This window comes from Streptomyces sp. NPDC003393 (assembly GCF_053589015.1).
Genome location: NZ_JBSFRB010000002.1, coordinates 278,593 through 392,570 on the forward strand (window position 1 = coordinate 278,593; position 113,978 = coordinate 392,570).

General features: G+C 71.5%; 97 protein-coding genes and 3 pseudogenes (2 of these 100 only partly in view). 72 read left to right on the top strand and 28 right to left on the bottom strand.

Translation table 11 applies throughout. The features are described 5' to 3' along the window. Window positions 1-3,608, top strand: partial view of a DEAD/DEAH box helicase gene (locus ACWDUZ_RS03320; RefSeq protein ID WP_451630054.1) — the 3' portion only. The gene continues 1,276 nt to the left of window position 1, outside the view; 3,608 of the gene's 4,884 nt are visible here — the last part of the coding sequence; its start codon lies beyond the left edge, outside the window; it ends in the stop codon at window positions 3,606-3,608. Window positions 3,609-4,481: 873 nt separating this feature from the next. Here ACWDUZ_RS03320 and ACWDUZ_RS03325 read toward each other — a convergent pair. Together ACWDUZ_RS03325 and ACWDUZ_RS03330 are read right to left on the bottom strand one after the other, a co-directional pair. Next, entirely contained in the window at window positions 4,482-5,441 is a 960-nt protein-coding gene (locus ACWDUZ_RS03325) for an AAA family ATPase (RefSeq protein WP_451630055.1), read from the bottom strand. Between the two features lie 115 nt (window positions 5,442-5,556). Beyond that, window positions 5,557-5,721 carry a helix-turn-helix domain-containing protein gene (locus ACWDUZ_RS03330; protein WP_382555367.1) on the bottom strand — a complete coding sequence of 55 codons (165 nt, stop codon included), beginning with the start codon at window positions 5,719-5,721 and terminating at the stop codon, window positions 5,557-5,559. A gap of 146 nt (window positions 5,722-5,867) precedes the next feature. On the opposite strand from ACWDUZ_RS03330, the gene ACWDUZ_RS03335 reads away from it, so the two are divergent. Then, window positions 5,868-6,434, top strand: a complete 567-nt coding sequence (locus ACWDUZ_RS03335) for a hypothetical protein (RefSeq protein WP_451630056.1) — start codon at window positions 5,868-5,870, stop codon at window positions 6,432-6,434. Beyond that, on the top strand, window positions 6,409-7,587 hold the full coding sequence (locus ACWDUZ_RS03340; RefSeq protein ID WP_451630057.1) for a tyrosine-type recombinase/integrase: 1,179 nt from the start codon (window positions 6,409-6,411) through the stop codon (window positions 7,585-7,587). The genes ACWDUZ_RS03335 and ACWDUZ_RS03340 overlap by 26 nt, the downstream gene beginning before the upstream one ends. A gap of 203 nt (window positions 7,588-7,790) precedes the next feature. Here the strand turns inward: ACWDUZ_RS03340 and ACWDUZ_RS03345 are convergent, their stop codons facing one another. After that, window positions 7,791-8,054: a type II toxin-antitoxin system RelE family toxin gene (locus ACWDUZ_RS03345; RefSeq protein ID WP_451630058.1), complete on the bottom strand. Its 264-nt coding sequence runs from the start codon at window positions 8,052-8,054 to the stop codon at window positions 7,791-7,793. After that, on the bottom strand, window positions 8,047-8,316 hold the full coding sequence (locus ACWDUZ_RS03350; RefSeq protein WP_451630059.1) for a type II toxin-antitoxin system Phd/YefM family antitoxin: 270 nt from the start codon (window positions 8,314-8,316) through the stop codon (window positions 8,047-8,049). Before ACWDUZ_RS03350 ends, ACWDUZ_RS03345 begins: the two co-directional genes overlap by 8 nt. Before the next feature lie 109 nt (window positions 8,317-8,425). Here ACWDUZ_RS03350 and ACWDUZ_RS03355 point away from each other — a divergent pair, with 109 nt between their 5' ends. Beyond that, window positions 8,426-10,639, top strand: coding sequence for a DEAD/DEAH box helicase (locus ACWDUZ_RS03355; RefSeq protein WP_451630060.1), 2,214 nt, complete (start codon window positions 8,426-8,428; stop codon window positions 10,637-10,639). Window positions 10,640-10,939: 300 nt separating this feature from the next. On the opposite strand, the gene ACWDUZ_RS03360 is transcribed toward ACWDUZ_RS03355, so the two are convergent. After that, a complete protein-coding gene (locus tag ACWDUZ_RS03360; protein WP_451630061.1) occupies window positions 10,940-11,440 on the bottom strand; it encodes an SMI1/KNR4 family protein in 501 nt (166 codons plus the stop codon). A 69-nt stretch (window positions 11,441-11,509) separates the two neighbouring features. Between ACWDUZ_RS03360 and ACWDUZ_RS03365 the strand changes: the two are divergent. The 3 genes and pseudogenes from ACWDUZ_RS03365 to ACWDUZ_RS03375 form a co-directional block, all read left to right on the top strand. After that, window positions 11,510-11,909 (top strand): annotated as a pseudogene (locus tag ACWDUZ_RS03365) (helix-turn-helix domain-containing protein); the annotation flags it as partial. Between the two features lie 27 nt (window positions 11,910-11,936). Continuing rightward, window positions 11,937-12,188 carry a type II toxin-antitoxin system VapB family antitoxin gene (locus ACWDUZ_RS03370; RefSeq protein ID WP_451630062.1) on the top strand — a complete coding sequence of 84 codons (252 nt, stop codon included), beginning with the start codon at window positions 11,937-11,939 and terminating at the stop codon, window positions 12,186-12,188. Further along, window positions 12,185-12,601 (top strand): PIN domain-containing protein, encoded by a 417-nt coding sequence (locus ACWDUZ_RS03375; protein ID WP_451630063.1) that lies wholly within the window; start codon window positions 12,185-12,187, stop codon window positions 12,599-12,601. The genes ACWDUZ_RS03370 and ACWDUZ_RS03375 overlap by 4 nt, the downstream gene beginning before the upstream one ends. Before the next feature lie 376 nt (window positions 12,602-12,977). Here ACWDUZ_RS03375 and ACWDUZ_RS03380 read toward each other — a convergent pair whose 3' ends face one another. From ACWDUZ_RS03380 to ACWDUZ_RS03390, 3 genes are all read right to left on the bottom strand, one after another. Continuing rightward, complete coding sequence (locus ACWDUZ_RS03380; protein WP_451630064.1) at window positions 12,978-14,384, bottom strand: FAD-binding oxidoreductase; 1,407 nt, start codon at window positions 14,382-14,384, stop codon at window positions 12,978-12,980. 215 nt (window positions 14,385-14,599) lie between these two features. Further along, window positions 14,600-15,496 (bottom strand): alpha/beta fold hydrolase, encoded by an 897-nt coding sequence (locus ACWDUZ_RS03385; protein ID WP_451630065.1) that lies wholly within the window; start codon window positions 15,494-15,496, stop codon window positions 14,600-14,602. 111 nt (window positions 15,497-15,607) lie between these two features. Then, on the bottom strand, window positions 15,608-16,801 hold the full coding sequence (locus ACWDUZ_RS03390) for an RNA polymerase sigma factor (RefSeq protein WP_451630066.1): 1,194 nt from the start codon (window positions 16,799-16,801) through the stop codon (window positions 15,608-15,610). A gap of 883 nt (window positions 16,802-17,684) precedes the next feature. Between ACWDUZ_RS03390 and ACWDUZ_RS03395 the strand changes: the two genes are divergently transcribed. The 18 genes from ACWDUZ_RS03395 (at window position 17,685) to ACWDUZ_RS03480 (ending at window position 38,489) form a co-directional block, all read left to right on the top strand. After that, window positions 17,685-18,647 carry an ABC transporter ATP-binding protein gene (locus tag ACWDUZ_RS03395; protein WP_451630067.1) on the top strand — a complete coding sequence of 321 codons (963 nt, stop codon included), beginning with the start codon at window positions 17,685-17,687 and terminating at the stop codon, window positions 18,645-18,647. Continuing rightward, window positions 18,644-19,444, top strand: coding sequence for an ABC transporter permease (locus ACWDUZ_RS03400; protein ID WP_451630068.1), 801 nt, complete (start codon window positions 18,644-18,646; stop codon window positions 19,442-19,444). Before ACWDUZ_RS03395 ends, ACWDUZ_RS03400 begins: the two co-directional genes overlap by 4 nt. A gap of 168 nt (window positions 19,445-19,612) precedes the next feature. Continuing rightward, window positions 19,613-20,569 carry an ACP S-malonyltransferase gene (locus ACWDUZ_RS03405; RefSeq protein WP_451630069.1) on the top strand — a complete coding sequence of 319 codons (957 nt, stop codon included), beginning with the start codon at window positions 19,613-19,615 and terminating at the stop codon, window positions 20,567-20,569. After that, window positions 20,556-22,118, top strand: a complete 1,563-nt coding sequence (locus ACWDUZ_RS03410) for a class I adenylate-forming enzyme family protein (protein ID WP_451630070.1) — start codon at window positions 20,556-20,558, stop codon at window positions 22,116-22,118. The genes ACWDUZ_RS03405 and ACWDUZ_RS03410 overlap by 14 nt, the downstream gene beginning before the upstream one ends. Then, window positions 22,099-22,377 carry an acyl carrier protein gene (locus ACWDUZ_RS03415; protein WP_389831168.1) on the top strand — a complete coding sequence of 93 codons (279 nt, stop codon included), beginning with the start codon at window positions 22,099-22,101 and terminating at the stop codon, window positions 22,375-22,377. Before ACWDUZ_RS03410 ends, ACWDUZ_RS03415 begins: the two co-directional genes overlap by 20 nt. A gap of 5 nt (window positions 22,378-22,382) precedes the next feature. Continuing rightward, window positions 22,383-23,579 (top strand): aminotransferase-like domain-containing protein, encoded by a 1,197-nt coding sequence (locus ACWDUZ_RS03420; RefSeq protein WP_451630071.1) that lies wholly within the window; start codon window positions 22,383-22,385, stop codon window positions 23,577-23,579. Further along, window positions 23,576-25,912, top strand: a complete 2,337-nt coding sequence (locus ACWDUZ_RS03425; protein ID WP_451630072.1) for a lantibiotic dehydratase — start codon at window positions 23,576-23,578, stop codon at window positions 25,910-25,912. Before ACWDUZ_RS03420 ends, ACWDUZ_RS03425 begins: the two co-directional genes overlap by 4 nt. Continuing rightward, window positions 25,909-26,967: a 2,3-diaminopropionate biosynthesis protein SbnA gene (gene sbnA, locus ACWDUZ_RS03430; RefSeq protein WP_451630073.1), complete on the top strand. Its 1,059-nt coding sequence runs from the start codon at window positions 25,909-25,911 to the stop codon at window positions 26,965-26,967. Before ACWDUZ_RS03425 ends, sbnA begins: the two co-directional genes overlap by 4 nt. After that, on the top strand, window positions 26,964-27,992 hold the full coding sequence (sbnB, locus tag ACWDUZ_RS03435) for a 2,3-diaminopropionate biosynthesis protein SbnB (RefSeq protein ID WP_451630074.1): 1,029 nt from the start codon (window positions 26,964-26,966) through the stop codon (window positions 27,990-27,992). The genes sbnA and sbnB overlap by 4 nt, the downstream gene beginning before the upstream one ends. After that, window positions 27,989-28,750 (top strand): 3-oxoacyl-ACP reductase FabG, encoded by a 762-nt coding sequence (gene fabG / locus ACWDUZ_RS03440; protein ID WP_451630075.1) that lies wholly within the window; start codon window positions 27,989-27,991, stop codon window positions 28,748-28,750. Before sbnB ends, fabG begins: the two co-directional genes overlap by 4 nt. Before the next feature lie 43 nt (window positions 28,751-28,793). Continuing rightward, window positions 28,794-29,084, top strand: a complete 291-nt coding sequence (locus ACWDUZ_RS03445; RefSeq protein WP_358865694.1) for an acyl carrier protein — start codon at window positions 28,794-28,796, stop codon at window positions 29,082-29,084. A gap of 2 nt (window positions 29,085-29,086) precedes the next feature. Continuing rightward, window positions 29,087-29,596: a 3-hydroxyacyl-ACP dehydratase FabZ gene (fabZ, locus tag ACWDUZ_RS03450; protein ID WP_451630076.1), complete on the top strand. Its 510-nt coding sequence runs from the start codon at window positions 29,087-29,089 to the stop codon at window positions 29,594-29,596. A gap of 84 nt (window positions 29,597-29,680) precedes the next feature. Next, complete coding sequence (locus tag ACWDUZ_RS03455; RefSeq protein WP_451630077.1) at window positions 29,681-31,702, top strand: N-acetyltransferase family protein; 2,022 nt, start codon at window positions 29,681-29,683, stop codon at window positions 31,700-31,702. 59 nt (window positions 31,703-31,761) lie between these two features. After that, window positions 31,762-32,796 carry an aminomethyl transferase family protein gene (locus tag ACWDUZ_RS03460; RefSeq protein ID WP_451630078.1) on the top strand — a complete coding sequence of 345 codons (1,035 nt, stop codon included), beginning with the start codon at window positions 31,762-31,764 and terminating at the stop codon, window positions 32,794-32,796. Next, complete coding sequence (locus ACWDUZ_RS03465) at window positions 32,796-35,111, top strand: beta-ketoacyl synthase N-terminal-like domain-containing protein (RefSeq protein ID WP_451630079.1); 2,316 nt, start codon at window positions 32,796-32,798, stop codon at window positions 35,109-35,111. Before ACWDUZ_RS03460 ends, ACWDUZ_RS03465 begins: the two co-directional genes overlap by 1 nt. A 3-nt stretch (window positions 35,112-35,114) precedes the next feature. Then, window positions 35,115-35,789 (top strand): hypothetical protein, encoded by a 675-nt coding sequence (locus tag ACWDUZ_RS03470; RefSeq protein WP_451630080.1) that lies wholly within the window; start codon window positions 35,115-35,117, stop codon window positions 35,787-35,789. Next, the gene (locus ACWDUZ_RS03475) at window positions 35,786-36,946 is read left to right on the top strand and encodes a hypothetical protein (RefSeq protein ID WP_451630081.1); all 1,161 of its coding nucleotides are present in this window, start codon (window positions 35,786-35,788) and stop codon (window positions 36,944-36,946) included. The genes ACWDUZ_RS03470 and ACWDUZ_RS03475 overlap by 4 nt, the downstream gene beginning before the upstream one ends. A gap of 70 nt (window positions 36,947-37,016) precedes the next feature. Beyond that, entirely contained in the window at window positions 37,017-38,489 is a 1,473-nt protein-coding gene (locus ACWDUZ_RS03480; RefSeq protein ID WP_451630082.1) for a DHA2 family efflux MFS transporter permease subunit, read from the top strand. A gap of 77 nt (window positions 38,490-38,566) precedes the next feature. Here the strand turns inward: ACWDUZ_RS03480 and ACWDUZ_RS03485 are convergent, their stop codons facing one another. Further along, entirely contained in the window at window positions 38,567-39,571 is a 1,005-nt protein-coding gene (locus ACWDUZ_RS03485) for a LuxR C-terminal-related transcriptional regulator (RefSeq protein WP_451630083.1), read from the bottom strand. Window positions 39,572-39,926: 355 nt separating this feature from the next. Here ACWDUZ_RS03485 and ACWDUZ_RS03490 point away from each other — a divergent pair, with 355 nt between their 5' ends. From ACWDUZ_RS03490 to ACWDUZ_RS03500, 3 genes are all read left to right on the top strand, one after another. Next, a complete protein-coding gene (locus tag ACWDUZ_RS03490) occupies window positions 39,927-40,304 on the top strand; it encodes a hypothetical protein (RefSeq protein ID WP_451630084.1) in 378 nt (125 codons plus the stop codon). Between the two features lie 183 nt (window positions 40,305-40,487). After that, window positions 40,488-40,667, top strand: a complete 180-nt coding sequence (locus ACWDUZ_RS03495; RefSeq protein ID WP_451630085.1) for a hypothetical protein — start codon at window positions 40,488-40,490, stop codon at window positions 40,665-40,667. Between the two features lie 103 nt (window positions 40,668-40,770). Further along, the gene (locus tag ACWDUZ_RS03500) at window positions 40,771-42,681 is read left to right on the top strand and encodes a BTAD domain-containing putative transcriptional regulator (RefSeq protein WP_451630086.1); all 1,911 of its coding nucleotides are present in this window, start codon (window positions 40,771-40,773) and stop codon (window positions 42,679-42,681) included. A gap of 45 nt (window positions 42,682-42,726) precedes the next feature. On the opposite strand, the pseudogene ACWDUZ_RS03505 reads toward ACWDUZ_RS03500, so the two are convergent. After that, window positions 42,727-43,224 (bottom strand): annotated as a pseudogene (locus ACWDUZ_RS03505) (LysR family substrate-binding domain-containing protein); the annotation flags it as partial. 12 nt (window positions 43,225-43,236) lie between these two features. On the opposite strand from ACWDUZ_RS03505, the pseudogene ACWDUZ_RS03510 reads away from it, so the two are divergent. Further along, window positions 43,237-43,512: pseudogene (locus ACWDUZ_RS03510) on the top strand (hypothetical protein); the annotation flags it as partial. A gap of 69 nt (window positions 43,513-43,581) precedes the next feature. Here the strand turns inward: ACWDUZ_RS03510 and ACWDUZ_RS03515 are convergent. Together ACWDUZ_RS03515 and ACWDUZ_RS03520 are read right to left on the bottom strand one after the other, a co-directional pair. Next, window positions 43,582-44,688, bottom strand: coding sequence for a pyridoxal-phosphate dependent enzyme (locus tag ACWDUZ_RS03515; RefSeq protein WP_451630087.1), 1,107 nt, complete (start codon window positions 44,686-44,688; stop codon window positions 43,582-43,584). Between the two features lie 74 nt (window positions 44,689-44,762). Continuing rightward, on the bottom strand, window positions 44,763-46,004 hold the full coding sequence (locus tag ACWDUZ_RS03520) for a serpin family protein (RefSeq protein WP_451630088.1): 1,242 nt from the start codon (window positions 46,002-46,004) through the stop codon (window positions 44,763-44,765). A 292-nt stretch (window positions 46,005-46,296) separates the two neighbouring features. Here ACWDUZ_RS03520 and ACWDUZ_RS03525 point away from each other — a divergent pair, with 292 nt between their 5' ends. From ACWDUZ_RS03525 to ACWDUZ_RS03545, 5 genes are all read left to right on the top strand, one after another. Further along, the gene (locus tag ACWDUZ_RS03525) at window positions 46,297-47,049 is read left to right on the top strand and encodes a GntR family transcriptional regulator (protein WP_451630089.1); all 753 of its coding nucleotides are present in this window, start codon (window positions 46,297-46,299) and stop codon (window positions 47,047-47,049) included. A 450-nt stretch (window positions 47,050-47,499) separates the two neighbouring features. After that, window positions 47,500-47,700 (top strand): SPOR domain-containing protein, encoded by a 201-nt coding sequence (locus ACWDUZ_RS03530; RefSeq protein WP_451630090.1) that lies wholly within the window; start codon window positions 47,500-47,502, stop codon window positions 47,698-47,700. Window positions 47,701-47,770: 70 nt separating this feature from the next. Next, window positions 47,771-48,163 (top strand): (deoxy)nucleoside triphosphate pyrophosphohydrolase, encoded by a 393-nt coding sequence (locus ACWDUZ_RS03535; RefSeq protein ID WP_451630091.1) that lies wholly within the window; start codon window positions 47,771-47,773, stop codon window positions 48,161-48,163. Window positions 48,164-48,289: 126 nt separating this feature from the next. Further along, a complete protein-coding gene (locus tag ACWDUZ_RS03540) occupies window positions 48,290-48,718 on the top strand; it encodes an ATP-binding protein (protein WP_451630092.1) in 429 nt (142 codons plus the stop codon). A 258-nt stretch (window positions 48,719-48,976) separates the two neighbouring features. Continuing rightward, window positions 48,977-51,613 carry a SpoIIE family protein phosphatase gene (locus tag ACWDUZ_RS03545; protein WP_451630093.1) on the top strand — a complete coding sequence of 879 codons (2,637 nt, stop codon included), beginning with the start codon at window positions 48,977-48,979 and terminating at the stop codon, window positions 51,611-51,613. A 346-nt stretch (window positions 51,614-51,959) separates the two neighbouring features. Here ACWDUZ_RS03545 and ACWDUZ_RS03550 read toward each other — a convergent pair whose 3' ends face one another. Further along, the gene (locus ACWDUZ_RS03550; RefSeq protein ID WP_451630094.1) at window positions 51,960-52,388 is read right to left on the bottom strand and encodes a MarR family winged helix-turn-helix transcriptional regulator; all 429 of its coding nucleotides are present in this window, start codon (window positions 52,386-52,388) and stop codon (window positions 51,960-51,962) included. A gap of 130 nt (window positions 52,389-52,518) precedes the next feature. On the opposite strand from ACWDUZ_RS03550, the gene ACWDUZ_RS03555 reads away from it, so the two are divergent. From ACWDUZ_RS03555 to ACWDUZ_RS03565, 3 genes are all read left to right on the top strand, one after another. Next, window positions 52,519-53,403, top strand: a complete 885-nt coding sequence (locus tag ACWDUZ_RS03555; protein WP_451630095.1) for an MBL fold metallo-hydrolase — start codon at window positions 52,519-52,521, stop codon at window positions 53,401-53,403. Window positions 53,404-53,639: 236 nt separating this feature from the next. Beyond that, window positions 53,640-54,617: an aldo/keto reductase gene (locus tag ACWDUZ_RS03560; RefSeq protein WP_451630096.1), complete on the top strand. Its 978-nt coding sequence runs from the start codon at window positions 53,640-53,642 to the stop codon at window positions 54,615-54,617. A gap of 515 nt (window positions 54,618-55,132) precedes the next feature. Further along, the gene (locus ACWDUZ_RS03565; protein WP_451630097.1) at window positions 55,133-56,503 is read left to right on the top strand and encodes an MFS transporter; all 1,371 of its coding nucleotides are present in this window, start codon (window positions 55,133-55,135) and stop codon (window positions 56,501-56,503) included. A gap of 385 nt (window positions 56,504-56,888) precedes the next feature. Here ACWDUZ_RS03565 and ACWDUZ_RS03570 read toward each other — a convergent pair whose 3' ends face one another. Beyond that, window positions 56,889-58,769: a hypothetical protein gene (locus ACWDUZ_RS03570; protein ID WP_451630098.1), complete on the bottom strand. Its 1,881-nt coding sequence runs from the start codon at window positions 58,767-58,769 to the stop codon at window positions 56,889-56,891. Window positions 58,770-58,864: 95 nt separating this feature from the next. Between ACWDUZ_RS03570 and ACWDUZ_RS03575 the strand changes: the two genes are divergently transcribed. Beyond that, a complete protein-coding gene (locus ACWDUZ_RS03575; RefSeq protein WP_451630099.1) occupies window positions 58,865-60,157 on the top strand; it encodes a hypothetical protein in 1,293 nt (430 codons plus the stop codon). A 9-nt stretch (window positions 60,158-60,166) separates the two neighbouring features. Here the strand turns inward: ACWDUZ_RS03575 and ACWDUZ_RS03580 are convergent, their stop codons facing one another. Genes ACWDUZ_RS03580 through ACWDUZ_RS03595 form a run of 4 tightly spaced genes read right to left on the bottom strand, consistent with a single transcriptional unit; the run spans window position 60,167 to window position 64,087 of the window. Next, a complete protein-coding gene (locus ACWDUZ_RS03580) occupies window positions 60,167-60,943 on the bottom strand; it encodes a succinate dehydrogenase/fumarate reductase iron-sulfur subunit (protein ID WP_451630100.1) in 777 nt (258 codons plus the stop codon). Then, window positions 60,943-62,910 (bottom strand): fumarate reductase/succinate dehydrogenase flavoprotein subunit, encoded by a 1,968-nt coding sequence (locus ACWDUZ_RS03585; RefSeq protein WP_451630101.1) that lies wholly within the window; start codon window positions 62,908-62,910, stop codon window positions 60,943-60,945. The genes ACWDUZ_RS03580 and ACWDUZ_RS03585 overlap by 1 nt, the downstream gene beginning before the upstream one ends. A gap of 22 nt (window positions 62,911-62,932) precedes the next feature. Continuing rightward, on the bottom strand, window positions 62,933-63,781 hold the full coding sequence (locus ACWDUZ_RS03590; RefSeq protein ID WP_451630102.1) for a hypothetical protein: 849 nt from the start codon (window positions 63,779-63,781) through the stop codon (window positions 62,933-62,935). An 18-nt stretch (window positions 63,782-63,799) separates the two neighbouring features. Then, on the bottom strand, window positions 63,800-64,087 hold the full coding sequence (locus ACWDUZ_RS03595) for a hypothetical protein (RefSeq protein ID WP_451630103.1): 288 nt from the start codon (window positions 64,085-64,087) through the stop codon (window positions 63,800-63,802). Between the two features lie 366 nt (window positions 64,088-64,453). On the opposite strand from ACWDUZ_RS03595, the gene ACWDUZ_RS03600 reads away from it, so the two are divergent. The 13 genes from ACWDUZ_RS03600 to ACWDUZ_RS03660 all read left to right on the top strand — a co-directional run bounded on the left by ACWDUZ_RS03600 (window position 64,454) and on the right by ACWDUZ_RS03660 (window position 81,420). Continuing rightward, window positions 64,454-66,511 carry an ABC transporter family substrate-binding protein gene (locus tag ACWDUZ_RS03600; RefSeq protein ID WP_451630104.1) on the top strand — a complete coding sequence of 686 codons (2,058 nt, stop codon included), beginning with the start codon at window positions 64,454-64,456 and terminating at the stop codon, window positions 66,509-66,511. Window positions 66,512-66,641: 130 nt separating this feature from the next. Beyond that, window positions 66,642-68,558, top strand: coding sequence for a translational GTPase TypA (typA, locus tag ACWDUZ_RS03605; protein WP_451630105.1), 1,917 nt, complete (start codon window positions 66,642-66,644; stop codon window positions 68,556-68,558). A 685-nt stretch (window positions 68,559-69,243) separates the two neighbouring features. Next, entirely contained in the window at window positions 69,244-70,899 is a 1,656-nt protein-coding gene (locus tag ACWDUZ_RS03610) for a peptide ABC transporter substrate-binding protein (RefSeq protein ID WP_451630106.1), read from the top strand. A 179-nt stretch (window positions 70,900-71,078) separates the two neighbouring features. Then, complete coding sequence (locus tag ACWDUZ_RS03615; RefSeq protein WP_451630107.1) at window positions 71,079-72,005, top strand: ABC transporter permease; 927 nt, start codon at window positions 71,079-71,081, stop codon at window positions 72,003-72,005. Between the two features lie 33 nt (window positions 72,006-72,038). Further along, on the top strand, window positions 72,039-72,962 hold the full coding sequence (locus ACWDUZ_RS03620) for an ABC transporter permease (protein ID WP_451630108.1): 924 nt from the start codon (window positions 72,039-72,041) through the stop codon (window positions 72,960-72,962). A gap of 51 nt (window positions 72,963-73,013) precedes the next feature. Next, window positions 73,014-74,060, top strand: coding sequence for an ABC transporter ATP-binding protein (locus ACWDUZ_RS03625; protein WP_451630109.1), 1,047 nt, complete (start codon window positions 73,014-73,016; stop codon window positions 74,058-74,060). Continuing rightward, window positions 74,053-75,213: an ABC transporter ATP-binding protein gene (locus ACWDUZ_RS03630; RefSeq protein WP_451630110.1), complete on the top strand. Its 1,161-nt coding sequence runs from the start codon at window positions 74,053-74,055 to the stop codon at window positions 75,211-75,213. The genes ACWDUZ_RS03625 and ACWDUZ_RS03630 overlap by 8 nt, the downstream gene beginning before the upstream one ends. Before the next feature lie 83 nt (window positions 75,214-75,296). Beyond that, complete coding sequence (locus tag ACWDUZ_RS03635) at window positions 75,297-75,689, top strand: VOC family protein (RefSeq protein ID WP_451630111.1); 393 nt, start codon at window positions 75,297-75,299, stop codon at window positions 75,687-75,689. A gap of 133 nt (window positions 75,690-75,822) precedes the next feature. After that, entirely contained in the window at window positions 75,823-77,442 is a 1,620-nt protein-coding gene (locus ACWDUZ_RS03640; RefSeq protein WP_451630112.1) for a peptide ABC transporter substrate-binding protein, read from the top strand. Between the two features lie 6 nt (window positions 77,443-77,448). Then, on the top strand, window positions 77,449-78,372 hold the full coding sequence (locus ACWDUZ_RS03645) for an ABC transporter permease (RefSeq protein WP_451630113.1): 924 nt from the start codon (window positions 77,449-77,451) through the stop codon (window positions 78,370-78,372). Next, entirely contained in the window at window positions 78,365-79,399 is a 1,035-nt protein-coding gene (locus ACWDUZ_RS03650; RefSeq protein WP_451630114.1) for an ABC transporter permease, read from the top strand. The genes ACWDUZ_RS03645 and ACWDUZ_RS03650 overlap by 8 nt, the downstream gene beginning before the upstream one ends. 7 nt (window positions 79,400-79,406) lie before the next feature. Next, window positions 79,407-80,381, top strand: a complete 975-nt coding sequence (locus ACWDUZ_RS03655; RefSeq protein ID WP_451630115.1) for an ABC transporter ATP-binding protein — start codon at window positions 79,407-79,409, stop codon at window positions 80,379-80,381. Continuing rightward, complete coding sequence (locus tag ACWDUZ_RS03660) at window positions 80,374-81,420, top strand: ABC transporter ATP-binding protein (protein ID WP_451630116.1); 1,047 nt, start codon at window positions 80,374-80,376, stop codon at window positions 81,418-81,420. Before ACWDUZ_RS03655 ends, ACWDUZ_RS03660 begins: the two co-directional genes overlap by 8 nt. A 157-nt stretch (window positions 81,421-81,577) precedes the next feature. On the opposite strand, the gene ACWDUZ_RS03665 is transcribed toward ACWDUZ_RS03660, so the two are convergent. Next, the gene (locus tag ACWDUZ_RS03665; protein ID WP_451630117.1) at window positions 81,578-83,716 is read right to left on the bottom strand and encodes an alpha/beta fold hydrolase; all 2,139 of its coding nucleotides are present in this window, start codon (window positions 83,714-83,716) and stop codon (window positions 81,578-81,580) included. A 259-nt stretch (window positions 83,717-83,975) separates the two neighbouring features. Between ACWDUZ_RS03665 and ACWDUZ_RS03670 the strand changes: the two genes are divergently transcribed. From ACWDUZ_RS03670 to ACWDUZ_RS03705, 8 genes are all read left to right on the top strand, one after another. Beyond that, the gene (locus ACWDUZ_RS03670; RefSeq protein WP_003992731.1) at window positions 83,976-84,170 is read left to right on the top strand and encodes a hypothetical protein; all 195 of its coding nucleotides are present in this window, start codon (window positions 83,976-83,978) and stop codon (window positions 84,168-84,170) included. A gap of 162 nt (window positions 84,171-84,332) precedes the next feature. Next, complete coding sequence (mshB, locus tag ACWDUZ_RS03675; protein ID WP_451630118.1) at window positions 84,333-85,271, top strand: N-acetyl-1-D-myo-inositol-2-amino-2-deoxy-alpha-D-glucopyranoside deacetylase; 939 nt, start codon at window positions 84,333-84,335, stop codon at window positions 85,269-85,271. Next, a complete protein-coding gene (locus ACWDUZ_RS03680; RefSeq protein WP_451630119.1) occupies window positions 85,268-85,678 on the top strand; it encodes a DUF6113 family protein in 411 nt (136 codons plus the stop codon). Before mshB ends, ACWDUZ_RS03680 begins: the two co-directional genes overlap by 4 nt. Before the next feature lie 178 nt (window positions 85,679-85,856). Continuing rightward, window positions 85,857-88,184: a hypothetical protein gene (locus ACWDUZ_RS03685; protein WP_451630120.1), complete on the top strand. Its 2,328-nt coding sequence runs from the start codon at window positions 85,857-85,859 to the stop codon at window positions 88,182-88,184. Window positions 88,185-88,340: 156 nt separating this feature from the next. Then, window positions 88,341-89,270: an ABC transporter ATP-binding protein gene (locus ACWDUZ_RS03690; RefSeq protein ID WP_451630121.1), complete on the top strand. Its 930-nt coding sequence runs from the start codon at window positions 88,341-88,343 to the stop codon at window positions 89,268-89,270. Next, window positions 89,267-90,007 (top strand): ABC transporter permease, encoded by a 741-nt coding sequence (locus ACWDUZ_RS03695; protein ID WP_451630122.1) that lies wholly within the window; start codon window positions 89,267-89,269, stop codon window positions 90,005-90,007. Before ACWDUZ_RS03690 ends, ACWDUZ_RS03695 begins: the two co-directional genes overlap by 4 nt. Beyond that, window positions 90,004-91,200 (top strand): sensor histidine kinase, encoded by a 1,197-nt coding sequence (locus ACWDUZ_RS03700; RefSeq protein ID WP_451630123.1) that lies wholly within the window; start codon window positions 90,004-90,006, stop codon window positions 91,198-91,200. Before ACWDUZ_RS03695 ends, ACWDUZ_RS03700 begins: the two co-directional genes overlap by 4 nt. Continuing rightward, entirely contained in the window at window positions 91,197-91,811 is a 615-nt protein-coding gene (locus ACWDUZ_RS03705) for a response regulator (RefSeq protein ID WP_451630124.1), read from the top strand. The genes ACWDUZ_RS03700 and ACWDUZ_RS03705 overlap by 4 nt, the downstream gene beginning before the upstream one ends. A gap of 76 nt (window positions 91,812-91,887) precedes the next feature. Here the strand turns inward: ACWDUZ_RS03705 and ACWDUZ_RS03710 are convergent, their stop codons facing one another. Both ACWDUZ_RS03710 and ACWDUZ_RS03715 read right to left on the bottom strand, forming a co-directional pair. Beyond that, a complete protein-coding gene (locus ACWDUZ_RS03710) occupies window positions 91,888-92,754 on the bottom strand; it encodes a transglutaminase family protein (protein WP_451630125.1) in 867 nt (288 codons plus the stop codon). 72 nt (window positions 92,755-92,826) lie between these two features. Continuing rightward, a complete protein-coding gene (locus ACWDUZ_RS03715; protein ID WP_451630126.1) occupies window positions 92,827-93,939 on the bottom strand; it encodes a GNAT family N-acetyltransferase in 1,113 nt (370 codons plus the stop codon). A 140-nt stretch (window positions 93,940-94,079) separates the two neighbouring features. On the opposite strand from ACWDUZ_RS03715, the gene fdxA reads away from it, so the two are divergent. Further along, window positions 94,080-94,400 (top strand): ferredoxin, encoded by a 321-nt coding sequence (gene fdxA / locus ACWDUZ_RS03720; protein ID WP_030176303.1) that lies wholly within the window; start codon window positions 94,080-94,082, stop codon window positions 94,398-94,400. Window positions 94,401-94,535: 135 nt separating this feature from the next. Then, complete coding sequence (locus ACWDUZ_RS03725; RefSeq protein WP_451630127.1) at window positions 94,536-95,675, top strand: bifunctional succinyldiaminopimelate transaminase/glutamate-prephenate aminotransferase; 1,140 nt, start codon at window positions 94,536-94,538, stop codon at window positions 95,673-95,675. Window positions 95,676-95,826: 151 nt separating this feature from the next. Here ACWDUZ_RS03725 and ACWDUZ_RS03730 read toward each other — a convergent pair whose 3' ends face one another. Both ACWDUZ_RS03730 and ACWDUZ_RS03735 read right to left on the bottom strand, forming a co-directional pair. After that, the gene (locus ACWDUZ_RS03730; protein WP_451630128.1) at window positions 95,827-96,243 is read right to left on the bottom strand and encodes an ATP-binding protein; all 417 of its coding nucleotides are present in this window, start codon (window positions 96,241-96,243) and stop codon (window positions 95,827-95,829) included. Window positions 96,244-96,651: 408 nt separating this feature from the next. After that, window positions 96,652-97,656, bottom strand: coding sequence for a heavy metal transporter (locus tag ACWDUZ_RS03735; RefSeq protein ID WP_451630129.1), 1,005 nt, complete (start codon window positions 97,654-97,656; stop codon window positions 96,652-96,654). A gap of 94 nt (window positions 97,657-97,750) precedes the next feature. Between ACWDUZ_RS03735 and dapE the strand changes: the two genes are divergently transcribed. Further along, window positions 97,751-98,830: a succinyl-diaminopimelate desuccinylase gene (gene dapE, locus ACWDUZ_RS03740; RefSeq protein ID WP_451630130.1), complete on the top strand. Its 1,080-nt coding sequence runs from the start codon at window positions 97,751-97,753 to the stop codon at window positions 98,828-98,830. A gap of 209 nt (window positions 98,831-99,039) precedes the next feature. Next, window positions 99,040-99,798, top strand: coding sequence for an LOG family protein (locus ACWDUZ_RS03745; RefSeq protein ID WP_451630131.1), 759 nt, complete (start codon window positions 99,040-99,042; stop codon window positions 99,796-99,798). A 193-nt stretch (window positions 99,799-99,991) separates the two neighbouring features. On the opposite strand, the gene folP is transcribed toward ACWDUZ_RS03745, so the two are convergent. After that, window positions 99,992-100,852: a dihydropteroate synthase gene (folP, locus tag ACWDUZ_RS03750; RefSeq protein ID WP_451630132.1), complete on the bottom strand. Its 861-nt coding sequence runs from the start codon at window positions 100,850-100,852 to the stop codon at window positions 99,992-99,994. 134 nt (window positions 100,853-100,986) lie between these two features. Between folP and ACWDUZ_RS03755 the strand changes: the two genes are divergently transcribed. Beyond that, window positions 100,987-101,343: a DivIVA domain-containing protein gene (locus ACWDUZ_RS03755; RefSeq protein ID WP_451630133.1), complete on the top strand. Its 357-nt coding sequence runs from the start codon at window positions 100,987-100,989 to the stop codon at window positions 101,341-101,343. A gap of 86 nt (window positions 101,344-101,429) precedes the next feature. Next, window positions 101,430-102,017, top strand: coding sequence for a DNA-3-methyladenine glycosylase I (locus tag ACWDUZ_RS03760; RefSeq protein WP_451630181.1), 588 nt, complete (start codon window positions 101,430-101,432; stop codon window positions 102,015-102,017). 31 nt (window positions 102,018-102,048) lie between these two features. On the opposite strand, the gene chcB is transcribed toward ACWDUZ_RS03760, so the two are convergent. Continuing rightward, window positions 102,049-102,852, bottom strand: a complete 804-nt coding sequence (gene chcB / locus ACWDUZ_RS03765; RefSeq protein ID WP_451630134.1) for a 2-cyclohexenylcarbonyl CoA isomerase — start codon at window positions 102,850-102,852, stop codon at window positions 102,049-102,051. Between the two features lie 387 nt (window positions 102,853-103,239). Here chcB and ACWDUZ_RS03770 point away from each other — a divergent pair, with 387 nt between their 5' ends. Further along, window positions 103,240-103,407, top strand: a complete 168-nt coding sequence (locus ACWDUZ_RS03770; protein ID WP_003966491.1) for a DUF3117 domain-containing protein — start codon at window positions 103,240-103,242, stop codon at window positions 103,405-103,407. Between the two features lie 136 nt (window positions 103,408-103,543). Here the strand turns inward: ACWDUZ_RS03770 and ACWDUZ_RS03775 are convergent, their stop codons facing one another. Continuing rightward, on the bottom strand, window positions 103,544-104,239 hold the full coding sequence (locus tag ACWDUZ_RS03775; RefSeq protein ID WP_451630182.1) for an O-methyltransferase: 696 nt from the start codon (window positions 104,237-104,239) through the stop codon (window positions 103,544-103,546). 248 nt (window positions 104,240-104,487) lie between these two features. On the opposite strand from ACWDUZ_RS03775, the gene sigE reads away from it, so the two are divergent. The 5 genes from sigE to ACWDUZ_RS03800 all read left to right on the top strand — a co-directional run bounded on the left by sigE (window position 104,488) and on the right by ACWDUZ_RS03800 (window position 110,096). Further along, on the top strand, window positions 104,488-105,201 hold the full coding sequence (gene sigE / locus ACWDUZ_RS03780; protein ID WP_451630135.1) for an RNA polymerase sigma factor SigE: 714 nt from the start codon (window positions 104,488-104,490) through the stop codon (window positions 105,199-105,201). Continuing rightward, a complete protein-coding gene (locus ACWDUZ_RS03785) occupies window positions 105,198-106,187 on the top strand; it encodes a zf-HC2 domain-containing protein (RefSeq protein ID WP_451630136.1) in 990 nt (329 codons plus the stop codon). The genes sigE and ACWDUZ_RS03785 overlap by 4 nt, the downstream gene beginning before the upstream one ends. A gap of 141 nt (window positions 106,188-106,328) precedes the next feature. Beyond that, window positions 106,329-108,446 (top strand): trypsin-like peptidase domain-containing protein, encoded by a 2,118-nt coding sequence (locus tag ACWDUZ_RS03790; protein ID WP_451630137.1) that lies wholly within the window; start codon window positions 106,329-106,331, stop codon window positions 108,444-108,446. Window positions 108,447-108,673: 227 nt separating this feature from the next. Then, window positions 108,674-109,123, top strand: coding sequence for a sec-independent translocase (locus ACWDUZ_RS03795; protein WP_451630138.1), 450 nt, complete (start codon window positions 108,674-108,676; stop codon window positions 109,121-109,123). A 301-nt stretch (window positions 109,124-109,424) separates the two neighbouring features. Further along, window positions 109,425-110,096, top strand: coding sequence for a hypothetical protein (locus tag ACWDUZ_RS03800; protein ID WP_451630139.1), 672 nt, complete (start codon window positions 109,425-109,427; stop codon window positions 110,094-110,096). A 420-nt stretch (window positions 110,097-110,516) separates the two neighbouring features. On the opposite strand, the gene ACWDUZ_RS03805 is transcribed toward ACWDUZ_RS03800, so the two are convergent. Next, window positions 110,517-111,794, bottom strand: a complete 1,278-nt coding sequence (locus tag ACWDUZ_RS03805) for an MFS transporter (protein WP_451630140.1) — start codon at window positions 111,792-111,794, stop codon at window positions 110,517-110,519. Between the two features lie 570 nt (window positions 111,795-112,364). Here ACWDUZ_RS03805 and ACWDUZ_RS03810 point away from each other — a divergent pair. Beyond that, window positions 112,365-112,871 carry a hypothetical protein gene (locus ACWDUZ_RS03810; protein ID WP_451630141.1) on the top strand — a complete coding sequence of 169 codons (507 nt, stop codon included), beginning with the start codon at window positions 112,365-112,367 and terminating at the stop codon, window positions 112,869-112,871. A gap of 304 nt (window positions 112,872-113,175) precedes the next feature. Here ACWDUZ_RS03810 and ACWDUZ_RS03815 read toward each other — a convergent pair whose 3' ends face one another. After that, window positions 113,176-113,978, bottom strand: the 3' portion of a protein-coding gene (locus tag ACWDUZ_RS03815; protein WP_451630142.1) for an Mrp/NBP35 family ATP-binding protein. Its footprint extends 331 nt past the window's final position; 803 of the gene's 1,134 nt are visible here — the last part of the coding sequence; its start codon lies beyond the right edge, outside the window; its stop codon occupies window positions 113,176-113,178.

Consider the following 113,978-nt stretch of genomic DNA (forward strand, 5'->3'; position numbering starts at 1 on the left):
AGGTCCTCATCCTCACCATCGACGAAGGCGTGGTTGCCAAGACCCTCCAGGAAGGTTTCGCCGGCGGCGACTCCGAGTTGCGGCTCGACGACGCAGCGAAGATCATCGGTTGCTGGAACGCCTTGGCCAAGCGCACCGGCACCTTCGCCGATGGTTCCGGGTTCGGCAAGGATGAAGCACCGATGAAGCGGGCCGTCGCGTTCTCCCGCTCCATCGCCGACTCCAAGGCCATCATGGAGCGGTTCAACGAGGTCGTCGATGCGTATGACGATGCTGATGATGACGTCTTGCACTGCGAGGTTGAACACGTCGACGGCACGTTCAACACCCTGCGACGCAACCAGCTCCTCGACTGGCTCAAGCAGGACCCGGGCCAGAACAACGCCCGCATCCTGTCCAACGCCCGTTGCCTGTCCGAAGGCGTGGACGTCCCCAGCCTCGACGCGGTGCTGTTCCTCAACCCGCGCAACTCCGTTGTCGATGTCGTCCAGTCTGTTGGACGTGTCATGCGTGTCGCGCCGGGCAAGAACTACGGTTACATCATCCTGCCCGTTGCCGTTCCTGCCGGGGTCTCACCGGAGAAGGCCCTCGCGGACAACCAGCGCTTCAAGACCGTCTGGCAGGTCCTCCAGGCGCTGCGCGCCCATGACGACCGCTTTAACGCGACCGTCAACCAGATCGAGCTGAACAAGAAGAAGCCCGACATCATCGGCCATGGCCACATCGGTGCCGGCGATGAGGAGGTCGGGGACAAGGACGGCTCCAGCACGGCGGACAGCGCGAAGGCTGCAAAGGAGCAGGAAGCTCAGAACGCCCAGCACGTTCAGGACACCCTGTTCTCCATAAGCGACTGGCGTGAAGCGATCTACGCTCGCATCGTCGACAAGGTTGGCGAGCGCCACTACTGGGAGGACTGGGCCAAGGACATCGCCCAGATCGCCGACCGTCATGTCACCCGCATCAAGGCCGCACTGAACATCCCGGAGAAGCAGGCTGCTTTCCAGGAGTTCGTCGTCGAGCTGCGCGCCACCATAAACCCCGGCGTCACCGACTCCAGCGCCATCGACATGCTGGCGCAGCACATCATCACCAAGCCGGTGTTCGACGCGCTCTTCAAGGACTACGCCTTCACCGAGCACAACCCGGTCTCCAAGGCCATGCAGCGCATGCTCGACGTCCTCGACGACCAGGGCTTGGACGCCGAGACTAAGACACTGGAGGACTTCTACCACTCGGTCCGGGTTCGCGCCGAGGGCATCGACAACCACGAAGGGCGCCAGCACGTCATCGTCGAGCTGTACGACAAGTTCTTCAAGACTGCCCTGCCCAAGACCGCCGACGCACTCGGCATCGTCTACACCCCGGTGGAAGTCGTCGACTTCATCCTGCGCTCCACCGAGCAGGCTGTGGCCAAGCACCTCGGCCGCTCGCTGAGTGATGAGGGCGTCCACATCATCGATCCCTTCACCGGGACCGGCACCTTCCCTGTGCGGCTTCTCCAGTCCGGCCTCATCAAGCCCGAAGACCTGGCGCGCAAGTACGGCAAGGAGCTACACGCCAACGAGATCGTCCTGCTCGCGTACTACATCACGGCGATCAACATCGAAGCGGCCTACGCCGACCTGGCCGGTGAGAAGGATGCCTATGTGCCCTTCGAGGGCATCGTGCTGGCTGACACCTTCCAGCTTGCTGAGGGCGGCGCCGCGAAGCTCGACGGCATGGACGTGCTGGAGGGCAACAGCGAACGGGCCAGGAGGCAGCGCGAGCAGCCCGTCACCGTCGTGATCGGCAACCCGCCGTACTCGGTCGGGCAGGACAGCGTCAACGACAACAACCAGAACCTCAAGTACGAGGTGCTGGACGCCCGTATCGCTGAGACGTACGTGGCCGAGTCCGCGGTCGGCAACAAGAACAAGCTGTACGACTCCTACATCCGAGCCATCCGCTGGGCCTCGGACCGCATCACGGGCGAAGGCGTCGTTGCCTTTGTCTCCAACGGCGGCTACATCGACGGCACCAGTGCGGACGGTCTGCGTAAGTCTCTGGTCAACGAGTTTGACGCGATCTACTGCTACAACCTGCGAGGCAACCAGCGCACGACTGGCGAGCAGTCCCGCAAGGAAGGCGGCAAGATCTTCGGCTCGGGTAGCCGGAACACCGTCGCCATCCTGATCTTGGTCAAGGGCGACGCGAACGGCACCCCTGCATCCGGCTGCGATCTGCATTACTACGAGGTCGACGATTACCTCACCCGCGAAGAGAAGCTGAACAAGCTCCGCGTCCAGAGCCTGGACACCGTGGAGTGGAAGAAGATCACACCGAACGCTGATGGCGACTGGATCAACCAGCGCGACGAGAGTTACGCCGCTTTCCAAGCCATCGGCGACAAGGACAAGGTCCTCGCCAGCCAGTCCGTGTTCGCTCTCTACTCCAGCGGCCTCAACTCTGCGCGCGACTCCTGGGTCTACAACTTCTCCGAGGAGAAGGTCCGCACCAACATGGAGTCGATGATCGACTTCTACAACGACCAGGTGCAGGGATTCCACGCCCACTGCAAGGCCAGCGGACTGGGCGTGCCCAGTGTGAGGGACGTGGAGCAGTGGATCGACACTGACCCGAAGAAGATCAGCTGGAACCGCGCCGACAAGACCAGGCTTGCCAAGGGACAGAAGTACGTCTATGACGCCGCCTGCGTCGTCACCTCGTCCTACCGGCCCTTCACCAAGCAGAAGCTGTACTTCCACTCGCGGCTGAACGACATGACGTACCAGCTGCCCAGGTTGTTCCCGACGGCCGAGTACGAGAACTTCGGCTTCTACAGCAACGGCGTGCATGCCACGACTGTGCCGGCCGTACTCATGGTGAGGCACGTGCCCAACCTCGATGTCTTCGGCAAGGGCGGATACTTCTTCCCGCGCTACACCTACCGGGAGCTGGCGGTTGACGGCGGCTTCGACTTCGGGGAGGAGCAGCGCTACGAGCGTCTCGACAACATCACCGACGCTGCCCTTGAGGGGTACCGCGATGCCTACGAGGACTCCGCCATCACGAAGGACGACATCTTCTACTACGTCTACGCCCTGCTTCACTCTTTGGAGTACCGGGAGCGCTTCGCTGCCGACTTGAAGAAGTCCTTGCCGCGCATCCCCAAGGTTCAGGACTTCCACGGCTTCGCCACTGCCGGCCGCGCGCTCGCCAACCTGCACATGGACTACGAGCAGGTCCAGCCGTACAAGGGCATCGTCGAGACGGTGTCCGGTGATGCTTCGGCGACACCGCCGAGCGAGCTATACCGCGTCGCCAAGATGAAGATCCCGAAGGTGAAGGGCCAGGCTGACCGGTCCACGATCGTCTACAACACCCGGGTCAAGCTGACCAACATCCCTGAGGAGGCGTACCGCTACCAGCTTGGTGCCCGGTCCGCGATCGAGTGGATCATCGACCGCTACCAGGTCAAGGTCGACAAGGCGTCGGAGATCGTCAACGACCCCAACGACTGGTCCGACGACCCGCGCTACATCATCGATCTGCTCAAGCGGATCGTCACGGTCAGCCTGGAGACGATGAAGATCGTGGATAGCCTCCCTGAGCTGGACATCCTGGAGTAGCTGGACCCCAGCGTGACGGTGGAGGGCGCCGGCGTAGGGATCGGCCAAGACGCCTTGCCAGAGTGGGCTGCCCCGGCGACCCTAGCCGCGGCAGCCTGACAACACGCCAGAGGACTAACGGGTTCGCGGCGTTAAACTCCCCGTGAGGGGCGGCGAGCCACGGACCGTATGGAGGGGGCAAAGATGAGCGCGAGCGGGACTCGCAGGTGTTCTTGGTGCGGCGAGGAAGGGCACGACAAGCGGACGTGCGACGTCCCGCACAACGCTGGGGAGTGCAGCGTGTGTCACAAGCACGGGCACGACAAGCGCAACTGCCCGGACAAGTGAACCCCGACCGGTAGACCCCTGCCACATCGTTGGTGGCAGGGATGTACGTAGGACTCGGTAGACGCCTACGTGCTGCTACCCGTAGGCGTCGGCCTCCACTAGGGGCTTGCTCAGTGGACCACACAGCGGCCCAACGGCAGAAGCACTTCGCCTTCACACACGGTGCGCGATGGCGCCCGTTCGAGGCTTGCTCCTGTCGGCCCCTGCGGGGCCGCGCTATCCCAGTCCGTTGGCTGACTTCTGGGGGCGCTGCCGCGCCCCACATCTGTTTGCCGTTGGGTCAAGTGGGCTTCGTTCTGTCGGCCCCGTAAGGGGCCGTACCACTCTTGGCCTTCTCCCTCCGGGCCGGCCTTGCGGCCGGCGCTGTTCTCCTCTGCCGTTGAGCCTGAGGCTAACGGCCGCGAGAGCGGCCGACCTGTCTGGATCAGTACGTACTGGCACCTCTGCTTGCACAAGTGCAGAGCGGAGCGAGGCTTGCCGAGCGGAGCGAGGTAGATGGTGGTGGTGACACTCTCTATAAGGGGGCTGGGCCACCACCACCAGAGGTCAGGCTGCTTCTGTGGGCTTCCTGACCCACTGGCCGTCGGAGTGCGTCAGCACCTCGGCGAGCTTTGGGCGGATGGTTTCGGGCTTTCTGCCTACGTCCTGGGCGTACCTGTGTGCCAGCGCCATGAAGGAGATCTCCTCCGGCTGCTCTTGGACGATCCGGTCCGCGAGGTCGAGGTGCCAGAGTTTCGCCTCGCGGAGGGGGACGACGTTCGGCCGTGTCTCTACGCGTTCCCACAGGGGGACCTCGCTGTCCGGGGTGGCGCGGCGAACGGCGACCTTCAGGTCGAGTTCTTCGCGCGCCCGGTTGATCGCCGTCTGGATGCGGCGTCCCTTCTTGCCGGAGTTGCGAAGGGTGATGAGTGACCGGGCGGCTGCGCCGAACTGTCGTCCTCCGATGGGAGAGGACGCGACGGTCATGCCCTCGGCAGTGCCCTTCGGGGTATGGGTGACCAGCAGGGTGGGGATGCCGACCGAGCTGATGGGGCGCACGCTGCGCATGAAGCGTGCTGCGGCGGAAGGATCGGAGATGTCCTCACCAGGGGCGAGAGCGCCGATCACGTTATCCAGGACAAACAGGCCGGCCCGCATCTGTGCGAGGTCCTCCAGGACGCTGCGCCAGAAGCCCTCTCGTCCGGTGTCTTCGACGGGGAAGACGGTCACGCTGTTGTCCGGCACGGTGCCGGCGAGGCGGGCCTTCAGCTCCGCGGCGGCCCCTTCGTCGGTTACCCCGAAGACGATGTGATCGAGGCGCTGGTACACGGGCAGTCCGAGAAACGCGCTGTGCCCGTTGATCAGGGCTGTCGCCATCCCTGCGGCGAGCAGAGACTTACCGGCCTTGGGTTCTCCGGACAGCATCGTGATGTTGGTGGTGAGCAGGTCGCTGATGAGGAACGCTTGCTCGTAGGGGACGGCCTCGATCTGGTCGAGTGTGCGCCCGGTGTCGCTGATGACTCCCACTGGTGTGGGACTCCCTTCTGATACGCCAAGCAGGGCGCAGCCGCGCCCGCTGTCCCGCCGGATGGCGGGGCATGTGCCTTCCTTTCAGTGGTTGGAACGGGGATGACCGTGCTGGTCAGGCAGCGACCGGACACTCTCGGTCGAGCCACCTGTCGACCTCCGAGAGCCGAAAGCGCAGGCTGCCGCCGACCTTGCGCGAGGGGATGCCGAGAGCCCGGTGGTTGTTGTAGATCCACGCTGGCTTGACCGCCAGGTAGTCGGCCAGCTCGTTCACGGTCATGAGTCGCTTGTCCTGCAAGGGCTGATTCCTCCAGATGGGACGCGGGGCTTACGGGAGCATCTTGATCTATCGGTTCACCTATGTCAACTCCGGATCTGTCACGTCTGGACTTGACGTTTCTGGTGTGGTCTCGTACGTTATTCCGCATGGTGATCACACGCGGTCCAGAAGACGGCCCTCCGCCGCGCGAGGGAATCGAGCAGGAGCTTTACATCGGCGCCTGGAAGGTAACTCTGTGGCGACCGCTCCTCGGCGCCGCTGGCGGCCCCCAGGAGATCCGGATCGAGCCGCGTGAGGACGGCGACCCGCAGGAGATCGCGCGCGGTATCTCCACCACGGTGCTGCGCCAGATCGATACCGCTGCCTTCGCCGCGGACATCGATTCGGTGGCACAGGCGGCCACCGCCTCCAAGGCGTCGGTGGAGAAGCTCCGGGAAGAACTCGCAGCCCTGCCCGGAGGGCTCTCCGACGAGTACCTAGCGGTGCTCTCAGCCCTGTACGTACGGAGCGTCGACGCCGGACGACGGGCCCCCATCCACGATCTGGAGGTGTGGACAGGGACCAAGCAGGCCACGTTGAAGGGTCACCTGCGGGCGGCCCGGCAGAGGGGGTTCTTGACCAAGGTCGAGGGCAAGGCCGGTGGACAGCTCACCGACAAGGCGATCGAGGTTCTGAGGGGGATAGGCGTTGGCGAAGGTTCTGAAGAAGTGTGACTGCCGCAACCAGTCGCGCTGCTCGCACCTGTGGACGGTCCGCTACCGGGAGCCGGGAGGGCGCAGCGCACGTCAGCGCGAGAAGTCGTTCCCGACGAAGCGGGAGGCTGAGGACTTCGGGATCAAGGCGGAGAACGACAAGCGGGAAGGTGTCTACATAGACCACCAGCTCGGCCGTGTCTCCCTGCGCAAGTGGGCCGAGGAGTGGCTGGCCCAGCACCAGGTCAACGAGTCCACCCGCCGCAACTACCAGGGGTTCATCTCGAACCATCTGGAGCCTGCCCTGGGGGCGCGCACCATCGCCGGCCTGACGGTCTCGGACGTGAAGAAGTTCCAGGCGTCCCTGGCTGCGGACGGGCTTGCTGCCTCCACCATCAACGACCGCATGAACATCCTGCGGGCCATGATGTCGGCGGCCGTGAAAGAGCGGCGCATCCCCTTCAGCCCGTGCGACGACGTGCCGCCGCTCAAGGAGGCGGATGCGGCCGTGGACCCGGACGAGATACCGACCCTGGCCGAGGTGTACGCCATAGCCGCGGCCATGTCCGAGCAGTACCGGCTCACGGTGTGGCTCCAGGCCGGCGCTGGGCTGCGTATCAGCGAGGCGCTGGGCCTGACCGCGGACTGCCAGCGCGACGGCTTCCTGCGGCTGCGCCGGCAGATCAGCGCCAAGGCCAACCAGAGTGACTGCGTGACGCGCTTCGTACCTCTGAAGCACCGCACCGCGGACGAGTTCCGGGACGTGCCGATCCCGCCGTTCCTCGAACAAGAGATCGGCAACCACCTGAAGCGCTGGGGCACGGTGGAGATCGACGGCCTGGAGGTGCTGTTCGCGCCGCGTGAGCGAGGCAAAGGGAAGATGCCCACGGCCTCGACGTACGGCTACCACTGGGGCAAGGCACTGAAGGCTGCGGGTGTGGTGAAGCTGGACGGCAAGCCCAAGTACACGCCGCACTCGCTGCGCCACTTCTTCGCCTCGACCGCCCTGGCGAACGGCGTGCCGATCCATGAGGTGAGCCGCTGGCTGGGGCACCGGAACATCAAGACGACCGTCGACACGTACGGACACCTGGTGCCGGAGGCGTGGGACCGCTGCCGGGACGTGATCCAGAAGGCGCTCCACCCTGGGGCACCCATGGCCATGGCGGCGTGAGTGCTGACCTTGCGACATGGTGCTGACTTGGTGCTGACTCAGCACGGGGTCGAGAGGGCAGAACCCTTGGGAACACTGGGGAGGATGGGGCTTCTTGAACGTTCCGCTTCAACGTCTGATTGGATGTGGACAAACGGCCTGACCTGCGAGAAAGCAGGTCAGGCCGTTGTGCTGTCCGCAGCAGTCCGCAGAACCTGGAGCGGCTACGTGTCGTAGACCGTGGAACGGTGTCCGACGTGTACGACCCACACCACCAGCTCCCCGTTGTCGATCGTATAGACGACACGGTAGTCGCCGACCCGTAGGCGGCGGCGCTCGGGCTGGGATACGAGTGCGGTGGTGTTGAAGCCGAAGGGGTCGCTCTCTAGCTCTGTCAGTTTGACCAGGATGCGAAGCGCCATGTCACGCGGGATCTTGCGCAGCTCCGCCTGGGCCTCGGGCCGGAAAACCGTGCGGTAGTCACTCACTGCGTGCCAGCGTCTCCCTCATCACGTCCTCGATCGGGACGCCGGCGGCCGGGTTTGCCATGCGCTCGTCGATGATGCGGTTGATCTCGCGCTCTTCCCACTCCTGGTACTTGCGCAGCACCTCGATCCCGACCACGGCGGCAACCTGCTTGCCGCGACGGGTGATGACAGTGGGCACGTCGTCGCGGTCCGCCCGCTCGACGACTTCGGCCAAGTGAGCGCGTACGTCACGGATGGACTCTATGGGCAGTGGCTGAGTCATGACCCAAGGGTACCGAGTGTGTCATGTGTACACAATGCTGCGGGTCCCGGTCGGCTCCGAGGGCACCGGTGGCAGTATGCGGGGACACAGCGAGAGGGGCCGGGGCGGGATGGGGCGCAGTGAGCGGGAGGCGGTTGCCGCGGGAGCGCGGCTGTACGATGCGGCGCAGGCGGTGGCCGGTGACCACGGGCGGGCTGTCGAGGTAGTTCGGGTGGCGCTGAAGCCGATCTGCGATACGGCGGTGGAACAGGCGCTCGACGCCATCCCGGTGGCCCGGCTGAAGGAGATCACCGAGGGTCGGCTGAGGCTCGGGGAGGTCGAGAGGAGCGGGCTGCGGTCGGTCCGGCAGGTGCTTGACGTCGGGCCCTACCGTTTGCGGCAGATTCCCGGCGTGGGGCAGCGGACCGCTGATCAAGCCATCGCGGCGGCACGCCAGATAGCCGACGCCGTTCGGGACACCATCGCCGTCCACATCGACGTGGATCGGCCGGAGCCGCGCACCACCGCACTCGTCATGGCCCTGCATGTGCTGGTGGAAGCGGGCCCTGATGCGCGGCGAGCTGTCGACACGGCCGTGGCTCTCTCGCGGCGGCTCGGTCCGCTGCTAGCCGAGGCCAAGCCGGCCGCCGGGCGGCTGCGGATGCTGCTGGTGGGGCAGGCCAAACGAGTTCGGGCGCTGGAGGCCGTCGCAGAGGTCCGCGGGCTGACCGAGGAAGCAACGCGGGGCGGTGTGCCGGAGCTGCTCGCACAGGCGTCGGTCGATCTGCTGCGCGGCGCCCCGACCGAGGTCGCGGCCTGGGTCGACTTCGAGCTGCGTTCCGCCGAGTACTACAGCCTGCTCGCGGAGCTCTCCGGCCGCAGACCCGATACTGCCTCTGCCGAGGGGTTCCTGCCCGACGAAGTTGCCGAGCGGGTCCGCGACCAGATGCTTGACGACACTCACCGGCGGGTGTCGCTGCGCGGCTATCAAGCCTTCGGGGCTCGCTTCGCCCTGGCGCAACGCAAGGTGATCCTCGGCGACGAGATGGGGCTCGGCAAGACCATCCAGGCCATCGCCGCTCTGGCTCATCTGGCAGCCGAAGGGAAGAGCCACTTCATGGTCGTTTGCCCGGCCAGCGTCCTGATCAACTGGACACGGGAGATCGAGGCCCGCAGCACGTTGCGCGTGATGCCCCTTCACGGCCCCGACAGGCAGGAAGCGTTCGCCGACTGGAAGGGCCAGGGCGGCGTAGGCGTGACTACCTTCGACGCCTTGCGTGGTTTTCCGGCCCCCGAAGATCCTGCTGGCGCCAGCAGGATCCCCGAAGGTGGCGAGGTGGGGATGCTGGTCGTGGACGAGGCGCACTACGTGAAGAATCCGAAGACCCGTCGCTCCCGGGCCGTGACCGAATGGTCCGGGCGCTGCGAACGCGTTCTCTTCATGACCGGCACGCCCATGGAGAACCGGGTCGCCGAGTTTCGCAGCCTCGTGCAGATCCTCCAGCCGCACCTGGCGGAGGCTGTCGGTGACCGAGACGGTGTGGCCGGGTCCAAGGCATTCCGGAAGGCCGTCGCCCCAGTCTATCTGCGCCGAAACCAGCAGGACGTTCTGACCGAACTGCCTGCGCTCCAGCACACGGACGAGTGGGAGGAGCTGAGCGCGTCGGACGAAGACGCCTACCGCGAGGCCGTGCGCGCCGGCAACTTCATGGCGATGCGCAGAGCGGCGTACGCGCGCCCCGAGAAGTCGGCCAAGCTGAACCGGCTGCGCGAGATCGTCGAGGACGCCGCCGAGAACGGGTTGAAGGTGGTGGTGTTCTCCAACTTCAGGGACGTCCTTCGAACGGTGAAGGACACGCTGGACGGCGCGCGGAGCGATGGCTGCGGTCGGGTGTTCGGTCCGATCTCGGGAAGCGTGCCGCCCGCGCGCCGCCAGCAGCTGGTGGACGAGTTCGCCGCCGTGCCGGGTCACGCGGTGCTGGTGGCGCAGATCGAGGCGGCGGGGGTGGGGCTCAACATGCAGGCCGCGTCCGTCGTGATCATCTGTGAGCCTCAGATCAAACCGACCATCGAGCACCAGGCGGTGGCGCGCGCCCACCGCTTGGGGCAGGTGCGCTCGGTACGGGTGCACCGACTGCTCGCCACCCACGGGGTGGACGAGCGGATGGTGGAGATGCTGAAGAACAAGAGCCGTCTGTTCGACGCCTACGCACGTCGCAGCGCGGTCGCCGAGTCGACGCCGGACGCGGTTGACGTTTCGGACACGTCGATGGCGCGCCAGATCGTCGAGGAGGAGCAGGCACGGCTGGGAGCGGTCCGCAAAGAGTCCGCAGGACACTCGTAAGCGACCGTCGGGACCCAACGCACGTCAACGGGGAAATGCCTGGTCAGGGCGGTGCGTGCGGCTCCGTCGCAGGTCAGGGTCAGGGCTCGGACATTCCGCTTCAATCTGCGAGCGGCTCGTTACTGTGAGTTAGATGCTTCGTCGCGTTCACAGGTGGCAGTGGGTAGGCCGGGACACCGCCCCGCAATGTGTGGATTCCGGGACCGGCTGGTGCCGCATCAGGCAACGTTCGCCTTGCCGCGACGTTGGCGGGAACTGTCCTGCTGCTCGCGAGGTCGGCCGAATGTCTCGCGGGGCGCTTCAGTCGAAGTCGCCGGCGGAAGTGAGGCCCTCGACGAAGGATCCGAAGTCCGCGGCGAGGACCAACTCCACGCTGAAGTCAGCTTCGAACCATCCGACTGAGGGCTGCCCGTATCGGCCGCACGCCCGGTAGTCCAGCGCGATCCAGCAGGGTCCGTCGCCCGAAAGGAGCACGACAGGCGAGGGCAGACCCCATTCCTCGACCAGGTAGGGACTGTCGAGCAACGAGACTGTGTTTTCGCGGTGGCCGATGCCCATCACATGGTCGAACGGGACGTGGTCCTCGCTCCAGGAGGTCGGCCTGTCTGTCCGGAAAGCGTTCCGAGCACCTGTCACCTGGCCGCCGTTCTGAACGCGCAACAGATCGATCAGCGAGGCTGGGAGCGTGACATCGAGCAGTCGCTCGGCGTCCCGCACAGCCTGGTCAGTCAGCGGCCGCTGCACCCCATCGTTGCTGTCGGCGTCCCAGAACGCGGGCAGCACATCGTCAGAACGGGCCATGACCCGAATCGTAAAAGCCATGGGCTGCGGTCGACCGCCGGAGGAGGCTCAGGCGTCCAAAATGATCACGTGGCTGAACGTGTGCGCGTGCGGGAGATCGATGACGACGAGGGGCAGCGGTTGTTGCAGACCGATCGCCGGGGCACCGGGTCCGTGGTGACCCTGGCGGCGGGCACGGGCGGTGCTGCTCTCCGCGCAGAGTATGCCGGTGGACAAGATCGCTGCGGTGGCGTTCACCAGCGCGGACCGGGTTCGCGACGTGATCCACAACTTCAACGCGGACGGCTTCGCCTCGCTGTATCCGAAGTACAAGGGCGGCCGTACCAGAACCTTCTCGTTGCCTGAGCGGCGCGAGATCAGGAAGATCGCCAAGTCCAAACCGGCCGAGCACAGCCTGCCGTTTTCGACCTCGAGCTTGGTCAAGCTGGCCGCTGATGTCATTTTCGAGACTCTTTTGATATCGTTGTCGTGTCACCGGGCTGTGAAGGGATGACTGATGGCCAGGACTGTGATCGATCTGGACGAGGAGATCGTCGAGCAGGCGATGCGCGTGTACGGCGTGAAGACCAAGGCCGCCGCAGTGCGGGCGGCCATGGAGGAGGGGGTGAAGCTGCGGCTGCGTCGGGAGTTGTTCGACGCCATGGACCACGGCGAGTTCGAGGACGTGTTCGCGGAGATCCGCTTGCAGACGGGGCCACGGAATCCGGACGGATCCCTCAAGCGTGAAGGTGGGGCCTCGGCGGCGTGAGCGGGCGCTACCTCATCGACAAGTCAGCGCTGGCCCGCCGGGGCAAACCGGCGGTGCGGGCGCGGCTGGACGCGCTGGACCGCGATGGACTCCTGGCTGTGTGCGCCCCGACCGAGTACGACGTTCTGTACTCGGCACGCGGAAAGCCCGAGGCCCTGCGGCTGCGCACCCTGCTCCGTGGATTCGACCACCTGCCCTGCAATGACGAAGAGTTCGAGCGAGCGCTCGAGATCCAGGCGCTGGCCCTGAATGCAGGCTTTCATCGGGCGCTGTCGCTGGCCGACGTCCTCATCGCGGCAACCGCCGAGCTGCATCGAGCCACGGTCCTGCACTACGACGGCGACTTCGACATGATTGCTTCGGTGAGCGGGCTGCAGGCCGAGTGGGTAGTGGAGCCGGGCACCGCCGACTGAGCCACAAACGCGCACCGGCGCCCGCAAGTGTCGCGCAGCGTTCTCGGTGTCCGATCTTCTTGTGCTGGGTCGAGATTCCCCTGCTGGGATGGTGCTGGCGTGCGCCCGTGTCATAGCAGCCCGGTGCGGATGGGGAGGGGGCGGCGGGCGGCAGGATGGGGGAATGGATGAACCGGGGCGAAGCCACAGACCCACAGGGAGTCGAGAAGGCAGTCCTCCACGTCAACCGCACCGGTCCTCCCGCCAAGGCGCGCCGTCGAAGCGGTGCGCCTTGGCGGGTATGTGGTAACCGGACGCGACCTGGTCGACCTGAGGCTCTGCGCCCGGTGCCGCCGGTCGGCCCGCACGCCGGTGCGACGGGCCGAGGACCGCTTCGTCAGCCGGGCAGGATGTTGTGGTTCACCCGGAAGATGTTGGCCGGGTCGTATGCCTTCTTCGCTGCGGTCAGACGCCGGTAGCGCTCGGCGCCGTAGACGTCACTCAGTTCCTCGGGGGTGGTGGCCTCCTCGACGGAGAGGAAGTTGACCATCTTGCGCCCGGCCGCCCAGGGTTCGATCGCGTGCATCATCTCGTCGAGTTCGCCGCGGAGGAACTCGGCCCGGTCCGGGGCGCCCACGCCGAGACCGAAGAGGACGAAGGGGAGCCCCCGGGTGGAGACGGCGTTGGGTACCGCGGGCTCGCGATCGAGTGCACCGCCGAGCGCGCGGATCTCGACGCTCGTCAGCGGGGAGCCGGAGCCAGGACCCAGCAGTTCGACCAGCCGGTCGGCGGCCTCGGCGGGGAACTCGCGCAGCATCGTCGTGCGGTCGACATAGGGCATCGGCGTGGGAGGGTCCATGTGCAGGGAGCCCAAAGCGGTGTACGGCATCTCGCCCACGGTGTCGATCAGCGCCGGGGCGGCCGCGCGCAGCGGTGCGATCAGCCGCTCGCCCTCGGCCACCGGCCCGAGGTGGGCGAACCGCACGTGCACCACGAACGCCCCTCGCAGGGATTCCGGCAACTCGGGCAGCGGGGGCAGCCGTTGCACCGCCACCGAGGAGGACACCCCGTCGGGCATGCCCGACTGCCAGGTGCGCCAGGTGTGCAGCACGTCGGCGAGTCGTTCACCGGGGAAGTAGATGCCGCCGCCGTAGAAGTGGGTCAACGGGAACAGGTCGAGCTCCACGGCGGTGACCACGCCGAAGTTGCCTTTGCCGCCGCGCAGGGCCCAGAAGAGTTCCTGATCACTGTCCGCGGTGACATGGCGCAGTTCGCCGTCCGCGATCACCACCTCCAGCGAGCGGACATGGTCTGCCGCGTATCCGTGGCTTCGGCCGAGGACCGGGCTGAGTCCGCCTCCGAGGATGTAGCCGACCACACCCACCAGCGGAGCCGAGCCGCTCATCGGGGCGAGGCCGACCCTGGCGGCCTGGTCGATCACCTCCTGCCAGATCACGCCGGTCTCCACCCGTGCGCATCTCCGGTCGGCGTCGACGGCGATCCCCTTCATGCGGCGGGTACTGATCAGGACCCCGCCCCGGGCGGAGCCGACCTGTTGGTGCCCCGTCGTCTTCACGGTCACAGGCCGGCCCTGGCGGGCCGCGAAACGGACCGCCGCCTGTATGTCGGCCGCGCTGGTGGCACCGACGACGAGTGCCGGCTCAAGAGAGACGTTCAGGTTGAACAACTGGCATTCGGCGTCGTATCCGTCGTCGCCGGGCAGCAGAACCGGGCCGCTCACCAGCGAGGCGAGTTCGGCCGCAGCAGCGGGCCGCACCGGGGCGAACGGTTCGTCGAAGGTCATGAGAATTCCTTGTGCGTGGTGTTGTGGGAGGGACGGGCGGCCCGCCCCGTGAGTCGTCCCGCGCGTGCGCGCTCGTTCCCCTGTCCCGCAGGCCGACTGCAGCAGCGGTACGCGGGCAGGAAGCCGGCGGGATCCGGAGAGCCGGGAGGCGGCCGGGGCCGGGCCCGGTGCGGCGACGCTCACCTGTCAGCGGAAGAACCTCGCCTGTCGGGGCCTCAGTGCGCCGTGGACCGGATGAAGTCGCGTACGGCGTCCGCGAACCTCTCGGGTTCTTCCACGTGGCCGAAGTGCCCGCTGTTCTCCAGCAGTGCCAGCCGGGAACGGGGGATCAGGGTGTGGAGTTCCCGCGCCCACCGCGGTCCGCAGACCACGTCGAAGCGGCCCGCGATCACCAGAGTGGGGACGGTGAGCCCGGGCAGGGCCTCCCGGTCGTCGATGACGTCGGGCTGCCCGTCCTCGTCGAGGGGCGAGATGTAGGTGCAGACGACCGTGTCACGCAGGTCGCGGAACTCGTTCTCGCGCTCCCAGTAGTGCGCGAAGTACAGCGGCAGAAGCTCTCGCAGCGCCGTGGTGATCTTGTCGTCCTCGGTGGCGTTTCCGACCGCCTGCAGTCCGGCGAGTGCTTCGGGCAGCCCTGCCTGTCCGGCGTTGCGTCGGACGAACTCCTCGACCCGGGCTCCCGCCTCGGCCATGTGCTCGGAACCCGTCACCGGAGCGCTCTCGTACAGCACCAGGCCGTGGAGGCGGTCCGGGTGGCGCAGGGCGGCGTACTGCGCGACGAAACCGCCGTGCGAGTGACCGAGGAGGAAGACGCGGTCCAGCCGGAGCCGGTCCAGCAGACCGGTCAGGCTACGCGTGTACCGGGCGCGGGTGTAGCCGTGGGGATGTGTCGAGAGGCGCTGCGAACCGCCGGTCCCCAGCGGCTCGATGTACACCATCGTCAGAAACTGCTCCAGGGCCGGCGCCCGCAGGGAGTCCCAGGCCACGCCCGGCCCGCCGGGCACGGCGAGGCACACCGGGCCAGAGCCGTGCACGTGGTAGCGCTGATGCAGGCCGTCGACGGTGATGTCGTGGGTTCCGGGTGACAGGAGGCTGCCCGGGTCGTTACGCATGAGTTCTCCGGTGTGGGTGGTGTTGTGAACACCGACAAGATGCGGCCGCACCCGAGAAGTTCGATCGCGGATGAGTGACGTACGACACAGGGGGATTGCTGTTCGCGGGCCTCAGTTCCGTGGGGCGTGGAAGAGTCGCACCTGGTGCACCCGGCCGTTCTTCATGGACATCAGCCAGGCAACGGCCGGCGGGCAGTGCTCCGGCTCGGTGGGGGGATTCACCAACTCCATCTCCCAGATCGTCGTGTCCCGGCTGGTGACGGCGCTGACGAAGCGCGAGCGCACCCCCGCTTCGAGGTCGCAGGCCATGCCACGGACGAGGAACTCCCGGTCGCCCACCCGCCTGCCCCCCACGTAGTAACCGACGTCCGGCGCCCAGCGCTCGGCCACCAGCCTCGCGAACCGTCCCTGCTCGGCCGCGGCCAGCGTCGCCCGTGCCTCCTGGGCCGTCGCGCGGGACAGAGCGAGGGCGTCGGCATGGACCGAGTCCGCGGTCGCCGCCATCGCCTCGGTCAGTTTCCTGCGGCCTTCGGCCAGCCTGCTGCGCACCGTTCCGACGGGTACGCCGCACAACGCGGCCATCTGTTCGTAAGAGGGCGTGCGTGGGCTGAAGTGCCTCAGCAGCACGGCCATGCGCAGGGTGGGAGAGAGTTCGTCGATGGCGCGCCAGATCCAGTCCCGCGTCGCGTGCCGGTCCACGACCCTCCCGGGGTCCGTCTCCGCCGCGGCCTCGGTCAGCTCGAGGAGCGGCGTCGTCGGGACGGCCGAGCGCAGCCGCGCACGGCAGACGTTGCGCACGAGCATGCGCAGCCACGCCCCCACGGATTCGGGTTGCCGCACGTCGGTGATGCGCCGCAGAGCGATGAGCGACGCCTCCTGTACCGCGTCCTCGGTGTCGGGGTGGTGGCCCAGCACGCTCAAGGCCACGGCGTGCATCCCGGCCCGGTGCCGTTCGATGAGCGCGCCGACGGCGGCGATGTCACCGGCGCACGCGATGTCCACGAGCTGGGCGTCGGTCGGGGTGTCGGTGCGCGGGGATCTGGAGGACGAGGGCAGGTGAAGGTGGACACGTCGCTCGGTTCCGCCGGGAACGGGTCCGATCCCGGATCGGCCGCCGGATGCGTGGGCGCGGCGTCGGCCGCCGTCCCCGGGAGCTCGCCGTGCCGCCGCCCCTCCGATGCCGTCGGCGCAGGCCGTGCGGTGTCCCGGCCGGCGCTCGCTGTCGCCGGCCGCGGGGAGGTCCCCGACGACGCGGGCGGCCTCGGCCTCCTTCTTGTGCATCGGGCGCGAGGCCGACTCGGTCACCCGCTCCGTGGTCGCTTGTGCTTCCGGTTGTGAGCAGCCCATCGTCATCCCTCGGGTAAGTGCGGCAGTCGTCGGCATGTGACGTTCCGCGGCGACGCTGCCGCACCCCGTCCGGGGTCGAACGGTCTCTCCGGGCTCGCCTGCTGTTCGCTCGCTGACGCCGCACAGCGGGCGGGTCCGAGCTGCCGGGAAGCACCCAAACGCGCCCGTGGCCCGTCAGCCGTGCGCTTGCGGCCGCCCGTTCGAGCGTGCCGGTCGACCAGTGCCTGTCGGACGATGCCGATCATGTTACGTGTGAAGGCCATGTGATCCGCGGATGGATGGGGTGAGATACCTACCACATGGACATTTGATGACATCGGCAGCGCGGTGGCCGGGGCCGCCGTGCTGCCGTGCATCCCCACCTCGCGCCCCGGCCGGCACAACCGCGCTCACAGGGTTCGAGGTCCTCTGCCCCGCTCTTCCGTACCGTCGGCCGGTGTCCTCCGGATCGCCTCCCGCGCCGGCGGCGTCCCGACGCGTCCACCGGTCGGTCGCGTTCCCGTTCTCCTGCCGCATGGCCGGCCGGACGGAAGCCGGCCGGGGCGCGGCATCCGGACTCCTCCGCCGTGACGTTTCGGTCAATCGCCGTGCCCGGTCACCCGCGTCCGCGTGCGCCGGCCCGGCCGGCCAAGCCGTCCGCCGTCCGGCCGTCCGGCCGCCGTCCGGGCGGGAAACCGGAAGGTGGCGCCGGGGCCGGATAGGCCCCGGATAGCGGGCCCGTAGCCGCTTCGGTCCGTGCCGATAGGGGGGTGGGGGAGATTGGTTCTCGCCAAGAACACGGCCGGCAGAGACGGCCGAGTCAACGGCCTCCGAAACGGCCTCCGAAACGGTGAGGACTGACATGAGTATCGAAACCCGTCCCCGTCCGGCAGCCAGGGAGGTGAAGTCCCCGGATGCCGCCGTGCTCAGCACGGTCGTCAAGCGCTTCACCAACGCCAAGGGCGAGGAGTTCACCGCCGTCGACGCGCTTGACCTGCGGATCCGTCGCGGTGAGGTGGTGGCGTTCCTCGGGCCGAACGGCGCCGGCAAGACGACCACCATCGACATGCTGCTGGGCCTCACCCGGCCCGACTCCGGTCACGTCGAGCTGTTCGGGCAGGCGCCGCGGCAGGCGGTGCGCGCCGGGCGGGTCGCCGCCGTGCTCCAGTCCGGCGGGCTGCTGCCCGACCTGACCGTCGAGGCGACCGTGCGGATGCTCGGCTCCCTGCACCCGGGCGCCGACGCCGAGCACGTCATGGCGCGGGCCGGGATCACGGCACTGCGCCACCGGCGGGTCGCCGAGTGCTCCGGGGGCGAGCAGCAGCGGCTGCGGTTCGCGGTCGCGTTGCTGTCGGACCCGGACTTCCTGGTGCTGGACGAGCCGACCGCCGGCATGGACGTCGTCGCCCGCCGGGAGTTCTGGGCCACCGTCCGTGAGGACGCCCGGCGCGGCATGACCGTCATGTTCGCCACCCACTACATGGAGGAGGCCGACCAGTTCGCCGACCGGGTGGTGATGATCGACCAGGGGCGGGTCGTCGCCGACGGCTCCGCCTCGTCCATTCGCGCCTCGCTGAGCGGACGCACCGTCTCCTGCCTGATCGGCCCGCGTGAGGCACAGACGGTCGCGGCCTCGCCCGCCGTCCGCTCCTGCGCGGTCCGCGGCGAGCGCCACCACTTCGACGCCACCGACTCCGACGCCCTGCTGCGCGTGCTGGTCACCCAGACCTCGGCCACCGAGATCGAGGTCACCCCGCGCAGCCTGGAGGAGGCCTTCATGGCCATCACCCACCAGGGCCGCGACTCCCGGGAGGCCTCACGATGACCACCGCCACCGCGCCGGCCGCCGTCGCCCGCGCACGCACGTCGCCGTTCAGCGGCGTCAACCCGACGTTCGTCCGCTACGAACTGCGCCGCCGCTTCAACCGCCAGACCACGATCTTCACGTTGCTGCTCCCGGCGGTCCTCTACCTCGCCCTGTTCCGCACCGCCCCCGCCCACGGGACGCTGCCGCACGGCAACTTCGCCGCCTGGATGATGATCGGCCTTGCGGTGTACGGCGCCGCCATGGCCGCCACCAGCTCCGCGGCCACCATCTCCGTGGAGCGGTCGGCCGGCTGGATGCGCACCATCGCACTGAGCCCGCTGGCCCCGCCCGGCTATCTGCTGGTCAAGGTGGTCTGCTCGGTCGTGATGGCCGCCGTGCCGGTCGCCATCGTCGGTGTCCTCGGTGCCCTGACCGGGGCGCACACCACCACCGAGGTGTGGGTGACCTCCCTGCTCGTCGCCTGGCTGGGGGCCGCGGTGTTCGCCGCGCTCGGCATCGCGATGGGCCTGGTCATGAAGCCCGAGGTGGTGATGCACATGCCGGGCCTGACCATGACCGCGCTGGCCTTCCTCGGCAACCTGTTCATCCCGCTCAGCGGCACCATGCTGGAGATCTCCCGGTACACCCCGATGTACGGCGTCTCCACCCTGGCCCGCTACTGGCTCACCGACGGCTACACCTTCAGCGGCGAGCACTCCAGCCTGGCCGGCGCCGTGATCAACATCGTCGCCTGGTTCGCGGGCTTCTCCTTCCTGGCGATCCGCCGCTTCGCCGAGAGCACGGGTCGCAGCTAGGGCCGGCACGCCCGCCCTTCCGCCCACCTTCCCGCACATCTTCCCGTCCAAGGCCGGGGCTCCCCACGCAGCGCCCCTCCCTCCACGGTCCGCACCGCACCGCCGTACCGGCCGCCACCGCGTCAGCGCCGCGCGACAGGTACCCGACACGAAAGGGGGATAGAACAAATGTTCGCAATTATTGCGCCGGGCCAGGGTTCCCAGACCCCCGGCATGCTGGCCGGCTGGCTGCGCGACCCGGTGTACGCCGAGCGCGTCAGGGTCTGGTCCGAGGCCGCGGACGTGGACCTGGCCCACCTGGGCACCAAGGCCCCGGCCGCGACCATCGCCCGGACCGAGCACACCCAGCCCCTGCTGGTCGCCCAGGGCCTGCTGATGCACGAGGCACTCGCCCCGGCGACGGCCGCGCAGACCGCGGTGGTGGCCGGCCACTCCGTCGGCGAACTGACCGCCGCCGCCCACGCCGGCGTCCTCACACCCGCCGACGCCGTACGGCTCGCCGCCGTCCGCGGCCGCGCCATGGCCGCCGCCTGCGCCGAGGCGCCCACCTCGATGGCGGCCGTGGTCGGCGGCGAGGAGACGGCGGTGCTCGCCAGGATCGGCGAACTCGGCCTGACCGCCGCCACGTTCAACGGCCCCGGCCAGATCGTCGCGGCCGGCCTCCAGGAGGACCTGGCGCGGCTGGCCGCCGCGCCGCCGCCCGGAGCCACCGTCAAACCGCTGGCGGTCGCCGGCGCCTTCCACACCCCGTACATGGAGTCGGCACGCCGGACCTTCGCCGCCGCCGTCGAGGCCACCGACTTCACCCGGCCCCACGGCCTGCTGCTCTCCAACGCCGACGGCGAGGTGCTCGCCACACCCGAGGTGATCCGCCGGCGCCTGGTCGACCAGGTCGTACGGCCCGTGCGCTGGGACCTGTGCCTGGCGGGCCTGGCCCGGCTGGCACCCGCGCTGACCGTGTCCCTGCCGCCCGCCAAGACCCTCACCAACATCCTGCGCCGCCGGCACCCCGAACTCGCCGTCCTGCCGCTCAACACCGCCCGGGACATCGGCAAGGCGCAGGCCCGCCTCGACGCCCTCGCGTCCGCCGCACCGAAGGAGGTGCCCGTCCATGCCGCTGTCTGACCTGCTCGCCCAGCGCCGCGCCGACCGCGGCGACCACCCGGCCGTCATCGACTGCGAGGGTCCCCTGGACTACGCCGGACTGGGCGCGGCCGTGGACCGGGCCGTCGGCTGGCTGCGCGGCCGGGGCGTCACCGCCGGCGACCGCGTCGTCCACGCCGGCCGCAACGACCGCTCCTTCCTCGCCCTCTTCCACGCCACCCTGCGCATCGGCGCGGTCTTCGTCCCCGTCCACCCCGACCTGACGGACACCCAGCTCGCCCACATCGTCGACGACTGCTCCGCCGCCCTGGCGATCTGCCCGCCCGATGCCGGGGCCCGTGCCCCGCGCACCGCCGAACCCGCCCGTGCCTGGCAGGAGATCCAGCGGACCCCGGCCGACGACTTCACCGCGGAGGTCGCCGACGACGCGGTGGCCATGCTGATCTACACCTCCGGCACCACCGGCCGCCCCAAGGGCGTCGTCTGCCCGCACCGGCAGATGCTCGCCTCGCTGGAGTCCATCAACGCCTGCCTCGGCTACCGCGCCGACGACGTGGTGCTGTGCCGGCTGCCGCTCTCCTTCGACTACGGCCTCTACCAGGCGCTGCTGTGCGCCCTGACCGGCGGCACCCTGATCCTCGCCGAACGCGCCGGGGACATGGGCCTGTTGCGGGTGATCGAGGACCACGGCGTGACGGTCGTCCCCCTGGTGCCGTCGCTGGCGCAGATCCTCACCCTGCTCCAGCGCAAGCACCGGCGGCCCACGAAGGTGCGGCTGTTCACCAACACCGGGGCCCGCCCGGGCAAGGCCGTCATGGCCGAACTCCTCGACGTCTTCCCCGGATCGGGCTTCGCCTCCATGTACGGCATGACCGAGTGCAAGCGCATCTCGATCCTGGACCCCGCCGAGTACGCCGCCCACCCCGACTCCGTCGGCCGGCCCATCCCCGGCGACGAGGTCCGCATCGTCGCCCCGGACGGCACCACCCTCGGCCCGCGGCGGACCGGCGAGATCGTCGTCCACGGCGCCACCGTCATGGCCGGCTACTGGGGCGTACCGATCGAGCGGCAGCAGCGCTACGTCCGCCGCGCCGACGGCTCGCTCGAACTGCACACCGGCGATCAGGGCTGGCTCGACGAGGACGGCCGGCTCTACTTCGTCGGCCGCGACGACGACATGATCAAACGGCGCGGCATCCGCCTCGGCCTGACCGAGATCGAGGACGCCGCCGAACGGATCCCCGGGGTGAGCGCGGCGGTCGCGCTGCGGCCCGAGCCGGAGGACGGCCCGCTGCATCTGGCGGTGCGCACCACGCTCACCGAGGACGAGGTCCGCGCCCACCTGGCGCTGCGGCTCGACCGGGCCCGCAGGCCCGACCGGATCAGCCTCATCGACACCGTGCCCCTGACCAAGAACGGCAAGCCCGACCGCGGGGCCGTCCGGCTCCTGGTCGAGCCGCCCGGCCCGCCCCGCGCGGACGCCGCGCCACCCGCCCCGCCGTCCACCCCGGCCCCTCCCATCGCAGAGCCCACCCAGACGAGGACCAGCCATGAACCAGTCGCAGTCTGACCAGCCGACCCAGTCGCAGTTCGACCAGCTCGTCGAGCAGGTGTGCGCCGTGACGGTCACCGACCCGGAGGCCCCGCTCGTGGACCTCGGCGTGGACTCCCTGCACACCATCGCCCTGGTGATGGCGGTCGAGGAGCGCTACGGCATCGAGATCGACCCCGAGGTGATCGGCGACCCCTCGCTGACCTCCTCCGCCGGCCTGTGGCGCTCGGTGCAGGACCAGCTGGCCGCCGCGCTGCCGGCCAGAGCGGGGAGCTGAGCGCCATGTGGACCGACATACGCCCCGCGGTGGAGATGCCGCGCCTGTTCGAACGGGGCGCGGACGTCATCTCGTTCGCCGGCGGCCTGCCCGACCTGGACGTGCTGCCCCTGGAGACGATCTCCGCCCAGCTCTCGAGGCTCGTCCGGCTCGGCGGCAGGCTCGCCCTGCAGTACACCACCCCGCACGTCGCCGGGGCCCTCGTCCCGGCGATCAACGACCTGATGGGCCGTGAGGGCACCACCGCCACGGCCGAGCGGCTGGTCCCCACCGGGGGCTCCCAGATGGGCCTGATGGCCGTCGGCCTCGGGGTCGCGGCGCCCGGCGAGACCGTCCTCGTCCAGACCCCCGCCTACCCGGGCGCCGCCGCGGCCTTCCGCACCGCCGGCCTCACCCTGCACCCCGCCCCCGAGGACGCCGACGGCCTCGACGCGGCCGCGCTGCGCGAGACCGTCCTGCGGCTGCGCGCCGCCGGCCGGACGGTACGGCTGCTGTACTGCAACCCCACCTTCCAGAACCCGACCGGCGCCACCCTCTCCGTCGCCCGCCGGCACGAACTGCTCGCCGCGGCCCGCGAACTGGACCTCCTCCTCATCGAGGACAACCCCTACGGCCTGTTGTCCTTCGACGGCTCGACCACCACCGCCCTGCACGCCCTCGACCCCGACCGCGTGGTCTACCTCGGCACCTTCTCCAAGGTGTTCGCACCGGGTCTGCGCTGCGGCTGGATCGCGGCGCCCGAGCGGCTGGCGCGGACCCTGCGCCGTACCACCGAGATCATGTCCCTGTCGCCGTCCGCGCTGGCCCAGGCCGCGCTCGCCGCCTTCCACACCAGGGCCGGCTGGGGCGACCTGCTCGACGCCTACCGCGCCAGCTACAAGGAGCGGTGCGCCCTCATGGCCGACGCCCTGGAGGCCGAGCTGGGCACCGACGGGCCCTGGCAGTGGGAGCGGCCCGGCGGCGGCTTCTACATCTGGCTGCGCCACCGCGACGGCGTCGACACCACCCGCTTCGCCGGGGCCGCCGCCGAACACGGCGTCTCCTACGTGGCCGGCAGCCACTTCGGCATCGACGGCGAGCACGCCGACGGACTGCGGCTGTGCTTCAGCAACGTGCCGCGCAAGCGGATCGCCGAGGGCGTGTCCCGGCTGGCCGCCGCGCTCTCGGCGCCCGTGCCGGCCCTGCGAGGAGCGGCCCGATGACCACGGCACTGCACACCAGGCAGGACCTGGACTGGTCGGCGTTCGCGCCGGCGTACCGGCTGGGCGACAGCCACTGGCGGGTGTGGGGCGTGGGTCTGCTGCGCAGCGCGGGCTTCCCGGTCTCCGGACTGCGGTTGCTCGGCGGTCCGCGGGCGGCCCGCGCGGCGGCCCTGGCGGACGGCGGCGACGAGGCCCTGGACGCCTTCCGCGCCGCCTACCGCGCCGACACCGAGACCGAGTCCACGCGGCTCGCCCGGCTCGCCACCGACGACCGGGTGCGCACGGCCATCGCCTGGCAGAACCGGACCGTCTACCGGATCCTCGACTCGCTCGCCGCCCGGAAGGGCAAGGAGTCCAAGCGCCGGCAGCGCGAACGCACCCTGGCCATGTACTGGCTGCGGTACTGCGCCAAGGCCGACACCATCGGCTTCTTCGGGCCGGGGGCGTGGATGTCCGTCGGGCGGGGGCCGCGCGCCCTCGACCTCGATCACGGCCCGTCGCTCACCGCGCGCAGCCGCACGTTCTTCGAACGCTGGACGATGGCGGCCCTCGCCGACTGGATGACGGCGCAGCCCGGCGCCCGCTGGTGGTTCCCGCCGGTGCTCCGGCCCGACGTCCACCTCGACGGCGACCGGCTCGTCATGCAGGGCGGCCGTACGGTGCGGCTGCGCGAGGAGGACGTCCAGGTGCTGCGGCTGGCCGACGGCGACCGCGGCGGCGAGGCCATCGCCGACGCCCTCGCCGCGACCGCCGGCTGGGACCCGGCGACCGCCCGGCAACGGGTGGAGAAGGTCCTCACCCGGCTGCTGAGGCAGCGGGTCCTCACCTGGGACGCCAACATCCCCGTCGACGTGCGCGCCGAGGAGATCCTGCGGCGCCGGGTGGCCGCCATCGGCGACCCGGAGCTGTTCGTCCGCTGCCAGGCGGTCCTGACCGAACTCGACCGGCTGCGCGAGGACATCGACCGCGCGGACAGCGCGGAGCAGCTGGTGACCGCCCTGGACCGGCTCGACGACTTCTTCGTCCGCACCACCGGACAGGAGGCCTCACGGGAGGAGGGCAAGGCGTACGCCGGGCGCACCCTGTGCTACCAGGACGCGCTGCGCGACGTCCGGATGGACCTGGGACGGGACTTCCTCGACGCCGTCGCCCGGCCGCTGGCCCTGGTCGCGGACGCGGCCGACTGGTTCGGCAACCGGCTCGCCGAGCTGGTGGAGGCGGAGGTCGCCCGCTTCGTGCGCAAGGCCGCCGAGCGCCGCGGTGACGTGACCCTGGCCGACGTCTGGACACAGGTGCTCGGCCTGTTCTGGGGCGCCGACGCCGCCCCGGTGCACACCGCGACCCGCGAACTGGCCGAGAAGTGGCGGGAGGTGCTCGACCTGGACCCGGCGGCCGACGCCTCCGTCCCGGCGCGGCTGCGGGTGGCGGACATCGAGGAGCGGGCCCGCGCGGTCTTCGCCACCGGGCCCGTGCGCTCCCCGCACCTCGCCGTCCACAGCCCGGACCTCCAGGTGGTGGCGTCCTCCCCGGAGGCCGTCAACGCCGGCGAGCACACCGTCGTCCTCGGTGAACTGCACGCCTGCCTGGCCACGCTGGACCTGCCCTTCCTCGACTGGACCACCGACGCCGGCTCGCTGCGGGACAAGGTCAACGCGGCGATCGACGCCCCACGGCTCGTGCCGCTGCTGCCGGTGGAGTGGAAGCGCAACAGCGGCCGGATGGTGCCGGCGCCGATCGGCGCGGGGGACCGGCTGATCGGGTTCACCCGAGCGCCGTACGACGACCGGACCCGCGTCGATCCGGCGGCGGCGATCGCGCTCGCCGAGACGGACGGCACGGTCACCGCGACCACCCCCGACGGCCGTGCCTGGTCGCTCGCCGAACTGCTCGCGGTGCCGGTCTCCATCATCGCCGCCGACGCCTTCAAGGTCGGGCTCGACCGGGCGCACGCCCCGCGCGTCAGCCTGGACGACCTGGTCCTGTTCCGGGAGACCTGGCGGCTGCCGGTGACCGGGATCGCCCTGCCGGAGAAGGCCGACCGGGCGCGCGACTACCTCGCGGTGCGCCGCTGGGTGACCGAACAGGGCCTGCCCGACCTGCTCTTCGTGAAGTTCCCCGAGGAGACCAAGCCGTCGCTGGTGGACTTCACCAGTCCGACCCTCGTCCTCGCCTTCGCCGGCCTCGCCCGCGCCGCCCGCCGGCTCGACCCCGACGCCGCCGTGACTCTCAGCGAACCGCTGCCGGCCCCGGACGACTCGTGGCTGACCGACGCCGACGGCGAGCGCTACGTCAGCGAGCTGCGGCTCCAGATCAGCAGAAAGGTGCCGGAATGACCGTCCTCGCCTCCGACGCGTCGGCGCCGGTGCTCGGTGCCACCCGGACCCGGGACCCCGACATCGTCGCCACCATCGGCTCGACCCCGCTCGTCGCACTCGACCGGCTCTTCCCGCCCACGCGGTTCCAGGTGTACGCCAAGTGCGAGCGCTTCAACCCGGGCGGCTCCATCAAGGACCGCGCTGCCAAGTCGATGATCGAGCACGCCATCAACGCCGGCAAGCTCGTTCCCGGGGTCTCCACCGTCGTGGAGTCCTCCTCGGGCAACCTCGGCATCGCCCTCGCGCAGCTGTGCAACTTCTACCGGCTCAGGCTGATCTGCGTCGTCGACCCGCGCACCACCGCGCAGAACGCCGCGATCATGCGGGCCTACGGTGCGACGGTCGAGGTCGTCGACCGCGACCCCGCCACCGGCGAGTACCTCCCCTCCCGGATCAACCGGGTGCGGGCCCTGCTGGAGAGCGTCCCGGACGCCTACTGGCCCAACCAGTACGCCAACGAGTACAACGCCCGCGCCCACCACCACACCATGCGCGAGATCTGCGAGGCGCTGCCCGGCGGCCCCGACTACCTGTTCCTCGCCGCCGGCACCACCGGCACCCTGCGCGGCTGCGCCGAGTACATCCAGGAGAGCGGGCTGGCCACCCGGGTGGTCGCCGTGGACGCGGTGGGCAGCGTGATCTTCGGTCCGCCCGAACCGTGGGAACGCGGGCACCGGCGCACCATCCCGGGGCACGGTGCGGCCGTCGTACCGCCGCTGCTGCGGCCGGGCCTGGCCGACCGGGTCGTGAAGGTCACCGACCTCGACTGCGTCCGCGGCTGCCGGCGGCTGCTCGCCCAGGAGTCCATCCTGGCCGGCGGCTCCTCCGGCGCCGTGATCGCCGCCCTGCAGGGCGCCGCCGACTGGCTGGAGCCGGGCGCGATCTGCGTCGCGGTGCTCCCGGACGGCGGCGACCGCTACCTCGACACCATCTACTCCGACACCTGGGTCGAGACACGTTTCCAGGAACCCCGACCTCAGCCGAACCCCGACCACGAAAGGAGTGAGCCGTGAAGATCCTCGGACGGGACGACGTCAACGCCGCCCTGAAGGGTCTCGAACCCGCCGTCCTCGACGCCGTGCGCAGCGCCTACGTGCTGCACGGACAGGGACATTCGCAGGTGCCGTTCTCCAGCTTCCTGCGCCCGCCGCGGCCCGCCGGCTCCCGCATCATCTCCCTGCCCGCCTACCTGGGCGGCCCGGAGCCGGTGATGGGACTGAAGTGGATCTCGTCCTTCCCGGCCAACGTCGAGCAGGGCCTCCAGCGGGCCTCCTCGGTGCAGATCCTCAACGACCTGAACACCGGTTACCCCAAGGCCCTGCTGGAGGGCAGCCAGATCTCCGCCTCCCGCACCGCCGCGAGCGCCGCCCTCGCCGCCGGCGCCCTGCACGGCGAGCGCCGGGTACGCACCGCCGGCCTGATCGGCTGCGGCACCATCAACCAGCGGGTCCTCGTCTTTCTCGCCCTGACCCATCCGGACCTGGAGACGGTCGTGCTCCAGGACGTCGTACCGGGCCGTGCCGAGGTCCTCGCCGCCGAACTGGAGTCCGAATACCCGAAGATCACCTTCCGCACCGGGGACGTCGGCGACGCCCTCGCCGCCGAGACCGTGTCCATCGCGACCACCGACTCGACGTACTGGCTGGACCTGGCCGACCACCCCGAGCGGCCCGCCGGCCAGGTCGTCCTCCACCTGTCCCTGCGCGACCTGAGCACCGGCTCGGTCCTGGACGCCTACAACGTCGTCGACGACATCGAGCACGCCATCCGTGAGCAGACCTCCCTGCACAAGGCCGAACAGGAGGTCGGCCACCGGGAGTTCGTGCACGCCGAGATCGCCTCGGTGCTGGGCTGCACCGAGCCGCCGGCCACCGATCGCACGGTGATCTTCTCGCCGTTCGGCCTGGGCGTCCTGGACCTCGCGGTCGCGCAGGCCGTCCTCAAGGCCGCCACCGAGGCCGGGCTGGGGGCCGAGGCCGCCGGGTTCGACCCGGGCAGCCACCGGGTCACCGCCGCGATGCTGGGGAGCGCGGCATGAGCGCACCGGGAACTCTGTTCGCCGAGGGCACCAAGGCCCTGGTCACCGGCGCCTCCCGGGGCATCGGCGCCGCCGTCGCGATCGCGCTCGCCGAACACGGCTGCGACGTCGCCCTCAACTACCGCGCCAGCTCCGCCAGGGCCGAGGAGGTCGCCGGGCGGATCCGCGCCCTGGGCCGCGAGGCCCTGCTGCTGAAGGCCGACATCTCCGACGAGGCCCAGGTGGCCGCCATGTACAGGGAGCTGAGGACCACGTGGCGCTCCCTGGACGTGGCGGTCCTCAACTCCGGGGTGACCGCCGACGGACACCTGGCCGCCATGAGCGCCACCAAGTGGCAGGAGGTCATCGGCACCAACCTGACCGGCACCTTCTACACGGCCCGCGAGGCCACCAAGCAGATGTACGCGAGCGGCGGCGCGATCGTCCTCATCGCCTCCACCAGCGGCATCGCGGGCCGGGCCGGCCAGGCCAACTACGCCGCCAGCAAGGGCGGGGTGATCTCGCTGGCCAAGACCCTGTCGTACGAGGTCGCCCCGCGCGGCATCCGCGTCAACGTCGTGGCGCCCGGCTTCATCGACACCGACATGGTCAAGAAGGTGCCGCCCGCGCAGATGAAGGAGGCCCTCCAGACCATCCCGATGGGACGCACGGGCACCCCCGCGGAGGTCGCCCAGGCGGTGTCGTTCATGGCGAGCCCCGCCGCCTCCTACATCACCGGCAAGGTACTCACCGTCGACGGCGGAATGATCCCCAACTAGCCAGTTTTCACCACACATCCGATCTTTCATCGAAAGGAACACCATGTCCGTCGCCACCTTCGAGGACATCCGCGGCCAGGCCGAGGCGCGCCTGGAGAAGAACATGAAGGTCAAGTCGATGATCATCGACCGGCTCGGCCTGGACGTGGAGCCGGCCGTCGTCTCCGACAACCAGCCGCTGTTCGGCCGCGGCCTGGAGATGGACTCCCTGGACACCCTGGAGATCGTCGTCATGGTCAACAACGAGTACGACGTGCTGATCAGCGACGACGACTTCGAGGCCTTCGGCTCCATCAACGCCCTGGTCGACTTCGTCGAAGCCCGCGAGGTGTGAGCATGACCGTCACCTCCGAGGCGCCGGTCAGGAGCGCGAAGAAGAAGTTCGCGTACTCCTCCGACGACATCAAGCGGATGCTGCCGCACCGCTGGCCGATGCTGATGATCGACCGCGCCTACGACGTCGTGCCGGGCGTCTCGGGCCGCGGAGTGAAGAGCGTCTCCGTCAACGAGCCGTTCTTCGCCGGCCACTACCCCGACCACTCGATCATGCCCGGCGTGATGATCGTCGAGGCGATGGCCCAGCTGGTCGCCGTCGTCTACGTCGCCGAGCTGATCGAAGCTCCGGAGCCGCCCGGCGACGCCGACCCCTCCGCGAGCGTCGGCTACCTCGGCTCGATCAGCTCGATGAAGTTCTCCCGGCTGGTGGTCCCCGGCGACCAGCTCACCCTCGACGCCAAGCTCGGCCAGCGCCTGGGCGGTCTGCGCCAGGTCTCGGTCCGCGCGAGCGTCGGCAACGAACTGGCGGCCGCCGGCTCGCTCATCGTCACCACGGGCCGCAAGGGCTAGCCACGCCACCCGCATCAGCCCGTACGCGTACGGATCCGGCCCCGGGCCCCGTACGCATCCGACCCGAAGAGAAGGAGGTGGGGTATGCCCATCACGATCCGCCCGTACCAGCAGGGCGACGCGCATGACATCGCGGAGCTCTACAACCGCCACCGCGACAACCCCAACCCGGTGGCCGGAGGCATCACCGGCGCGGAACTGGAGCGCGAGCTGGCCGAGCGGGACACCGGCACGTTCCTGGTGGCGGTGGACGGCGGGAAAGTGGTGGGCACCTTCGGCCTGTTCCACAACACCGGCCGGCGCTCCGCCCGCGCCGGTGAGCTGATCGCCGACATGTTCTTCGTCGCCCCGGCCTACCGCAACGGCGTGATCACCGGACGGCTGTTCACCGAGGCCGTGGAGTGGATGGTGCAGTCCGGCTGCCTGGTGCTGCGGCTCACCGTCAACCCGGCCAACACCGTGGCGTTCCGCCTGTACCGGCGGGTCGGCTGCGTCTCCGTCGGGCAGACCGTGCCCGGCGAGGACGGCAACGTCGAACTGCACAACTACATCCCGCTGATCCTGCGCAGCGTCTTCGCCGACCTCGACCCCGAGGTCCGGGCGGCCCTCGGCGGCCTGAACAGCTTCGCCACCGTCACCGAGTCCCGCGACGACGAACTGCGCTCCGACGTCCGCCTCGTCGACGGCGTCCGCACGGTCGACTACTGCCTGGCGCTGGGGGAGTTCCGGCTCACCGCGAGCGTCGACGTCGACCGCGGCGCCGTACGGCGGGCGGAGGTCACCGGACCCGACGGGACGAGCCGCGCGCTCAGCCTCGTGGAACCCCCCTACCGGGTCCGCGCCCCGCGCCGGGCCGAGCCCTACCGGTTCGCCTCCGACGGGCTGGCCGTGGAGGTCGACGGCGACGACGGGACCGTGCGCGTGCTGGCCGACGGCCACCACGGTCCGGTGTTCGTCTCCACCTGGCCCAGCTGCCGCGCCGACCGTCCGGCCGGCTGGCGCGAGGGCGAACCGCGCGACCTGGAACTCGTCCCCGTCGCGCACGGGGTACGGGTCACCGAGCGGTGCGGGGACGACGAGGTCACCGGCACGATCACGCTCACCGACGGGGTGCTCGGCCAGGACTTCGCCTTCACCCGCAGGCCCGGCCGGATCTTCCAGACCGTGGGACTGCGCCAGGGCGCCTTCGTCCAGGACGGCGGCCCGGCCCGCCCGATCGGGCTCGGCCTCGGCGTCCGTGACGCCTCCGAGGTCGTCGCCGCCGCGCACACCGTCCCGCCGGGCGGCGACCTGGCGTGGCACGGAGTCGACTGGGACGTCCGGGTGCCGGTCCGCGAACCCGTCCGGCTGATCCACAGCACCCTGCTGGAGCGGGGCCTGGCGGCCGGCCCGGACGGGGTGGCCCGGCTGCGCACCCAGTTCCACCGCCGGGACACCCGCGGCGCCGCCCCCGTGGCGGTGCCACCGGTGGCGGGCCCCCGCCGGATCCAGCTCGACGCGTCCGCCGCGGGCGTCACCGTCTGGAAGGAGGGCACGAGCAAGGTCCTGCGCAGCCCGTTCCCGCGCACCCGGACGTTCGGCAACAACCCCCGCTGGAGCGCCGGGATGTGGGTCACCGCCGAGCACAGCCGCTTCGGCCGCGCCGGCGGCCTCGGCTGGGGCGTGCGTTCCACCGCCGCCTGGGAGGAGAAGCACCCGCTCGCCCTGTACGGCCCGCGGGAGGGGATCGGCTTCGAGCTGACCGCGCCCGAGGACACCGGCGAACCGGTCCGCGTCGACATCCGGGCGCCCGGCTCCCACGAGGAGGCCGTCCTCTGGCTCACCCCGCACACCCCACGCCGCACCACCGCGGTGATCGACTCCGCCGGCACCCGGTGGGAGCTCGACTCCTCGGAGTTCCGGCAGATCTGGGCCGCGGCGGTCGCCGTACGCCTCTCCGACGGCAGCTGGCTGCACTGCCGGCCCGCGGACGCCGCGGAGGCCGGCCCGGCCGAGGCGGAGATCGTCCTGCGGACCACCCCCTCCGGCCTCCTCGTCGGCTGCGTGGCCCCGGCGCGCCGGGAGCACACCTGGCAGCTGTCCGTCCACCGCGAACCCGCCCTGTGAACACCGCACTCTCCGACAACCGCACGAACCGAGACACACACCGGAAGGAACCACTCGTCATGACCACCGCCCCGCTGCGCACCGAGACGGACGACTACACCACCGTCCGCACCACCGTCGGCGCCTACCGGATCACCGCACCCCTGGTCCGTGTCTCCGGCGACGAGCGGATCACCCTGCTCGACCAGTTCCTGGCCAAGTCCGGCGAGTTCGTCGAGCCGGACACCGTCCGCGAGGCGCTGGCGCTGAACGCCGACGGCACCCCGTTCGCGATCCTGCTGCACTTCGAGATCGGCGACGACGCCTGGCTGCTGCCGCGCACCCAGGTCACCGCCGCCGAACTGCGCGCCTACTTCGAGCAGCTGGACGTCCCCGAGGACGTCACCGTCGAGGTCGAGCCGGAGGGCTGGGGCGCCAGCGCCTTCGAGGGCCCGACCGCCTGGTCCGTGGCCGCGCACTTCGTCGACTTCGACATCTCCGGCCTGACCCTGCACGCCGTCACCGAGTCCGCGCTGCCCGAGGAGCCGGCCGCCCTCGCCCACCTGGCGCGCGTCGGCACCACCGGCGAGTACGGCTACCTGCTGCTGACCAATGCCCCCGACGCCGCCCACGAGGCCGTGCTCACCGCGGTCGCCGAGCAGGGCGGCGCGCCGGTCGGCCCCGAGGGCCTGGCCCGGGTGCAGGCCGAGGCCGGGATGGCCGTCTACGCAGCGGGCTTCACCGGCCTGACGGTGGGCGAGGCCGACCTCGCCTGGATGATCGACTGGAACCGCATCGGCGAGTTCCACGGCTCCGACGGCCTGGAGCGGCCGACCACCGCCACGGCCCGGCTGACCGCGCTGGCCGCCCCCGCCGAGAGCCGGTTCGCCGCCGGCGCGAAGGTGACCGCCGCCGGCCAGGAGGTCGGCACCGTCCTGTGGCAGGCGCCCGCCGCCAACCCCGAGGAGGAGCTGGTCCTCGCGCTCCTGGACGCCCCCTTCTGGGTCCCCGGCCTGGAGCTGGCCGCCGGCGACGAGCAGGGCGCCGAGCGCCCGCTGCGCACGGTCACCCTGCCCCGCGTCATCGCCCGTTCGCTCACCACGAGGATCTCCTGATGATCACACCGAGAATCGCCCTCACCGGTCTGGGGCTGATCACCGGGGCCGGGGACGACGTCGAGAAGGGCTGGTCGTCCATCACCGCCGGCACCTCCGGCATCCGCACCAACACCCTCTTCGACACCTCCGAGCTGCTGACCGAGTGGGCGGGCATGGTCACCGCCGAGCAGCCCGCCGACGTGGACCGCTGCTACGCCCTCGCGGCCACGGCCATCCGGGAGGCGCTGCGCACCAGCGGCCTCGACCTGGACACCGTCGACCGGGACCGGGTCGCGGTCGTGGTCGGCTCCAGCCTCGGCGCCATGCCCACCCTGGAGGGCGTCCACGCCGGCCTGGTGCACGAGGGCAGGCTGGACGCCCGGGCCGCGGCGGCGTCCCAGCTGCCCTGCGTCGGCGACTACATCGCGGCCGAGTTCGACCTGCGGGGCCCGCGCGTGGTCCTCTCCAACGCCTGCGCCGCCAGCGCCGTGGCCCTCGGCTACGCGGCCGAGCTGCTGTGGAAGGAGGACGTCGACTACGTCATCTGCGGCGGCGTCGACCCGCTCGCCTCCCTGTCGGCGTACGGCTTCAGCGCCCTGGGCGCGCTGGACGCCGAGCCCTGCTCGCCGATGTCGGCCTCCAGCGGGCTGACGCTCGGCGAGGGCGCCGGGTTCATGGTCCTGGAGCCGGCGGAGCGGGCCGCCGCGCGCGGCGCCCGGCCCCTGGCCGAGCTGGGCGGGTACGGCCTGTCCTGCGACGGCTACCACCAGACCGCCCCGGACCCCAGCGGCAAGGGCGCCTGCGCCGCCATGGCGCAGGCCCTGGACACCGCGGGCCTGGGCCCCGGCGACGTCGACTATCTCAATCTGCACGGCACCGGCACCCCCGCCAACGACGCCTCCGAACCCAAGGCCGTCAAGCTGCTGTTCGGCACCGCGGTCCCGCCGGCCAGCTCCACCAAGTCGATCATCGGTCACACGCTCGGTGCGGCCGGCGCCGTGGAGGCGGTGGTCAGCACCCTCGCCATCGACCGCGGCACGCTGCCGCCGACCATCAACACCCGGGGCGTGGAGCAGCCGTTCGGCCTGGACATCGTCCCGGACACCGGGCGCCCGGCCGCGCCCGAGGTGGTGCTGTCCAACTCCTTCGCCTTCGGCGGCAACAACGCCTCCGTGGTGCTCCACCGTCCGGGCCGCCCGGGCTCGGCGTCCCGGCGCACCGAGTCCGTCCACGACGTGGTGGTGACCGGTGTCGCGGGCCTGGCGGGGGCCGCCCGCAACACGGGCGAGCTGCTCGCGGCGCTCGCCGAGGACCGGCCCTGCTTCACCGGGGCGGAGGAGGTCGAGGGCGTCGGGGAGGTGCCCGTCGGCCGGATCGACGTCAAGGCCGCCTCCCGCGGCATCAACCCCAGCCGCGCCCGCCGCATGGACCCGCTCAGCCTGCTGGCCGCCGCCGCGGTCGCCGACCTGTACGGGCGGCACGGCAAGCCCTCGCGGGCGGAGGCCGAGGGCACGGGGATCGTCTTCGCGACCGGCTACGGCCCGGTGACCTCCGTCCTCCAGTTCCACAAGGGCGTCCTGAAGCAGGGCATCAACGGCGCCAACCCGGCCCTGTTCGCCAACACCGTCGTCAACGCGGCCGCCGGCCATGTGGCGATGCTGCACCGCTACCGCGGCTACACCGCCACCATCGCCAACGGCGGCACCAGCTCGGTCCTCGCCCTCCAGCTGGCGGCCCGGGTCATCGCGCGCGGCGCCGCCGACCGCATCATGGTGGTGATCGCCGACGAGTTCCCCGAGCAGGCCCTGGCCACCCAGGCCGGACTGCCCGGCTACGCCCGCACCGCCCGGATCGTCCCCGGCGGCCGCACCGGAACGGTGCTCAGCGAAGGCGCGGCGGCCGTCCTGCTGGAGAGCCGGGAGTCGGCCGCCGGCCGCGGCGCGGACGTCCTCGCCCGGGTCCGCGGCTACGGCGCCTCCGGCGAACCGGCGGGCATCGGCCGCATCGGCCGCGACGGCGAGGCCTGGGCGCGGTCCCTGCGCGCCGCCATGGCCGAGGCGGGAACCGGCCCGGACGGCATCGACACCGTCGTCTCCGCGGCCTCCGGCTACGGCCTGGTCGACTCGGCCCAGGCGCGGGCGCTGCGCCTGGCGGGCCTGGACGGCCGCCCGGTGCTGGCCCCGAAGGCGCTGCTGGGCGAGACGTACGGCAGCGCGGGCGCCCTCGGCCTGGTCGCCGCCCTGAGCGGCGAGACCCCTCGGGGCCGGCTGCTGCTGTCCAGCTTCGCCTACGGCGGCAGCTACGCGGCGGCCGTGTTCGACACGGGGGAGTGAGCGGTGGGCACGTTGATGGGTCTCGTGCCGGCCCCGGTGCTGCGGGGCGGCAGGGACGTCGGCGCGGCGGGCCGGGGCGGTGGCGTCGCGGGTGACACGGCGGTGATCGACTGTCTGGTCACCCACCACTCCCGCCTGCCCCGCGACCGCATGGGCCACCGCCTCAGCCGCTCCGGCCGTTCGCTGATCATCGAGGCCGTCCGGGCGGTGCACGGCCTGGACCTCACCGCCCGGGACCTCGCCCGCGACCCGCACAAGAGGTGGAGCGTTCCGGAACACGGGCTGAACGTCTCGGTCGCCCACTGCGCCGCGTACAGCGCCGTCGCCCTGTCGACCGGACCGAAGGTCGGCGTGGACCTCCAGGACGAGCGGGACCGGCCGTACGCCATGCGGTGGCTCGGTGAGCTGCTCGGCCGGACGGAACCGGCCGCCATCCGGGACTTCGCCGAGTGCGAGGCGCTGATCAAGGCCTCGCACGTGACGAAGGAGACCTTCGCCGGAGTCCGGCTGCCGTCCTGGCGGCCGGGCTGGCGGCCCACCAACGTCCCGACCTACCACGTCCGTTCCGCCACGGCCGGTCCCGCGCTGCACCTCGCGCTGGCCGCCGACGAGCCCGTCCCGGTGCGCTTCCTTCGGCGGACGGACGGCACCGACGCCCTGACCCTGGAGGCGGCATGACAGCGACAGCCACGACGGCACGGCCGTACACCCGCCGTATCTCGCAGATCGAACGCGGCTATCTGAACGCGGCGGCGACCGGCACCCCGCAGCTGATCCAGATGGTGGTCGAGGGGGAGGGCTCCCTCGACCCGGACGGCCTGCGGGAGGCCGTGCGGGCCGCCACCCTCGCGAGCCCGGGGATGGCGGTACGGCGCCGGGCCGCCGCCTGGCGGGCGGACGGCCCGCTCCCGCCGGTGGCGGAACTGCCCTGGACGCCCGGCTACGAGCACCCCTTCTTCCACCGCGACCTGGACGTGGTGACCGGACCCGTGTGCGAGGTCGGGCACGCCTCGCGGGGACCGGCGACCCGGCTGGTGGTGCGGGCCAGCCACATCGTCACCGACGGCCGGGGCCTGCGGCAGTGGCTCGCCGACGTGTTCCGCGTGCTGCGCGGCGAGCAGCCGGCCGGCGCCGACGCGGTGGTCGACGACACCCACTTCCGTACGGCGGCGGGGGACGTGCCGCCCGCCCGGCCGCCGGCCCGGATCCCCGGCCTGCCGGCGATCCTCGGCACCGGAGAGGCCGACGGCACCCCGCTGTGGTTGCGGCGCCGGGTGCCGGCCCACGCCTCCGCGGTCACCGCCCGCGTGGCCGCCGCTCTCTCCGGACACCTGGCGGGCGACACCGGCCGCCTGGTCGTCCCGGTCGACCTGCGCCGGCACGACCGCTCGGTGCGCTCCACCGCCAACCTGACCTCCCAGCTGGTGCTGGACTTCCGGCGGGACGAGGAGTGGAAGGCGCTGCACGGCCGCATCATGCGCGCCCTGCTGCGCAAGCAGGAAGTGGCCGCCCTCAGCCGGGACTTCCTGCGTCAGAACCCCTTCGCCAACACCCTGCGCGAAGCTCAGGAGCTGGACGGCAGCCGCTTCCCCTGCACGGCGATCATCACCGACCACGGGCGGATCGACACGGACGAACTGCGCACCGACGGCTTTCGCCCCACCGCGTTCTCCACCCTGCCGATGCTCGTGCCCTACGCCGAGATGTTCCTGAGCGCCTGCCGGATCGGCGACGAGACCGAACTGACGCTCTCCTGCCGCAACCGCCCCGGTGCCCACGAGGCGGGCGAGCGGCTCCTGGACACCGTCGCGGACGCACTCACGGCGGCGGACTGAACCGCCCCGGTCGCTTCCCGATCCCCTTCCGACCCGCTTTCCGCACTTCGACTCCTTCAAGGACGCCCACATGTCGCTGACCGACCGACACACCGGCGAGGAGGCTCGTCCCGAGTCCTCGCCGCCCGCAGCGGACGCTGCGAAGAGACCTTCCGGCCCCACCGTCCTGACGATCGCCGTGGCCATCACCGGCGGTTTCCTCGCGCTGCTCGACACCACCATCGTCAACGTGTCCCTGGAGGACACCACCGCACGGTTCGGGGACATCAACCAGGTGCAGTGGGTGGTGACCACGTACCTGATCGCGCTGGCCGCGCTGATGCCGGCCGCCGGCTGGCTCGCCACCCGGTTCGGCGTCAAACGGGTCTTCGCCGGCGCGACCACGCTGTTCGCGCTGGGCTCGGCGGCCTGCGCGTTCAGCCAGACCCTGCCGGAACTCATCGCGGCGCGCGGGGTGTCCGGGGCGGCGGCCGGCGTGCTCACGCCCGTGTCCACCATCCTGCTCACCAGCGGCGTACCGCGGGAGCAGCTGGGCCGGGTGCAGGCGCTGAACGGCAGCGTCATGCTGATCAGCCCGCTGCTCGGCCCGACGATCGGCGGGCTCCTGGTGGAGGCCGGCGGCTGGGCCGCGGTGTACGCGGTGAACGTGCCGCTGTGCGCCGCCCTGCTGGCCGTCACCCTGCGCGCGGTGCGGGGCGGCGCCCCGGCCGCCGAGGGAGCCAAGCCGCTGGACGTGGTGGGCCTGCTGTCCTCGGCGGCCTGCACGGTGAGCACCGTCCTCGCCATCCACGCCTTCTCCGGCGCCGGCCTGCGCCTGAGGGCCTCCCTGCTGGTGCCGCTCGCCCTCGCCGTGCTGAGCGGCGCCGTGTTCGTCGTACGCCAGCTGCGCGCCCGCTTCCCGCTGCTGGACCTGCGCCTGTTCGGCCACCGTGTGTACCGCACGGCGGCCGTCAACATCTTCTGCCTGGGCTTCGTCCTCTACTCGCCGATGATGCTGATCCCGCTCTACTTCGAGTCCGCGCGCGGCGAGAGCGCCGTGACGACCGGCCTGCTGATGTCCACGGGCGGCATCGGCGTGGTCTCCGCGGCCTGGCTGTGCAAGGTCCTGATGAAGCGGCTGGGCGGGGGCGGCACCGTCGTCGTCGGCATCGCGCTGACCATGCTCGCCACCGTGCCGCTGACCCGGCTGTCGGCGGACACCTCCTACGTGCTGCTGTGTGTGAGCCTCGCGGTGCGCGGGCTGGGCACAGGACTGACCATCGTCCCGGCGATGACCAGGGCGTTCCAGTCGATCCGGCCGCAGTCCATCCCGGACGCCTCCGCGCAGCTCAACCTGGTCCAGCGGATCGGCGGCGCCGTCGCCCTCGCCGTGGTGACGGTGATCCTGGACGCGGCGGCGCGGCAGCGCCACGGGCTGGTGCCCGGCGCCTTCGCCCACTCCTTCGGCCGGCTGCTCGTCGTGTACGCCGTCACACTGCTCCCCGCCCTGGCGCTGCTCGCGGCGGACCGCCGCGAAGCCCGCCGGAGCGGGGAGAAGGGGTGACGGAGGCCGAGGGCTGTCCCGTGATCCCCGGCGGGCGCGGATCACGGGACAGCCCTCGGGCGCGGGGACGTCCGCGGTCAGCGGGTCGAGGGGAGCCAGCCGTCCTGGACGGCGTGGACCCCGGCCTCGAAGCGGCTGCGGGCGTCCAGGCGTTCCATCAGGTTGGCGGCGACCCGGCGGGCCGTGCGCGGCGAGACGCCGAGACGCTTGGCGATGGCCTCGTCGGTGTAGCCCTGGGCGAGCATCTTCAGCACCGCGCGCTCCTGCGGGGGCATGTCCTTCGCGTCGGACTTGGGCGTGGTGCCCAGGGGGACCGCGGTCTGCCACACGCTCTCGAACAGCGCGCACAGCGCCGCGACCGTCCCGGCGCCGCTCAGCACCACCCCGCCGGCCCGGGCGTCGGAGGTGTCGATGGGCAGCACCGCCTTGCGCCGGTCGAAAATGATCATCCGGATCGGCAGGTCGGGCACCGTGCGGACCTGCCCGCCGTGCTGGTGCAGCCAGCTGACGTGCTCCAGCGTGGGCGCGTGGTTGCGCACGCTGTCGAGGTAGACGGTCCGCATCCGCACCCCGCGTCCGAGGAGGTCGGCGTTGGGTTCCCGGCTGGCCGCCAGGTCCTCGGCCGAGTGCGCGCCGCCCGGCGCGAAGGTGGTCACCTCCGTCCGCGCGGACCGGGCCAGTTCGGCCAGCCGCTCCCGGATCGCCTCCGGGCCGATCAGTTGCTCGGCGGCCTGGTCGACGGCGCGCGGACGCAGCGCCGAACACTCGGCGATCAGCTGCGCGGCGGCCGCCCGGGAGGCCTCCACCCGCATCTGCTGGGCCGCCAGTTCCGCCTGCTGGCGGGCCAACAGCACCTCCATCGCGGTCTCCGGGCCGATCGCCCGGAACCCGGTTTCCTCGCCTCCTTCTCGTACCGCGGGCTGTATCAGCGCCAGCTCACTGAGCCGGTCCAGCCCTCTTCTTACCTGATCCTCCGTCAGGCACAGCCGGGTGGCCAGCGCCGTCACGCCGTCATGAGGGCTGGTCAGCATTCCCCGGTAGATGGCTTCGGCAACGGTGTCCAGTCCCAGGACGTCCAACATGATGCATTCCCCCTGGTCAGCATCAAACTCACCGAGTTCGAAACTTTGTGCACCAGAGCTTACTGATGTTGAACTCCTGTTGCTCCTGAGACGGCAACCAGGACGGTTCCTGCCAATTTGACGAACATTCAACCAACGGCGACAGCAGGGCGCGTCGCGCGCATGGACGACCACTCACGGCGAACGCCGACCGAGGAGTAGTTGCGCATTGAATCTTCTTGGTCCCGATCCCCGCTCCGGTCCCGGTGCGGTCCGGACCGGAGCGGCCGGCGCCTCCGGCCCGTCCGTCGCCGTACTCACGTACGTGCGTCCGCCCATCCGCGCCAATGTATGACCGGTGCGGACCACTTCACCGATGACGGTTCATGCCATGGCACAAACCGTCCACCGGGAGCCGCTCCCCGGCTCGATTTCCGCGCCGAAGAATGAAGGCATGTATCTCATTCATGTGCGCCTCGAGGGCCCCGGCGGCGCTGCCGGAGGGCCCGACCTGGCCACGATCGTCGGGTCGTACGCCGAAAAGGCCGACGGCCTCGAGCACATCACGGTGCATCAGGGCCCTCCGGGGGACATCACACTGGGCTTCTTCCTGCTCGCCGAGGACCTCGCGGCCGCCGAGAAGACCGCGGCCCACCTGGCCGGACAGGCCGTTTCCGGGCACCCCGAACTGCGGGAATTGCGCATCCGGCAAGCTGAGGCCGTGCTGGTGCCCGGTCCCTGGTGGGACGACTGAGCCGCGTACATCTCCGCAGGTCGCGGTGGACGGCTTAGGACAGTGCAGCTTCCGTCCACCCGATTTCCGTTCCTTCTCGACCGGCGCTCGAGCAGAGTGGAGGCATCGGCGGAAACGACCGGCCGCCGATCGCCCCGGTGCTTCGTCACCGGGAATCCACCCACTTTTTGAAGGAGTAATTCCGTGCCGGCTACCCGTGTCTCCAAATTCGTCGCCTCCGTGCTTCTCGCCGCCGGCGGACTGACGCTTTCGGTGACCGCAGCGCACCAGGTGCAGCACATTCCGGGAGTTGTCGGGACCGCACAGGGAACGGGCACGACCACCGTCGTGGACACGACGGACGACGTCACCTGGGGACGGTGACCGCGTCCCGAGCAGGCCGTGCCGAACGGCTCGCACACCGGGGGAACGACCAGCCCCCGTTCCCGGGAGATCGACCGACCCGCACATCGGGGGAACAGAAGAAATGGAATTCCTTGTCCTGGGTTCTCTGGAGACCCGCCAGTCGGGCGAACTCGTCCGCGTCAGGGGCATGCGCCAGCAGAAGCTCCTGGCACTGCTGCTCCTGCACGCCAACCGGGTGGTCCCGGTGGACGTGCTGGTGGACGAGTTGTGGGAGGACCCGCCGTCCTCCGCACGTCCCCAGGTCCACAACGCCATCCGTGATCTTCGCCGCATCCTCTCCGCGGCCGACGAGACCAGTCTGGTCACGATGGACGTCGGGTACCGGCTCATGGTCCCCGACGACGCCGTGGACGCCCACCGCTTCGTCACCTGGGTGCGCGGCGCCGCCACGGCCGAACGCGAGGGCCGCCACGCCGACGCCGTCCGCCTGCTCCAGTCGGCGGTGGACCTCTGGCGCGGCGACGCCTTCGCCGGCATCCACTGCCCCAGCGTCACCTCCGCCGCGGTCAAGCTCCACGAGCAGCGGCTGACCGCGCTGGAGGACCTGATGACGCTGCGTCTGAGGACCGGCGAGACCAGCTCGCTGGTCGGCGAGTTGCACGCGCTGCTCGCGGAGTACCCGCTCAGGGACTCCCTGCGCGGCAGCCTGATGCTCGCCCTGTTCCGCAGTGGACGGCAGGCCGACGCGCTCGCCGTCTACGACGAGGGCCGGCGGTTCCTGGCGGAGGAACTCGGTCTGGAGCCCAGCCAGTACCTGCGCACCCTGCACGCCGAGATCCTCGCCGACTCCCCCGCGGCCCGCGGCCCCGCACCGGAGGGCCGCGCGCCGCGCGGCACCCGCGCCCCGGGCGGACCCGGCCGGCCGGCGGGACGCGACGACGCGGTACACCCCCCGTCCGCGCCCGCGTCCGCGTCCATGTCCGGACCGGCGACCGCACCCGGCTCACCGCCCGGCAACCGCCGGAACTACCTGCCCCACGACCTCACCGACTTCACCGGCCGCGCCGCCGAACTGAACTCCCTGCTGGGCCTGGCCGTCCAGGAGCAAGCGGACTCCCCGTTGATGATCGCCGTCGACGGCATGGGCGGCGTCGGCAAGACCACCCTCGCCGTGCGCGTCGCCCACCGCGTCGCCGCCGACCATCCGGACGGCCAGTACTTCATCGCCCTGCACGGCTACAGTGCCGACCGGCCGCCGCTGCCGCCCGAAGAAGCCCTGGCCACCCTGCTCCAGGCCAGTGGCGTGGCGCCGGAGGCGATCCCGCGCAGCCTGGAGGAGCGCAGCGCCCTGTGGCGGTCGCGGCTCGCGGGCCAGCGCTGTCTGGTGGTCCTCGACGACGCGGCCGACACCGCCCAGGTCACCCCCCTGCTGCCGGGCGCCGGCGGCACGCTGGTACTGGTCACCAGCCGCCGCAAGCTCAGCGCGCTGGACGGGGCCGTGCCGCTGTGGCTGGACGTGCTGCCGGCCGAGGACGCCGCCGCGCTGTTCACCCGGGTCGTGGGGGAGCGGCGCGCGGCCCGCGAACCCGAGCAGGTGGCGCGGGCCGTCGAACTCTGCGGCCACCTGCCGCTGGCCGTCCGCATCGCCGCGACCCGGCTGCGCTCACGCCCCACCTGGGCGGTCGCCGACCTCGTGGACCGCCTGGCCGGCGCCCCGCAACGGGCGAGCTGCCTGCACAGCGCCGACCGCGATCTGATGTCCATGCTGCGCACGTCCTACCAGCACCTGAACCCCTCCGAGCGCCGGTTCAGCCGTCTCATCAGCCGCCACCCGTCCCCGTCCTACGACGTCGCGCACGCGGCCGCCGTGACCGGCCTGCCGGCCGGCGACGTGGAACGCCACTTCGACGTGCTGATCGAGAACAACCTGATCCGTGAGGACACCCCGGCCCGCTTCTCCTTCCACACCCTGATCCGCGACTGCACCCGCGACCTGCTGGTCGACGACGAGCCCCGTCCCGAGGCGGCGTGACCCACGCCCCCGGGACGCGGTCCCGGCCGCCCCGGGGACGGTGTGTCAGCCGCCTTCGGGAACGGTGCCCCGGCCGCCCTCCGCGGCCGGCCGGCCGGCCCGCGCGTAGGCGCGCACCAGCGGACGGTCGGCGTCCTCGCGGCGCCAGGCGAGCGCGTAGCGGCTGGGCCTGATGCCGCGCACCGGCCGGGTGGTCACCCCGCCCAGGCTGATCAGCGGCGCGTTGCCGGCCGCGACGAGGCACACCCCGAGCCCCGCGACGAGCGCCTCGTACGTCTCCTCGGTGCTCGCCACCTCCGCGCCGATCATGGGCGGGACACCGCCGCGGGCGTCCAGGGCGAGCCAGTGGTCACGGAGCGCTCCGGCGGCCCGCGGCAGGGCCAGGAACGGCAGCCCGGCCAGGTCCGCGAAGTCCACCTCCGCACGGGCGGCCAGCGGATGCGTCTCGGGCAGCGCGACCAGCCGCGGTTCCTCGGCGACCACCGTCCAGCCGTAGCGCCCGGGGTCGGGCAGCGGCAGCCACACGAAGGCGACGTCCACGACCTCCTCGGCGCGTTCGGCACCGGGCGGGCCGGGGTGAGCGCGGACAGCGGGCTGTACGCCGAGGTGGGCGAGACCCGCGCGTTCGTCTCCGGCGGCGACGGCACCCAGCCCGGTGACCCCGCGAAGGCGGCGGCTCTGATCCTGGCCGCCCTGGAGGCGGACGACACCCCGCTGCGGCTGCCCCTCGGCGACGACGCGGTCGGCGCCGTCCTCGACCACCTCGACCGGGTGCGCGGCGACATCGGCGCCTGGGAGAAGCGTGCCCGCGCCACCGCCTTCGACGACTGAGCCCGGGCCCCGCCGCCGCGCACCCGGAGGGCCGTCACGCCGGCGCGGGAATCCCGCCCCGGTGCGCGGTCACTCCCGTGCGAGCCCCGACTTCAGACCCGCCCCGCACAACGGCACCACCGCCGACCTGCCGGCGAGCGTGCCCTCCCGTACGGCCGCCCAGCAGGCCACGCCCGTCGACTCGACGTACAGGCCGCGCGAGGCCAGATCCAGCTGGGCGTGGCGGATCTGGTCCTCGGTGACGGTCAGGAAGGTGCCGCCCGACTCCCGTACCGCACGCAGGATCTGACGGGCCCGGGGCGGCCGGGCGATGGCGATGCCCTCCGCGTGCGTGGGGGCGACGACCGTCGGCCCGGTCAGCTCCTCCGCCCCCTCCTCCCAGGCCTGGGCGAGCGGGGCCACGGCCGCCGCCTGCACCGCCCACAGCGCCGGACGCCGGTCCAGCAGTCCGGCCCCGTACAGCTCGGCGACCGCCAGCGCCGCGCCGAGCAGCAGCGTGCCGTTGCCCACCGGCAGGACCAGGACGTCGGGCAGCCGCCCGCCGAGGTCCTCCCACAACTCGTGCACGTACGTCTTGGTGCCGTGCAGGAAGTACGGGTTGTACACGTGCGAGGCGTAGAAGGTGTCCGGCTCGTCCGCCGCGCGCCGGGCCGCCGCGCCCGCCGCCTCCCGGTCGCCGTCGACCATCTCCACCCGGGCGCCGTGCGCCTCGATCTGCTCCAGCTTCTTCGCGGAGGTGCCCAGCGGGACGTACACCGTGCACGGCAGCCGTCCGCGGGCGCAGTAGGCGGCGATCGCCGTGCCCGCGTTGCCGCTGCTGTCCGCGACCACCCGGCGAGGCCCGGCCCGCAGCGCCAGCTCGGCCAGCAGCACCGCGCCCCGGTCCTTGAACGACAGCGTCGGCATCAGGTAGTCGAGCTTCGCCGACACCCCGTCGGCCAGCTCCACGAGCGGGGTGCGGCCCTCGCCCAGGGAGACGGTGGGCGACGACAGCGGCAGTGTCTCGGCGTACCGCCACAGCGAGTTCACGCGCCCGGTGAGGGACTTCAGGGGCGCGGGGGTGGGGGCGAAGTCGAGGTCCAGAGGGCCGCGGCAGGACGGGCAGCACCAGGCGAGCGAGTCACCGGGGACGCGGTTGCCGTCGGCGGGGCAGTATCGGTCCGGCAGAGGTGTCATGTGCGCAGGTTAAAGGTGCGGGCCGGCCGCCGCCCTGGCAGGACGGCCGGGCGGCACACCCGGCTCCCCGGCCGTCACCCGTCGTGCGCTCGGTCCTCCCACGGCTCCTCGGGGTAGGGCTCCGGGTCGGTGACCCAGCCCGCGGCGAGCACCAGGCGGGTGTGGCGGTGCAGGGCGAGGAAGCCGAAGGGGCGGTCGAAGGCGGCGTCGACGGAGGTGGTCAGGTAGCGGAGCCGGGGCATGCCGGCGCCCGCCATCATGCCGAACGCGGACACCGCTCCCGCGCGGAACCCCAGCGGGCCGAACGTCGCGACCGCCATCTGCGCGGCCGCCCCGACGGCCAGCGGGAAGTCGCTGATGCCGGGGAAGTGCCCGGCCGAGTCGTCCCGTGCCGTGGTCAGCCCGAACAGCCGGTGCAGGGCCAGCAGGTCGTGGTGCGCGGACAGGTCGTACGCCGGAGTCCTCACGTGCAGGGTGGGCGGCGCCGGCCGGGTGTTGCGCACCCTGCGCACCCGCAGCCCGGGTCCCGCGTCACCGAACGGGAGCCGCGGCCCGGGCACGACCGGGTGCCTGCGCTCAAGGACGCCGATGCCCGCGCGCAGCACCTGGCCCGGCGTCATGTGCTCCTCGCCCAGCAGCAGATGGACGTCGACGGCGGTGTTCCCGAGCACCTTCAGCTCGGTGACGTGCCCCTCCGGCGTGTCCACCACCCCGATCCGGTCCAGCAGCGTGCTCGACCTGAACAGACCGCGCAGCGCCCGGCCCCGCCACGGTCCGGCCTCGGGCTCCAGCACCCCCTCGTGGAAGCGGCTCAGCCACTGGGTGCGCACGGTCAGCGCGCCGGCCAGCACCAGTTCGGTGTCCTGCGTCACCGGGACCGGCATGGCGTCGATCAGGCCGCCGGTCCGCTTGTGCGCCCAGGTGTCCAGGGCCTGGCGGTCTGCCGCCGGGTCCCCGGTGAGCACGCCGTGCGTCCCGGCCGGCAGCCCGGCCGCCCACGGCTCCCGCAGCTCCAGGGTGCGCTTCGTCCACAGTCCGAGGGCCGACGCCGCTCCGCGCAGGCTGTCGAGCGCGCGGAGCAACTCCCGTGCGTGGGCCGCGGCCTGATCGGCCGGCAGGCCCACGGCGGCGGCGAGCTCCGTGCGCGCCGCGCCCCCGGCGCCGTCGGCCAGGAACGCCAGCAGCGGCCACACCCCGGCGGCGGAGAACACCGTGCCGCCGTCGCCGTCGCCGTCGCCGTCGCCGTCGCCCGCTCGGTCCGCCCAGCGGGCCGTCAGCCCGTTGACCGCCCGGACGGTCGCCTCCGACACCTGCATGCGGGTACCTCCGCCTCCCCGGCGATCCGTCACGTCAGCCGTGACTGTGCGCAAGGCTAGGGGCCGGGTCTGCGTCATCGCTCGAAGTTTCGGTGAGGGCGGTCGGGGCGCGGGCGTGGCAGCTCGCATGGGCGGGCAGGTGTGACGACGTCCGGAGCGGGGAGGAAGTGCCTGGATGATGCGTCGCGGCTCCACAAGTCATCACATCGAGTGATTCTCTGGCCTTCGCTTGCACGTCACAACCCACGGTTGCCACGCTGTTGCTGTCTGTACAACCTGATGGGAGTGGCCAGTGACTTTCGGTGAGCAGCCGGCGTATCTGCGTGTCGCGGGTGACCTCCGCAAGAAGATCGTCGACGGTCAGCTGCCACCGCACGCCAGGCTGCCCTCGCAGGCGAGGATCCGCGAGGAGTACGGCGTCTCGGACACGGTCGCCCTGGAGGCCCGCAAGGTGCTGATGGCCGAGGGGCTGGTCGAGGGCCGCTCCGGTTCGGGGACGTATGTGCGCGAGCGGCCCGTGCCGCGCCGGGTGGCCCGCTCCGGCTTCCGGCCGGCCGCCGGTGCCACTCCGTTCCGCCAGGAGCAGGCGGCCGCCGAGGCGCGGGGCACCTGGGAGTCGCGCAGCGCGCAGACCGAGGCGAGCGGCGCGATCGCCGAACGGCTCGGGATCGCGCCCGGTGACCGTGTGATGTGCACCAAGTACGTCTTCCGGGACGCGGGGGAGGCGATGATGCTCTCCACCTCCTGGGAGCCGCTCGCCCTCACCGGCCGCACGCCTGTGATGCTCCCCGAGGAGGGACCGCTCGGCGGCATGGGCGTCGTCGAGCGTCTGCGCGCCATCGACGTCATCGTCGACAACGTCACCGAGGAGGTCGGCGCCCGCCCCGGCCTCGCCGAGGAACTGCTCACCCTGGGCGGAGTCCCGGGCCACGTCGTGATGGTGATCCAGCGCACCTTCTACGCCTCCGGCCGCGCCGTCGAGACGGCGGACGTCGTGATCCCCGCCGACCGCTACCGAGTCGCCTACCACCTCCCGGTGAAGTAACCCATCGGGAAGGCCGCACCGCACACCGGCACACGCGGGACGCCGGCCCGCGCGGGGAGAGCCGGTCCACGACAGGCGGTCAGGGCCGCGCGGTCGTGCGCTCCTCGGCGGGGCCCGCACTCACCCGCGCCCCCCGCGCCGCCGCGCGCCGCGTCCGTCGGGCGCTGGATTCCGGCCGTTCTCGCAGGTCGTCCGCGTCGCCCTCCCAGCGGGCCAGGCGTCGCTGACCGTGCCTGGCCAGGTCCGCGGGCGGCGTGTTCGGCAGCGTGCGCCCCCTGCGTACTGGCCGGTTGCCTACCTCTTTGTGAAAAGGCGTATTCGCTGTGTGAAGGTAGGGCGTAGGCTCGGGCATATGCGTATTGCGGTTTCCCCGGCGGCGGGGCGCGGCGGGGGCCGCGAGCCGGACGCGGGCGCAAGCCCGTAGGGGCGGGAAGGAGCAGTGGGGCGGGAATGAACGACGGCACGATCACTCTTCCCTGGCTCGTCGTCCGCCAGGACGACAACGGCAATCGCTACCGCGTCGGCAGGTACGCCACCCGCGCCGAGGCGCAGAAGATCGCCGACAGCCTCGACAGCCGTGGCCACCGCCAGCTCTACTGGGTCGAACGCGTGGGGGACGGCGCCAATCCCACGGACACCACCGACGACTGACCCGCCACCGGACACCGTGGGCCGCCACCGGCCCACGCCGGCCCCGGCCGGCTCCCGTAGGCTCCGGCGCATGACCGAACGGATCGTGGTGGTGGGTGCCGCCCTGTTCGACGGCGGCCGCCTGCTCGCGGCCCGCCGCAGCGCACCCCCGGAGCTGGCCGGCCGCTGGGAACTGCCCGGCGGCAAGGTCGAGCCCGGTGAGCGGCCCGAGGCCGCACTCGTGCGTGAACTGCGGGAAGAACTGGGCGTCGAGGCCGAGGCCGTCGCGCGGGTCCCGGGCAGCTGGCCGCTGAGACCGCCCTACGAACTCCACGTGTGGACCGCACGTCTGCGCCCTGGTTCCGCCGCCCCTGCCCCCCTCGAGGACCACGACGAACTGCGCTGGCTCACGCCGTCCGACATCTGGACCGTGCCGTGGCTGGACCAGGACGTCCCCGCCGTACGGGCCGCCCTCCGCGCCTGAGCGCCGCCGCGCCGGACGCCTGAACCGCCGAGCAGGCTGCCGCCGGGGGCGGTACTGGGCACCGGATACCGGGTATGTCCCCATTAACCACATGAAACCGGACATGCGAGCTCACTGGGCTGGGAAGTGATCGGTGTGATCGACACCGAAGGCGACTGTGCCGAGTGGACCTTTCCCGCGGAACCCGGTGTGGTGCGCACGGCTCGTACCGCTGTCCGGGGGCAGCTGCGCAGCTGGGAGCTGGACAGCGTCCAGGACACCGCGGCCCTGCTGGTGAGCGAACTGGTCACGAACTCGCTGCGACACGCCCGCGGTCCCATCGGCGTGCGGCTGGTGCGCCCGCCGGGCCTGCCCCACGTGCTGCTCGTCGAGGTCTCCGACCCGCTGCCCGACCCGCCCCGGGCGCGTCCGGTCCGCCCCGAGGACGAGGGCGGGCGTGGGCTGCAACTGGTCGCGTCCGCCTCCCGTCGCTGGGGGACCCGGCCGGACGACACCGGAAAGACGGTCTGGTTCGAACTCGCGGTGCCCGCGGGAGCCGTTGACGGACGTCCGTGACGACCCGTTGTGCCGGTGTTTGAGCCGGTGTTCGCCACGGGTGTCCGCCCGCCCGGCACGGACGCTCGCCGCAACGGGGTTCGACGGGGTGCCGCCTGGTTAGAAGACTCATGGTGTTGTCACAGGCCGGACCGAAAAGCATCGGGATGGTCCTGTGATCGTGAACACCGTGTTGCGCGGCGCCGTAGTGCTGGATACTGCGGGCAGCCGCCCCCGGTGACCGGTGCCGGACGCGGTGAGCTGGAGGGGACGGTTCGCGTGAGCGAGATACCAGCGAAGGCCACGGAGTCCGAGGACCCGTCGGACGGCGCGAGGGCGGGGGCCGCGAACGGCGGTGCCACCGACGAGATGGCGCCACCCGCGGACGCGATGTGGCAGAGCAGCCCGCCCGGCTCCATCTACGACTACATCAAAGTCGCGTCCTTCTCCATCGGTCCCGACGGTCATGTCGACCAGTGGAGCCTGCGCGCCGAGCAGTTGTTCGGCATCCCCGCCGAGCAGGCGGTCGGCATGGATCCCATCGAGGCGTTCATCGACCCCGACCAACGGGAACAGGGCCAGCGCAAGATGGCCGAGATCCTCGACGGCCGGGAGTGGACCGGTGTCGTCCCCTTCCGACTGCCGGCCCCGGCCGACGGCGGGACCGTCGTACGCCCCGAACGCGGCCCGAGCGGACTCGCCGAGGTGTACGTCATGCCGACCCGCACCGCCGAGGGCGACAAGGCCGCCGTCTGCATCGTCGTCGACGTGCGCATCCTGCGGAGGATGGAGACCGACCTCGCCGCATCCCAGGCGATTTTCGGCCAATCCCCGTTCGGCTTCCTGCTCATCGACACCGACCTGCGGGTGCGCCGCGCCAACGAGCGCTTCGCCTCCATCTTCGGCGGCAAACCCGACGACCACCGCGGCAGGGGCGTGCACGACTACCTGCCCCGGGCCGAGGCCGACCGGGTGACGGCGACCCTGCGCCGGGTGCTGGAGAACGGCGAGTCCATCACGGACATGCACGTCACCGGCTTCGTCCCCGGCTCCGACGAACGCCGGCACTGGTCCATCAACCTCTACCGCGTGCACAGCGGCAGCGGCCGCCCCATCGGCATCGCCTGGCTCGGAACCGACATCACCGCCCGCCGCGCCGCCGCCCGCGAGGCCGCCGCCGCACGGCGCAATCTCGCCCTGCTCAACGAGGCGGGCGCCCGCATCGGCAACTCCCTCGACCTGGAGACCACCGCCCGCGAACTCCTCGACGTCGTCGTCCCCGGCTTCTGCGACCTCGCCACCGTCGACCTCTACCAGGGTCTGCTGGCCGGCGACGAGACCCCGTCCGGCCTCGCCGACGGCAGCGCCGAACTGCGCCGCGTCGCCTTCGCCAGCGCCGTCTCCGGAGCCCCACTGACCGCCGGCACCGGCGAGCCCGTCGAGGTCGGTGCCGTCCACCACTTCCCCTTCAACTCCCGGTGCGCCGACGCCCTGCGCACCGCCCGCCCGCAGATCGTGGCCGGCGAGGAGGGCGGCCTGGTGCACTCCACGCTGGCCGTCCCGATGGTCGCCCACGACACCGTCGTGGGCCTCGCGCAGTTCGCCCGGACCAAGGGCAGCGAGCCGTTCGGCGACCGCGACCGCGCCCTCGCCGTCGAACTCGCCGCCCGCGCCGCCGTCTGCATCGACAACGCCCGCCTCTACCGGCGCGAACACGAACGCGCGCTCATACTGCAGCGCTCCCTGCTCCCGCCCGGCGACCCGGAGGCCTCCGGACTGGACATCGCCTGCCGTTATCTGCCCGGCAACGCGGCCACCGGCCGGCCCAGCGAGGTCGGCGGCGACTGGTTCGACGTCATCGAACTCCCCGGCCACCGCACCGCACTGGTCGTCGGCGACGTCATGGGCCGCGGCCTGCGCGCCGCCGTGGCCATGGGTGAACTGCGCACCGCCGTCCGCACCCTGGCTCTGCTCGACCTCGAACCGGCCGAAGTGCTCTCCCAGTTGGACGAGATCGCGCGCGGCCTCGGCGCGCCCGGAGGCGTCCAGCAGGCCACCCGCGCCGCCCGCCGCCCCCGCGAGGCCGACCTCTCCGAGGTCTATCTCGCCACCTGTATCTACGCCGTCTACGACTCCGTCACCCGGCGCTGCACCTTCGCCAACGCGGGCCACCTCCCGCCGGTCCTGGTGGAACCCGGTGAGCCCGCGCTGATGCTGGACGTGCCGCCCGGCATGCCGCTCGGTGTCGGCGGGGAGCCCTTCGAGGAGGTCGAGGTCGAACTCCCCGAGGGCGCCCTGCTGGCCCTCTACACCGACGGCCTGGTCGAGTCCCGCGACCACCCGCTCGACGAGGGCCTCCAGGCCTTCGTGGGGGCGCTCACGGACCCGGGCCGTCCCCTGGAGGACGTCTGCGACCACGTCCTCAACACGCTCGGCAGCCACCACGGCGAGGACGACATCGCGCTGCTGATGGCCCGCGTCCAGGGCCTGCCGGCCGAGTCCGTCGGTGACTGGACCCTGCCCCGCGAGCCGCGCAGCGTGGGCCGCGCCCGCGAGAACGCCCGCGCCCAACTGCTCGCCTGGGACCTGGAACCCCTGGTCGACACTACCGAACTCCTCGTCAGCGAACTGGTCACCAACGCCCTGCGCTACGGCGAGGGGGAGATCAGGCTCCGGCTGCTGCTGGACCGCACGCTGGTGTGCGAGGTGTGGGACTCCGGGCTCGTCCAGCCGCGCCGCCGCCGCGCCCGCGACACCGACGAGGGCGGCCGGGGCCTGCAACTCGTCGGCCTGCTCAGCGCCGCCTGGGGCTCCCGGCGGACCCCGCGCGGCAAGACGGTCTGGTTCGAACTCCCGCTCCCGGACGGCGAGAACACCCTCGCCGACCCGGCGGAGGCGCTGCTGAGCCTGTTCTGACGGTTCGGGTACGTTCTGGAGGGCGCCGACGGAAGTGCTGAAGGCACCGGCGGGGGAGGTGAGGGTGACCCCGGCCGAGGCCTTCGAGTCGCGGACTCGTGCCGCCACGGCCGGCCGGCGGCGGCTCGGCGACCGGCCCAGGACCCGGTCCCCGGCCGAGACGCTCTTCAGGTCACGACACAGGATCGGCGGCCCGCCCCCTGGCACAGTGACGGCCACAGTGACGTGAGGGGTGTGGAGAAGACGCGCGACTCCCGCCCAGCAGGGGGTACGGCGTACACGGCTTGCCGCGCCCGGGACACGCTGGGCAACGCACAGCGACCGGACCTTTGTGACCAGCGTCGGCTCAGGGACGGACGACGACCTTCTCAAGCAGGTCTCGAAGGACGCGCTGCTGCTCAGGGTCCAGGCCGTCCAGGGGTGAGTCCTGGGAGAGGACGTCGAGGACCTGTTCGCGGCGGGAAGTGCCCTCCGCGGTGAGGACGAGTTGCTTGGCGCGGCGGTCGGTGGGGTGCGCGCGTCGTTGGACCAGACCCTGCTTTTCGAGCTTGTCGATGACAAAAGTGGTGTTGGAGGGCTCGCACCCCATGCGCTCGGCGAGCTCGCGCATGGTCATCGGACCGGTCATCTCCCGGAGCGCGGTGACCTGGGGCACGGTGAGGCCCAGGGTGACGGCGCGCACGCGCACATGATCGTCGATCTGCTGAGCCAGCCCCTTCACGAGGCCACACACCCTTCGCTCAGCAACGGCCTGCGGCTCCGGGGACTTCGTCATGCGTACCACTCTACCAAATGCATCAAGTTAGAATTCTTCAAGCTTGCATTGTTCTAGTTTGATGCTTACGGTTGCGTCGTCTCGTCCGAGCGACACGAGGACGATCGGGCACCGAAGAAGGAGAGGGACCATGGCGTATCCCACGGCTGACCTGGGTGAGCGGCTGAAGAGGCCGGCGGGTGTCCGCTCGGTACGGCTGGGCGACCTGCGGGTGACGTACGTACCGGACGGCGTGGCGCGGCTCAGGCCGCGCGACTTGCTTCCCGACAGCACGAGCGAGGTGTGGGGCGCTCGGCCGGAGTTCCTGGACGAGTCCGGCAACCTGGTGGTGAGCATCGGTGGCCTTCTGGTGGAGAACGGCGACCGGGCACTGTTGATCGACGTGGGGATCGGGCCGTACGACGCGCACGCCTCGGACGGTCCGGTCGCCACGATGCACGGGGGTGCTCTTCTGGACAGCCTGGCCGTCCTCGGCCGCAGGCCCGAGGACATCGAGGCGGTGGCCTTCACCCACCTGCACCAGGACCACATCGGCTGGGCCTGGAATCCCGCCCCGGACGGTGACCGGCCTGCATTCGCCCATGCCGACTATCTGATCTCCGAACCGGAATGGGCCCAGCGCGGTGTGTTGGAGGCGCAGGGCATGAGCAGGGAGATGGCTGGACTGGCGCCGCGCGTCCGCACCGTGTCGGACGGGCGGGAGATCTTCCCGGGAGTACGGATGCGGATCGGAGCCGGACACACGCCCGGACATGCCGAGTACGTCATCACATCGGGCGGGCAGCGGATGGTCGCCTTCGGGGACGCCATGCTCTCACCGATCCAGGTCGAGCACCCCGAATGGTCCTTGGCCTTCGACGGCGACCCCGTCCCGGCAGCGGACTATCGCCGCCGTCTCGTCGCCGCGTTGGAAGAGCCCGGCACGATCGGCTTCGGCATCCACTTCGCGGACGCGGTGTTCGGACGGGTCCGGCGGGACGGCGATGGCCCTGCCTGGCGTCTCCTGGACGCCTGACCGTCGGCGACGACCGGTCGCAGGCCCTGCTCCGACGTGGCGGCGGCCGCCACCCGCGCCGCAGCTCTCGGACTCTCGGGCGCGCATCAGGGCCCGCCCCTGTTGCCCGGTCCACCCCGCTCGCACGACCAGCCACTGCTCGGGGCGAATGACCGACAAGGCGATGAGTCGCGGAAGCGGCACAGCGCCCAGTGATTCGGACAGCCATTCAGATGATCAGAGAAGAGAGAAGTGCGATGAAACATATCAAGCTGGGGGAACTGGACGTCTCCCGTATCGGACTGGGCCTGGTGTCCATGTCCTACGCCTACACCGGCGCCAACACGGACGACGCCGAGTCCATCCGCGCCATCCACCGGGCCCTGGAACTGGGTGTCACGTTCCTCGACACCGCAGAGGTCTACGGCCCCTACGTCAACGAGGAACTCCTGGGCAAGGCACTGAAGGGACGCCGTGACCAGGCCGTGGTGGCGACGAAGTTCGGCATGATCTCCCACACCGGCCGGCCGTCCGGGCAACTCGACAGCAGCCCGGCCAGCATCCGGACCGCCGTGGAGGGCTCGCTCAAGCGGCTGGGCACCGACTACATCGATCTGTACTACCAGCACCGGGTCGACCCGAACACGCCCATCGAGGACACGGTCGGGGCGCTGGCCGAACTGGTCGAAGGGGGCAAGGTCCGCCACATCGGTCTGTCGGAGGCCGGGCTGGAGACGATTCGCCGTGCCCACGCCGTGCACCCCATCGCTGCCGTCCAGTCGGAGTACTCGCTGTGGGCCCGGCAGTCGGAGGCACGAGTGCTGCCTCTGCTGCGTGAACTGAACATAGGCTTTGTGCCCTATTCGCCTCTGGGACGCGGCTTTCTCACCGGGCAGATCCGCTCCACCAGCGGCTTCGACGACACGGACTTGCGTAAGAACAATCCTCGCTTCAGCGGCGAGAACTTCCAGCGCAACCTCCGCATCGCCGACGAGATCCAAGTCATCGCCGCCGAGGCGGGAGCCACTCCGGCGCAGATCGCTCTCGCCTGGCTGCTCACCCGGGGGGACGACATCGCACCCATCCCCGGTACCAAGCGTGCGGTCCGCGTCGAGGAGAACACGGCCGCCGATGCCGTGGAACTCACCACGGAACAGATCGAGAAGCTCGACAACCTCCCCCCCGCCGTCGGCGCCACCCACGACGAAGCGCAGATGCGCATGATGGAGCGGTGACCGAAGCCACCAGGCATCGAGGGACCGGTGGCGGTCTCTTTGCTTCCCGGCGCTGTCCCTGCGGGCGCCGGCCGGCGCCGGCCTCGCTCATCCGGGCGCCGCACGTTCGGAGGGCCCGCTCGCCGCGCTTTTGATCGAGTGGCTGCCACGCCTGCTGTGCCGGCGCAGGCGAGCTCCGGCGAGCGAGGCACCGGCGGCAAGGATCCGGCCGGAAGGGCCGTGATGGCTGCTCACCCTCTGCTGATCGTCGCGCGCCTGACCGGTGTGCCGGTCGCACTGGGGCCGACGCCTACTACCTGCGCACGACTCCGGCACTTCTCTCGTATCCGAGGCTCCGCCCGGGTCCGGTGACCGCCTTCAAAAGCACAGATTCATCGGAGACTTCAGTGAAACTCGGACTTCGTCCGTCAAAGAACACGCAAGCCGGACCCATGTCAGGTGCTCAGGTCCTCGCTCCCGCCCTTTCCGGCCGACCGCGCTCGGGCGTCTTCGGCTCGCCACCGGCGAGGCCCGGCTTGTTGCTCGCCGTGATTCTGGCCGGCGAGTTCATGGCTTCGCTCGACGTGACCATCGTGAACGTGGCGACAGCGACCATCCAGAGGGACCTGCACGCCTCGGGTGCCGGACTGCAGATGGTGGTCGCTGGATATGTCGTTGCCTACGCGGTTCTCCTGATCACGGGCGCCCGCTTGGGGCAGCGGCATGGCTATGGCCGGGCCTTCCAGCTCGGACTGGCCGGATTCACCTTGTTCTCGCTGGCCTGTGGTCTCGCGCCGGACACCGGTAGCCTCATCGGCTTCCGGATGGCACAGGGCCTCAGCGCGGCTGTCATGGTGCCGCAGGTGATGTCCCTGATCCAGCAGACCTTCACCGGCACTTCCCGAGCGCGGGCGCTGAGCATGTACACCGCCGTGATCGCGGCGGGCACCGTGCTCGGGCAGTTGCTCGGCGGGCTGCTGGTCAGCGCCGACATCGCCGGCAGCGGCTGGCGACCCGTCTTCCTGGTCAACGTGCCCATCGGCGTCGCCCTGCTGATCGCCGGCCGGCGCCTGGTCCCGGCCACGGGGGGCAACCGTGACCGGGAGCTGGACATGCGAGGGCTATTGATGCTCGCGGCGGCGATAGGCCTGTTCGTGGTGCCGCTGGTGCTCGGCCACGAGGTGGGCTGGCCCGCCTGGACCTGGGCATCGCTGATCGCCGGCGTGCTGGCACTCGCCGCTTTCGTGCAGGTGGAACGGCAGGTCGCGAAGGGCGGTGGGAGTCCGCTGATTCCCACCCGGGTACTGCGATCCCAGGGGCTGGTCCCTGCCGCTGCCGCGCTCTTCCTGCAATGGGCCTCATTCTCCGGTTTCACGTTCGCCTTCGCTCTGCACATGCAGGAGGGGCTGGGTTACAGCGCGACGCGCAGTGGGCTGTTCTCCCTCTTCACCGTCGGCTTCGGTGTCGCCGGCCTCACCTGGCATCGACTGCCGCGCACGCTGCACCGACCCCTGCCGACGCTGGCCCTGGTCGTCATCGGACTCACCTATGTCGCGGCGGGGCTGATCCTGCGCAGCGGTCACGATGTGGGGGTGGCGGCATTCCTGGTGCTGGTACTGCTCGCCCTGGCCTGCGGATGCACCTACAGTCCGCTGTTCACCCGAGGACTGAGCGGGGTGAAGGCCGCGGACGCCGCGGACGCCAGCGGCGTCATGATCACGATCATTCAGCTCGGCCAGGTGGTGGGTATCTCGCTGCCCGGCACGCTGTTCCTCAGCCGGGTGACCTTCCCGGCGCCGCCAGTCGATTCGGGGCACGCCCTGGCTGTCACGGGGCTCGCCGTGGGGGTGGCCGCCATGGTGGGTGCGGGTTTCGCCCACCGTACCCGGACGGCAGAGGCGGGATGACCAGGAGCTCCCGTGCGAATCCGACCGGATCGGGGAGCGGAGTCGGGTGCGGGCGACTGCCAGGGCGCGGGAGGGCGTTGCCGCGATGCGGGTCCCCGGGCGAGCTCGAGCGTGGGTGAGCTCCTCCTCGGTGTCCCCTCGGACGATCGTTGTCGAAGTCCTTGCCTGAGTGACGTGTTCGCCGTGGATTCCGCCCTCGCCGTCGCCCCCACGGTCCCACCGCGGTCGCCGCCGCCTGCTTCGGCATTCCGGCCGTGGCGCCAGTACCGGCAGCCGACAGGCGCGCTCGACTGCGGACCATCCCCCGTCTGGCGCGCGCTCCGCTCTGTCCGGCCGGACCGACGCGCGTCACGTCGCGTCACCGGACGAGTGACGTCACGGAACGTCAGGAGAAAGTGGCGGCGTGCCGCGTCCGCGTGCCGGGGCCGCCGAAGTCGAACGGGATGCCGGGCGGGGAGAGCGTGGGCTGCAGGAGTCCGCCGAGCATGGCTCCCACGACGCCGGGCATGGGGCGGTCCGCTTCGGGATACGGGTTGCCGTGCGTACGGACGTCCTGCTCGGCGAGGTCACGGGCGCGCCGGGCCAGTGAGTCGGCGGCCTCGGGATGCAAGTCCAGGAGGCGCCGCGCCTCCGCGAGGTGGGTGCGGGCGGCGACCCCGACGGCGGCCCGGTGCGTGACGACGAAGTCCGCGGCGCCCGCGGTGGCGCTGCGCGCCACGAGCCGTGCGGCGGCCGAGAGCACCCCGGGCCGCCCGCCGCCCACCGGCACCGGCGCGACCGCCCGGACGATCCGCCGCAGGGCGTCCAGCGGATCGTACGGCCCCGCGACCAGCTCCTCCCGCACACCGGCCAGCACCCGGTCGGCGTTCCCGAGCCGGGCCCGCAACTCCCCGACGGGAAGGTCGACGGGAACCACCTCGGAGGCCCCCGCCGAGACCCCCGGTGCCGTCGGCGTCCGCGGCGCCTCGTACACCCCCGCACCCGCACCGCCGGCGTCCCCCGGCACGACGGCCGGAGCCCTGTCGGAGGCCGGCGGCACCGCGGCACCGGCCGGCCCGGCGGAGGCAGGACTTCCGGCGGCACCCGGGTCCCACACGGTGCCGGGCGGGCCGACGGCCACCGGCTTCCCGGGCGCCGCCTCCGGCGCCGGTGCCGTCACCGTCGTGCGGCCCGTACCCCCGCCCAACCGGTCGGCGCCGGCCTCGGTGCCGGGCCGGAACCGTGTGAGGTGGGCCTCCGCGCCCGTCAGCGCCGCCGGTACGAGGCGGGCGGCGGACGACAGTTCCGTGGCGAGCCGCTCCACGGCCCCGACGAGCACCCCGGCCTGGGCGACGGCCCCCTCGGCGCCTCGCAGATGCGCGACGGCGTCCGTCGGGGAGCCCAAGTCGCCTGCCTGACGCGCACGGTTGAGCCGGGACGTGGCGAACACCAGCCGGTCCTTGGCCTGTTCGACGTATCCCGTGACGGATGCGACGGCCTGCGGACCGTACCGCTCGCCGAGCGCGGCGAGCGCCGTTCCGGCCGCGGCCGTGCGCCTGGTCAGCTTCCGGAACCGCGCCTCCGCGACCTCCAGCGCCTCAGCCGCGTCCTGCCGAAGGCCGCGCAGCTCGACGAAGCCGTCGGCCGCCGCGTCCAGCAGCCGGCCCGCCTCCTCGCAGCGCCCGATCATTCCGGCCAACGCCTGCCGCCGGCCCGCGGCGTCCGCCGGGAGACCGTGGTGGTAGCGCCGGCGCATTGCGAAGGCGGCCGCCAACTCCGCCTCCGCGGCCCGTACGGCCCGGGCGAACGGGGCGACGGCCGCCGCACCGAACCGGTCCTCGGCGAAGCCGAGTTCCTCGTGGGAGGTGAGCACGCAGTCGTCGGCCAGAACGAGCGCCTCGCGGGCCCGCTCCTCCAGCGCGACGGCCGGCGACGGGCCGGGCGGCGGGGCCGGCCCGCCGCCCGCACCACCGCCGGGCGTCGTACGGGTCCTGGCCCGCCGGGTGCGCCGTACATAGCCGTATCCGGCGAGCACGACGGCCGTCCCCACGGCGACGAGCGGCAGGACGAGGTCGGAGGTCGACGACTCGTCCTGCCGTGGTGCGGGGGTGGCGGCCACGGGACCGGCCCGGGGGAGCGCAACCGCGCCACCACCGTTGATCGTCGTCACCGGAAGCACCAGCCACACGGCTCCCGCGGCGCCGCCCAGCACGGCGCGCGCCACCCGCCCGGGCCGGCGCGCGGCCGCGCGCCGGGGCGGGACCGCGCGGAGCTGGGGTGACGTCACATTTGGGAGCGTATGACCGCACGCACGGGCACGCGAGCGGGGCTGCGTCACCGGTGGGGCGGCCGAGACAGCGTGACGCGGGAGGGGACACAGGCATGGAACACGCCACCGACAGAGGACCGACTGCCGAGCCGGACACGGAGAAGACGGAGCAGAACACCGCCGAGGTGGAGACGGACAAGGCCGACGTGGTGACGGACGCGGCCGACGTGGAGCCGCGCACGAAGCAGGAGACCGGCGCCGGGCCGCAGCCTGGAACCGGCGGCCCGCAGTCGGCAACCGGCGCCGAGCCCCGGCCGGGATCCGGCGATGACCAGCAGCCGCGAAGCGACCTGGACCAGCAGCCGCGACCCGGCAAGAAGGCGGAAACCCCCGCCCGCCGTCGCCTGCGCCGGTTCCGCCGTGGCGCCCTCGTCCTGGTGCTCGCCCTGCTCCTTCCCCTGCTCGCCGCCGAGACGGCCCTACGGGTGAACTACATGGGGGATCCGGCCGACGGGGCGCACACCAGGGGGCAGGACGCGATCTGGCTGGGGCACGCCTGGGTGGACGGGCGGAAGAAGGACGCCGATGTGGCGGCGCTCGCCGAGCGGTTGCGCGGGACCGGCATCCGGGACCTGTACGTGCACGCCGGCCCGCTGGAGCACGACGGCACGCTGCCGCCCTCTGCCTACCGCAACGCGGGCCGGCTGATCGGCGCCGTCCATCGCGCGCTGCCCGGCGTGCGGGTGCAGGCCTGGCTGGGGGACGTGCTGGCCACCGAAACCCCGGACGGCATGCGGCTGGAGCGGGCGCGGACGCGTGCCGCGGTGATCACCTCGACCCGTGCGATCCTGGCCGCCGGTTTCGACGGCGTCCACTTCGACCTGGAGCCGCTGCACTCCGGCGACCGGAACTACCTCGGCCTCCTCGACGATCTGCGCGCCGTCACCCGCGCCCGGCACGCGAAGCTGTCCGTCGCCGCCCACCAGATCGACCCGCTCCCGGCGTTCCACTCCGTCTGGGGCACGCTCACCAACCACCCCAAGTGGTGGTCGCAGGCCTACTTCGGTGAGGTCGCCCGCCGCGTCGACCAGATCGCCGTGATGTCGTACGACACCATGCAGCCGCTGCAGAGCCTGTACGGCGGCTATGTCGCCCAGCAGACCTCGCTCGCCCTCGAGGTCACCCCGCCCACCACCGACCTGCTGATGGGCCTGCCCTTCTACCACGAGAACCGCTTCGGCCACTGGGCGCACGCCGAGACCGTCCCGGCCGCCGTCCGGGGCGTCCGCCTCGGGCTGTCGCGCACGGACCCGGACCGCGAACGCTTCGGCGTCGCCCTGTACGTCGACTTCGCCGCCACGGAGGACGACTGGACCGCGTACCGCGAGGGCTGGGTCCGTCCGTGAGCACGGTGGCTACGCCGGCGACGACCGCCTTCCGATCTTCGAGCCCAGCCACACCAGCGGGTCGTACTTGCGGTCCACCGTGCGTTCCTTCAGCGGGATGAGGGCGTTGTCGGTGATCTTGATGCCTTCGGGGCACACCTCGGTGCAGCACTTGGTGATGTTGCAGTAGCCGAGGCCGTGGTCGTCCTGGGCCGTGCGCTTGCGGTCCAGGCCCGTCTCGGCCGCCGCGTCCAGCGGATGCATGTCGAGCTCGGCGATCCGCATCAGGAAGCGCGGACCGGCGTACGCCTCCTTGTTCTCCTCGTGGTCGCGCACCACATGGCAGACGTCCTGGCACAGGAAGCACTCGATGCACTTGCGGAACTCCTGCGAGCGGTCCACGTCCTCCTGCATCATGCGGTACTCGCCCGGACCGACACCGGCGGGCGGCACGAAGGCGGGCACCTCGCGCGCCTTGGTGTAGTTGAAGCCGACGTCGGTCACCAGGTCCCGCGTCACCGGGAAGGTCCGCAGCGGAGTGACGGTGATCGTCTCCTCACGGGTGAAGACCGACATCCGGGTCATGCACATCAGCCGCGGGCGGCCGTTGATCTCCGCCGAGCAGGAACCGCACTTGCCGGCCTTGCAGTTCCAGCGCACCGCTAGGTCGGGCACCTGGGTGGCCTGGAGGCGGTGGATGATGTCGAGCACCACCTCGCCGTCGTTGACCTCGACCGTGAAGTCCTCGAGGCCGCCGCCCCGCGCGTCGCCCCGCCACACCTTGAAGCGGGCCTCGTAGCTGCTCATCAGTACAGCTCCTCTTCGGCGAGGTACTTGACCAGCTCCTCCTTCTCGAAGAGGGCGAGCAGGTCGGGGCGGACGGGTTCGGTGGTCTCGGACGCGAGGGAGATCTGGCCGCGGACGGGGTCCGTCGCCGCCAGGGAGCCGGTCGGGTCACTGAGCCGGCACAGCAGGTTGATCCGCCGCCAGGCGCGGTCCATCGACGGATGGTCCTCGCGGGTGTGGCCGCCGCGCGACTCGGCGCGCTCCAGTGCGGCCCGTGCCACGCACTCGCTGACCAGCAGCATGTTGCGCAGGTCGAGGGCCAGGTGCCAGCCGGGGTTGAACTGCCGGTGCCCCTCCACCCCGGCCCGGCGGGCCCGTACCCGCAGCTCGGCGAGTTTCTTCAGGGCCTGCTCCATCTCGCCCTCGCGGCGGATGATGCCGACCAGGTCGTTCATGGTCTGCTGGAGTTCCTGGTGGAGGGTGTACGGGTTCTCCGGCGGGCCGGTCACGTCCTCCGCCTCCGCGGAGAACGGCCGCAGCGCCTCGGCCGCCGCCAGGTCGACCTGGGTGTCGGCCACGGACGGCCGGTCCTGGGCCAGCCCCTGCGCGTACTCGGCCGCGTGCCAGCCCGCCCGGCGGCCGAAGACCAGCAGGTCCGAGAGCGAGTTGCCGCCGAGGCGGTTGGAGCCGTGCATGCCGCCGGCCACCTCGCCCGCCGCGAACAGGCCCGGCACCCCGCGCGCCGCCGCCGTGTCGGAGTCGACCGCGATGCCGCCCATCACGTAGTGGCAGGTCGGCCCGACCTCCATCGGCTCCGCCGTGATGTCGACGTCGGCCAGCTCCTTGAACTGGTGGTACATGGACGGCAGCCGGCGGCGCACGACCTCGGCCGGCATGCGGGTGGAGACGTCCAGGAACACCCCGCCGTGCGGGGAGCCGCGGCCCTCCTTCACCTCCGCGTTGATGGCGCGGGCCACCTCGTCGCGGGGGAGCAGTTCCGGCGGGCGCCGGTTGTGGTCGGGGTCCTCGTACCAGCGGTCGGCCTCGTCCTCCGTCTCGGCGTACTTCTCCTTGAAGACGTCGGGGACGTAGTCGAACATGAACCGCTTGCCCTCGGAGTTGCGCAGCACCCCGCCGTCGCCGCGCACCGACTCGGTGACGAGGATGCCCTTCACCGACGGCGGCCAGATCATGCCGGTGGGGTGGAACTGCACGAACTCCATGTTCAGCAGCGGGGCCCCGGCCAGCAGCGCCAGCGCGTGCCCGTCGCCGGTGTACTCCCACGAGTTCGACGTGACCTTGAACGACTTGCCGATGCCGCCGGTCGCGATCACGACCGAGGGCGCCTGGAGCACGAAGAAACGGCCCGTCTCGCGTTCGTAGGCGAAGACCCCGCTCACCCTCCCCCGGCCTTCGGCCGGGGGGACCCCCATCTCGCTTCGCTCGCCGTCCTTGAGGATCCGGGTGACGGTGCACTCCTGGAAGACCTTCAGCCGGGACTCGTAGTCCCCGGTCTCCCGGTGGTCCTCCTGCTGGAGCGAGACGATCTTCTGCTGGAGCGTGCGGATCAGCTCCAGGCCGGTGCGGTCGCCGACGTGCGCCAGGCGCGGGTACTCGTGGCCGCCGAAGTTGCGCTGCGAGATCTTCCCGTCCTTCGTGCGGTCGAACAGCGCGCCCCAGGTCTCCAGTTCCCACACCCGGTCCGGCGCTTCCTTGGCGTGCAGTTCGGCCATGCGCCACTGGTTGAGGAACTTGCCGCCGCGCATGGTGTCGCGGAAGTGCACCTGCCAGTTGTCGTGCTCGTTGACGTTGCCCATCGCCGCCGCGATGCCGCCCTCGGCCATCACGGTGTGCGCCTTGCCGAACAGCGACTTGCAGATCACCGCCGTACGGGCACCGCGCTCGCGGGCCTCGATGGCGGCGCGCAGTCCGGCGCCTCCGGCACCGACCACGACGACGTCCCACTCCTGCCGGTCGACCACGGACATCAGTCAGTTCCTCACTGGGTCTCTAGAAGAAGCGCGGATCGTCGAAGGCGCCCGAGGCGACCAGATAGACGTAGAAGTCGGCGAGCGCCACGCTCACCAGCGACGCCCAGGCCAGCAGCATGTGCCGGGCGTTGAGCCGGCCGACGAACTGCCAGGCCCGGTAACGCACGGGATGCTTCGAGAAGTGTTTGAGCTTGCCGCCGACGATGTGCCGGCAGGAGTGGCAGGAGATCGTGTACGCCCAGATCAGCGCGATGTTGACCAGGAAGACGACCGTGCCCAGGCCCATGTGGCCCCAGCGGTACTGCTCGTCCCGGAAGGCCAGCACGGTGTCGTAGGTCAGCACGCCTGCCACCAGCAGCGCCGCGTAGAAGAAGTACCGGTGGACGTTCTGGAGGATCAGCGGGAAGCGCGTCTCACCGGTGTACTTCCGGTGCGGTTCGGCGACCGCGCAGGCCGGCGGGGACGCCCAGAAGCTGCGGTAGTACGCCTTGCGGTAGTAGTAGCAGGTCAGGCGGAAGCCCAGCGGGAAGATCAGGATGATGATCGCCGGAGAGATCGCCCACCAGCTGCCGAAGAGGTCGGCGTTCGGGCCCATGCGCATGGTCCGGCAGTTCTCCGCCAGGCAGGGCGAGTAGAACGGCGAGACGTACGGGGCCGCGTAGTAGTGGGCGTTGGCGAAGGCCCGCCATGTCGAGTACACGACGAAGGCGAACAGGCCGGCCGCGGTGACGGCGGGCGCCAGCCACCAGCGGTCGGTCCGCAGGTGCGGCGCGGTGATCGCGGCGCGCGCCGGGGCGCGGACGCCGCCGCCGGCCGGTCGGGTCGGGGGAGGGGTGTCGGTACCGGGAGGTTCCGTACCAGTGGCCACGTAAGGACTCCGGTCGGGTCAGGGGGCGTGGCGGTCGCGGGCGCCGAGTCCCTCGTCGTCCGAGTCCGTCCACAGGGACATGTCGTAGGGCGTGTCGGGGATGGTGACGAGGGGGCGGCGCTCGGCCGTGGCGGGACCCTGGGAGGCCTCGCGCAGCAGGGCGACGCTCTCCCGCAGGTGATCGGCGTCGGTGCGGACGCGGCGCATCTCCAGGGAGCCGCGCAGGTGCTGCTCCAGCCGGCCCACCGACCGCAGCAGTTCGTCGAGACTGCGCTGGACCGACGCCAGGTCGTCGTGCACGGACATGACGTGACCTCACTTCCATTGGGCTGTCGAGCCCTAGGCGGCAACGTTCATGCGCCTGCGAGTGTTGCGCGTCACACCTGTCGGTGGGAAGGCATGTGCAGCGATTGGCGGATCGCACATCCCTGCGCACGCCAACCCGCGCACCCGCACGCGCTGTATGCGCGCCGGAGGCGCGCTGCTCCGCACGGGTGACCTTGAAGGCCTCCGCCGTCGTGTCGCCTCCGGCAGACGAACCCTTTCCTCTTCAGTGGGGCCATAGATCTGATCAGCACCAAAATACAGCCATATGTGAACAATCCCTGCATATGTCCCTACCGTGTCGCCACCCGTGTCCACGGCGGGAGCGGCTCACCGGAGGTAGTACAGATGTCGTACGACGGTGTCGGGCCGCGCGCGGTGACGCGCTCGGTGGCCTTCCTGACCGCAGGCGTCCTCGCGGTGCCCCTGCTGGCCGGCTGCGGCTCCGACGACGAGGACAGCAAGCCGCTGGCCAAGCAGGACATCGCGGCCGTCGGCCGCGCCCAGGTCGCCGACGGCGGCACCCTGCGCTGGGCCGTGGACGCGATGCCGCAGACCCTGAACACCTTCCAGGCCGACGCCGACGCGAGCACCACCCGGATCGCCCAGGCCGTGCTGCCCGCCATGTTCCGCATCGACGCGAACGGGCGCCCCCAGCGCGACGCCGACTACCTCGACTCCGCCAAGGTGGTCGACACCGAACCCAAACAGGTCGTCGTCTACAAGCTGAACCAGCGGGCGGTCTGGAGCGACGGCCGCGAGATCGGCGCCGACGACTTCGCCGCCCAGTGGCGCGCCCTGTCCGGCAAGGACTCCGCCTACTGGACCGCCCGCAACGCCGGCTACGACCGGATCGAGAAGGTCGAGCGCGGCGCCAACGACCTGGAGGTCAGGGTCACCTTCGCCCGCCCCTACGCGGACTGGAGGTCGCTGTTCTCCCCGCTGTACCCCAAGGACGTCACCGCCACCGCGAACTCCTTCAACGACGGCGCCCGAAAGCAGCTCAAGGTCAGCGCGGGCCCGTTCGCCGTACAGAAGATCGACACCAAGAACAAGGACGTCGTCCTCACCCGCAACCCGCGCTGGTGGGGCCACCGGGCCAAACTGAACGAGATCGTGCTGCACGAGGTGCCCCGCGACAAGCGGGCCGCCGCGCTCGCCGACGGCACCGTGGACGTGGCCGACATCGACCCCGGCGACGCCCTGGGCACCACCCTGAAACAGCAGCAGGCCGTCGTGGTGCGCAAGTCCCTGGCGCCCGCCTTCACCCAGCTCGCCCTCAACGGCGCCGACGGGCCCCTCGCCGACGAGCGGGTCCGGCACGCGGTGGCCCACGCCCTCGACCGCGAGAAACTCGCCGAGACCGTCCTGAAGCCGCTCAGCCTGCCCGCGGTTCCGGTCGGCAGCCACCTCGCGCTGTCCGGGCAGGAGGACTACGCCGACAACAGCGACGCGCTCGGCGGGCAGGACACCGAGCAGGCCAAGGCACTGCTCGCGGACGCGGGCTGGGTGCCCGGCGCCGCGAAGGAACAGAAGAAGGGGGAGAAGGCCGCCGGCGCCGAGGGCGAGAAGGCCGCACCCGGGCCGGGCAAGTCCCCCGGCGACGACAAGGGCGACGACAGCACGTACATCGTCGGCGTCGACGACCACAAGCCGGACGACGCGCAGGACAAGCAGGACCGGGAGGACAAGGAGAAGGCCCGCGGCGCGGACGGTCGCGGCACCCCGCAGCTCGCCCAGGACGGCCGGCAGTACCCGCAGGAACACCCGCAGCAGGGAGCCGCCGGCGCCTACGCCCCCAGGGGCACGGCCGCGCCCGCCGGCGCCGCGGCCGCGCCGCGGGTCGCCAAGAACGGCAAGCCGCTCACGCTGCGCTTCGTGCTGCCCTCGGGCCCCGGCTCCGACACCCTGAGCAAGGTCGCCGACCGGATCACGACCATGCTCGGCGCGGTCGGCATCGCCACCGAGATCACCAAGGTCCCCGACGACAGCTACTTCCGCGATCACATCGCCGCCGGACAGTACGACCTCGCCCTGTACTCCTGGCCCAGCTCCGCCTACCCCGCCACCGACGCCCGCCCGGTCTACGCCAAGCCCGTCCCGGCCGCCGACGGCTCCCTGAACGTCCAGCAGAACTACACCCGCGTCGGCACCGACCAGGTCGACCAGCTCTTCGCCCAGGCCATCGCCACCCTGGACGAGGGCGAGGAGAAGGACCTGGTCCGCAAGGCCGACGCCCGGATCTGGGCCACCGCCGGCTCCATCCCGCTCTACCAGCGGCCCCAGCTCGTCGCCACCCGCCGCACCCTCGTCAACGTCGGCGCCTTCGGTTTCCAGACACCGGTGTACGAGGACATGGGCTTCCTGAAGAAGGGGGCGAAGCTCTCGCCCAGCCCGTCGTCCTGAGGTCCTCGCGGGGCCGCTGCTTCAGCGGCCCCGTACCATGGGGTGAGGCCGTGGCGTGTTCAGCCCGGCAGGGCGCGCGTACCGAGGACGTACGCGCAGCCGTCCGCACACTCCGGGAGTACGCCTCAATATGGCCGCGTCCACTACGCGTCACGACATCCGCAACGTCGCCATCGTCGCCCACGTCGACCACGGCAAGACCACCATCGTCGACGGCATGCTGAAGCAGGCCGGTGCCTTCGCCGCCCACCAGCTCGACCAGGTCGACGACCGCATGATGGACTCGAACGACCTGGAGCGTGAGAAGGGCATCACGATCCTCGCCAAGAACACGGCGGTGAAGTACCACCCCAAGGACGGCGGGGACCCCATCACGATCAACATCATCGACACCCCCGGCCACGCCGACTTCGGCGGCGAGGTCGAGCGCGGTCTGTCGATGGTCGACGGCGTCGTGCTGCTGGTGGACGCCTCCGAGGGCCCGCTGCCGCAGACCCGCTTCGTGCTGCGCAAGGCGCTCCAGCAGCGCCTGCCCGTCATCCTGTGCATCAACAAGACGGACCGCCCGGACTCCAGGATCGACGAGGTCGTCAACGAGACCTACGACCTCTTCCTCGACCTGGACGCCGACGAGGAGCAGATCGAGTTCCCGATCGTCTACGCCTGCGGCCGTGACGGCATCGCGTCCCTGACCAAGCCGGAGAACGGCACGGTCCCGGCCGACTCCGACAGCCTGGAGCCTTTCTTCTCCACCATCCTGGAGCACATCCCGGCCCCCACCTACGAGGAGGACGCCCCGCTCCAGGCGCACGTCACCAACCTGGACGCCGACAACTTCCTCGGCCGCATCGCGCTGCTGCGCGTGGAGCAGGGCGAACTGCGCAAGGGCCAGACGGTCGCGTGGATCAAGCGCGACGGCTCCGTCAGCAACGTCCGCATCTCCGAGCTGATGATGACCGAGGCGCTCACCCGCAAGCCGGCCGAGAAGGCCGGCCCGGGTGACATCTGCGCCGTCGCCGGCATCCCCGACATCATGATCGGCGAGACCCTGGCCGACCCGGAGAACCCGGTCGCGCTGCCGCTGATCACGGTCGACGAGCCCGCGATCTCCATGGTCATCGGCACCAACACCTCCCCGCTGGTGGGCCGTGGCGGCACCGGCAAGGGTGCCGACGCCAAGGCGGCCGTCAAGGACCGCAAGGTCACCGCCCGCCAGGTCAAGGACCGCCTGGACCGCGAGCTGATCGGCAACGTCTCCCTCCGCGTCCTCGACACCGACCGCCCCGACGCCTGGGAGGTCCAGGGCCGCGGTGAGCTCGCGCTGGCCATCCTGGTCGAGACCATGCGCCGCGAGGGCTACGAGCTGACCGTCGGCAAGCCGCGGGTGGTCACCAAGGAGATCGACGGCAAGGTTCACGAGCCGGTCGAGCGGATGACGATCGACGTGCCCGAGGAGCACATGGGCGCGGTCACACAGCTCATGGGCATCCGCAAGGGCCGGATGGACAACATGTCCAACCACGGCTCCGGCTGGGTCCGCATGGAGTTCGTCGTCCCCTCCCGCGGTCTGATCGGCTTCCGTACCGAGTTCCTGACCCAGACCCGCGGCACGGGTATCGGCCACTCCATCCACGAGGGCTTCGAGCCCTGGTTCGGCACCCTGACGACCCGCAACAACGGCTCCCTGGTCGCCGACCGGTCCGGCGCCGTCACCGCCTTCGCGATGACCAACCTCCAGGAGCGCGGCGTGCTCTTCGTGGAGCCGGGCACCGAGGTGTACGAGGGCATGATCGTCGGCGAGAACTCCCGCTCCGACGACATGGACGTCAACATCACCAAGGAGAAGAAGCTCACCAACATGCGGTCCTCGACGGCCGACGTGGCCGAGTCGATCGTCCCGCCGCGCAAGCTCTCCCTGGAGCAGTCCCTGGAGTTCTGCCGTGACGACGAGTGCGTCGAGGTGACCCCGGAGGCGGTCCGCATCCGCAAGGTCGTCCTCGACCAGCGCGACCGTGCCCGTGCCGCCAGCAGGGCCAAGCACGGCTGAGGTGAGCCGGCGGTTGTGACCGACCTGACAGACATGACGGACGTCATGGACGTGGGCCGACGAATGTGACGCGTGTGACAGACGTGGCCGACGAACGTGACGGACGCGTCGGGGCCTGCCCGGAACCACCGGGCGGGCCCCGTGTCGTTTTCGGCCTGAGGCGGCCGGGCGTCGTCAGGGCCGTAGAGGGTTTTCCCTATGAACGCGTTCAGGTCCCTCACTCCGGTCCCGGCAGACGGTGACGGGTTGTTAAGGTGGCTGGAATGTGTGGCTTATCGGACCCCTCGTGCCGGTCTGGCCGATGTGTCAGAAGGCCGCACGGCGTCGAGGCATGCTCCGCCGTTTCGCGCAACTGTTTTCCGGCTCCCGCCTGTCCGCTATGCGGACACGCCTGCCCGATAGTTGTGTAACAAGTCCGTTTCGCAGGGATCTTTCACCAAACCCTTTGTCCGGATTTTGGAAGAAGTAGGCGGCAGGTGTGATCGAACCGAGACCAAATGGCTGTGGTCTGTCGGTGAGCCAATGGCAGATAGTTAGGCGCGTAGAGCTCGGGTCGACGAGTCACGCGCTGCAGGAGGCGCCGACTCACGAGCGTTGGGCGCACTAGATTTTCCCCGTTCTGTGTGTACGTGGAATGTCGTGTGCTCCCTCTTGCGGTGAACACAAGGACTCAGAGGAGGAACCCATGCGTGGTGCCAGTAGCGCCAAGTGGGTCGCGGGTGCAATTGTCATAGCCCTGGCTGCGACTGCCTGCGGAAGCAGCGACGACAATGGCGGTGGCGGCAGCGGCAAGGGCTCCGGCAAGGACGGCGGCACCTTCCGGATGGGCATCACCGAACCGGTGGCCATCGACCCGTACAACGCCCAGGAGTCCGAGGGCATCCTGGTCACGGACAACCTTTTCACCGGCCTGTACGACCCGACCGCGGACGGCAAGGTCGTCCCGGCGCTGGCCACCTCGAAGAAGGTCAGCTCCGACGGCAAGACGTGGACCTTCACCATCAAGAAGGGCACCAAGTTCACCAACGGTGAGGCGGTGGACGCCGAGGCGTTCATCCGTGGCTGGAACCGTGTCGCGGTGAAGTCGGCCGCGTCCGACGTGGCCTACCACATGGCCGGCATCGAGGGCTTCGACGACGTCCAGTCCGGCAAGGCGAAGACGATGTCCGGCCTCAGCGCGCCGGACCCGAGCACCATCCAGGTCAAGCTGAGCGCCCCGGACTTCGAGTTCTACATCAAGACCTCGCACACGGTCTTCAGCCCCGTCCCGAAGGCCGCGGGCGACGCCCACAACAAGGCGTACAACGAGGCCCCCGTCGGCAACGGCCCGTTCAAGATGCAGGGCAAGTGGGAGCACAACAAGTCGATCACGCTCGTCCGCAACGACGACTACGGCCTGAAGAAGGCCCACCTGGACAAGGTGCAGATCGACATCCTCAACTCCGCCAACGGCGTCACCCTCGAGTACCAGGGCTTCGAGTCGGGCCAGTACGACTGGGCCCGCATGCCCACCCCGCAGCTCCCGGCCGCCAAGGCCAAGTACGAGCCGCAGGGTGAGTGGATCGACGAGGACACGAACGGGATGAACTACCTCCTCCCGATCACCGACAACGGTCCGCTCAAGACCGTCAAGGCCCGTGAGGCGATCTCCTACGCGATCGACCGCGACGCCATCATCAAGGGCGTCTTCCAGGGCATGCAGACCAAGTCGACGACGATCCTGCCGCCCGTCTTCACCGACGTGTACCAGAAGGACCTGTGCACCTCCTGCATCAAGCAGGACAAGGCCAAGGCCAAGCAGCTCGCGCAGGAGGCCGGCCTCAAGCCCGGCAGCACGATCCAGATCGCGTACAACACCGGCGCCGGCCACGAGGAGTGGGTCCAGGCCGTCAAGCAGCAGGTCGAGAGCGTCCTCGGCGTCAAGGTGAAGTCCACCGGCAAGCCGTTCGCCGAGCTGCTCGCCGACCAGCAGAAGCCGGGCGCGACGGGCATGTACCGCTTCGCCTGGGGCGCCGACTACCCGACGCCGGACAACTTCCTGTACCCGCTGCTGGACACCGCGTCCATCAACAAGGACGAGAACGGCAAGGTCACCGGTGACAACCGTGGCCGTTACAGCAACAAGAAGTTCGACGACCTGCTCGCCAAGGCCCGCGCCACCAGCGACGAGGCCGGCCGCAACGCGATCTACAAGGAGGCGGAGAAGGTCGCCATGGACGACATGGCCCTGATCCCGCTGTGGAACCGCACCCAGCTGCGTCTGGCCAACACCAAGAAGTTCGCCGACATCAAGATGGACTTCCACGAGGACCCGAACCTGCCTGAGATCAGCCTGAAGTAACGGGTCACCGCGCGACGCGGAATCCGGCAACCGGGGGTCGTGGTGACCGAGCAGTCGTTCGGCCACCACGACCCTCGACGACCGTCGGGGCGGTGTGATCCGCCGCCCCGCCCCCACCCCACCCCCACATTCCGGGGCGGGAGCTGCTGAGGAAGAGGCAGCGAGGCAGAGAGGCAGTCATGGGAAGGTATGTGGTCCGCAGGCTGGGCCAGTTGGTCGTGGTCGTGCTCGGCGCGACGATGATTTTGTTCGCCTGCCTGTTCGTGCTCCCCGGTGACCCGGTGGGCCAGATCGCGGGCAGCGACAAGGCGCGCGACCCCGCCGTCATCGAGCAGCTGCACAAGCAGTACGGGCTCGACAAGCCGCTGGTCGTCCAGTACGGCAACTACGTCGGGAAGCTGGTCACCGGAGACCTCGGCACGGACTACACGCAGGGCCGGCCGGTCACCGAGATCCTGGGCCCGAAGCTCGAGAACACGGCGAAGCTGGCGGTCGCGGCGATCGTGATCGACATCGTCATCGGCATCTCGGTCGGCGTGCTGGCCGCCATGCGCAGATATTCCATCTGGGACGTGTCGGCCACCTTCATCACGACCCTGGCGATCGGCGTTCCATCGATCGTGCTCGGCATGATCATGCAGCGCGTCTTCGTCATCGAGCTGGACTGGTTCCCGCTCATCGCCGGCGACAGCCTCAAGGGCATCGTGCTGCCCGCCTTCACCCTCGCCATCATCGACGCGGCCCTCGTGGCCCAGCTCGCGCGCAGCACCATGCTGGAGGTGCTGCGAGCCGACTACGTCAAGACGGCCATCGCCAAGGGCCTCTCGCGCCGGAGAGTCCTCGCCCGGCACATCATGCGCAACTCGGTCATCCCGGTGATCACCTACCTGGGCATCTCCTTCGGCACGCTGCTCGGTGGCGCCATCATCACGGAGACGATCTTCAACTGGAACGGCATCGGTCTCGCGCTGATCCAGGCGATCCAGCAGAACAACAACCCCATCATCGTGGGAGTGGTGACGATCGGTGTGGCGGTGTTCGTCCTGCTGAACCTGATCGTCGACCTGCTGTACGCCGCCCTCGACCCGCGTATCCGCCTTGCCTGACCCGCAGGGTCGTTCCCCTCTAGGAGTCACACAATGACCGAACTCGTCTCGGGTACGGGCGAGCCGACGGCGGCCGGTCCCGTCCCGGCGGCCCCGGGCGCCGAACCCAGCGTCGCCAGGGTCAGCCAGTGGACCGACATCCGGCACCGCTTCTTCGCCAACAAGCTGGCCGTGGTGGGTCTGGCGATCATCACCGTGCTGGTGCTGGTCGCGATCTTCGCGCCGATCCTGGCCCCGCACGACCCGCTCAAGCAGGACCTGACGCAGACGCTGCAGTCCCCGGGCAGCGCCCACTGGCTGGGCACCGACGCGCTCGGCCGCGACCAGCTGTCCCGCCTCATCTACGGCAGCCGCATCGCGGTGATCGTGGGCCTGGCCTCGATCCTGGTCGCCCTGGTGATCGGCGTCGTGCTGGGCGCCCTGGCCGGTTACTACGGCCGCTGGGTCGACACGGTGATCATGCGCGTCGCCGACGTCTTCTTCGCCTTCCCGCTGCTCATCGGCGCCATCGTCATCATCCTGCTGATGGGCCGCGGCGTGCTGCCCGTCGTGCTGTCGCTGGGCATCTTCTCCTGGGCGACCTTCGCCCGTCTGCTGCGCAGCCAGGTCCTGTCGGTGCGCGAGATGGACTACGTCCACGCCGCCAAGGCGCTCGGCGCCGGTCAGGGCCGGATCATCCGCAAGCACATCCTGCCCAACTCGCTGACCTCGGTCCTGGTGTACGGCACCAGCAACGTCGGTATCGCGATCGTGGCGGAGGCGTCGCTGTCGTACCTCGGCGTCGGCGTGGACCCCGAGGTGGCCGAGTGGGGCAACATGATCTCCGCAGGCCGCAACTTCATGGGCGTCAAGGACTTCATGTGGACCTACCCGAGCCTCGCGATCGTCATCACCGCGCTGGGCTTCATCCTGCTGGGCAACGGTCTGCGCGACGCGCTCGACCCGAAGCTCCGGTGAGGCACCGCCGTGAGTCGAACCCCTATGGCCAAGCACGATGAAGGTGACGGCATGACCAGCCTGGAGATGGCCCCCAGCAACGCCGGGGCGGACGGCACCGCGCCGCTCCTCGAAGTCCGCGATCTGCACGTGGAGTTCAAGGTCCGTGACTCCGTGACCAAGGCGGTCAACGGCGTCAACTACAGCGTCAACGCGGGCGAGACGCTCGCCGTGCTCGGCGAGTCGGGCTCCGGCAAGTCCGTCACCGCGCAGGCGATCATGGGCATCCTGGACAGTCCGCCCGGACGGATCGCCAAGGGCGAGATCTTCTTCCAGGGCCAGGACATCCTGCGCCTGCCGGAGAGCGAGCGGCGCAAGCTGCGCGGCGCCAAGATGGCGATGATCTTCCAGGACGCCCTGTCCTCGCTCAACCCGGTGCTCTCCGTGGGCTTCCAGCTCGGCGAGATGTTCCGGGCGCACCAGGGTCTGTCCCGCAAGGACGCCAAGGCCAAGGCGATCGAGCTGATGGACCGGGTGCGCATTCCGGCGGCCAGGGAGCGCGTCGGTGACTACCCGCACCAGTTCTCCGGCGGTATGCGCCAGCGCATCATGATCGCCATGGCGCTGGCCCTGGAGCCGGACCTGATCATCGCCGACGAGCCGACCACGGCTCTCGACGTGACGGTCCAGGCCCAGGTCATGGACCTGCTCGCGGAACTCCAGCGCGAGTACAACATGGGGCTGATCCTGATCACCCACGACCTGGGTGTGGTGGCGGACGTCGCCGACAAGATCGCGGTGATGTACGCGGGCCGGATCGTGGAGACGGCGCCGGTGCACGAGCTGTACAAGCGTCCCGCGCACCCGTACACCAAGGGACTGCTGGACTCGATCCCCCGCCTGGACCAGAAGGGCCAGGAGCTGTACGCCATCAAGGGTCTGCCGCCCAACCTCCAGGCGATCCCGCAGGGCTGCGCGTTCAACCCGCGGTGCAGCGTGGCCCAGGACATCTGCCGCACCGACGTACCGCCGCTGGTGCCGGTGACCGAACGCGACGGCTCGGAGCTCCCGGGCCGCCACTCCGCATGCCACTTCTGGAAGGAGACGATCCATGGCTGAGCCCACGAAGCTCGCGAAGGACGACGAGCCGAAGGACGACGCCATGCCGAACGTCTCCAAGGTGGAGACCGTCGACGCGGCATCCGAGACCGAGGCCGTCGCGGCGATCGAGGCACCGGCCGAACGGGGCGAGCCGATCCTCCAGGTGCGCAACCTGGTGAAGCACTTCCCGCTCACCCAGGGCATCCTCTTCAAGCGGCAGATCGGCGCGGTCAAGGCCGTCGACGGCGTCTCCTTCGACCTGTACCAGGGCGAGACCCTGGGCATCGTCGGCGAGTCCGGCTGCGGCAAGTCCACGGTGGCGAAGCTGCTGATGAACCTGGAGCAGGCGACCGCCGGCGAGATCTTCTACAAGGGCCAGGACATCACCCGGCTGTCCGGGCGTGCGCTGAAGGCGGTCCGCCGGAACATCCAGATGGTGTTCCAGGACCCGTACACCTCGCTCAACCCGCGTATGACGGTGGGCGACATCATCGGGGAGCCCTTCGAGATCCACCCGGAGGCGGCCCCGAAGGGCGACCGGCGCCGCAGGGTGCAGGAGCTGCTGGACGTCGTCGGCCTGAACCCGGAGTACATCAACCGCTACCCGCACCAGTTCTCCGGCGGTCAGCGTCAGCGCATCGGCATCGCCCGCGGCCTCGCGCTGAACCCGGAGATCATCATCTGCGACGAGCCGGTGTCGGCCCTGGACGTGTCGGTCCAGGCCCAGGTGATCAACCTGATGGAGCGCCTGCAGGACGAGTTCAACCTCTCCTACATCTTCATCGCGCACGACCTGTCCATCGTCCGGCACATCTCCGACCGCGTGGGCGTGATGTACCTCGGCAGGATGGCCGAGATCGGCACCGACGAGCAGATCTACGACCACCCGACCCACCCCTACACCCAGGCGCTGCTGTCGGCGGTCCCCGTGCCGGACCCGGACGCCCGCGAGCACCGCGAGCGGATCATCCTCGCCGGTGACGTGCCCTCCCCGGCCAACCCGCCCTCGGGCTGCCGCTTCCGCACCCGCTGCTGGAAGGCGCAGGACAAGTGCGCCCAGGAGGTCCCGCTGCTGGCCGTGCCCGAGCGCTTCCAGAGCTCGGACACCCCGGCGGCCCATGAGTCGGCGTGCCACTTCGCCGAGGAGAAGGACGTCGTCAACGCGGCGTGACCCATCAGGCACATCCATCGGTTCCCGGCGTCCCCGAAGGCGCCGGGAACCGGCGTTTTGCGGACGGGTGAGGGGAGAGCCGCATGCTGCACCACATCGAACTCTGGGTTCCCGACCTGGCCCGCGCGACCCGCGCGTGGGGATGGCTGCTGGGCCGCCTCGGCTACCGCCCGTACCAGGAGTGGGAGCACGGCCGCAGTTGGCGGCTGGGCGCGACGTACATCGTCGTCGAGCAGTCCCCGGCGATGCGCGAGAGCGGCCACGACCGGATGCGTCCGGGGCTCAACCACCTGGCCTTCCACGCGGGTGGCCGCGCGGAGGTGGACGCGTTGATGCGGGACGCGCCCGAGCACGGTTGGACCGCGCTCTTCGCCGACCGGTACCCCCATGCCGGCGGCCCGCGGCACTACGCGGGCTTTCTCGCCGACGCCGACGGGTTCGAGGTCGAGGTGGTGGCGGCGGAAACGGGCGGCTGAGCCGTCCGGCTGGAGTCGGGCCGCCGCCGGTGTGGCGGGTGTGTGATATGCGGTTGGTGCGCTGATATGTCCTCGGGTCCGCCAGCCCCGCGGCCCGGCCCGACCGCACACCGCACCACCCGAGGAGGCGCCCATGCGGGCACGCGCACGCGTGACGTGGGCCCTGGGCGTGGTGGCGGCCGTGCTGCCGCTCGCCGCCTGCGGGAGCGGTGCGGGCGTCGCCGGGGGCCGGGTGCTCAGCTCGTCCTGGGGCGACCCGCAGAACCCGCTGGAGCCCGCCAACACCAACGAGGTGCAGGGCGGCAAGGTGCTCGACATGATCTTCCGCGGGCTGAAGCGGTACGACCCGAGGACCGGCAGGGCCCAGAACATGCTCGCCGAGAAGATCGAGACGAGCGACTCGCGCACCTACACCATCACCGTCAGACCCGGCTGGCGGTTCAGCAACGGCGAACCCGTCACCGCCCGTTCCTTCGTGGATGCCTGGAACTACGGCGCGAGCCTGCGCAACAACCAGAAGAACGCGTACTTCTTCGGCTACATCGAGGGCTACGACAAGGTCCACCCCGACAGCGGCGGGCAGACCGCCGACACCCTCTCCGGCCTGAAGGTCACCGGCCCGCGGACCTTCACCGTCCGGCTGAACCAGAAGTTCTCCTCCTTCCCCGACACCCTCGGCTACGCCGCCTTCGCCCCGCTGCCCCGCACCTTCTTCACCCACCACGAGGCCTGGCTGGACAAGCCCGTCGGCAACGGTCCGTACACCGTCGAGTCCTACACCAAGGGCGCCCAGATGTACCTGAAGAAGTGGGACGGCTACCCGGGCCCCGACAAGGCGCGCAACGACGGCGTGACCCTGCTGGTCTACACCGACAGCAACACCGCCTACACCGACGTGCTGGCCGGCAACCTCGACCTGGTCGACGACATCCCCGCCGGCCAGCTCAAGAACGTCCGCTCCGACCTGGACGGCCGCTACATCAACACCCCGGCCGGCATCCTGCAGACCCTGGCGTTCCCGTTCTACGACAAGGCCTGGAACACCGAGGGGGCGCGCAAGGTGCGCACCGGGCTGTCGATGGCCATCAACCGCGCCCAGATCACGCGGACCCTGTTCCGCGGCACCCGCACCCCGGCCACCGACTGGACCTCCCCGGTCCTCGGCACCGACGGCGGCTACAAGGCGGGGCTGTGCGGCCGGGCCTGCGAGTACCACCCCGCCGAGGCCAGGAAGCTCGTCCAGGCGGGCGGTGGACTGCCCGGCGGCCAGGTGCGGATCACGTACAACGCGGACACGGGCTCGCACAGGGAGTGGGTGGACGCCGTGTGCAACTCCATCAACAACGCCCTCGGCGACGACCACGCCTGCGTGGGCAACCCGGTCGGCACCTTCGCCGACTTCCGCAACCAGATCACCCGGCACACGATGACGGGTCCGTTCCGGGCCGGCTGGCAGATGGACTACCCGCTGATCCAGAACTTCCTCCAGCCGCTGTACTACACGGGCGCCTCCTCCAACGACGGCACGTGGTCGAACAAGGAGTTCGACCGGCTCGTCGACCGGGCCAACGCCGAGACCGACCAGGCGGCGGCCATCGCCCTCTTCCAACAGGCCGAGGGCGTCGTCCGCGACAACATGGCCGCCATCCCGCTGTGGTACCAGAACGGCAGCGCGGGCTACTCCGACCGGCTGCACGCCGTGAGGCTCAACCCCTTCAGCGTCCCCGTCTACGACGAGATCAGGGTCGGCTGAACCGCCATGGGACGCTACGTCGCGCGGCGGCTGCTCCAGATGATCCCGGTGTTCATCGGGGCCACCCTGCTGATCTTCCTCATGGTCAACGTGATGGGCGACCCCATCGCCGGCCTGTGCGGCGAGCGCGCCTGCGACACCGCTACCGCCGCCCAGCTCAAGCGGGAGTTCGGCCTCGACAAGCCCCTGTGGCAGCAGTACGCGACCTACATGGGGAACGTCTTCACCGGCGACTTCGGCACGGCGTTCAACGGGCGGCCGGTCACCGAGCTGATGGCCACGGCGTTCCCCGTCACCGTCCGGCTGACCGTCGTCGCGATCGTCTTCGAGGTCGTCATCGGCATCACCCTGGGGGTGGTGACCGGGCTGCGCCGCGGGCGGCCCGTGGACACCGCCGTCCTGCTGGGCACCCTCGTCGTCATCTCCGTCCCCACCTTCGTCACCGGGCTGCTGCTCCAGCTGCTGCTCGGCGTCAAGTGGGGGTGGATCAGACCGTCGGTCCCGCCGGCGGCCAGCCTCGACGAGCTGATCGTGCCGGGCCTGGTCCTCGCCTCCGTCTCCCTCGCCTACGTCACCCGCCTGACCCGCACCTCCATCGCCGAGAACCGGCGCGCCGACTACGTCCGCACGGCCGTCGCCAAGGGCCTGCCCCGCCGTCGCGTGGTCGTCCGGCATCTGCTGCGCAACTCGCTCATCCCCGTGGTCACCTTCATCGGCACCGACATCGGGGCGCTGATGGGCGGCGCCATCGTCACCGAGCGCATCTTCAACATCCACGGCGTCGGCTACCAGCTCTACCAGGGCATCCTCCGTCAGAACACCCAGACCGTGGTCGGCTTCGTCACCGTCCTGGTCCTGGTCTTCCTGGCCGCCAACCTGCTCGTGGACCTGCTGTACGCCGTACTCGACCCGAGGATCCGCTATGCCTGAGCCACCCCCTCGGCCGCGGTCGAAGTCGCGGCCGCAGGAGTCCGAGAGCGCCGTCGCGGGCACCGGCATGGGCGGGGGCATGGACCTCGCGGCGAGCGAGGCGACCGCCCTGGAACGCGCCTCGCACGGCCCGGACGGCCCGGCAGGCACGGCCCACACCGGTGAGCCGGGCCCGCCGGACCGGCCCCGCTCGCTGTGGTCCGACGCCTGGCGCGACCTGCGCCGCAACCCCGTCTTCCTGCTCTCCGCGCTGGTGATCTGCTTCCTGGTCCTGATCGCGATCTGGCCGTCCCTGATCGCCCCCGGCAACCCGCTGCGGTGCGACCTGGCCCGGGCCCAGGACGGCCCGAGCCGCGGCCACCCCTTCGGCTACGACGGCCAGGGCTGTGACGTCTACACCCGTACCGTCCACGGCGCCCGCGCCTCCGTCACGGTCGGGGTCTGCGCCACCGCGGGGGTGGCCGTCCTGGGATCCGTCCTGGGCGCCCTCGCCGGGTACTTCGGCGGCGTCTGGGACGCCGTCCTGTCCCGGGTCACCGACATCTTCTTCGCCATCCCGGTCGTCCTCGGCGGCCTGGTGCTGCTGTCCGTGGTGACCAGCAACACCGTCTGGCCGGTGGTCGGATTCATCGTGCTGCTGGGCTGGCCGCAGATCTCCCGCATCGCCCGCGGCGCGGTCATCACCGCCAAACAGCACGACTACGTGCAGGCCGCGCGCGCCCTCGGCGCCTCCGACACCCGCATTCTGCTGCGCCACATCGCGCCGAACGCCGTCGCCCCGGTGATCGTCGTCGCCACCATCGCGCTCGGCACCTACATCGCGCTGGAGGCCACCCTGTCCTACCTGGGGGTCGGGCTGAAACCGCCCAGCGTGTCCTGGGGCATCGACATCTCGGCGGCCTCCCCCTACGTCCGCAACGCCCCGCACGCGCTGCTGTGGCCCGCCGGGGCCCTGGCGGTCACGGTGCTGGCCTTCATCATGCTCGGCGACGCCGTGCGCGACGCCCTCGACCCGAAGCTGAGGTGACGGCGGCATGCTGCTCGAAGTCCGCGACCTGCGGGTCGAGTTCCGCACCCGGGAAGGGATCGCCCACGCCGTCAACGGGGTCAGCTGTGCCGTGGACGCGGGCGAGACGCTCGCCGTGCTCGGGGAGTCCGGTTCCGGCAAGTCCGTCACCGCCCAGGCCGTCATGGGCATCCTCGACATGCCGCCCGCCAGGATCACCGGCGGGCGGATCCTCTTCCGGGGCACCGACCTGCTGACCCTGAAGGAGGACGAGCGGCGGCGGATCCGGGGCGCGGAGATGGCGATGATCTTCCAGGACGCGCTGTCCGCCCTGAACCCGGTGCTGACCGTCGGCGACCAGCTCGGCGAGATGTTCACCGTGCACCGGGGCCTGTCGCGCAAGGACGCGCGGGCGAAGGCGGTGGAGCTGATGGACCGGGTCCGCATCCCGGCCGCCGCCCAGCGCGTGCGCGACTACCCGCACCAGTTCTCCGGCGGTATGCGCCAGCGCATCATGATCGCCATGGCGCTGGCCCTGGAGCCGGCGCTGGTCATCGCCGACGAGCCGACCACGGCTCTCGACGTGACCGTCCAGGCCCAGGTCATGGATCTGCTCGCCGAACTCCGGCGCGAGTACCGGATGGGTCTGATCCTCATCACCCACGACCTCGGCGTGGTCGCCGACGTCGCGGACCGGATCGCGGTGATGTACGCGGGCCGGATCGTCGAGTCGGCCCCCGTCCACGACCTCTACAAGGCGCCCGCCCACCCCTACACCCGCGGTCTGCTGGACTCCATCCCGCGCCTGGACCAGAAGGGCCGGGAGCTCTACGCCATCAAGGGCCTGCCGCCCAGCCTCCTGCGCATCCCCTCCGGCTGCCCCTTCCACCCGCGCTGCCCGATGGCCAGGGACGTGTGCCGCACGGACGTGCCGCCGCTGTACGAGGTCGACGAACGGCGCGGGTCCGCCTGCCACTTCTGGAGGGAGTGCCTGGATGGCTGAGCCGCCGGCCGAGCCCCTCCTCGAGGTCAGCGGGCTGGTCAAGCACTACCCGCTCACCCGGGGGGTCCTGTTCAGGAAGCAGGTCGGAGCGGTCAAGGCCGTCGACGGCGTCGACTTCGCCCTCACCCGGGGCGAGACCCTGGGCATCGTGGGCGAGTCCGGTTGCGGCAAGTCGACGGTCGCCAGGCTGCTGTGCAACCTGGAGCGGCCCACGGCGGGCGAGATCCGCTACCGGGGCGAGGACATCACCCGGCTGTCCGGGCGTGCGCTGAAGGCGGTCCGCCGGAACATCCAGATGGTGTTCCAGGACCCGTACACCTCGCTCAACCCGCGTATGACGGTGGGCGACATCATCGGGGAGCCCTTCGAGATCCACCCGGAGGCGGCCCCGAAGGGCGACCGGCGCCGCAGGGTGCAGGAGCTGCTGGACGTCGTCGGCCTGAACCCGGAGTACATCAACCGCTACCCGCATCAGTTCTCCGGCGGTCAGCGTCAGCGCATCGGCATCGCCCGCGGCCTCGCGCTGAACCCGGAGATCATCATCTGCGACGAGCCGGTGTCGGCGCTGGACGTGTCGGTCCAGGCCCAGGTCGTCAACCTGCTGGAGCGGCTCCAGGACGAGTTCGAGCTCTCCTACGTCTTCATCGCGCACGACCTGTCCATCGTCCGGCACATCTCCGACCGGGTGGGGGTCATGTACCTGGGCCGGATCGTCGAGACGGGCACGCACGAGCAGATCTACGACCACGCCACCCACCCCTACACCCAGGCGCTGCTGTCCGCCGTGCCGGTGCCCGACCCGGAGGCGCGCGAGCACCGGCGGCGGATCATCCTCGCCGGTGACGTGCCCTCCCCGGCCGCCATCCCGTCCGGCTGCCGGTTTCGGACCCGCTGCTTCAAGGCGCGCGAGCGCTGCGCGCTCCAGGTGCCGGCGCTCGCGGTCCCCGAGCAGTTCCTGCACACCGCCGGCCCGGCCGCCCACGACTCGGCCTGCCTGTTCGCGAGCACGGACCCGCTGAAGCCGCCGACGTCGCCGTAGGCACGCCAAGTCCGTTTAACGCGCAGGCAACTTCGTGGAAGCGGCGCCGATATACGGACACCCGATGATGGACGGCGTACGGCCGTGCGGGTGCCGTGAACGGGCCGGGCCCGCCCTGACCGCGAAGTCGGGGCGGGACCGGCCCGTTGCCGTACGGCTAGGCCATGCCCAGCGCCCGCTTGAGGAAGTCCACCTGGAGCAGCAGCAGGTTCTCTGCGACCTGTTCCTGCGGAGTCATGTGGGTGACCCCGGTCAGCGGGAGCACCTCGTGCGAGCGGCCGGCGGCGAGCAGGGCGGAGGACAGCCGCAGGGCGTGCGCGACCACCACGTTGTCGTCGGCGAGGCCGTGCACGATCATCAGCGGTCGGTGCGGCTCGGCGGCCCCGGACAGCCCTTCGTCGGTGACGAGGGAGTTCCTGGCGTAGGTCTCGGCCTCGGCGGCCGGGTCGCCCAGGTACCGCTCCGTGTAGTGGGTGTCGTACAGCCGCCAGTCGGTGACGGGGGCGCCCGCGACGCCGGCGTGGAAGACGTCCGGGCGGCGCAGCACGGCCAGCGCGGCGAGGTACCCGCCGTAGGACCAGCCGCGGATCGCCACCCTGTCGAGGTCGAGCGGGTGGGTCTTGGCGAGGTCGTGCAGGGCCTCGATCTGGTCGTCGAGGGTGAGCGTGAAGTCGTGGTGGACGGCCTTCTCCCAGGCGGGGGAGCGGCCGGGGGTGCCGCGGCCGTCGGCGACGACCACCGCGAAGCCCTGGTCGGCGAACCACTGCGAGGTGAGGTGCGCGTTGTGCGCGGCGACCACACGGGGGCCGTGCGGGCCGCCGTAGGGGTCGAGGAGGACGGGCAGGGGAGTGGGGGCGGCCGAGGTGGAGGTGTCACCGGGGTAGTCCGTAGGCATAAGCACGGCGCACGGGATGCGGCGTGCGCCCCCCTGGGTGAGGGCCACGCGCGGGGACAAACCGGGATCTTCCGCATGGGAGGCGATGACCGCGGTCTGCTCGCCGTCCTGGAACACCCGCACCCGGGCGCCCGGCCGGTCGAGCACGGCGGAGACGAGGACGGTCGCGCCCCCGGCGCGGACGGCGGAGTGCACGCCCGCTTCCTCGGTCACGCGCTCCACGCCCAGCTCGTTGACGCGGTAGACATGCACCTCGCCGGTCTCCGGGTCGGCCGCCTCCGCCCCGGCCGAGGCGGAGACCAGCACGTCGTCGTCCGAGACGTCGAGGACCGCGCGGATGTGCAACTGCGCCCCGGTCAGCGGCCGTTCACCCACGGCCAGCACCCGCGCGCCGCCCTCGTCCGCGATCCGCACGAGCTGCCCGGAGGGGGTCCAGCAGGGCACCCCGGGGAAAAGATCAAGCCAACTTGGATCTTCGTCGGCATGCACCATACGGGTCGACCCCGACGCCGGGTCCACGGCCAGATACAACTGGCTGCGCTGGTCCCGCGCCTGCACCAGGAGCAGCGGCGCACCCGCCGCTGACCAGTGCACACGCGCCAGATACGGGTAGCGGTCCCGGTCCCAGACGACCTCGGTGCGCGTCCCGTCCAGACCCATCACGAACAGCCGTACCTCCGCGTTCGCGGTGCCCGCGGCCGGGTAGCGGACGCGGACCGGCTCGCGCTCCGGCTGTGCGGGGTCGGAGATCCACCAGCGTCGCACCGGCGCGTCGTCCACCCGCGCCACCAGCAGCCGGTCCGACTCAGGCGCCCACCAGAAGCCCCGCGAGCGGCCCATCTCCTCGGCCGCGACGAACTCGGCGAGCCCGTACGTCATGGATGCGGACTCCGGCTCGGCGAGCGGCCGGTCGCCCTCGCCCTCGGCGCCGACCACACGCAGGGCGCCGCCCGCGACGTAGCCGACATGCCGCCCGTCCGGGGAGGGACGCGGGTCGATCACCGGTCCGGGAACGGGCAGTTCGCGCGCCGTACCGGCCCGGAGCTCGGCCGTGAAGAGCCGCCCTGACAAGGCGAAAGACGCCAGCTCGACGGCGGTGTCGGTGGCGTACCCGACGATCCCCGCACCGCCCTCGCGGCTGCGCTCGCGGCGCGCCCGCTCCTCGGGTGAGAGACGTTCGCCGGCGCCGCCGAGGAGGGCGCGCGGATCCGCGGCCACGCGCTCCCCGCGGTCGCCCAGATCGAGCACCCGCAGCGAATTCGCCCGGTCCGTACCGGAGTCGGAGCGCAGGAACACGACGCGGGAAGCGTCGGGGGCCACGGTGAACGCACGCGGCGCACCGAGCGTGAAACGCTGGGTACGCGCGTGCCGTCGGGGGAAGGAGACAGGCTCGGTCGTCATGCCCCGACCATATTGGCCATGCGCCCCCTTGTGCGGCTGTGCGCGGGCCGGTGCGCGCGTGCGGATAGTTATGATCACCAGCGCATAGTGGGTATGTACGTGCTGCCCGTTGTGTGGATTTATCTGCTTTCCCGGTTCGTCCCGTCCGTCCAGCGCGAGTCCGTGTCCCACCGTTCCGCCGTCCGTCCGTCCGACCGAGACCCCGACCCCCCGCCCCCCCGACCCCCCCGCGTCCTGGGATCTTTGGAGGTGAGCCGCCGTGGCACTCTCGATTTCGGCGGTGGTGCTGCTGGCGATCATCGTCTTCTTGCTGATCAAGAAGTCCGGCCTGAAGGCCGGCCACGCGATCGTGTGCATGCTTCTGGGCTTCTACCTCGCCTCCTCCACGGTCGCCCCCACGATCAGCGAACTCACCACGAACATCGCCGGGATGATCGGCAGCATCAAGTTCTGAGAACCCGACCCACACGGGCCCCGGGGGGCTGAGTACGGGTGCCCCTTCTGGCCTTCCCCGCGCCCACCCTGGCGGCGGTGTACGCCTGGGCGGCCGGCGGGTGAAGCCGGCTTCCCGGCGCCGGGAGACGGGGAGGGGGACGCCGCCTCGTAGGGTGGGGGCATGACGGAACTGCCCTCCCCCGGTCGTCGGCCGGGGGGACCCTCATCTCGCTCCGCCCGGCGTCTGCTGCTGGTGCACGCGCATCCGGACGACGAGTCGATCAACAACGGCGCGACCATGGCCAAGTACGCGGCCGAGGGTGCCCAGGTGACCCTGGTGACCTGCACGCTCGGTGAGCGGGGCGAGGTCATCCCGCCGGGGCTGCGGCACCTCGCCGGGGCCGCGCTCGGCGCCCACCGGCGCCAGGAGCTCGCCGCGGCGACGAGGGAACTGGGCGTCGGGGACGTCCGGCTGCTCGGCGGCGCCGGACGGTACCGGGACTCCGGGATGATGGGCCTGCCCGACAACGAGGACCCCGACTGCCTCTGGCAGGCCGACCTGGACGAGGCCGCCGGGCACCTGGTCGCCGTGATTCGTGAGGTGCGCCCCCAGGTCCTCGTGACGTACGACGACAACGGCGGGTACGGCCACCCGGACCACATCCAGGCCCATCGCATCGCCATGCGCGCCGCGGACCTGGCCGCCGACCCCGCCGTACGGCCCGACCTGGGCGAACCCTGGCGGATCGCCCGGGTGTACTGGAACCGGATGCCGCGCTCCGTCGCCGAAGCCGCCTTCGCGCGGCTCCAGGACGAGCTGGCCCAGCTGCCCTTCGCCAAGTCCGCCGCCGTCGAGGACGTACCGGGTGTGGTCGCCGACGAGCGGGTCGACGCACGCATCGACGGCACCGCCCACGCCGCCGCCAAGGCCGCCGCGATGCGGGCCCACGCCACCCAGATCGAGGTGGCCGAGCCCTGCTTCGCGCTCTCCAACGAACTGGCCCAGCCGCTGTTCACCACCGAGTACTACGAGCTGGTGCGAGGCGAAGGTGCCGCGGGCGTCCACGACGACCTGTTCGCCGGGATCGCGGAGGCCGCAGGGACCGAGGAGGTGTCATGAGCCCCGCCGGGCGGGAACCCGCGCGCGGCCCGATGCTGGCCCAGCCCCTCAAGCCGCCGTCCGCCGGCCGGGCCGCCGCCTACCTGGGGCTGTTCGTGCTCGGTGCGGTGGTCGGCCTGGCCGGGGCGCTGGTGCAGGCCGCGTGGTTCCCCGGCGGGCTGCTGCTCGCCCTGGCGGGCGCCGCGGGGCTGTTCCTGGGCGCGGCGCGGGCCACCGGCGGCCGGGCCGGTGCCGTGGCGGGCGCGGCCGGCTGGATGGTCGCCGTCGTACTGCTCACCGCCAGCCGCCCGGAGGGGGACTTCCTCTTCGCCGCAGGAGGTGGCTCCTACCTCTTCCTGCTCGGCGGCATGGCCGTGGCTGTGATCTGCGCCACTATGGGTCGCGGACGGCAACCGGACGGTCCGTGACGTCCGACTTGGCGAATGACGTACCGCTTCTTCCCACCGCCGTCGTGCGGGTCCGGTGTGGGTTTCCCCGGCGGTCCCGGGATGACGGTCAGATGTGGCCAGTATGGTGGTGCGCGCCGCCGAGCCGCCCGCGCAGTCAGGTCGTAACGGGCGGCGGAGCCAACCGGGAGAACCTGCCTTGAGTCGTGAAACTGACACTCCGTCCTCCGGGCCCAACGGGCGCGGCGGAGCCGCCTACCCCTCGGGGACCCCGCCGTACGGCATCCCGGCGGTGTCCGATGACGGCGCGGGCGCGGGCCGTTCGGCCGCGCAGCCCGAGGAACGCAAGACCGAGACCACACTGACGACCCGGATCCGGATCAACATCCCCGGGTCCCGGCCGATTCCGCCGGTGGTCGTGCGCAAGACCGTCAACGAGGCCGAGGCGGACGGCCAGGGGGCCGAGGGCTCCGGCGGTGCGCAGGCCGCCCAGGGGGCCCAGCGGGCCAAGGGGTCCGACGGGGCCAAGGTGCCCCTGCCGACCAGGGGGTCCGCGCGGGGCGACGGAACGGGCCAGGGTGCCGGAGGTGAGGCGCGGACGCCGTCGGGCGCCGAGGCCTCCGGCGACGCCGAGGGTGCCGCCGCGGCCGGGGAGAAGACGACCAGCGACTGGTTCGCGCCCCGCAAGTCGCAGCCGAAGAAGGGCGGCCAGGGCGGCGGCGCCGGCAACGGCGGCGGGCTGCCCGGCGGTTCGGGCACCGGCACGAGCGGGTCCGGGACGGGCCCCGGCGCCTCCGGCACAGGACCGTCCGACGCGGGCGCTTCGGGCGGCTCGCGGCCGGCGGCCGGCGGCCGGCCCGGTGGTGTGGTCGGCTCCATGAGCGTGCCCGGCGGCTCCGCGCGCGCCGGTTCCGGCGGCGGTGGGCTCCCCGGGGCCACCGGCGGCCCCGTCGCTCCCGGCCACGGCGGCGGCACCGGCTCCTTCGACGTGACCGAGGCGCTGGCGGCGGGTACGCGCCCCGGCGGCAGCGGCGAGCCGAGCCGCGACGACCTGCCCTTCTTCTCGGAGAACGGCGGGCACGGCCAGAGCGACCGGGACGCCCGGAGCGGCCACGGCGGCCCGAACGGGCCCGCCGGCCCGAGCGGTTTCGACGGTGCGGGCGTTCCCGGCGGGCCCGGCCGGCCCGGCGGAGCGCGGGGGCCCGAGGGCCCGACCGGCGGCCCGGTGACCGGCGACGGCCCGTTCCCGCCCGGCGCCGGCGGTGGACCCGCGGGTGCCGCCGGTCCGTCCGGCGCGCCCACCGCACGGCCCGGCGGCGGTCTGAGCGACGACACCGCGATCCTCACCCCCCAGCAGCTCGCCCCCGAGCCGGGCACCCCGGGTCACGCGGGCCGTCCGGACAACGTCTCCGGACACACCGTCACCAGCGGTATCCCCGTGGTGCCGTCCGGGGCCCAATCGCCGTTCGCGCCGGGCCCCGGTGGCCAGGCGGCGCCGTCGTACCCGCTCCCGAAGCCGCCGGAGCCGGGCGGGCGGGGCCCCGCCGCGCCCACCAAGTCCGCCAAGTCCGCCAAGGCGCAGAAGAAGAAGGGCCGCAGCAAGGTGGCGCTGCTCGGCGGCGTTGTGGTCGTCGTCGCCGGTCTCGCCTACGGCGCCGGGCTGCTGATGAACCACTCCGACGTGCCCAAGGGCACCACCGTGCTCGGCGTCGACATCGGCGGCGGCACCCGCGACGACGCGGTCAAGAAGCTCGAGGACGCCTTCGGCAAGCAGGTGAACCAGCCGCTGAAGCTGTCGGTCGACGGCAGGACCGTCACCCTCAAGCCCGACCAGGCCGGACTCCAGTTCGACACCCAGGCCACGGCCAGCGCGGCGGCGAAGAGCGACTACAACCCCGTCTCCGTCATCGGCTCCCTGTTCGGCAACCACCGGGTGGTCGAGCCGCAGATGCCCGTGGACGAGGAGAAGCTCCAGGCCGCCCTGGCGAACGCCGCCGGCGCCGGTTCGTCGGCCGACGGCACCATCAAGTTCGAGCCGGGCAAGGCCGTCGCCGTGTACGGAAGGACGGGCAAGGGCATCGACCCCGCCCGCGCCACCCGGGTGGTCGAACAGGCCTACCGCACCCAGGTGGAGACGGGCACGACGACACCGGTCCAGGTGCCCACCACCACCCGGCAGCCGACGGTCTCCAACGCCGAGGTCGACCGGATGATGAAGGCGTTCGCCCGGCCGGCGATGTCGGCCAAGGTGACCGTCATGACCGACCCCACGCACGCGGTGCTGTTCAGCCCGGAGAAGTCGCTCTGGAAGTTCCTGGGCGTCAAGGCGGGCGACGGCAAGCTCGTGGAGTACTACGACAAGGCGGCGCTCAAGCAGCTCTACGGCCGGGCCTTCGACGGCGTACTGATCACCAGGGGCACCGGCAAGAAGACGCCCGTGACCGTCGAGGACGTGATCGGCGCCCTGCGTCCCGCCCTGACGAGCAGCACCAACCGGGTCGGCGTCATCGACACCACTCCTGAGTAGGCGTCACCAGCGGTGAGGGGGTGCCGGGTGTGTATCGCACCGGGCGCCCCCTCACCACGTCACGCCGCTGTCATGGCCCGCGTATGACATCTGTCATCCCGCAGTCAGGATCCGCGACACTGCCCCGCACCCCGGCCCCCCGGCCAGGATGGGGCCATGACGATGACAGCGGAGACCGCCACCGCGATCGCGGTGGTGGCGTTCGACCAGGTGACCAAGAGCTACGGCGACGTACGGGCCGTGGACGGGCTGACGCTCGCCCTGCACCCCGGGGAGACCGTGGCGCTGCTGGGGCCGAACGGGGCCGGCAAGTCGACCACCCTCGACCTGCTGCTCGGCCTCAAGCATGCCGACAGCGGCTCGGTCGCCGTCTTCGGCACCAGCCCCCGGGAGGCGATCGTCGCCGGGCGCGTGGGCGCCATGCTCCAGAGCGGCGGGCTGATGGAGGAGGTCACCGTCGCCGAACTGGTGCGGCTGGCCTGCGACCTGCACCCCAAGCGGTTCAAGGTCGACGACGTGCTGGCCCGCGCCGGGATCGCCCAGATCGCGGACCGCAAGGTCAACAAGCTCTCCGGCGGCCAGGCGCAGCGGGTCCGTTTCGCCCTCGCCACCGCCGGTGACAGCGACCTGATCGTCCTGGACGAGCCCACCACCGGCATGGACGTCTCCGCCCGTCAGGCCTTCTGGGCCACCATGCGCGAGCAGGCCGACCAGGGCCGTACGGTCCTGTTCGCCACCCACTACCTGGAAGAGGCCGACGCCATCGCCGACCGGGTGCTGGTGCTGCACCGCGGCCGGCTGCTGGCCGACGGCACCGCCGCCGAGATCAAGGCGAAGGCCGGCGCCCGCAGCGTCCGCTTCGACCTGGAGGGCGCCATCGACGAGGCCGCCCTGCGCGCCCTGCCCTTCCTGACCGCGATCGACGTGTCGGGCCAGACCGTGCGCATCCAGTCCTCCGACGCCGACGCGACCGTCCACGCCTTGTACGGGCTCGGCGTCTACCCCCGCAATCTCGAAGTCGCCGGGCTCGGTCTCGAGCAGGCGTTCGTCGCCATCACCGAGGCCGAGGAGGCCAAGCAGCCGTGAACAGCCTGATCAAGCTGGAGCTCGCGCGCGCCCTGCGCAACCGCAAGTTCCTGTTCTTCTCCGTGCTCTACCCCTCGATCCTGTTCCTGATCATCGCCGGGCAGGCCGACAGCACCACCGACGTCGACGGCAGCGGCCTGACCCTGCCGACGTACATGATGGTCTCCATGGCCTCCTTCGGGGCCCTGACCGCCGTGCTCATGGGCAACAGCGAGCGCATCGCCAAGGAGCGGGAGAGCGGCTGGGTGCGCCAGCTCCGGCTGACCTCCCTGCCGGGCCGCGGCTACGTCCTCGCCAAGACCGCCAGCGCCGCCGTGGTCAGCCTGCCGTCCATCGTCGTCGTCTTCGCGGTCGCCGCCGCCGTCAAGGACGTCCGCCTGGAGGCCTGGCAGTGGCTCGCCCTGACCGGCGCGATCTGGGCCGGCAGCCTCGTCTTCGCCGCCCTCGGGGTCGCCATCGGATACCTCGCCACGGGCGACGCGGTCCGCCCGATCACCATGATCGTCTACTTCGGCCTGTCCCTGCTCGGCGGCCTGTGGATGCCGGCCACCACCTTCCCCCAGTGGCTCCAGGACATCGCCGAGTGGCTGCCGACGCACGCGTACGCTGCACTGGGGCAGGCCATCGAGCAGAGCCAGGCCCCGAACAGCAAGGACATCGCCATCCTGGTCGCCTTCTTCGCCCTCTTCGCGGGCGGCGCGGCCTGGCTGTACCGGAAGGACACGCTGAAGGCGTGAGCATCATGACCCAGGACCGGGCGCGGGAGCGGGACGAGAACACATGGGGCATCGGCCGGCCGCCCCGCAACCGGCGGGAGCTGCTGCGCAAGGCCCTCTGGATCGGGGTCTGGCTGGTCTTCCTGAGCGCGCCGGTCGGCGACCTGGCCGCCGGGAACCACTCGCCCTCCGCCACCGCGGCCGGCTGGGCGGGCCTGGCGACCTTCGTCGTGGCCTACATGGTGCTGGTCTTCCGGAACATGGGACGGCCGTTCGCCCGGACCGTGGTCGTCTCGCTCATCTGCTTCCTCGGCGTCCTGGCGATCGTGCTCTGCCTCACACTGGGCGGCGCATGGCTCGGTCTGTTCTGCTACGTCTCCGTCGCCTGCGGGGCGACCCTCTCGGTCCGCGCCGCCTCCTGGGCGGTCCCGGCCACGGCCGCCGTGATGACGCTGGTCGGGTGGCGCACGGACCTGGAGGCGACCAAGAACCTGGTCCTGCTGGTGCTGCTGATCGGCTTCGCGATGACCGGCGTGGGCCAGCTGGTGCGCACCACCGTCGAGCTGCGCCAGGCCCGCGCCACCGTCGCCCACCTGGCCGCCAACGAGGAACGCCTGCGCCTCGCCCGCGACCTGCACGACCTGCTCGGCCACTCGCTCTCCCTGATCACGCTGAAGAGCGAGCTGGCCGGCCGGATGCTGCCCGGCCGGCCCGACCAGGCCGCCCAGCAGGTCGCCGACATCGAGCAGGTCAGCCGGCAGGCCCTCGTCGACGTCCGCGAGGCCGTCACCGGCTACCGCCGCCCCCGCCTGGCTGCCGAGCTGGCCGGCGTGCGGGTCGCGCTGACCGCCGCCGGAGTGAGCGCGCAACTGCCCGCCGAGCCCGACCTGACGGCCGTGCCCGAGGAGAGCGAGTCGGCGCTCGCCTGGGCGCTGCGCGAGGCGGTCACCAACGTCGTACGGCACAGCGGCGCCCGGCGCTGCGCCGTGGAGGTCGTCCGCCGCCAGACCCTGGACGGCCCGACGCTGGAACTGTCCGTCGAGGACGACGGCTCGGGCGGTTCCGGCGAGGGCCCCGGCAACGGTCTGACGGGCCTGACCGAGCGCCTCGAGAAGGCCGGCGGCACGCTGGAGGCGGGCCGCGTCAAGCGTGGCTTCCGGCTTGTCGCCCGCGTCCCCGCCGGTGCCGCGGCGGACGTAGGATCCCGGGCATGAGCAGTGCGATCAAGGTCCTTCTCGCCGAGGACCAGTCCATGGTCCGTGAGGCCCTGGCCGCCCTCCTCGGTCTCGAGGAGGACATCGAGGTCGTCGCCCAGGTGGCCCGCGGGGACGAGGTCGTGGCCGCCGCGCACGCCCACGGCGTCGACGTGGCCCTGCTCGACATCGAGATGCCCGGCTGCACCGGCATCGAGGCCGCGGCCCGGCTCCACGCGGAGCTGCCCGCGGTCAAGCTGGTCGTCCTCACCACCTTCGGCCGCCCCGGCTATCTGCGCAGCGCCATGGAGGCGGGCGCCGACGCGTTCCTGGTCAAGGACGCCCCCGCGGCCCAGCTCGCCGAGGCGGTGCGCAAGGTGCTGGCCGGCGAGCGGGTCATCGACCCCACGCTCGCCGCCGCGGCCCTGGCCGAGGGCGCCAACCCGCTGACCGACCGGGAACGCGAGGTCCTGCGCGCCGCCGCCGACGGCTCCACCAACGCCGAACTGGCCAAGGCCCTCCACCTCTCCCAGGGCACGGTCCGCAACTACCTCTCCACCGCCATCCAGAAACTGGCGGCCCGCAACAGGACGGAAGCGGTCCGCATAGCGCGGGAGAAGGGCTGGCTCTGACACGGCCGCGGGCAGCCGCGCCCGACGCGGAGCGGCACGGCCGGCAGCACCCCGCAGCCGCGGGCCGGCGCACCGCTCAGTTCAACAGCGCCCGCGCCGCCCGAGCCTGCCCCCGCACCCGTTCCGCCGCCGCCTCGTCCGCCGCGCCGACCACCTCGGCGTACGCCTCCAGCTCCCGCGCCCCGCCCAGGAAGTCCGCCCGCTGCACCAGCAGCTGCGCCCGCTCGTACCGCAGCCGCGCCGGATGCGACGGCAGCAGCAGCGACAGGTCCACCGCCCACAGCGCCACGTCGGAGCGTTCGGGCCGCGCCGCGGCCCAGGCCCGGATGTTGTTCAGGATCCGCAGCACGACGTCCAGCGGGTCCGCCGGAGTGAGCATCGAAGGGTGCAGCGGGGACCCGGTGGCCCCGACGACCAGCAGCTCCGCGTCCGCCCCGGTGAGCACCCTGCCCCCGTCGAACGGGTCGGCGAGCACCTGCTCCTCCGCCGTGCCGAACCCCACCACGAAGTGACCGGGCAGTGCCACCCCGTAGACCGGCGCGCCGGCCCGCCGCGCGACCTCCATCCACACCATCGACAGCAGGATGGGCAGCCCGCGCCGCCGCCGCAGCACCTCGTGCAGCAGGGAGGACTCCAGGCGCTGGTAGTCGGCGGCCGAGCCGTGGAAGCCGTAGCGGCCGCCGAGCAGATCGCGCAGGGCCTGGGCCCACGCCCGGGGGCCGCCCGGCCGGTACGGCAGCTGCCCGGCCAGGTCGTCCAGTTCCAGCTGCGCCGTGTCCAGGCCGGCCTCGTCCAGGGTCCCGTCGGCCGTCGCGCCCACCAGCAGGCACAGCACCGACAGGTCGGGCCGCTCGGACCGCGCCTCCTCGGCGAACCGCCGGCGCAGCGCGGCGGCCCGTTCGGGGGGCGGCGGCGGGGGACAGGAGGGACGTATGGCTGGCATGGCAGGCTCTTGCCCTTTCACGGCGGCGTCACGCGGTCGGACGCCGAACGGGCGGACGTCACACGAGGTGCGTCACGCGGACGTCGGCGGCGGCGACGCGGGCTCCCGGTAGTGGTGGTAGGCGTGGTGTGCCGTGAAGCCGCTGCCGGCGTACAGCGCGCGCGCTCCCGCGTTGTCGGCCTCCACCTGGAGGCACGCGGCCGACGCCCCCTCCGCGAGGGCCTGCCGGGCGAGCGCGGCCATGACGGTGGTGGCCAGACCCTGCCGCCGCCGCGCCGGATCCACCTCCACGGCGGCGAACGACGCCCACCGCCCGTCGACGACACACCGCCCGATCGCGGCAGGTGCCTCCCCGGCCGCGCCGGGCACCGTCGCGAACCACACCGAGGGCCCGCTGCCCAGGACCTTCAGGGCCACCTCGCTCACCCCCTTGCGCTGGTAGCGCGCAAGCCATGCCTCGTCGGCCGTGCGGGACAGCACGACCCCGGAGCCCTCGGACCGGTCCGCGACCGGCGCAAGCGCCCCGGTCCACAGTTCGGCGGTCACCTCGCGCACCCAGACGCGCCGCTCCAGCTCCGCGCACAGCACTTCCTGCGTGCGCTCGGCTCCGGTGGCCACCTGGATGTACGCGGGCAGGCCGCGTTCCTGGTACCAGCGTCGTACGGCGGTCAGTGCCTCGTCGAGCGGAAGACCGGGATCGCCGAGCGGCAGCACGGAGTTGGCCCGCCGCGTGAAGCCCGCCCGTCGCCCGGCCACCACCCCCCACGGACGCTCTCCCAGAGCCGCACGCCTGGGGGGACCCCCGTCGCGCGGCACCTCCTGGACCGCCGCCCGCAGCTCCCACTCGCCGAGCCGCTCGCTCTCCACCGGCCGCCAGGCCCGCGCGGTGATCCGCGCGAGCTCCTCGTAGGTCGCCGCGGGGCCCCGGCGGCGGGCCGCGGCGGTCGGGGGACGGGCGGGCACGACCTTCCCGGCGACCAGCGAGGACTCCGCGATCCGCACCGTCTCGCCGCTCTTGCGTGTGATCAGCAGCACACCCTTGTCCCATGATATGAGAACACCCACCGTGTCGGTGAACTTCTCACCCGTTCCACCAGGTTCGCTCAACCGCCGTACCGAGACCCGTTTGCCCACGTCAGCAGCGGTGATACGAACTTCGAAGCGTCCTGTCGACGAGATTTCCACAGGTCAGTTCACCCCTCCTGTTCGGATCATGCCCCGGAACGGAGATACTAGGGGCGGGCATCGACGACGCCGCGCTCCCGCGCGCCAGGCGGCGGAGCCTGTGGAGGCCCGCCAGCGCCCTATCGAGGAGGAACGACAGCGTGACCTACGTCATCGCGCAGCCTTGTGTCGACGTCAAGGACAAGGCGTGCATCGAGGAGTGCCCGGTCGACTGCATCTACGAGGGCCAGCGGTCCTTGTACATCCACCCGGACGAATGCGTCGACTGCGGAGCCTGCGAGCCGGTCTGCCCGGTCGAGGCGATCTTCTACGAGGACGACGTGCCGGAGGAGTGGAAGGACTACTACAAGGCGAACGTCGAGTTCTTCGACGAGCTCGGCTCTCCCGGCGGCGCCAGCAAGCTGGGGCTGATCGAGCGCGACCACCCCGTCGTCGCCGCGCTGCCGCCGCAGGGCGAGTAACCCTCAAGCGGCCCGCACACCGCGCCGCCTCGGTCCCGTACGGCCTGATCGCCTCCGGCGCTTCGGACTGCCGTACGGGACCGAGGCGTTCGCCGTACCGGGCGCACGCCACCGAAGAAAGTGAGCCTGATTCCCGTGTCCGCAGTCTCCGACCGCCCTTCCGCCGCCCGCCACCCCTCGTCCGGGCAGTCGCTTCGCGACCGTCTTCCGGTCTTCCCTTGGGACAGGCTCGAGCCGTACAAGAAGACCGCCGCGGCGCACCCGGACGGCATCGTCGACCTGTCGGTCGGCACCCCGGTCGACCCGGTCCCCGAGCTGATCCAGAAGGCGCTGATCGCGGCGGCCGACTCGCCGGGCTACCCGACGGTGTGGGGTACGTCCGAGCTGCGCGACGCGATCACCGCCTGGACCGAGCGCCGTCTGGGCGCGCGCGGGATCACCCACCGCCACGTCCTGCCGGTCGTCGGGTCCAAGGAACTGGTCGCCTGGCTGCCCACACAGCTCGGTCTCGGCCCCGGCGACAAGGTCGCCTTCCCGCGCCTGGCCTACCCCACCTACGAGGTCGGCGCCCGTCTGGCCCGCACGGACCACGTGGCCTACGACGATCCGACAGAGCTGGACCCGACGAACCTCAGGCTCCTGTGGCTGAACTCGCCCTCCAACCCCACGGGCCGGGTCCTGACCGCTCAGGAGCTGACGCGGATCGTCGCCTGGGCCCGCGAACACAACGTCCTGCTCTTCTCCGACGAGTGCTACCTGGAGCTGGGCTGGGAGGTCGACCCGGTCTCGGTCCTGCGCCCCGACGTCAACGGCGGCTCCTACGAGGGCATCGTCGCGGTGCACTCGTTGTCGAAGCGCTCGAACCTGGCGGGCTACCGCGCGGCGTTCCTGGCCGGTGACCCGGCGGTCCTCGGCCCGCTGCTGGAGATCCGCAAGCACGGCGGCATGATGACCTCCGCGCCGACCCAGGCCGCGGCGGTGGCCGCCCTGGGCGACGACACGCACGTCCGCGAGCAGCGCGAGCGCTACGCCGCCCGGCGGACCGCTCTCCGCCGGGCCCTGCTCTCCCACGGCTTCCGCATCGAGCACAGCGAGGCCAGTCTCTACCTGTGGGCCACGAGGGACGAGTCCTGCTGGGACACGGTCTCCCACCTGGCCGAACGGGGCATCCTGGTCGCCCCCGGCGACTTCTACGGCCCGGCGGGCGACAGGTTCGTCCGGGTGGCCCTCACCGCCACGGACGAGCGAGTGGCGGCAGCGGTCGCCCGCCTGTGACCTGGCCGTGGGCAGTCGTTCCGCAGGCTGACCCGGGCACCTTCCCGTCCCTCGGACCACGGGGGAGGGCGGGCGCGGCCTCCGGCTCCCGTGACCGTGCAAGGCAACGGGGTTCAGGGAAACCCTGGACCCCGTGCCGCACCGGCGGCTCTCAGCCGAGCGGCAGACCGGAGACCGGCAGCCCCTGCACCGGCCCCCCGCCCTTCGTGGCCGTCTTCGTCGCGTCACCGAGCAGACCACCCGCGGCCCCCGCCGCGTCGCCCGCCGCCTTCCGCGCCACCGGCGTCGCCTTCTTCACGAGCTTGCCGCCGGGCCTGCCCGCGGCCGGCACCGCCTGCTGGACCGCCTTGCCGCCGGTGTCGCCCGCGACCCCGGTGACGTGCTGCGCCGCACCGCCCACGGTGCCGCCGACGTTCGCCCCGTCCAGGGCGGTCAGGCCACCGAGGTTCGGGGTGGCCGGCAGCGCGGGGGCAGCGCCGGCGGAGCCGGCCGCACCGACCCCGGCGGCCGCTCCCGCAGCGACGAGCAGCGCGGCACGGGCGATCCGGCGGGTCAAGGGGAGGGACATGTTGCTCCTTCGACGGATGAGAACTCTGAACTGTCCTGCTCGGCCCGGTAGCTGAGGTCGATGTGCGACCGTGGCGGCCGCCGCCCGGCCGGGCTCGGACGCAGTGACTACCGCTCGAAGGGCACGAAGGTTGCGGCGACCCGATGTAAAGAATTGGCAATGCGTCGCATTATCGGTTGGGGCGGAAACCGGATAAAGAGGTCGGAACCAGGGGTGTGGCCGCACCGCGCTGAATCCTTACGTCGCAGCGCTCCCAAGGGCCGCGGCAACCACAGGAGTGACGGCGCGAAAACCTGCGCGCCCCGGCGGTCCGGCCCGCGTCCCACAATCCCGACGGGTGACGAGCCGTACGTCCGTACCAGGTCCTGTCGTCACGTTTCCGTCGTCCGCCCGAGGCCGGGCACAGCACTAGCGTGCGGTGGTGATACGTACGGCCGCCGCGTCCTGCCCGGTGCCTCCCTCCGCGTTCTTCGCGTCGGTCGTGCGCCAGCCGACGTCGGTGAACCCGGCGGTCCACTCCCGTCCGGCGTAGGAGACGCGTTCGATGTGCAGCGCCGAGGCGTTGGCCACCGCCCAGTGCGCCAGCTGCCAGCCGCGCTGCACCGCGCTGCGCCCGTCGGCGGTTCCCGTGCCGGTGCCGTCGCCCACCGGCAGGGTCACGGTCCGGCCGTCCCCGCCGGACGCCGCGCCCGGCGAGGGCGTCGTCCTCGGCTTCGGCGAGGAGGCCTCGCTGCCGCCCACCTCGGCGCCGGCCTCCTGGAGCACCTCCCGCCCGAAGTCGCGGACGAGCGCGGCCCGTACCGCGTCCGGCCCGGAGGCACGGGTGGGGCCCGGACGGCCCTTGCAGGTCAGGGTGGCCGCGGAGCGCCCGGTGAGCGCGGCGGCGAGCAGGGTGGCGTCCGGCTCGTGCTTGGCGTATGCCTGCGGGAAGCCGCTGCGCTGCACCCGCTGCGCGGCCACGGTGAGCGGCAGTCTCGTGTAGCCCGGGACCTTGGCCAGGTGCTCGTAGAACACTCCGGCCGCGTACGTCGGCTCCATGATCTGCTTCGGCGTTCCCCAGCCCTGCGAGGGCCGCTGCTGGAACAGCCCCAGGGAGTCCCGGTCGCCGTGCCGGATGTTGCGCAGGCCCGACTCCTGAAGGGCGGTCGCCAGCGCGATCGTCACCGCCCGCTCGGGCATCCCGCGCCCGGTGCCGACGGCCGCGATCGTCGCGGCGTTCACCGCCTGCTCCGGGGTGAACCGATAGCCGGGGCCGTCGTCGTCGGCGGAGACGACCTTGCAGCCCGGTCTTCCCGTGCCGCCGGTGAGGTACTGCACGACGAGGTATCCCGCGACCGCGAGCAGGACGACCAGGGCCGCCCCGATCCTGAGGAGGCGGCCACGACGCTTCGAAGGGGCGGACGGCTCTGGCACGCGTACAAGGTACTGGAGACGGATGGGGCCATCGAGGCCTGTGAGAACAAGACGCGGCCGCGTTCCGGACGTTGACCGGGTTAGGGTCGACGCCATGGCCGATACCCCACTTGACCTCACGCTGGACGCCGCGCGGCTGACCGCGCAGCTCGTCGACTTCCCCTCGGAGAGCGGCACGGAGAAGCCGCTGGCCGACGCGATCGAGACCGCGCTGCGCGCCCTGCCGCACCTGACCGTCGACCGGCTCGGCAACAACGTCGTCGCCCGGACGAACCTCGGCCGGTCCCAGCGCGTCGTCCTGGCCGGCCACATCGACACCGTCCCCATCGCCGGCAACGTCCCCTCCCGGCTCGACGAGAACGGGGTGCTCTGGGGCTGCGGCACCTGCGACATGAAGTCCGGGGTGGCCGTCCAGCTGCGCATCGCGGCCACGGTCCCCGCCCCCAACCGCGACCTGACCTTCGTCTTCTACGACAACGAGGAGGTCGCCGCGGAGCTGAACGGCCTGGGGCGCGTCGCCGACGCCCGTCCGGAGTGGCTGGAAGGCGACTTCGCGGTCCTGCTGGAGCCTTCCGACGGCGAGGTCGAGGGCGGCTGCCAGGGCACCCTGCGCGTGCTGCTGAGGACCAGGGGCGAGCGGGCCCACTCGGCGCGCGGCTGGATGGGCTCCAACGCCATCCACGCGGCGGCCCCGATCCTCGCGCGCCTTGCGTCGTACGAACCCCGCCACCCGGTCATCGACGGGCTGGAGTACCGCGAGGGCCTCAACGCGGTCGGCGTCTCCGGCGGCGTGGCGGGCAACGTCATCCCCGACGAGTGCGTCGTCACCGTCAACTTCCGCTACGCCCCCGACCGTACGGAGGAGGAGGCGATCGCCCACGTCCGCGAGGTCTTCGCGGACTGCGGGGTGGAGGAGTTCGTGGTCGACGACCACAGCCCCGGCGCCCTGCCCGGCCTGAGCCACCCGGCCGCCGCGGCGTTCGTCGAGGCGGTCGGCGGCACCCCGAAGCCCAAGTACGGCTGGACGGACGTGTCCCGCTTCTCGGCGGTCGGCGTCCCGGCCGTCAACTACGGACCCGGGAACCCGATCCTCGCGCACAAGAAGGACGAGCGGGTGGAGACGGCGAAGATCCTGGCCGGTGAGGAGCGCCTGCGGGCCTGGCTGACCACCTGACCACCCGACCGCCCGACCGCCTGTCCGGCCGTCCCACCCGTCCGCCTGATCGTCCGACGGCCGCGGGGAGCTCTCCCCCGGTTCCTCACGGCGGACATGCCGAGGTCCCCCGCCGGTAACCCGCGTAGATCTACGCTGAAGTGGAACGTCCCCCCGAGGTCCCGGCCCCGGCCGGTCCCGGGGGAGGCCCGAACGCGGAGGGAGTGCACATGCCTACAGGCAACCCCGAGGGCAAGAAGCGGCCACCGGACGAGCAGCGCACGGGACCGGTCCTCCTGCGGCGGGGCCAGGTCCAGGCCAGCACCACCGACCAGCGACTGCTGGACGAGCGCGCCCCCACCGACTGGGTGCACACCGACCCCTGGCGGGTGCTGCGCATCCAGTCGGAGTTCATCGAGGGCTTCGGCACGCTGGCGGAACTGCCACCCGCGATCAGTGTGTTCGGTTCGGCCCGCACGCCCGTCCACTCGCCCGAGTACGAGGCCGGCGTGCGGCTGGGACGCGGCCTGGTCGAGGCGGGCTTCGCGGTGATCACCGGCGGTGGCCCGGGCGCCATGGAGGCCGCGAACAAGGGCGCCTGGGAGGCCGGCGGCACCTCGGTGGGCCTGGGTATCGAGCTCCCCTTCGAGCAGGGCCTGAACCCCTACGTCGACGTCGGGCTCAACTTCCGCTACTTCTTCGTCCGCAAGATGATGTTCGTGAAGTACGCGCAGGGGTTCGTGGTCCTCCCCGGCGGCCTCGGCACCCTCGACGAGCTCTTCGAGGCGCTCACCCTCGTCCAGACCCAGAAGGTCACCGGCTTCCCGATCGTCCTCTTCGGCACCGCCTACTGGGGCGGCCTGGTCGACTGGCTGAAGCACACCCTCATCGCCGAGGGCAAGGCCGCGGCAGCGGACCTGAACCTCTTCCACGTGACGGACGACGTGGACGAGGCCGTCGCCCTGATGTCGAAGGAGGCGGGCAGGTAGCGGGGGCTCGCGGGCTCCGGGCCGGTGCCCGAGGGGTCCGCGGTGCTTCGGGCGCGGGTCCGTGCCTGGGCGCGGCCCCGCCGCGTGACGCGCCCGGCCCCGCCCACCCGCGCTCGACAAAGCGCCCCTCGGGCGTGTGGGGGCGAAGCCCTCCGGGGCGGGAAGGCCGCAGCGGCCGGGGGCGGGAAAGGTCCTACGCCAGCCCCCGCCGGGCCACGGCCGGGGCCCGGTGCCCCGCGATGGCCGCCACCATGTCCAGCACCTGCCGGGTCTCGGCGACCTCGTGCACCCGGTACACCTGGGCCCCCAGCCACGCCGAGACAGCCGTGGTGGCCAGCGTGCCCAGCACCCGCTCCTTCACCGGCTTGTCCAGCGTCTCTCCCACGAAGTCCTTGTTGGACAAGGACACCAGCACCGGCCATCCGGTGGCGACCATCTCGTCCAGCCGCCGCGTCGCCTCCAGGCTGTGCCGCGTGTTCTTCCCGAAGTCGTGCCCGGGATCGATCAGCACCGACTCCCGGGGCACGCCGAGCGCCACGGCCCGCTCGGCCAGCCCCAGGGTCACCCGCAGGATGTCGGCCATGACGTCGTCGTACGTCACCCGGTGCGGCCGGGTCCGCGGCTCTGCGCCGCCCGCGTGCGTGCACACCAGTCCCACCTCGTACCGCGCCGCGACCTCGGCGAGGCGCGGGTCCACGCCGCCCCACGCGTCGTTGAGCAGATCCGCCCCGGCCTCGCAGACCGCCTCGCCGACCTCGGCGCGCCAGGTGTCGACGCTGATCACCACGTCCGGGAAGCGCCGCCGCACCTCGGCCACGAAGCCGACCGTGCGCCGGGCCTCCTCCTCGGCGGTGACCTCCTCGCCGGGCCCGGCCTTCACCCCGCCGATGTCGACGATCGCGGCGCCCTCGGCGACCGCCTGTTCCACGCGGGCCAGGGCCGGCTCGTCACGGAACGTCGCCCCCTGGTCGTAGAAGGAGTCAGGGGTCCGGTTGACGATCGCCATGATCACCGGCTCGTGCGCGTCGAATTCACGCCTGCCCAGCCTGAGCATCCCCTGTGACCTCTTCTCGTGCGGTGCGATACGTTCCGGCCTGCGGCCGCCTGCGACCCTAACTGTCAGCGTCGCATGGCACGATCGGACCTCGACACTTACGACAGACTCCGGACTCCGTGGGGACCCCAGCGATGGTTATGTTCTTGTTCCTGGTCGTCGCGCTCGCGGTCGTGGTCGCCGCGGTGACACTCGCGGTGGTGGGCGGCGGTGAGGGCGCCGGTCCGCTGCCCGAGGCCGCGCCCGAGCGGTTGCACGACCCGCTGCCGCCGGACCGCCGGGTGAGGCGCGCCGACGTGGAGTTCCTGCGTTTCCCGCTCGCCCTGCGCGGTTACCGCATGGCGGACGTGGACGACGCGCTCGGCCGGCTGGGCGCGGAACTGGCCGAGCGTGACGCCCGGATCGCCGACCTGGAGTCCGCACTGGCCGGCGCCCGGGCCGCCGCGGCCCACGTTCGCATGGCCAAGCCCGACCCGGAGGACCAGCAGTGACGGAGAGTTCGGCGACCGAGCGCACGGTGACCGGCGCCCCGGTGACCGAGGAACAGGTGAACGACGACACGGTGACCGGCGGCATGGTGACGGCCGGTGCCGCGCTGGCCGGGCCGGACGGCGCCCTGCGCTGCCCGTGGGCGCTGTCCGCGGCGGAGTACGTGGCCTACCACGACGAGGAGTGGGGCCGCGCGGTCCACGGCGACGACGCCCTCTACGAGCGCCTCAGCCTGGAGGCCTTCCAGTCGGGGCTGTCGTGGATCACCATCCTGCGCCGCCGGCCCGGCTTCCGCGCCGCCTTCGCCGGCTTCCGGATCGCCGAGGTGGCCGAGTTCACCGACGCCGACCGCGAGCGTCTGCTCGCCGACGCGGGCATCATCCGCAACCGCGCCAAGATCGACGCGACCCTCGCCAACGCGCGTGTGCTCGCCGAGTGGTCCCCGGGCGAGCTGGACGCCCTCATCTGGTCGCACGCGCCCGACCCGGCCGGCCGGCCGGTCCCGAAGACGCTCTCCGACGTCCCGGCGGTCACCCCGGAGTCCACGGCCCTGTCCAAGGCCCTGAAGAAGCGCGGACTGCGCTTCGTCGGCCCGACGACGGCCTATGCCCTGATGCAGGCGTGCGGGCTGGTCGACGACCACCTCCTGGACTGCGTCGCCCGCCGCCGCCCGTGACCTCCGGGGCGGCAGCGGGCCGGGTCCGCGGTCAGCGCCCCAGGTACTTCGGCCTCTCCTTGTTCACGAAGGCCTGCACGGCGATGGCGTGGTCCTCGGACCGTCCCGCCAGCGTCTGGAGCTCGTCCTCCTTCTCCAGCGTCTCCTCCAGGGAGTGCGTCAGGCCGTGGGCCACGGACTCCTTGAGCGCGGCGTACGCCAGCGTCGGACCCTCCGCCAGTGCCCGCGCCACCTTCTCGGCCTCGGCGCGCAGCTCGTCCGCCGCCACGACGCGGTTGGCGATTCCCAGCTCGTACGCCTCCTGGGCGGAGATGCTGCGCGGGAAGAGCAGCAGGTCCATGGCGCGGCTCGGCCCGACGACCCGCGGCAGGGTCCAGGAGATGCCGGAGTCGGCGGTGAGGGCCACGCCCGCGAACGAGGTGTTGAAGGCCGCCGTCGCCGCCACGATCCGGTAGTCGGCGGCGAGCGCGAAGCCGAGGCCGGCCCCGGCGGCGACCCCGTTCACGGCGGCGACCACCGGCTTCCGGGCGCCGGCGAGCGCCCGCACGATCGGGTTGTAGTGCTCCCGGACGGTGCTCATCGTCTGCCCGGACCCGGCCTCGCGGTCGGCGGTCAGCAGCCCGATGTGCTCCTTGAGGTCCTGGCCCACGCAGAACGCCCTGTCCCCGGCGGCGGTCAGGAGCACGGCCCGTACGCCGTCGTCGTCCGCCGCGGACCGGACCGCGTCCCGCAGGGCGGCCTTCGTCGCGATGTTCAGCGCGTTCATCGCCTCCGGGCGGTTCAGCGTGATCGTCGCGAGCCCGTCGCTCACCTCGTAGAGCACGGTGTCGGCCATGGGGCATCCCCTCCGGTGTCGCGGCTGTCGACGTACCGTTCGGTACGCCCTCCGAAGGACAGCATGACGGAGATCACCGACGGGAGCGCGGAGCCGACGTGTGACCTGCGTCAAACAATTTCCCCGGGCCGATCGCCGGGGAATGTCCGTGCGGGGGCGCAGTATCGCAGCCACATCGCCGAATTGAGTGGTTTTGCTCGCGCGCGTTGCCCAAGCGATGCCAACCGATGTTGGTCATCGGGTCCTGAGATGCGGGATAATGGCCGGGAAGCAATGTGTTCGATGCCGGTGTCGCGTGTCCTGGGCCGTTGTGGACGAGGACCGCGCGTGCCCTTCGGTGGGCCGTCGGCTTTGACGATGAGCTGGGTTTCAGGAAGGGGAACGAGCATGGCGGCCATGAAGCCGCGGACGGGTGATGGCCCGCTCGAGGTGACCAAGGAGGGGCGGGGCATCGTCATGCGCGTTCCGCTCGAAGGCGGCGGTCGACTCGTCGTCGAGCTGACCCCTGACGAGGCCGACGCGCTCGGCGACGCCCTCAAGAAGGTCGTCGGCTGACGCGCGAGCGATCACACACTTTTCGGCTGCCCCGGCACCCTCACGCGGTGCCGGGGCGGCTTTTTTTGCGATGCCGGGCCGGTGGGAGCCGGTCGGTGCGTCGGGTGGTGTGCCGGTAGGCGGCTGGCCGGGTTGGTCAGCGTCTGACCGCGCACAGGAGGCCGTCGCCCACCGGGAGCAGCGACGGCAGGAGGTCGGGGCTCTCACGGACCGTGCGCAGGAGCTCCCGCAGCCGCAGGACCTCCGCCGGCTGCGGTCCGGAGTCCACCGTCCGCCCGTGCGCGAAGACGCCCTCGAAGACGACGAGGCCGCCCGGGCGCAGCAGGCGCAACGATTCAGCTAGGTACTCGGGGAACTCCTGCCGGTCGCCGTCGCAGAAGACCAGGTCGTACCCCGCGTCCGCGAGCCGGGGCAGCACGTCCAGGGCGCGGCCGGGGATGAACCGGGCCCGGTTGCTGGCGAAGCCGGCGGCGCGGAAGGCCTGGCGGGCCGACTGCTGGTGCTCCGGTTCGGTGTCGACGGTGGTCAGCACCCCGTCCGGGCGCATGCCGTTGAGCAGATGGATGCCGGAGACGCCGGTACCGGTGCCGATCTCCGCGACCGCCTTGGCGTCCACGGTCGCCGCGAGCAACCGCAGCGCCGCGCCCGCGCCGGGCGACACCGAGCGCAGGCCTGCCTCACGGGCCCGGTCGCGGGCCCAGCGCAGCGCGTCGTCCTCGGCGACATAGGCGTCGGCGAACGCCCAGTCCGTCTGCCGGTTGCCGGTAATGACCCTCTCCTGTCCCGTGGTTGCCTGGGCGTGACTGTATCCGTTGGCGGCGGGAACCCGCAGATGAGCCCGGTCGTTTGAAGGGGTGAGGAAATGCCGCGGGGCGTGACCCGGGGTGCGACGGGGGATATGGGATGGATCAGGACGAAGAGCACGTGCTGACGCGGCCGGATGAGCCGTGGCAGCACGTGTCAAATTCTCGTAAAACTGCTTATCCGGAGCTAACGGGCGAGGTGGCTATGGTAGGGGCTCCACTGGACACCACCAGAGCCGACAGGGGAGGTGCGGCTGCGTCTGTGGATCGGGGAGGAGTGCTACGGCGCTTTCTCGGATCGGCAGGCAGGCCGAAATCCGTGACCGACACAGCTGCTGACCCGAGCCGCGCCGACGCCATCGCCTCGACCGCGACCTTCTCGAGCGACGCGGACGGGCAGGCGTGGACTCCGCCCACCTGGGAGGAGATCGTCAGCACGCACAGCGGTCGCGTCTACCGCCTGGCCTACCGCCTCACCGGCAACCAGCACGACGCCGAGGACCTCACCCAGGAGGTCTTCGTCCGCGTCTTCCGCTCGCTGTCGACCTACACGCCGGGCACCTTCGAGGGCTGGCTGCACCGCATCACCACGAACCTCTTCCTGGACATGGTCCGCCGCAAGCAGCGCATCCGCTTCGACGCGCTCGGCGAGGACGCGGCCGAGCGGCTGGCCAGCAAGGAGCCCACCCCGCAGCAGCTCTTCAACGACGCGCACTTCGACGCGGACGTCCAGCAGGCGCTGGACACCCTTGCGCCGGAGTTCCGCGCCGCGGTCGTCCTGTGCGACATCGAGGGCCTGTCCTACGAGGAGATCGCCGCGACCCTCGGCGTCAAGCTCGGCACGGTCCGCTCCCGTATCCACCGAGGCCGCTCGCAGCTGCGCAAGGCCCTCGCGCACCGCTCGCCCGAGGCGCGGGCCGAGGCCCGGGCCGAGCGCCGCAGCTTCATGCCCCGGGTTCCCGCGCTGGGAGGAGGGGGCGCGACCGCGTGAGTGGATCACGAACCGACCATGCCGCGAGCGGCCTCGCGGAACAGCATCTGGGAGACCGGCTCTCCGCCCTGGTGGACGGAGAGCTCGGTCACGCCACGCGTGAGCGCGTCCTGGCCCATGTCGCCACCTGTCCGAAGTGCAAGGCGGAGGTCGACGCGCAGCGCCGGCTGAAGAACGTCTTCGCCGAGACGGCCCCGCCGCCGCCCTCCGAGAGCTTCCTGGCCCGCCTCCAGGGCCTGCCCGCGGGAGGCGACGGCGACGGTGGCTCCTCGTCGGCCTCCGGAGGCTTCCCGGGCTTCTCCGGGGGAGCGGGCGCGTTCGGTGTGCGGCGCGGCGACCCGTTCGAGTTCCGCTATGTGCCGGTCGGCCCCCACTCCTCCGCTCTCGATGAGCCGGAGCGGCAGAGCGGCTTCCGGGTACACCCCGTCGGCCGCCCCGAAGGTGAACGCTCGGCCTCCCGGGGCCTGCGGTTCGCGTTCGTCGCCGCCGGGGCGGTTTCGCTGGCCGCGGTGGCCCTGGGCGGGGTGACCACCGGAGCCGCGGGCGATGTGGGCACCGAGGCGCGCGGCGGCTCCGGGGCGGGCAGCAATGTGACCCCGGCGGGTACGGGCAGCGGTGGCGCGGTGACGGGTTCCGCCGCCACGCGACGCCGTCAGCCGGCCGTACCCCTGCTCGCGCAGGCCCAGCGCTCGTCCGCCGACGCGGTGCCGGTGGCGCCCACCTCGCTGTCCGCGCCGCTGCTCCCCGGGGCGGCCACCACGGCGACCGGACCCGTGCGGAACACGGCGCGACCGCCGGTGACGCCCGTGGCACCCGGCGGGTCGGCCGTGTCCCCGCTGATACGTCCGCTCGGCCCGCCCGCGCCCGTCTCCCTGACCGCCTGGTCGCCCGACCCTCAGCTCCGAGCACCCGGCCCGCTCGCCGCACCCGTCCCCGGCCCCACGTCCGCTTCCCCCACTCACCCCGCCTCGCACCGGGCGCACTGACCGGCGCGGACACCTCTGCGCGGTGACCCGCGAACCTGGTTGAATCCAGGTGGCCGCGCCCATGACACCGCTCAGGGCGCGGCAGTCGACGAAGCACGGTCACCGCCGACGAGGCGTGCCGCGGGCACCTGTGGGGAGAGCATGAACGAGGGGAAGCCCACGAAGTCCACCCGCCCGAGGTGGTGGACCCGGTCCCGGTCGGTCGCTCCGGCCGGGCCGGTGGACACGGCAGCCGCGGGTGAGCCCGGGGAGCCGGCCGGGACCGTGGGCGCGCAGCCGGGCCCACCGACGCCCCGGGGGAGCGGCAGCGGGGACTACGAGCTGCGGCGTCCCCACGCGCGCCCGCGCGAGGACGCTGCCCCGGACGGGGACGACGGCGACTTCCCCCTCGCCCGTCCCGCCTCCACGGACCCCGGCGGCGACCCGACCGGCCCCGGACCGGCCGACGCGGCCGACCGCGCGACGAACGCCATGGCGACCCCGCCCGGGGACGGCGTGGCGGCGCGGGCGGTCCCCAGCCCGGCGGAACCTGCTGGGGACGGCGCGGCGGAGCGCGCCGCGGACGGTGCCGGTGACCGCCCGGTCGCCGCTCCCGGTGACGCCGTGCACCCCGCCGAACGGCCCACGCCCCTCCACGAGCCCGACCCCTACAGCACTCCGCCGTACGGCGAACCGGGCCCCTGGGCCCCGGCCCCGCCGGTCCAGCACCCGGCGGTGACACCCGCACCCGGCCCGACACAGACCCAGGGTTCCGCGCCGGCGGCCCCGGCCCCGGTGCCGGCTCCCGGCACCCCAGCGGCGGCTGTCCCGGCCCCACCGCACGCCACCCCGGCCCCGGCCCCCCTGCCCACGGACCCGTCAGTGTCGATCAGCCGGCCGCCCGGTGCTCCGGCCCCGGCCTGCCCCTCGCCGGCCGACGGTGACGCCCGTGCCGCCGCCGAGCCGACGGGCCGGACACCGGCCCCGGACGCCGCGTCCGTCCACGACGGCGTCCACCCGGCCGTCCCGTCTCCTCAGGTCGCCGCGGACGGGCCCGCCGCGCCCGGCCCCTGGCAGCGGTACGACCCCTGGGCCGCGGCTCCCCTCGGCGGGCCGTTGCAGCACAGCGGGGCCCAGGCGCCGAACGCGGAGCGGCGGCGGAGGCGGGTGCGCCGGGTCCTGGTCGGCGGGGCCGTGGTGCTCGCGCTGGTCTCCGGAGGGCTCGGCGGGCTCGTGGGGGCGTACGTCGAGCGCAACGGCGGCGTGGGCGCCGTGGAGCTGCCGCAGGCCGGGAAGGAGCCCGCGGGGCGAGCCCCGGACAGCGTCGCGGGCATCGCGGCCCGCGCCCTGCCCAGCGTGGTGACCCTGCACGTGACCGGCTCGGAGGAGCAGGGCACCGGCACCGGCTTCGTGCTCGACCGCCTCGGCCACATCCTCACCAACAACCACGTCGTCGAACCCGCCGCCACCGGCGGCGCCGCGGGCGACATATCGGTGACCTTCAGCGGCGGCCAGACCGCGAAGGCCACCATCGTCGGCCGCGACACCGGCTACGACCTCGCCGTCGTCCAGGTCCGCGGCGTGCGCGGGCTGACGCCGATGCCCCTCGGCAACAGCGACAACGTGCAGGTGGGCGACCCGGTCGTGGCCATCGGCGCGCCCTTCGACCTCGCCAACACCGTCACCTCCGGCATCATCAGTGCCAAGGAGCGCCCCATCACGGCCGGCGGGGAGAAGGGCGACGGAAGCGATCTCTCGTACGTCGACGCGTTGCAGACGGACGCGCCCATCAACCCGGGCAACTCCGGCGGGCCCCTCCTCGACTCCCGGGGCCGGGTCATCGGCATCAACTCGGCCATTCGCTCCGCCGACAGCGGCTCGGACCCGCAGACCGGCCAGGCGGGTTCCATCGGGCTCGGCTTCGCCATCCCGGTCAACCAGGCCAAGCGCGTCGCCGAGGAGCTGATCAACACGGGCCGGGCCAGCCATCCGGTGATCGGCGTGACCCTGGACATGAGTTATGCGGGGGACGGCGCGAAGGTCGGCGCCAAGGGGCGTGACGGCGGTTCCGCGGTCACCCCGGGCGGACCCGGTGCCAAGGCCGGGATCAAGGCCGGTGACGTGATCACCGCCGTGGACGGCCAGGACGTCCACTCGGGTGAGGAGCTGATCGTCAAGACGCGTGCCCACCGCCCGGGCGACCGCCTGGAGCTGACCATCGAACGTGGCGGCACACAGCGGAAGGGCTCCCTCGTGCTCGGGTCCTCGAACAGTGACTGACGCGAAGCTCACAGGGAAGCCCGCCCGGGCCGCGACACGGGACAACACAGGGCGGCCACAAGGCGAACAAGCCGGAAATCCGGACGGGCGCGCGCACTCCGGGACCTCGGGACGGTACCGGGAGCGTACATGGGACGGGTACCGTGGTTGCGGCCCGGACCACGGTTGAGCCCGCGCACGCCGGACCACCCGAGGGCCGAGGACACGGACATCGCAAGGAGCTTCAGGTGTTCAATGACATAGGACCGCTCGAGCTGGTGACGATCATCGTCCTGGCCGTGCTCGTGTTCGGTCCGGACAAGCTCCCGAAGGTCATCCAGGACGTGATGCGCACGATCCGGAAGATCCGCGAGTTCTCGGAGAGCGCCAAGCAGGACATCCGCCAGGAGCTGGGCCCGGAGTTCAAGGACTTCGAGTTCGAGGACCTCAACCCCAAGACGTTCATCCGCAAGCAGTTGGAGAACGAGGACCTGGGGCTGAAGGAGATCCGCAACGGCTTCGACCTGAAGAAGGAGATGGCCGAGGTCACGGACGCCGTCCACAGCCGTGACTCCGACTCGGTGTCCTCCTCGTCCTCCTCGTCGGGTTCGGCAGGCAGCCGGGTCGACATGACCAAGAAGCCCGAGGACGGCACCGGCCACGACGACCGCCCGCCCTTCGACGCGGACGCCACGTAGCCCGACGCGGTCCGGACGGATACCGCCCGGACCGACGCCGTCCGGTCCACGGCCGGGTCACAGCGGTCCCGCGAGCCGCGACCCGGGCCGTCCGCTCGCCCCCGCCCGCACGGTCCCGTGCGGTCCCGCACAGCCCCGTACGGCCCGAACCCGCTCCGTTCCGCGACCCACGCGCCGGGTGATTTCCCGGCTGCCCGAGACGGGCTCGATATGCTGACGAGTTGTTGTGCGGACCGGACGCGTACGCCCGAAGGGGGGCGGGCAGCCCCGGTCCCGCGAGAGCGAGGAGGCGTCCGGGTACATGGAGACGACAAGTAGGGCGGTCGCGCAGGCGCCGGCCGCGGAGGACGGGCAGCAGCGGCCCTCCGCCCAGCGCACGGTCGACGGCTACCTGCTGGCGCCCTTCCCGTGGTACGGCCTCGACGAGGCCTTCACGGGGCCGCGCTGGCTGATGCAGGTCGGCACCTCTGCCGACGGTTCCGTCGAACACGGTTCGATCGGGCACGGCGACGAGCCCTCCGTGCGCAACGAGTTCATGTCCGGTTCCCCGGACGACCCCAAGGAGAGGTTCGCGGTCGTCGTCACCGTCGCCGCCAACCCCGTGCGGCGCCTCGCCGACGGCACGGGGCAGCTGGAGGCCACCACCGTCTCCTCGGCGGCCTGGCTCGCCGGAGTGGGCCTGCTGTCCTTCACCTGGCCCATGCAGATGGACCACGCCCTGCGCGACGACTGGCTGGAGCAGCAGACCGAGACGGCGTGGGTGCTCGCCGACGACCTGACCGGCCCGGACTGGTCGACCCTGTCCCTGCCCGTCGACGGCGTCCCGGCCCCCTTCCACTACCGCGAGTCCGAGTTCGGCTGGGTGCTCGCGGGGTCGACCCAGGAAGGGGTCCACGTGGGGGCGTACGGCCGGGGCATGAGCGCGTACGGGCTCGGCTTCGCCAAGGTCAAGGACATCACCGCCTACGCGTGACCCCGGCGACGAGAGGGGCGCCGTCCACAGCGGGCGGCGCCCCTTTTCGTCGTACGAGCGCCTGAACCGGACCGAGGGGCTCGGGCGCCCGCCCGGAGGCTCAGAACTTCCTCTGACAGAGCAGCAGGTCACCGATCGTGCAGGGCCTCCGGGGCCGTCTCCGGGCCGTCGTGGTGGGAGGGCCCTTCAGCGAAGAGGGCATCTACAGCGGTCCGGGTCCGGCTGGCGTCGTCCCATGGTCACGACAGCTGTCGGGATATAGCCCTGCGGCCCGATCGCACTCGTCATGAGCGGCATGCAGAGTGTCCAAATGGGAGCAACAACCGGCAAGACACTGGGATCGCTTGGTAGAACCTCGGTCCTGTTCTTCGCGATGGGGAGTCTTGACGCGGTGAGCCCTGGAGGGAGCTCGGACACTTTTCACGGCTTTCCTCCGCTTTGTTGCGCTTCTGAGTGCTGACGAGGTGCTTCCTCCAAGCTCTCGACGTCGCACGAGCAGGGGGCTTCCCCCACGGCGCGACCGCGCGCAGCCAGGGCGACTACGGCGCCAGCCCCTACGGCCGTCCCGCCCGCCAGGGCGAAGCACACGCCCAACGGCATCCGTCCGATCAGCAATCCCGCCACCAGTGATCCTGTCGAACTCCCGGCGTTCACCGCCATGTTCACCCACGCCCCCGCCTGCGTGCGGGAGCTCCCAGGAACCGTCTCGTCGGCCAGGACGTAGGCCGTCGTCAGTGCGGGGGCGATGAAGGCACCCGCGCAGGTCATGACCGCTGTGAGGAACCACAGGCTGGAGGCCGGGCCTGCCGCGGCGAGCACCAGGCCGAGGGCTACCGCGAAGCAGCACAAGCGGACTCGGGGCGACGCCCGCCACTCCACCACACCGTTGACCAGACCGCCCACCGCGCTACCCACCGACAGCGCGCCCAGCACCCAGGGGATCAAGGCGGTGTCGTACGAGTGTTGTCTGACGAAGGCCATCACCAGCAGGTCCACGCCGCTCAAGGCCAGTCCGACACCGGCGGCCACGGCAACCGCAGGTAGCAGGCCCGAGAGCGCGCCGAGCTTCTGCCTGCCGGACGCGGGGCGCGGGCCGGGCATCGCCGGGGACGCGACGAAAACACAGGTACCAGCCACATTCAGAAACGCGCTCAGCAGAATGCTGGATGCCGGCGGCGCGAAGCCCACCAACACACCGACCAGGACCGGGCCGGAGACGTAAAGCAGCTCCTCGGCGACTCCATCGAGACTATAGGCGCGCAGCACGAGGCGCCGGTCGGCGATGAGCTCGGACCACAGGGCGCGCATGGTCGGACCCAGAGGTGGTGCACAGGCGCCCGCGAGGGTCGCGGCCGCAGCCATGGCCGACGCGGGCGCGCCGGGGCGCCAGGTCAGGGCAGCCAGCAGGGTCAGTAGGGCGCAGTAAAGAGCCGACATTGGCAGCAGGGCGCGGCGTGGACCATGGCGGTCGATGAGGGACGCCCTTAGAGGCATCAGGAAGACCGTCGCGGCGCCGAAGAGGGACATCACGGCGCCGGAGAGCGCGTAGGACTCGGTGGCCCGGGTGACGGACAGCATCACCGCGAGAGAGACCGTGCCGTAGGACAGGCGGGCAGTCAGGGCAGACGTGAAGGTGCGACGCGCGTACGGGACGCGCAGGACGGCGGCGTACGAGGGCCGCGAAGGGTGCGTGGACACGCAGGAGTTCCTCTGTGGCAGGCGGAAGAAGGCGACCGAAGGACGTACGGGCCTCTCGTCGGCCCCACGACCCGGTGTGCCTGCTACGCCAAAATGAGGAACATGTGGATCACCATAGCGGTCCGGTGCGGAAGCAGCCAAGGGCGACGGACCACGTGCCCCCCTGCGTGCCCGGTGACGGGGAGCACCGGGGAATGTCGGTGCGCTTCTCCGAAACGTGCAGGTCAGCGTCTCGCCAGGTCACGCCCCACCCGGTTGCGCGATCTTCCGAACTGGTGACATGCCACACATACGTCAGCCGCCTACGGCAGGACCGCCGACCGAACAACCGGCCCGGACGGGAGGCGTGTCAGAAGTCCTGGCCAGGTTCGGCTTGTGAACCACCGCCGCTCGGATGCCGGGGTGTCCCGCGAGTCTGACTTGCCCCCTATCAGGTGGTCCTGGCGGAGACTGATTGGGGTTCGTTCCAGACGGCCTTCGGGAACGGTGAGGACCTTCCCGGGGTGCTGGCGCGGTTGTTGGAGCCCGATCCCAAGGTATGGCGCCGGCATCCTCACCCACCCGGCGGCCATGACCCTCCGGCCCTATCGCAAAGTCCCCATCCGCGCGACGCTGTTGAACTGGTTGGTTTCCACGGCCTACGACGCCTCCGGCGAGATCGTTGGCCGCACGGAGCAGTACTTCCCTGGCTTCCTCGCGCACGACTCCATCGTGGCGTCCTTCCGGGACCTGCGCCCGATGCTTTATCGGGCCGTCGCACCCTTCATCCAGGACAGCCGCGAGGACGTGCGTGAAGCCGCCGTCATCGGCGCGCTCATCCTCGCCGAACACCCCGCGCTCGCCGAGCACCGCGATCACCTCGCCTTGCACGCGCACGCCATCCTGGACACCAGCGGCGACGCCCCCAACCCGCGTATTGCCCGGAAGGCACTCGAAGCATGGGGCCACGACGTCCCCGACCCCGAACCTTCCCAGGAGGAGCCTGGAACTGGGGGTTACACAGCGATGGCCGCGGCGATCTCGAACCTCCCTTCTGACCCGTACGCGCGCGGCCCAACGTCGGACCACTGCGGGTGAGAGACACCAGCCCGAGGACGCGTGCCGGCCCACTTACTTCGGGATGGAGAGCGGTCGTGCCACATCCGTGCCAGAACGGAGGGGGACTGGCTACCCGACTCGGCGCAAGGCAGGGAACGCACAGGTCACGCCCTACATCGCCCGACCTCGCCCCTGAAGCGGGGATCGTCGGCCGCCACCATTCGAGCCGTCCCTGGGCCGTCCGGCGGCGATCGGCGATGATCAACGATGACCAACGGCGACGGCTCCGCCCCCGGTCAGATAGCTGACCGAGGGCGGAGCCGCAGATCGCAGGCGTCCGATCTCAGAACTTGTTCTTCGGCGTGATCCCCAGCGACAGCCCCGACAGCCCCCGCTGGCGGCCGCCCAGCTTGCCCGCGATCGCATGCAGGGCGGACCCCGCCGGGGAGTCCGGGTCGGTCAGGACGACCGGCTTGCCCTCGTCGCCGCCCTCGCGCAGGCGGACGTCGATGGGGATGCTGCCGAGGACCGGGACGGTGGCGCCGGTGGTGCGGGTCAGGCCGTCGGCGACCAGCTGGCCGCCGCCCGTGCCGAAGACGTCGACCATCTCGCCGCAGTGCGGGCAGGGCAGGCCGGACATGTTCTCGACCACGCCGACGATCTTCTGGTGGGTCTGCACGGCGATCGAGCCGGCCCGCTCGGCGACCTCGGCGGCGGCCTGCTGAGGCGTCGTCACGACCAGGATCTCGGCGTTCGGGACCAGCTGGGCCACGGAGATCGCGATGTCGCCGGTGCCTGGCGGCAGGTCCAGGAGCAGCACGTCCAGGTCGCCCCAGTACACGTCCGCCAGGAACTGCTGGAGCGCGCGGTGCAGCATCGGACCGCGCCAGACGACCGGCGCGTTGCCCGGGGTGAACATGCCGATGGAGATGACCTTCACGCCGTTCGCCGACGGCGGCATGATCATGTTCTCGACCTGGGTCGGGCGGCCGTCCGCACCGAGCATCCGCGGCACACTGTGGCCGTAGATGTCGGCGTCGACCACGCCCACCTTCAGGCCGTCGGCCGCCATCGCCGCCGCCAGGTTCACCGTCACCGAGGACTTGCCGACGCCGCCCTTGCCGGAGGCGACCGCGTACACCCGGG

Bases quoted from the DNA above. Each gene is read 5' to 3' on its own strand.
- ACWDUZ_RS03655 (WP_451630115.1), top strand. From the start codon at position 79,407: ATGCTGCTCGAAGTCCGCGACCTGCGGGTCGAGTTCCGCACCCGGGAA.
- ACWDUZ_RS03405 (WP_451630069.1), top strand. From the start codon at position 19,613: ATGTTCGCAATTATTGCGCCGGGCCAGGGTTCCCAGACCCCCGGCATG.
- ACWDUZ_RS03360 (WP_451630061.1), bottom strand. From the start codon at position 11,440: ATGGCCCGTTCTGACGATGTGCTGCCCGCGTTCTGGGACGCCGACAGC.
- ACWDUZ_RS03610 (WP_451630106.1), top strand. From the start codon at position 69,244: ATGCGTGGTGCCAGTAGCGCCAAGTGGGTCGCGGGTGCAATTGTCATA.
- ACWDUZ_RS03800 (WP_451630139.1), top strand. From the start codon at position 109,425: ATGGAGACGACAAGTAGGGCGGTCGCGCAGGCGCCGGCCGCGGAGGAC.
- ACWDUZ_RS03370 (WP_451630062.1), top strand. From the start codon at position 11,937: ATGGCCAGGACTGTGATCGATCTGGACGAGGAGATCGTCGAGCAGGCG.
- ACWDUZ_RS03460 (WP_451630078.1), top strand. From the start codon at position 31,762: ATGACCACCGCCCCGCTGCGCACCGAGACGGACGACTACACCACCGTC.
- ACWDUZ_RS03425 (WP_451630072.1), top strand. From the start codon at position 23,576: ATGACCACGGCACTGCACACCAGGCAGGACCTGGACTGGTCGGCGTTC.
- ACWDUZ_RS03490 (WP_451630084.1), top strand. From the start codon at position 39,927: ATGACGGTTCATGCCATGGCACAAACCGTCCACCGGGAGCCGCTCCCC.
- ACWDUZ_RS03620 (WP_451630108.1), top strand. From the start codon at position 72,039: ATGACCGAACTCGTCTCGGGTACGGGCGAGCCGACGGCGGCCGGTCCC.
- ACWDUZ_RS03755 (WP_451630133.1), top strand. From the start codon at position 100,987: ATGGTTATGTTCTTGTTCCTGGTCGTCGCGCTCGCGGTCGTGGTCGCC.
- ACWDUZ_RS03560 (WP_451630096.1), top strand. From the start codon at position 53,640: ATGAAACATATCAAGCTGGGGGAACTGGACGTCTCCCGTATCGGACTG.
- ACWDUZ_RS03395 (WP_451630067.1), top strand. From the start codon at position 17,685: ATGAGTATCGAAACCCGTCCCCGTCCGGCAGCCAGGGAGGTGAAGTCC.
- ACWDUZ_RS03400 (WP_451630068.1), top strand. From the start codon at position 18,644: ATGACCACCGCCACCGCGCCGGCCGCCGTCGCCCGCGCACGCACGTCG.
- ACWDUZ_RS03515 (WP_451630087.1), bottom strand. From the start codon at position 44,688: ATGACACCTCTGCCGGACCGATACTGCCCCGCCGACGGCAACCGCGTC.
- ACWDUZ_RS03810 (WP_451630141.1), top strand. From the start codon at position 112,365: ATGACCCTCCGGCCCTATCGCAAAGTCCCCATCCGCGCGACGCTGTTG.
- ACWDUZ_RS03585 (WP_451630101.1), bottom strand. From the start codon at position 62,910: ATGTCCGTGGTCGACCGGCAGGAGTGGGACGTCGTCGTGGTCGGTGCC.
- ACWDUZ_RS03385 (WP_451630065.1), bottom strand. From the start codon at position 15,496: ATGCGTAACGACCCGGGCAGCCTCCTGTCACCCGGAACCCACGACATC.
- ACWDUZ_RS03745 (WP_451630131.1), top strand. From the start codon at position 99,040: ATGCCTACAGGCAACCCCGAGGGCAAGAAGCGGCCACCGGACGAGCAG.
- ACWDUZ_RS03710 (WP_451630125.1), bottom strand. From the start codon at position 92,754: ATGCCAGCCATACGTCCCTCCTGTCCCCCGCCGCCGCCCCCCGAACGG.
- ACWDUZ_RS03615 (WP_451630107.1), top strand. From the start codon at position 71,079: ATGGGAAGGTATGTGGTCCGCAGGCTGGGCCAGTTGGTCGTGGTCGTG.
- ACWDUZ_RS03520 (WP_451630088.1), bottom strand. From the start codon at position 46,004: ATGCAGGTGTCGGAGGCGACCGTCCGGGCGGTCAACGGGCTGACGGCC.
- ACWDUZ_RS03690 (WP_451630121.1), top strand. From the start codon at position 88,341: ATGACGATGACAGCGGAGACCGCCACCGCGATCGCGGTGGTGGCGTTC.
- ACWDUZ_RS03410 (WP_451630070.1), top strand. From the start codon at position 20,556: ATGCCGCTGTCTGACCTGCTCGCCCAGCGCCGCGCCGACCGCGGCGAC.
- ACWDUZ_RS03680 (WP_451630119.1), top strand. From the start codon at position 85,268: ATGAGCCCCGCCGGGCGGGAACCCGCGCGCGGCCCGATGCTGGCCCAG.
- ACWDUZ_RS03445 (WP_358865694.1), top strand. From the start codon at position 28,794: ATGTCCGTCGCCACCTTCGAGGACATCCGCGGCCAGGCCGAGGCGCGC.
- ACWDUZ_RS03645 (WP_451630113.1), top strand. From the start codon at position 77,449: ATGGGACGCTACGTCGCGCGGCGGCTGCTCCAGATGATCCCGGTGTTC.
- mshB (WP_451630118.1), top strand. From the start codon at position 84,333: ATGACGGAACTGCCCTCCCCCGGTCGTCGGCCGGGGGGACCCTCATCT.
- ACWDUZ_RS03595 (WP_451630103.1), bottom strand. From the start codon at position 64,087: ATGTCCGTGCACGACGACCTGGCGTCGGTCCAGCGCAGTCTCGACGAA.
- ACWDUZ_RS03380 (WP_451630064.1), bottom strand. From the start codon at position 14,384: ATGACCTTCGACGAACCGTTCGCCCCGGTGCGGCCCGCTGCTGCGGCC.
- ACWDUZ_RS03415 (WP_389831168.1), top strand. From the start codon at position 22,099: ATGAACCAGTCGCAGTCTGACCAGCCGACCCAGTCGCAGTTCGACCAG.
- ACWDUZ_RS03535 (WP_451630091.1), top strand. From the start codon at position 47,771: ATGACCGAACGGATCGTGGTGGTGGGTGCCGCCCTGTTCGACGGCGGC.
- ACWDUZ_RS03350 (WP_451630059.1), bottom strand. From the start codon at position 8,316: ATGACTCAGCCACTGCCCATAGAGTCCATCCGTGACGTACGCGCTCAC.
- fabZ (WP_451630076.1), top strand. From the start codon at position 29,087: ATGACCGTCACCTCCGAGGCGCCGGTCAGGAGCGCGAAGAAGAAGTTC.
- chcB (WP_451630134.1), bottom strand. From the start codon at position 102,852: ATGGCCGACACCGTGCTCTACGAGGTGAGCGACGGGCTCGCGACGATC.
- ACWDUZ_RS03790 (WP_451630137.1), top strand. From the start codon at position 106,329: ATGAACGAGGGGAAGCCCACGAAGTCCACCCGCCCGAGGTGGTGGACC.
- ACWDUZ_RS03770 (WP_003966491.1), top strand. From the start codon at position 103,240: ATGGCGGCCATGAAGCCGCGGACGGGTGATGGCCCGCTCGAGGTGACC.
- ACWDUZ_RS03600 (WP_451630104.1), top strand. From the start codon at position 64,454: ATGTCGTACGACGGTGTCGGGCCGCGCGCGGTGACGCGCTCGGTGGCC.
- typA (WP_451630105.1), top strand. From the start codon at position 66,642: ATGGCCGCGTCCACTACGCGTCACGACATCCGCAACGTCGCCATCGTC.
- ACWDUZ_RS03455 (WP_451630077.1), top strand. From the start codon at position 29,681: ATGCCCATCACGATCCGCCCGTACCAGCAGGGCGACGCGCATGACATC.
- folP (WP_451630132.1), bottom strand. From the start codon at position 100,852: ATGCTCAGGCTGGGCAGGCGTGAATTCGACGCGCACGAGCCGGTGATC.
- ACWDUZ_RS03335 (WP_451630056.1), top strand. From the start codon at position 5,868: ATGGTGATCACACGCGGTCCAGAAGACGGCCCTCCGCCGCGCGAGGGA.
- ACWDUZ_RS03705 (WP_451630124.1), top strand. From the start codon at position 91,197: ATGAGCAGTGCGATCAAGGTCCTTCTCGCCGAGGACCAGTCCATGGTC.
- ACWDUZ_RS03555 (WP_451630095.1), top strand. From the start codon at position 52,519: ATGGCGTATCCCACGGCTGACCTGGGTGAGCGGCTGAAGAGGCCGGCG.
- ACWDUZ_RS03355 (WP_451630060.1), top strand. From the start codon at position 8,426: ATGGGGCGCAGTGAGCGGGAGGCGGTTGCCGCGGGAGCGCGGCTGTAC.
- ACWDUZ_RS03665 (WP_451630117.1), bottom strand. From the start codon at position 83,716: ATGACGACCGAGCCTGTCTCCTTCCCCCGACGGCACGCGCGTACCCAG.
- dapE (WP_451630130.1), top strand. From the start codon at position 97,751: ATGGCCGATACCCCACTTGACCTCACGCTGGACGCCGCGCGGCTGACC.
- ACWDUZ_RS03625 (WP_451630109.1), top strand. From the start codon at position 73,014: ATGACCAGCCTGGAGATGGCCCCCAGCAACGCCGGGGCGGACGGCACC.
- ACWDUZ_RS03580 (WP_451630100.1), bottom strand. From the start codon at position 60,943: ATGAGCAGCTACGAGGCCCGCTTCAAGGTGTGGCGGGGCGACGCGCGG.
- ACWDUZ_RS03635 (WP_451630111.1), top strand. From the start codon at position 75,297: ATGCTGCACCACATCGAACTCTGGGTTCCCGACCTGGCCCGCGCGACC.
- ACWDUZ_RS03475 (WP_451630081.1), top strand. From the start codon at position 35,786: ATGACAGCGACAGCCACGACGGCACGGCCGTACACCCGCCGTATCTCG.
- ACWDUZ_RS03465 (WP_451630079.1), top strand. From the start codon at position 32,796: ATGATCACACCGAGAATCGCCCTCACCGGTCTGGGGCTGATCACCGGG.
- ACWDUZ_RS03485 (WP_451630083.1), bottom strand. From the start codon at position 39,571: ATGTTGGACGTCCTGGGACTGGACACCGTTGCCGAAGCCATCTACCGG.
- ACWDUZ_RS03575 (WP_451630099.1), top strand. From the start codon at position 58,865: ATGGAACACGCCACCGACAGAGGACCGACTGCCGAGCCGGACACGGAG.
- ACWDUZ_RS03650 (WP_451630114.1), top strand. From the start codon at position 78,365: ATGCCTGAGCCACCCCCTCGGCCGCGGTCGAAGTCGCGGCCGCAGGAG.
- ACWDUZ_RS03660 (WP_451630116.1), top strand. From the start codon at position 80,374: ATGGCTGAGCCGCCGGCCGAGCCCCTCCTCGAGGTCAGCGGGCTGGTC.
- sbnA (WP_451630073.1), top strand. From the start codon at position 25,909: ATGACCGTCCTCGCCTCCGACGCGTCGGCGCCGGTGCTCGGTGCCACC.
- ACWDUZ_RS03640 (WP_451630112.1), top strand. From the start codon at position 75,823: ATGCGGGCACGCGCACGCGTGACGTGGGCCCTGGGCGTGGTGGCGGCC.
- ACWDUZ_RS03500 (WP_451630086.1), top strand. From the start codon at position 40,771: ATGGAATTCCTTGTCCTGGGTTCTCTGGAGACCCGCCAGTCGGGCGAA.
- ACWDUZ_RS03480 (WP_451630082.1), top strand. From the start codon at position 37,017: ATGTCGCTGACCGACCGACACACCGGCGAGGAGGCTCGTCCCGAGTCC.
- ACWDUZ_RS03730 (WP_451630128.1), bottom strand. From the start codon at position 96,243: ATGTCCCTCCCCTTGACCCGCCGGATCGCCCGTGCCGCGCTGCTCGTC.
- ACWDUZ_RS03550 (WP_451630094.1), bottom strand. From the start codon at position 52,388: ATGACGAAGTCCCCGGAGCCGCAGGCCGTTGCTGAGCGAAGGGTGTGT.
- ACWDUZ_RS03530 (WP_451630090.1), top strand. From the start codon at position 47,500: ATGAACGACGGCACGATCACTCTTCCCTGGCTCGTCGTCCGCCAGGAC.
- ACWDUZ_RS03420 (WP_451630071.1), top strand. From the start codon at position 22,383: ATGTGGACCGACATACGCCCCGCGGTGGAGATGCCGCGCCTGTTCGAA.
- ACWDUZ_RS03630 (WP_451630110.1), top strand. From the start codon at position 74,053: ATGGCTGAGCCCACGAAGCTCGCGAAGGACGACGAGCCGAAGGACGAC.
- fabG (WP_451630075.1), top strand. From the start codon at position 27,989: ATGAGCGCACCGGGAACTCTGTTCGCCGAGGGCACCAAGGCCCTGGTC.
- ACWDUZ_RS03330 (WP_382555367.1), bottom strand. From the start codon at position 5,721: ATGACCGTGAACGAGCTGGCCGACTACCTGGCGGTCAAGCCAGCGTGG.